The 115,343-nt window shown below is 58.4% G+C and carries 97 protein-coding genes, 2 tRNA genes and 1 riboswitch (2 of these 100 cut by a window edge); of the genes, 70 read left to right on the top strand and 29 right to left on the bottom strand.

All coding sequences use genetic code 11. The features are described from left to right. Window positions 1-39, top strand: a riboswitch (SAM riboswitch); it begins 96 nt to the left of the window's first position. 35 nt (window positions 40-74) lie between these two features. The 3 genes from HMPREF2894_RS07830 to HMPREF2894_RS07820 all read left to right on the top strand — a co-directional run bounded on the left by HMPREF2894_RS07830 (window position 75) and on the right by HMPREF2894_RS07820 (window position 3,396). Continuing rightward, entirely contained in the window at window positions 75-302 is a 228-nt protein-coding gene (locus HMPREF2894_RS07830) for a hypothetical protein (RefSeq protein ID WP_049327886.1), read from the top strand. A 10-nt stretch (window positions 303-312) separates the two neighbouring features. Beyond that, a complete protein-coding gene (locus HMPREF2894_RS07825; RefSeq protein WP_005506797.1) occupies window positions 313-747 on the top strand; it encodes a PIN domain-containing protein in 435 nt (144 codons plus the stop codon). Window positions 748-876: 129 nt separating this feature from the next. Then, window positions 877-3,396, top strand: a complete 2,520-nt coding sequence (locus HMPREF2894_RS07820; RefSeq protein ID WP_070678661.1) for a cell division protein PerM — start codon at window positions 877-879, stop codon at window positions 3,394-3,396. Here the strand turns inward: HMPREF2894_RS07820 and HMPREF2894_RS07815 are convergent. Next, window positions 3,374-3,937, bottom strand: coding sequence for a 4-hydroxyphenylpyruvate dioxygenase (locus tag HMPREF2894_RS07815; protein ID WP_070678658.1), 564 nt, complete (start codon window positions 3,935-3,937; stop codon window positions 3,374-3,376). The genes HMPREF2894_RS07820 and HMPREF2894_RS07815 overlap by 23 nt on opposite strands. Before the next feature lie 258 nt (window positions 3,938-4,195). Between HMPREF2894_RS07815 and purN the strand changes: the two genes are divergently transcribed. The 5 genes from purN (at window position 4,196) to HMPREF2894_RS07790 (ending at window position 10,060) form a co-directional block, all read left to right on the top strand. Beyond that, window positions 4,196-4,762, top strand: a complete 567-nt coding sequence (purN, locus tag HMPREF2894_RS07810) for a phosphoribosylglycinamide formyltransferase (protein ID WP_070678655.1) — start codon at window positions 4,196-4,198, stop codon at window positions 4,760-4,762. Between the two features lie 213 nt (window positions 4,763-4,975). Further along, entirely contained in the window at window positions 4,976-6,586 is a 1,611-nt protein-coding gene (gene purH, locus HMPREF2894_RS07805; protein ID WP_070678652.1) for a bifunctional phosphoribosylaminoimidazolecarboxamide formyltransferase/IMP cyclohydrolase, read from the top strand. A gap of 242 nt (window positions 6,587-6,828) precedes the next feature. Next, window positions 6,829-7,410, top strand: coding sequence for a TetR/AcrR family transcriptional regulator (locus tag HMPREF2894_RS07800; protein WP_070678649.1), 582 nt, complete (start codon window positions 6,829-6,831; stop codon window positions 7,408-7,410). Window positions 7,411-7,701: 291 nt separating this feature from the next. Further along, window positions 7,702-8,976: a serine hydroxymethyltransferase gene (gene glyA / locus HMPREF2894_RS07795; RefSeq protein WP_049346827.1), complete on the top strand. Its 1,275-nt coding sequence runs from the start codon at window positions 7,702-7,704 to the stop codon at window positions 8,974-8,976. Window positions 8,977-9,181: 205 nt separating this feature from the next. Next, complete coding sequence (locus HMPREF2894_RS07790) at window positions 9,182-10,060, top strand: bifunctional methylenetetrahydrofolate dehydrogenase/methenyltetrahydrofolate cyclohydrolase (protein WP_005508973.1); 879 nt, start codon at window positions 9,182-9,184, stop codon at window positions 10,058-10,060. Window positions 10,061-10,164: 104 nt separating this feature from the next. Here the strand turns inward: HMPREF2894_RS07790 and HMPREF2894_RS07785 are convergent, their stop codons facing one another. Beyond that, window positions 10,165-10,998, bottom strand: coding sequence for a GntR family transcriptional regulator (locus HMPREF2894_RS07785; protein WP_012904090.1), 834 nt, complete (start codon window positions 10,996-10,998; stop codon window positions 10,165-10,167). A gap of 80 nt (window positions 10,999-11,078) precedes the next feature. Between HMPREF2894_RS07785 and HMPREF2894_RS07780 the strand changes: the two genes are divergently transcribed. From HMPREF2894_RS07780 to HMPREF2894_RS07770, 3 genes are all read left to right on the top strand, one after another. Next, window positions 11,079-11,954: an exodeoxyribonuclease III gene (locus tag HMPREF2894_RS07780; RefSeq protein ID WP_005508971.1), complete on the top strand. Its 876-nt coding sequence runs from the start codon at window positions 11,079-11,081 to the stop codon at window positions 11,952-11,954. Window positions 11,955-12,040: 86 nt separating this feature from the next. Beyond that, window positions 12,041-13,105: a tryptophan--tRNA ligase gene (gene trpS, locus HMPREF2894_RS07775; RefSeq protein WP_049338682.1), complete on the top strand. Its 1,065-nt coding sequence runs from the start codon at window positions 12,041-12,043 to the stop codon at window positions 13,103-13,105. Window positions 13,106-13,156: 51 nt separating this feature from the next. Beyond that, window positions 13,157-13,735, top strand: a complete 579-nt coding sequence (locus HMPREF2894_RS07770) for a 2'-5' RNA ligase family protein (RefSeq protein WP_070678646.1) — start codon at window positions 13,157-13,159, stop codon at window positions 13,733-13,735. Window positions 13,736-13,839: 104 nt separating this feature from the next. Here HMPREF2894_RS07770 and HMPREF2894_RS07765 read toward each other — a convergent pair whose 3' ends face one another. Next, the gene (locus HMPREF2894_RS07765) at window positions 13,840-15,243 is read right to left on the bottom strand and encodes a hypothetical protein (RefSeq protein WP_236146154.1); all 1,404 of its coding nucleotides are present in this window, start codon (window positions 15,241-15,243) and stop codon (window positions 13,840-13,842) included. Between the two features lie 299 nt (window positions 15,244-15,542). Further along, window positions 15,543-16,652, bottom strand: coding sequence for a mannose-1-phosphate guanylyltransferase (locus HMPREF2894_RS07760; RefSeq protein ID WP_012904083.1), 1,110 nt, complete (start codon window positions 16,650-16,652; stop codon window positions 15,543-15,545). Between the two features lie 346 nt (window positions 16,653-16,998). Here HMPREF2894_RS07760 and sdhC point away from each other — a divergent pair, with 346 nt between their 5' ends. From sdhC to ilvA, 19 genes are all read left to right on the top strand, one after another. Continuing rightward, window positions 16,999-17,457 (top strand): succinate dehydrogenase, cytochrome b556 subunit, encoded by a 459-nt coding sequence (gene sdhC, locus HMPREF2894_RS07755; protein WP_005506819.1) that lies wholly within the window; start codon window positions 16,999-17,001, stop codon window positions 17,455-17,457. Window positions 17,458-17,460: 3 nt separating this feature from the next. Beyond that, window positions 17,461-17,946, top strand: a complete 486-nt coding sequence (locus HMPREF2894_RS07750; protein WP_005506820.1) for a succinate dehydrogenase hydrophobic membrane anchor subunit — start codon at window positions 17,461-17,463, stop codon at window positions 17,944-17,946. A 51-nt stretch (window positions 17,947-17,997) separates the two neighbouring features. Continuing rightward, window positions 17,998-19,761, top strand: coding sequence for a succinate dehydrogenase flavoprotein subunit (gene sdhA, locus HMPREF2894_RS07745; protein ID WP_049350037.1), 1,764 nt, complete (start codon window positions 17,998-18,000; stop codon window positions 19,759-19,761). A 1-nt stretch (window position 19,762) separates the two neighbouring features. Then, window positions 19,763-20,551, top strand: a complete 789-nt coding sequence (locus HMPREF2894_RS07740; RefSeq protein WP_005506828.1) for a succinate dehydrogenase iron-sulfur subunit — start codon at window positions 19,763-19,765, stop codon at window positions 20,549-20,551. 242 nt (window positions 20,552-20,793) lie between these two features. Beyond that, window positions 20,794-22,044, top strand: coding sequence for an amidohydrolase (locus tag HMPREF2894_RS07735; protein WP_049358308.1), 1,251 nt, complete (start codon window positions 20,794-20,796; stop codon window positions 22,042-22,044). 248 nt (window positions 22,045-22,292) lie between these two features. Further along, complete coding sequence (locus HMPREF2894_RS07730; protein WP_070594004.1) at window positions 22,293-26,129, top strand: ornithinee aminotransferase; 3,837 nt, start codon at window positions 22,293-22,295, stop codon at window positions 26,127-26,129. An 88-nt stretch (window positions 26,130-26,217) separates the two neighbouring features. Next, complete coding sequence (locus tag HMPREF2894_RS07725; protein WP_005506837.1) at window positions 26,218-26,964, top strand: nucleoside triphosphate pyrophosphohydrolase; 747 nt, start codon at window positions 26,218-26,220, stop codon at window positions 26,962-26,964. Window positions 26,965-27,335: 371 nt separating this feature from the next. Continuing rightward, complete coding sequence (gene eno / locus HMPREF2894_RS07720; protein WP_070678640.1) at window positions 27,336-28,616, top strand: phosphopyruvate hydratase; 1,281 nt, start codon at window positions 27,336-27,338, stop codon at window positions 28,614-28,616. 357 nt (window positions 28,617-28,973) lie between these two features. Then, window positions 28,974-29,882 (top strand): beta-1,6-N-acetylglucosaminyltransferase, encoded by a 909-nt coding sequence (locus HMPREF2894_RS07715; RefSeq protein WP_005506839.1) that lies wholly within the window; start codon window positions 28,974-28,976, stop codon window positions 29,880-29,882. A gap of 101 nt (window positions 29,883-29,983) precedes the next feature. Then, complete coding sequence (locus tag HMPREF2894_RS07710) at window positions 29,984-30,628, top strand: septum formation initiator family protein (RefSeq protein WP_049358310.1); 645 nt, start codon at window positions 29,984-29,986, stop codon at window positions 30,626-30,628. A gap of 85 nt (window positions 30,629-30,713) precedes the next feature. Then, entirely contained in the window at window positions 30,714-31,313 is a 600-nt protein-coding gene (locus tag HMPREF2894_RS07705; RefSeq protein WP_049362335.1) for a DUF501 domain-containing protein, read from the top strand. A gap of 152 nt (window positions 31,314-31,465) precedes the next feature. After that, entirely contained in the window at window positions 31,466-32,419 is a 954-nt protein-coding gene (locus HMPREF2894_RS07700; protein WP_005508954.1) for a Ppx/GppA phosphatase family protein, read from the top strand. A gap of 63 nt (window positions 32,420-32,482) precedes the next feature. Further along, entirely contained in the window at window positions 32,483-34,081 is a 1,599-nt protein-coding gene (locus tag HMPREF2894_RS07695; RefSeq protein WP_070678637.1) for a S8 family peptidase, read from the top strand. A gap of 456 nt (window positions 34,082-34,537) precedes the next feature. Next, a complete protein-coding gene (locus HMPREF2894_RS07690) occupies window positions 34,538-35,923 on the top strand; it encodes an NAD(P)/FAD-dependent oxidoreductase (RefSeq protein ID WP_070678634.1) in 1,386 nt (461 codons plus the stop codon). Between the two features lie 261 nt (window positions 35,924-36,184). Next, window positions 36,185-36,258 (top strand) — tRNA-Leu (locus tag HMPREF2894_RS07685). Between the two features lie 311 nt (window positions 36,259-36,569). Beyond that, complete coding sequence (locus HMPREF2894_RS07680; protein ID WP_049358312.1) at window positions 36,570-37,454, top strand: Cof-type HAD-IIB family hydrolase; 885 nt, start codon at window positions 36,570-36,572, stop codon at window positions 37,452-37,454. A 197-nt stretch (window positions 37,455-37,651) separates the two neighbouring features. Continuing rightward, window positions 37,652-38,623, top strand: a complete 972-nt coding sequence (locus HMPREF2894_RS07675; RefSeq protein WP_070678632.1) for a Bax inhibitor-1/YccA family protein — start codon at window positions 37,652-37,654, stop codon at window positions 38,621-38,623. 172 nt (window positions 38,624-38,795) lie between these two features. Continuing rightward, complete coding sequence (locus HMPREF2894_RS07670) at window positions 38,796-40,073, top strand: AI-2E family transporter (RefSeq protein WP_049346801.1); 1,278 nt, start codon at window positions 38,796-38,798, stop codon at window positions 40,071-40,073. A 233-nt stretch (window positions 40,074-40,306) separates the two neighbouring features. Further along, complete coding sequence (ilvA, locus tag HMPREF2894_RS07665) at window positions 40,307-41,560, top strand: threonine ammonia-lyase (RefSeq protein WP_070667094.1); 1,254 nt, start codon at window positions 40,307-40,309, stop codon at window positions 41,558-41,560. Window positions 41,561-41,731: 171 nt separating this feature from the next. On the opposite strand, the gene greA is transcribed toward ilvA, so the two are convergent. Next, the gene (greA, locus tag HMPREF2894_RS07660) at window positions 41,732-42,229 is read right to left on the bottom strand and encodes a transcription elongation factor GreA (protein WP_070507873.1); all 498 of its coding nucleotides are present in this window, start codon (window positions 42,227-42,229) and stop codon (window positions 41,732-41,734) included. Window positions 42,230-42,647: 418 nt separating this feature from the next. Between greA and mca the strand changes: the two genes are divergently transcribed. The 5 genes from mca to HMPREF2894_RS07635 all read left to right on the top strand — a co-directional run bounded on the left by mca (window position 42,648) and on the right by HMPREF2894_RS07635 (window position 47,649). Next, window positions 42,648-43,619 (top strand): mycothiol conjugate amidase Mca, encoded by a 972-nt coding sequence (gene mca, locus HMPREF2894_RS07655; protein ID WP_049346795.1) that lies wholly within the window; start codon window positions 42,648-42,650, stop codon window positions 43,617-43,619. 279 nt (window positions 43,620-43,898) lie between these two features. Then, entirely contained in the window at window positions 43,899-44,708 is an 810-nt protein-coding gene (uppS, locus tag HMPREF2894_RS07650; RefSeq protein ID WP_049352106.1) for a polyprenyl diphosphate synthase, read from the top strand. A 91-nt stretch (window positions 44,709-44,799) separates the two neighbouring features. After that, on the top strand, window positions 44,800-45,327 hold the full coding sequence (locus tag HMPREF2894_RS07645; RefSeq protein WP_049352103.1) for a prepilin peptidase: 528 nt from the start codon (window positions 44,800-44,802) through the stop codon (window positions 45,325-45,327). Window positions 45,328-45,453: 126 nt separating this feature from the next. Then, on the top strand, window positions 45,454-45,960 hold the full coding sequence (locus tag HMPREF2894_RS07640) for an NUDIX hydrolase (protein ID WP_070635029.1): 507 nt from the start codon (window positions 45,454-45,456) through the stop codon (window positions 45,958-45,960). Between the two features lie 417 nt (window positions 45,961-46,377). Next, window positions 46,378-47,649 carry an MFS transporter gene (locus HMPREF2894_RS07635; protein ID WP_246827033.1) on the top strand — a complete coding sequence of 424 codons (1,272 nt, stop codon included), beginning with the start codon at window positions 46,378-46,380 and terminating at the stop codon, window positions 47,647-47,649. Between the two features lie 132 nt (window positions 47,650-47,781). Here the strand turns inward: HMPREF2894_RS07635 and HMPREF2894_RS07630 are convergent, their stop codons facing one another. Both HMPREF2894_RS07630 and HMPREF2894_RS07625 read right to left on the bottom strand, forming a co-directional pair. Continuing rightward, window positions 47,782-49,188 (bottom strand): class II fumarate hydratase, encoded by a 1,407-nt coding sequence (locus tag HMPREF2894_RS07630; protein ID WP_049355884.1) that lies wholly within the window; start codon window positions 49,186-49,188, stop codon window positions 47,782-47,784. Between the two features lie 224 nt (window positions 49,189-49,412). Continuing rightward, window positions 49,413-50,132 carry a carbonic anhydrase gene (locus tag HMPREF2894_RS07625; protein ID WP_049338718.1) on the bottom strand — a complete coding sequence of 240 codons (720 nt, stop codon included), beginning with the start codon at window positions 50,130-50,132 and terminating at the stop codon, window positions 49,413-49,415. Between the two features lie 417 nt (window positions 50,133-50,549). Here HMPREF2894_RS07625 and glpX point away from each other — a divergent pair, with 417 nt between their 5' ends. Further along, a complete protein-coding gene (gene glpX / locus HMPREF2894_RS07620; protein WP_049327916.1) occupies window positions 50,550-51,557 on the top strand; it encodes a class II fructose-bisphosphatase in 1,008 nt (335 codons plus the stop codon). 198 nt (window positions 51,558-51,755) lie between these two features. On the opposite strand, the gene HMPREF2894_RS07615 is transcribed toward glpX, so the two are convergent. The 3 genes from HMPREF2894_RS07615 to HMPREF2894_RS07605 all read right to left on the bottom strand — a co-directional run bounded on the left by HMPREF2894_RS07615 (window position 51,756) and on the right by HMPREF2894_RS07605 (window position 54,705). Beyond that, window positions 51,756-52,757, bottom strand: coding sequence for a lipid II:glycine glycyltransferase FemX (locus HMPREF2894_RS07615; RefSeq protein WP_049341541.1), 1,002 nt, complete (start codon window positions 52,755-52,757; stop codon window positions 51,756-51,758). A gap of 19 nt (window positions 52,758-52,776) precedes the next feature. Beyond that, window positions 52,777-53,415, bottom strand: coding sequence for a 5-(carboxyamino)imidazole ribonucleotide mutase (purE, locus tag HMPREF2894_RS07610; protein WP_070594013.1), 639 nt, complete (start codon window positions 53,413-53,415; stop codon window positions 52,777-52,779). 99 nt (window positions 53,416-53,514) lie between these two features. Further along, on the bottom strand, window positions 53,515-54,705 hold the full coding sequence (locus HMPREF2894_RS07605; RefSeq protein WP_070594014.1) for a 5-(carboxyamino)imidazole ribonucleotide synthase: 1,191 nt from the start codon (window positions 54,703-54,705) through the stop codon (window positions 53,515-53,517). Between the two features lie 363 nt (window positions 54,706-55,068). On the opposite strand from HMPREF2894_RS07605, the gene HMPREF2894_RS07600 reads away from it, so the two are divergent. Continuing rightward, complete coding sequence (locus HMPREF2894_RS07600) at window positions 55,069-55,686, top strand: GtrA family protein (protein WP_012904046.1); 618 nt, start codon at window positions 55,069-55,071, stop codon at window positions 55,684-55,686. 180 nt (window positions 55,687-55,866) lie between these two features. Here HMPREF2894_RS07600 and HMPREF2894_RS07595 read toward each other — a convergent pair whose 3' ends face one another. Further along, window positions 55,867-56,667, bottom strand: a complete 801-nt coding sequence (locus HMPREF2894_RS07595) for a TIGR03089 family protein (protein ID WP_070594015.1) — start codon at window positions 56,665-56,667, stop codon at window positions 55,867-55,869. Window positions 56,668-57,361: 694 nt separating this feature from the next. On the opposite strand from HMPREF2894_RS07595, the gene HMPREF2894_RS07590 reads away from it, so the two are divergent. From HMPREF2894_RS07590 to HMPREF2894_RS07580, 3 genes are all read left to right on the top strand, one after another. After that, complete coding sequence (locus tag HMPREF2894_RS07590; RefSeq protein ID WP_070594016.1) at window positions 57,362-57,778, top strand: WhiB family transcriptional regulator; 417 nt, start codon at window positions 57,362-57,364, stop codon at window positions 57,776-57,778. Window positions 57,779-57,798: 20 nt separating this feature from the next. Further along, window positions 57,799-58,020: a DUF3499 family protein gene (locus HMPREF2894_RS07585; RefSeq protein ID WP_049346776.1), complete on the top strand. Its 222-nt coding sequence runs from the start codon at window positions 57,799-57,801 to the stop codon at window positions 58,018-58,020. Window positions 58,021-58,166: 146 nt separating this feature from the next. Continuing rightward, window positions 58,167-59,501, top strand: coding sequence for a TIGR01906 family membrane protein (locus tag HMPREF2894_RS07580; RefSeq protein ID WP_070594017.1), 1,335 nt, complete (start codon window positions 58,167-58,169; stop codon window positions 59,499-59,501). A 168-nt stretch (window positions 59,502-59,669) separates the two neighbouring features. On the opposite strand, the gene HMPREF2894_RS07575 is transcribed toward HMPREF2894_RS07580, so the two are convergent. Then, window positions 59,670-61,316: a dolichyl-phosphate-mannose--protein mannosyltransferase gene (locus HMPREF2894_RS07575; RefSeq protein WP_070594018.1), complete on the bottom strand. Its 1,647-nt coding sequence runs from the start codon at window positions 61,314-61,316 to the stop codon at window positions 59,670-59,672. 197 nt (window positions 61,317-61,513) lie between these two features. On the opposite strand from HMPREF2894_RS07575, the gene rsmI reads away from it, so the two are divergent. The 6 genes from rsmI (at window position 61,514) to HMPREF2894_RS07545 (ending at window position 67,869) form a co-directional block, all read left to right on the top strand. Next, the gene (gene rsmI, locus HMPREF2894_RS07570; RefSeq protein ID WP_049358446.1) at window positions 61,514-62,479 is read left to right on the top strand and encodes a 16S rRNA (cytidine(1402)-2'-O)-methyltransferase; all 966 of its coding nucleotides are present in this window, start codon (window positions 61,514-61,516) and stop codon (window positions 62,477-62,479) included. 66 nt (window positions 62,480-62,545) lie between these two features. Further along, a complete protein-coding gene (locus HMPREF2894_RS07565; RefSeq protein WP_049346771.1) occupies window positions 62,546-63,619 on the top strand; it encodes a TatD family hydrolase in 1,074 nt (357 codons plus the stop codon). Between the two features lie 230 nt (window positions 63,620-63,849). Beyond that, on the top strand, window positions 63,850-64,671 hold the full coding sequence (locus HMPREF2894_RS07560) for a glycosyltransferase family 25 protein (protein ID WP_070594019.1): 822 nt from the start codon (window positions 63,850-63,852) through the stop codon (window positions 64,669-64,671). 385 nt (window positions 64,672-65,056) lie between these two features. Further along, a complete protein-coding gene (locus HMPREF2894_RS07555) occupies window positions 65,057-65,878 on the top strand; it encodes a glycosyltransferase family 25 protein (RefSeq protein ID WP_049346770.1) in 822 nt (273 codons plus the stop codon). 45 nt (window positions 65,879-65,923) lie between these two features. Continuing rightward, entirely contained in the window at window positions 65,924-66,796 is an 873-nt protein-coding gene (rsmA, locus tag HMPREF2894_RS07550) for a 16S rRNA (adenine(1518)-N(6)/adenine(1519)-N(6))-dimethyltransferase RsmA (protein WP_070678626.1), read from the top strand. Between the two features lie 68 nt (window positions 66,797-66,864). Then, window positions 66,865-67,869, top strand: a complete 1,005-nt coding sequence (locus HMPREF2894_RS07545) for a GHMP family kinase ATP-binding protein (protein WP_070678623.1) — start codon at window positions 66,865-66,867, stop codon at window positions 67,867-67,869. A gap of 86 nt (window positions 67,870-67,955) precedes the next feature. Here HMPREF2894_RS07545 and HMPREF2894_RS07540 read toward each other — a convergent pair whose 3' ends face one another. Continuing rightward, a complete protein-coding gene (locus HMPREF2894_RS07540) occupies window positions 67,956-69,785 on the bottom strand; it encodes an ABC-F family ATP-binding cassette domain-containing protein (RefSeq protein ID WP_070678620.1) in 1,830 nt (609 codons plus the stop codon). Window positions 69,786-70,020: 235 nt separating this feature from the next. Between HMPREF2894_RS07540 and HMPREF2894_RS07535 the strand changes: the two genes are divergently transcribed. From HMPREF2894_RS07535 to HMPREF2894_RS07525, 3 genes are all read left to right on the top strand, one after another. Beyond that, a tRNA-Gln gene (locus HMPREF2894_RS07535) sits at window positions 70,021-70,091 on the top strand. Window positions 70,092-70,178: 87 nt separating this feature from the next. Next, on the top strand, window positions 70,179-71,633 hold the full coding sequence (gene glmU, locus HMPREF2894_RS07530) for a bifunctional UDP-N-acetylglucosamine diphosphorylase/glucosamine-1-phosphate N-acetyltransferase GlmU (RefSeq protein WP_070678617.1): 1,455 nt from the start codon (window positions 70,179-70,181) through the stop codon (window positions 71,631-71,633). A gap of 20 nt (window positions 71,634-71,653) precedes the next feature. Continuing rightward, window positions 71,654-72,634, top strand: a complete 981-nt coding sequence (locus HMPREF2894_RS07525; RefSeq protein ID WP_070678614.1) for a ribose-phosphate diphosphokinase — start codon at window positions 71,654-71,656, stop codon at window positions 72,632-72,634. 162 nt (window positions 72,635-72,796) lie between these two features. Here the strand turns inward: HMPREF2894_RS07525 and HMPREF2894_RS07520 are convergent, their stop codons facing one another. Continuing rightward, window positions 72,797-73,921 carry an arsenate reductase/protein-tyrosine-phosphatase family protein gene (locus HMPREF2894_RS07520; RefSeq protein ID WP_070678611.1) on the bottom strand — a complete coding sequence of 375 codons (1,125 nt, stop codon included), beginning with the start codon at window positions 73,919-73,921 and terminating at the stop codon, window positions 72,797-72,799. A 477-nt stretch (window positions 73,922-74,398) separates the two neighbouring features. On the opposite strand from HMPREF2894_RS07520, the gene HMPREF2894_RS07515 reads away from it, so the two are divergent. From HMPREF2894_RS07515 to HMPREF2894_RS07505, 3 genes are read left to right on the top strand one after another with little or no spacing between them, the layout of a single operon-like run. Then, the gene (locus HMPREF2894_RS07515) at window positions 74,399-75,214 is read left to right on the top strand and encodes a glycosyltransferase family 2 protein (protein WP_239663441.1); all 816 of its coding nucleotides are present in this window, start codon (window positions 74,399-74,401) and stop codon (window positions 75,212-75,214) included. A gap of 32 nt (window positions 75,215-75,246) precedes the next feature. Next, a complete protein-coding gene (locus HMPREF2894_RS07510) occupies window positions 75,247-76,323 on the top strand; it encodes an acyltransferase family protein (protein WP_049346759.1) in 1,077 nt (358 codons plus the stop codon). 8 nt (window positions 76,324-76,331) lie between these two features. After that, a complete protein-coding gene (locus tag HMPREF2894_RS07505; protein ID WP_070678608.1) occupies window positions 76,332-78,149 on the top strand; it encodes an ABC transporter ATP-binding protein in 1,818 nt (605 codons plus the stop codon). A gap of 100 nt (window positions 78,150-78,249) precedes the next feature. Here the strand turns inward: HMPREF2894_RS07505 and HMPREF2894_RS07500 are convergent, their stop codons facing one another. Both HMPREF2894_RS07500 and HMPREF2894_RS07495 read right to left on the bottom strand, forming a co-directional pair. Continuing rightward, a complete protein-coding gene (locus HMPREF2894_RS07500; protein ID WP_053089017.1) occupies window positions 78,250-79,218 on the bottom strand; it encodes a glycosyltransferase family 2 protein in 969 nt (322 codons plus the stop codon). After that, window positions 79,215-80,177 carry an alpha-1,2-fucosyltransferase gene (locus HMPREF2894_RS07495; protein WP_049355022.1) on the bottom strand — a complete coding sequence of 321 codons (963 nt, stop codon included), beginning with the start codon at window positions 80,175-80,177 and terminating at the stop codon, window positions 79,215-79,217. Before HMPREF2894_RS07495 ends, HMPREF2894_RS07500 begins: the two co-directional genes overlap by 4 nt. Before the next feature lie 181 nt (window positions 80,178-80,358). On the opposite strand from HMPREF2894_RS07495, the gene HMPREF2894_RS07490 reads away from it, so the two are divergent. The 11 genes from HMPREF2894_RS07490 to HMPREF2894_RS07440 all read left to right on the top strand — a co-directional run bounded on the left by HMPREF2894_RS07490 (window position 80,359) and on the right by HMPREF2894_RS07440 (window position 93,614). Beyond that, complete coding sequence (locus HMPREF2894_RS07490) at window positions 80,359-81,279, top strand: glycosyltransferase family 2 protein (protein WP_049355023.1); 921 nt, start codon at window positions 80,359-80,361, stop codon at window positions 81,277-81,279. 258 nt (window positions 81,280-81,537) lie between these two features. Then, window positions 81,538-82,536: a CgeB family protein gene (locus HMPREF2894_RS07485; RefSeq protein ID WP_070634159.1), complete on the top strand. Its 999-nt coding sequence runs from the start codon at window positions 81,538-81,540 to the stop codon at window positions 82,534-82,536. After that, window positions 82,527-83,627 carry an RNA-binding protein gene (locus tag HMPREF2894_RS07480; protein ID WP_070634158.1) on the top strand — a complete coding sequence of 367 codons (1,101 nt, stop codon included), beginning with the start codon at window positions 82,527-82,529 and terminating at the stop codon, window positions 83,625-83,627. Before HMPREF2894_RS07485 ends, HMPREF2894_RS07480 begins: the two co-directional genes overlap by 10 nt. Further along, window positions 83,627-84,355, top strand: coding sequence for an acylneuraminate cytidylyltransferase family protein (locus HMPREF2894_RS07475; RefSeq protein WP_070600619.1), 729 nt, complete (start codon window positions 83,627-83,629; stop codon window positions 84,353-84,355). Before HMPREF2894_RS07480 ends, HMPREF2894_RS07475 begins: the two co-directional genes overlap by 1 nt. A 90-nt stretch (window positions 84,356-84,445) precedes the next feature. Further along, a complete protein-coding gene (locus tag HMPREF2894_RS07470; RefSeq protein WP_049355027.1) occupies window positions 84,446-86,689 on the top strand; it encodes an N-acetylneuraminate synthase family protein in 2,244 nt (747 codons plus the stop codon). A gap of 11 nt (window positions 86,690-86,700) precedes the next feature. Further along, entirely contained in the window at window positions 86,701-87,786 is a 1,086-nt protein-coding gene (locus HMPREF2894_RS07465) for an acyltransferase family protein (RefSeq protein WP_049346745.1), read from the top strand. Beyond that, complete coding sequence (locus HMPREF2894_RS07460; RefSeq protein WP_049352053.1) at window positions 87,783-88,898, top strand: glycosyltransferase; 1,116 nt, start codon at window positions 87,783-87,785, stop codon at window positions 88,896-88,898. The genes HMPREF2894_RS07465 and HMPREF2894_RS07460 overlap by 4 nt, the downstream gene beginning before the upstream one ends. After that, entirely contained in the window at window positions 88,895-90,298 is a 1,404-nt protein-coding gene (locus HMPREF2894_RS07455; RefSeq protein ID WP_049352044.1) for an O-antigen ligase family protein, read from the top strand. The genes HMPREF2894_RS07460 and HMPREF2894_RS07455 overlap by 4 nt, the downstream gene beginning before the upstream one ends. Before the next feature lie 2 nt (window positions 90,299-90,300). Then, window positions 90,301-91,341: a glycosyltransferase family 4 protein gene (locus HMPREF2894_RS07450; RefSeq protein WP_049352043.1), complete on the top strand. Its 1,041-nt coding sequence runs from the start codon at window positions 90,301-90,303 to the stop codon at window positions 91,339-91,341. Between the two features lie 65 nt (window positions 91,342-91,406). Then, window positions 91,407-92,354, top strand: a complete 948-nt coding sequence (locus HMPREF2894_RS07445) for a glycosyltransferase family 2 protein (RefSeq protein ID WP_070678605.1) — start codon at window positions 91,407-91,409, stop codon at window positions 92,352-92,354. Window positions 92,355-92,366: 12 nt separating this feature from the next. Beyond that, on the top strand, window positions 92,367-93,614 hold the full coding sequence (locus HMPREF2894_RS07440) for a glycosyltransferase (RefSeq protein ID WP_070507830.1): 1,248 nt from the start codon (window positions 92,367-92,369) through the stop codon (window positions 93,612-93,614). Between the two features lie 89 nt (window positions 93,615-93,703). Here the strand turns inward: HMPREF2894_RS07440 and HMPREF2894_RS07435 are convergent, their stop codons facing one another. The 4 genes from HMPREF2894_RS07435 to rfbA all read right to left on the bottom strand — a co-directional run bounded on the left by HMPREF2894_RS07435 (window position 93,704) and on the right by rfbA (window position 97,408). Beyond that, a complete protein-coding gene (locus HMPREF2894_RS07435) occupies window positions 93,704-94,012 on the bottom strand; it encodes a PqqD family protein (protein WP_012904017.1) in 309 nt (102 codons plus the stop codon). Beyond that, the gene (locus HMPREF2894_RS07430; RefSeq protein ID WP_049352238.1) at window positions 94,009-94,866 is read right to left on the bottom strand and encodes a nucleotidyltransferase family protein; all 858 of its coding nucleotides are present in this window, start codon (window positions 94,864-94,866) and stop codon (window positions 94,009-94,011) included. Before HMPREF2894_RS07430 ends, HMPREF2894_RS07435 begins: the two co-directional genes overlap by 4 nt. A 112-nt stretch (window positions 94,867-94,978) precedes the next feature. Further along, entirely contained in the window at window positions 94,979-96,451 is a 1,473-nt protein-coding gene (locus tag HMPREF2894_RS07425) for a tyrosine-protein kinase domain-containing protein (RefSeq protein ID WP_012904015.1), read from the bottom strand. A gap of 96 nt (window positions 96,452-96,547) precedes the next feature. Then, entirely contained in the window at window positions 96,548-97,408 is an 861-nt protein-coding gene (gene rfbA, locus HMPREF2894_RS07420) for a glucose-1-phosphate thymidylyltransferase RfbA (protein ID WP_012904014.1), read from the bottom strand. A 74-nt stretch (window positions 97,409-97,482) separates the two neighbouring features. Here rfbA and rfbB point away from each other — a divergent pair, with 74 nt between their 5' ends. The 7 genes from rfbB to HMPREF2894_RS07385 all read left to right on the top strand — a co-directional run bounded on the left by rfbB (window position 97,483) and on the right by HMPREF2894_RS07385 (window position 104,606). Then, the gene (rfbB, locus tag HMPREF2894_RS07415) at window positions 97,483-98,481 is read left to right on the top strand and encodes a dTDP-glucose 4,6-dehydratase (protein ID WP_070594035.1); all 999 of its coding nucleotides are present in this window, start codon (window positions 97,483-97,485) and stop codon (window positions 98,479-98,481) included. Continuing rightward, window positions 98,481-99,905 carry a dTDP-4-dehydrorhamnose reductase gene (gene rfbD / locus HMPREF2894_RS07410; RefSeq protein ID WP_070594036.1) on the top strand — a complete coding sequence of 475 codons (1,425 nt, stop codon included), beginning with the start codon at window positions 98,481-98,483 and terminating at the stop codon, window positions 99,903-99,905. Before rfbB ends, rfbD begins: the two co-directional genes overlap by 1 nt. A 244-nt stretch (window positions 99,906-100,149) precedes the next feature. Beyond that, window positions 100,150-100,809, top strand: a complete 660-nt coding sequence (locus HMPREF2894_RS07405) for a 50S ribosomal protein L25/general stress protein Ctc (RefSeq protein ID WP_012904012.1) — start codon at window positions 100,150-100,152, stop codon at window positions 100,807-100,809. 146 nt (window positions 100,810-100,955) lie between these two features. Beyond that, complete coding sequence (pth, locus tag HMPREF2894_RS07400; protein ID WP_012904011.1) at window positions 100,956-101,543, top strand: aminoacyl-tRNA hydrolase; 588 nt, start codon at window positions 100,956-100,958, stop codon at window positions 101,541-101,543. A gap of 203 nt (window positions 101,544-101,746) precedes the next feature. Next, the gene (locus tag HMPREF2894_RS07395) at window positions 101,747-103,045 is read left to right on the top strand and encodes an aminotransferase class V-fold PLP-dependent enzyme (protein WP_049341601.1); all 1,299 of its coding nucleotides are present in this window, start codon (window positions 101,747-101,749) and stop codon (window positions 103,043-103,045) included. Between the two features lie 66 nt (window positions 103,046-103,111). Next, window positions 103,112-103,582, top strand: a complete 471-nt coding sequence (gene sufU / locus HMPREF2894_RS07390; protein WP_005506960.1) for a Fe-S cluster assembly sulfur transfer protein SufU — start codon at window positions 103,112-103,114, stop codon at window positions 103,580-103,582. Window positions 103,583-104,108: 526 nt separating this feature from the next. Further along, a complete protein-coding gene (locus HMPREF2894_RS07385; protein WP_012904009.1) occupies window positions 104,109-104,606 on the top strand; it encodes an FAD synthase family protein in 498 nt (165 codons plus the stop codon). Window positions 104,607-104,751: 145 nt separating this feature from the next. Here HMPREF2894_RS07385 and HMPREF2894_RS07380 read toward each other — a convergent pair whose 3' ends face one another. The 9 genes from HMPREF2894_RS07380 to HMPREF2894_RS07340 all read right to left on the bottom strand — a co-directional run. Next, a complete protein-coding gene (locus tag HMPREF2894_RS07380; protein ID WP_012904008.1) occupies window positions 104,752-105,249 on the bottom strand; it encodes a DUF2505 domain-containing protein in 498 nt (165 codons plus the stop codon). A gap of 250 nt (window positions 105,250-105,499) precedes the next feature. Beyond that, window positions 105,500-106,210 carry a glycosyltransferase gene (locus HMPREF2894_RS07375; protein ID WP_012904007.1) on the bottom strand — a complete coding sequence of 237 codons (711 nt, stop codon included), beginning with the start codon at window positions 106,208-106,210 and terminating at the stop codon, window positions 105,500-105,502. Window positions 106,211-106,487: 277 nt separating this feature from the next. Then, window positions 106,488-106,970: a PssD/Cps14F family polysaccharide biosynthesis glycosyltransferase gene (gene pssD, locus HMPREF2894_RS07370; RefSeq protein ID WP_049327955.1), complete on the bottom strand. Its 483-nt coding sequence runs from the start codon at window positions 106,968-106,970 to the stop codon at window positions 106,488-106,490. Window positions 106,971-107,176: 206 nt separating this feature from the next. Continuing rightward, window positions 107,177-108,409: a Wzz/FepE/Etk N-terminal domain-containing protein gene (locus HMPREF2894_RS07365; protein ID WP_049341605.1), complete on the bottom strand. Its 1,233-nt coding sequence runs from the start codon at window positions 108,407-108,409 to the stop codon at window positions 107,177-107,179. A 66-nt stretch (window positions 108,410-108,475) separates the two neighbouring features. Further along, window positions 108,476-110,482 (bottom strand): lipopolysaccharide biosynthesis protein, encoded by a 2,007-nt coding sequence (locus tag HMPREF2894_RS07360; protein WP_049350002.1) that lies wholly within the window; start codon window positions 110,480-110,482, stop codon window positions 108,476-108,478. After that, window positions 110,479-111,834 (bottom strand): O-antigen ligase family protein, encoded by a 1,356-nt coding sequence (locus tag HMPREF2894_RS07355; protein ID WP_049350001.1) that lies wholly within the window; start codon window positions 111,832-111,834, stop codon window positions 110,479-110,481. The genes HMPREF2894_RS07360 and HMPREF2894_RS07355 overlap by 4 nt, the downstream gene beginning before the upstream one ends. 17 nt (window positions 111,835-111,851) lie before the next feature. Continuing rightward, on the bottom strand, window positions 111,852-112,802 hold the full coding sequence (locus tag HMPREF2894_RS07350; RefSeq protein WP_049341609.1) for a glycosyltransferase family 2 protein: 951 nt from the start codon (window positions 112,800-112,802) through the stop codon (window positions 111,852-111,854). Between the two features lie 11 nt (window positions 112,803-112,813). Further along, on the bottom strand, window positions 112,814-113,602 hold the full coding sequence (locus HMPREF2894_RS07345) for a CDP-alcohol phosphatidyltransferase family protein (RefSeq protein WP_044150701.1): 789 nt from the start codon (window positions 113,600-113,602) through the stop codon (window positions 112,814-112,816). Window positions 113,603-114,080: 478 nt separating this feature from the next. Further along, window positions 114,081-115,343, bottom strand: the final stretch of a protein-coding gene (locus HMPREF2894_RS07340) for a fibrinogen-like YCDxxxxGGGW domain-containing protein (RefSeq protein WP_070678602.1). Its footprint extends 2,262 nt past the window's final position; 1,263 of the gene's 3,525 nt are visible here — the last part of the coding sequence; its start codon lies off the right edge, out of view; its stop codon occupies window positions 114,081-114,083.

The following is a 115,343-nucleotide window of genomic DNA, read 5'->3' as shown; positions in this document are numbered from 1 at the left end:
GGAATAACCGGTGGTAATTGGTACAGACAAGAGCAACGCGAAAGGATCGCGCCACTCACGGCGCAGGTTGTCACATGTACAACGGCTCTGCAACCCAAGCAGCAATCTCTCTGAACCCCTCCCGCTCCTACCAGGAAAGCCTGCGTGCCGCAGCTGTACCCGCGCGAGGCGGATACACCGCAGTCAGCATTGACGATTACTCCCGCATTTCTTCTAAGCGCGACGAGTTCCTGAACTTCCTTCTTCTGCCCAACCCCGAGGGCATCCCCGCTATTGAGTACGCCGGTCTGCGCGTAGCGTAGCATTAGGGGTATGAATTTCTCCGGTATGCTCCTGGACTCCGACGTTCTTGCGGAGATCCGTAAGGCGGATCCTGACCCCGCCGTGGTCGCTTTTCTGCGCCGCCGCTCGTTCCGACACATGTACATTTCTGTGCTGAGTATTGGCGAGCTGAAGGGCCTGTACCCCTACCCGGAAACTGATCGCTGGATTACCGAACTTCTTGAGCGCTTTGGTGACCACGTTATTAATGTGGATGCGCGTGTGAGCCTCGAGTGGGCCGGTCGTCAGGCGCCGCTCGGTGCGCATGCTGTGGGTCGTGATGATGCCGGTCCGCTGCCTACCGCCGCCCTGGAGGGTCTGATGGCGGCGAGCGCGAGCGCCTATGATTTGGAGCTGATTTCTTCTAAGGCGCAGGTGTACCGCGCCTGGGGTGTTGAAGCTTCCAACCCGTGGACTGAGGATTAAAACTTTGCCGGATACGCGCCCTCGCGTGCGTGTCTGTATGAATACCTGTGTGAATAGTTGTGAGAACCCGCTTTCGAGTGTTAATCGGAGGCGGGTTTCGTCGTTAATTCGTGGCATGATTGAAGGACGATGAAAAGCACCTCACCTATCTCGCGTTATTCCATGCCCATGCCTCTGTGGCTTCAGGGTGTTGTTGAGCTAATTGTTACTGCCCTGTTCTCTGCGCTTGCTGTGTTTGCGGCGATGTCTGCCGTGTGGGCGACCAAGGGTTTTGGCGACATGGAGTTCTCCTCCGTGGCCGCCATGTCGGCGCACCTGTGGCTTCTGATTCACGGTGTTCCTTTGGATCTTGCGGCTGCTTTTGGTGCTTCTGCCGGCACGATGACGCTGGTGCCGCTGGGTTTGAGTGTTCTGCCTCTGCTGCTCTGTTACCGTTCGGGTCGTCGCCTGGCGCGCGCCTCGTATGAGGGTGAGTTTTTGATTCCGGTGCTGTCCGGTTCGGTGACTTATGCGCTGATTAGTTCGGCGATGTACGGTTGGGCGAGCCCGCATCCGCAGCCTCTTCAGGCGTTGAATGCTGCCCTGGTGCCTTTGGGTATTGTGGTGGCTGGTCTGATGTGGGGTGGCTACCGTGAGGCGCGTTCGCTCTCGCGCATGGTGGGTGTTGATACTGCGGAGCAGATTTCGCAGATGAGTCAGTATTCGCGTTGGGCGGGTTCGTACGCGTGGGCTGTGGTGCGTGCTGCGGTGGTTGCTTTTGTGGCGCTGATTGGTCTGGGTGCGGTGCTTTTGGGTATCGGTATTTTGGCGGGCTGGTCGCAGATCGTTGCCACCTACCAGGAGCTGCACGCGGGCGCTGTGGGTGATACTGCGGTGACTCTGCTGCAGCTGGGTTTCTTGCCGAACCTGGTAATCTACGCGATTGCGTGGTCGACCGGTGCCGGTTTCTCCTTTGGTGCGGGCACCTCGGTTGGTTTGACCAGTAGCGATGCTGGTACTTTGCCGATGCTTCCGATTTTGGGCGCTGTGCCCGAGTCGTTGGGCACATTTGGTCTGGTGGGTTTGCTGGTGCCACTGGTTGCCGGTGCGATTGCTGGCTGGTGGTTCTTGCGTGAGGGTGAGGATCACCTGGATGAGTGGGTTGCTCTGAAGGTTCCGTTCCGCCCGCTGTCTGCGCTGATTTCTGCAGTGGTGCTGGGTGTGATGACCGGTATTATGACGTCGTTTGGTGCCCTGTGGCTGGGCTGGATTTCGTACGGTTCTCTGGGCATTGGTCGTTTTACGGAGGTTGGTGCTGAGCCGCTGACTTTTGCGGCGCATACCGCGTTGACGGTGGGTGCCGGCGTGACTTTCGGTATGTTGCTGAGCCGTGCCCTGGTGCCGGATAGTAGCCGTGAGCTGCCTCGTTTTGCGGATGAGCGCCCGAACCTGGGTGAGCGTCTGATGAGTTTTACTGCTTCGGCCCGTGAGCGTTTTGCACAGGGCCGTGAGCGTTTTGCGGAGCGTCGTGAGCGTTTTGCGGAGCGTCGTGAGCAGCGTGCCCAGGAGCGTGCGGAGCGTATGGAGCGTGAGGCTGAGGAAGCTGCGGCACGTGAGGCGGCTGAGCGTGAAGCCGCTGAGCGTGAAGCTGAGGAGGCGGCACGTGCGCAGGCTTCCGAGCACGTTGCTGAGCCCGAGCGGTCTGTAGCATCTGAGCAGTCTGTTGTATCTGAGGTGGCGACCGGTCACGTTCCGGTGCATCCGCAGGAGCCTGTGGTTGCCGTTCCGGTAGAGACGACTGAGCAGCTGGCGCAGCGTGCGGCGGCGGATGCTTTCGCTGAGATTGTTGCAGAGCGCGAAGAGGCGGCTGAAGAGCCTGTAGTAGCAGAATCCACTGCGGACGCTACTCAGGAGTCTGTCTCCGAAGAGCTTATTGCGCAGGAGAGCTCTGCTGAGGAGTACGAGCCGATTGAGGCCGTTCAGCAGGTCGATTACCTGCACTCTGCACATGCTGGCTCTGCACATGCTGACTCTGCGCATGCTGAGGATTACGAGAGTATCGAAGCTTCTGTTGAGCCTGCCTCCAGCGAGCACGCTACTTATGAACACACTGCTTATGAGCCCGCCCTGTACGCTCACGACCCCTCCGATGAGCAGACCCGCGAGCTGATTCAGGAGCCCGTCTACGAGGCTGCTGAACCTGTTGAGCGTGAGGACGCTGTCGAAGAGCCCGCAGAGCAGGCGCTGCGTTCGAAGGGCCGCGCGAGCCGCATTATGGCGTACTTCGGCTTTGGTCTTGAGCAGCCCGCCGCAGCGCAAGATGACTCAGCGCAGGATAGCTCAGCCGATGCCGCTCACGCCGCATCCGCCGCGCAGGATTCCGCTCGGGACCGTGCCAATGACCGCGCGCATGAGCGTGAGCAGAAGCGCGAGGCGAAGAAGGCGGCTAAGGCGGCACGCAAGAAGCAGAAGAAGGACTCAGAGCGCGACTTTGTGGATCGCGAACTGGATGTCCTCTCTGCCGATCAGGCGATGAGCCGCATCTTTGAGGTTCGTAGCCAGACCGGCATCCTTCCGCTGGTGACCGATGAGGCGTCTACCGTGGAGCTGCCCCCGCTGGATGTCAGCTCCTCGAAGTCCCAGGGCTCTAGCGCGCCGAAGAAGAACTAGAGCTGGACGCGCCGGTGAGCTTGTCCATCGTGCCCTGGAACTTCTGGTCGCAGGTGTACATGTCGGTCTGGGTCAGCGCGGCGGCGCGGCACTCGCGGTACTCCTGCGCGCCGGGCATGAAGGCAAGACCAATGCCACCGAGCAGGGTCATGGCGCCGTAGATGATGCTGACGCCCGCGGCAATGTAGAAGAACCAGGGGCCGCGGTAGACTGCGGTGCGCACGATCGCAATAATGCTCAGGGTGATGCCGACCAGCGCGAAGAGAAAGAGCGCCAAGAAGAGCGGCATCGTGGAGAGCACGAAGGAAGACGCCGCAAAAATCACCAGCGCGGCAGCGATCAGCATGAGCGAGGTGCGAATATTCGCTTTCTGCTGTTCGATGGGGTCGATAGGCTTGCGCGGCTTCTTGCCCTGAGGTCCCCGAGGCTGCGGCATCATGTTCTGCGGTGCCTGCTGCGGCGCTCGCGGCGGAACCTGCTGGTTCTGCGGCGTGCCGTTGTTCGGTGCGTTGTTTGGAGTGTTCTGCGGGGGAGTAGACATACCTATAAGGGTACCGTCCCGTGCGCCCGCGACCTATTGAGTATGCGGCCTATTGAGGTCGCGACCTGTTGAGTTTGCGCCCAGTAAACCCCGGTGCCCCCCCATAAACCCCCATGAACTCCAGTGAACCCCGGTGAGGATTCATCCCGCCGGGGTTTCTTTGTGCTCACCTTTGGGTTTTGGGTGTTTTGTGAACCTCTTACCCCCTTTGGATAAGGGTGTGAGACGGGTTATACTAGTCGGGTGCGAATTGTGGTTATGGTATCCGGCTCCGGAACGAATCTTCAGTCCATCCTCGACGCTGTAGCAGCGGGCGAGCTTCCCCTCGACATTGCGGCAGTGGGCGCCGACAAGCCCTGTCTGGGTATTGAACGTGCCCAGGCGGCGGGTGTACCCACCTTCCTGGTGCAGCCCGGCGACTACGCCGACCGCCCCTCCTGGAACCGCGCGCTGGAAGAAAAGATCGCTTCCTACAACCCCGATTACATTGTGTTCGCCGGCTTCATGCGCATTGTTGACGCGCAGCTGGTCGAGCGTTTCAGCAACCGCATTATTAACACCCACCCCGCCCTGCTGCCCTCCTTCCCGGGTGCGCACGGCGTGCGTGACGCCCTGGCGCACGGTGTGAAGATTACCGGCCTGACCGTCCACTTTGTGGATGCTGGCGTTGACACCGGCCCCATTCTCGCCCAGGCGGCAGTGCCCGTCCTGGATGACGACACCGAAGAGACCCTGCACGAACGCATTAAGGTGCAGGAGCGCCGCCTGCTCGTGCAGACCATCGCGTCTCTCGCTGAATCCCACGGTGCTGTGTCTGACAGCTAATTCCGCCCACTGATTTTTCGCGGCGGAATGAGCCGAGCTCAAACCCCGCCGCCCACACACGTTCCGTTGTGCCCATTCGACGCGCTCACCTTAGCGTCACGCACAGCGGCGGGGAATACCCCCACACATATCCTGTCTATCCGGGCAGGCTACGTCCATCCACCAGCTGTGCCGCCGAGAACCGGCGTGCACGTCTAAAGCATCGGAGTATTTGTGTCTCTCATTGAGCTCGATCGCGTGCCCCTGCGCCGCGCCCTCATTTCCGTCTACGACAAGACCGGTCTGGAGGAGTTCGCCCGCGGCCTGCACGAGGCTGGCGTCGCGCTGGTCTCCACCGGCTCCACTGCATCCACCATCGCGGCAGCAGGCGTACCCGTCACCGAGGTCACCGAAGTGACCGGTTTCCCCGAGTGCCTCGAAGGCCGCGTGAAGACCCTGCACCCGCGCATCCACGCCGGTATTCTGGCTGACCGCCGCAAGCAGGAGCACATCGACACCCTCGAAGAGCTAGACGTTGAGGCGTTCGACCTGGTGGTTGTGAACCTGTACCCCTTCGTTGAGACCGTCGCATCCGGTGCCGATCAGGACGCCATCATCGAGAAGATCGACATTGGTGGCCCCTCCATGGTTCGCGCTGCCGCGAAGAACCACGACGCCGTCGCAATTGTTGTGGACCCCGCCGACTACGCGCGCACCGTTGAGGCCGCTAAGAACGGTGGCTTCTCCCTGGACGAGCGCCGCCGCCTTGCCGCTGGCGCATTCGCCCACACCGCCGCATACGACACCGCTGTGGCTACCTGGACCGCATCCCAGTTCCTACAGGATGAGGATGCTAACTTCTGGCCCCCGTACGCTGGCCTGGGCTTCGAGCGCAGCGAGACCCTGCGTTACGGCGAGAACCCGCACCAGCGTGCCGCCCTGTACGTTGACCCCGCCGCTGCTCCCGGTATTGCTCAGGCGGAGCAGGTGCACGGTAAGGCGATGAGCTACAACAATTACGTTGATGCTGACGCCGCTCTGCGTGCCGCTTACGACTTCGACGAGCCCGCTGTTGCCGTTATCAAGCACAACAACCCCTGCGGTATTGCTGTGGCAACCCCCGGCGCGGCTGACCCGATTGCGGACGCTCACGCGAAGGCGCACGCTTGCGACCCGCTGTCCGCATACGGTGGCGTGATTGCCGCTAACCGCCCGGTGACCGCCGCTATGGCTCAGACCGTCAAGGGCATCTTCACCGAGGTGATTGTGGCCCCCGGCTTCGAGCCCGAGGCGCTGGAGATCCTGCGCGAGAAGAAGAACCTGCGCCTGCTGGTTCTGCCCGAGGGCTTTGCCCGTGAGGCTATCGAGTACCGCCCCATTTCCGGTGGCGCACTCTTCCAGGAGGCTGACCGCCTGCAGGCTGAGGGTGACGACCCGAAGAACTGGACCCTGGTTGCCGGTGAGGCAGCTGACGAGGCCACCCTGCGCGACCTCGAGTTCGCCTGGCGTGCACTGCGCTCGCCCAAGTCAAACGCCATTCTGCTGGCCGATAACGGCGCCGCAGTGGGCATCGGCATGGGCCAGGTGAACCGCGTGGACTCCTGCAAGCTCTCGGTGGAGCGCGCGAACACTCTCGGCGGCGAAGGTAACGAGCGTGCCCGCGGTGCGGTTGCCGCATCCGACGCGTTCTTCCCCTTCGCTGACGGCCTGCAGGTACTGCTGGACGCCGGTGTGCGTGCCGTCGTGCACCCGGGCGGTTCGATTCGCGACGAGGAAGTTATCGAGGCGGCTAAGGCTGCTGGCGTGACCATGTACCTGACCGGTACCCGCCACTTCTTCCACTAAACATGTGTAGCGAGCTCAGTACGCGCTGAGCTGCCTGCTGTGAGCGGGGCATCCTGGGGTAAACCCGGGGTGCCCCGCTTTTTCGTGCTATCGACCTGAGACGTCTGCGTTGGGGCATCCGTATTGTGGGCAGTCGTATTTATAGAATTTTTGCTCTATTTTGCGCCGGATTTGCGCATGAGGGCGCGTCAACGGCAACCAGGATGCGCACGGATTGGCTAAAAATTCGCTAGGATTAGGTTGTGCCTAAAGTCAGCGAAGAATACAAAAAGAACAGGCGTTCTCAGATTGTAGAGACCGCCCGCGAATGCTTCATCAAGCACGGTTATCAGAAGGCTTCGATGAGCGACATTATTGCGGCCACCGGCCTGTCTGCTGGAGCGATTTATAACCACTTCTCCTCCAAGGATGAGATTATCCTGGCGGCAGCCCGCATGGACATGGCGCCCTTCGACCGCATCCGCGCCGAACAGCCCTGGGACTACGTGTTCGGGTGCCTGAAGGTGCTGGACACCCCCAAGATTCGCCGTCACCTGCTCGTCACCTGGGGCGAGGCCGTGGCAATGCCTCAGCTGGCGACTGTCGTCTCTGAGCAGCTGAGCTACCTGCGCGATCAGTCCCTGGAACGCTACCGCGCCTGGGGTGCTGTTGAGCTGGACTTCACCGAAGAGGAGCTTGAAGAGTGGCTGACCGTTATCGGTGCCGCGGTGCTGTCGGTGCTGACCGGTTACGTGGTGCAGACCCAGCTGGTGGCTGGCGGTAAGAAGGAGAGCGCTCGCGAGGCGTACCTGGAGTATGCTTCCGCTATCCTGCGTCAGGCGTAGGGCGCACAGACCTGCGTAAACTGCCGCCAATAAGCCCGCCGGGGTGTGTTGTGCGCCCCGCGCCGGACTCGCGCAGACACCGTGAAAACTTCATCGTGATGCTTGGTAAAGCCCGTTTTCCTTCTCGAAGGAAAGCGGGCTTTACGGTATTATGAGGTGTAGCTCATATTTTTTTCATTCGGGGTTTTCAGTTGGAGGCGCCCGCCGCCTCCTGAAGAACGCCCGGCATACGCCGCGGAAACCCCGATGATGAGCGACCGAAGATAACGCAAAAACACTCCCAGGAGCGTAATGTCCGAGCAGAAGATCCTCGAGATGCCCCTCGCCGACCTCGACCCCGAGGTTGCAGAAGCCATTGAGCTGGAGCGCAAGCGCCAGCAGAACACCCTCGAGATGATTGCATCCGAGAACTTCGTCCCCCGTGCCGTCCTCGAAAGCCAGGGCTCGGTGCTGACCAACAAGTACGCTGAGGGTTACCCCGGCCGCCGCTACTACGGCGGTTGCGAATTCGTTGACATCGTTGAGTCCCTCGCTATTTCCCGCGTGAAGGAACTCTTCGGCGCTGAGCACGCAAACGTTCAGCCCCACTCCGGCGCGCAGGCGAACAACGCCGTCATGCATGCACTGCTGAACCCCGGCGACACCATCATGGGTCTGTCCCTGGCACACGGCGGCCACCTGACTCACGGCATGAAGCTGAACGTCTCCGGCAAGCTGTACAACGTTGTCGCCTACAGCGTGGACGAGTCCGGCCGCGTTGACATGGAGCAGGTGCGTGAACTGGCGCTGGCTGAGCGCCCCAAGCTGATTATCGCCGGCTGGTCCGCGTACCCCCGTCAGTTGGACTTCGCTGCGTTCCGCGCGATCGCTGACGAAATCGGCGCGTACCTGTGGGTGGACATGGCCCACTTCGCGGGCCTGGTGGCTGCGGGTCTGCACCCGAACCCCGTCCCGCACGCACACGTGGTCTCCTCCACCGTACACAAGACTCTGGGCGGTCCCCGCTCCGGCTTCATCCTCTGCACCGAGGAGCTGAAGAAGAAGATTGACTCCGCAGTGTTCCCCGGCCAGCAGGGTGGCCCGCTCATGCACGTGATTGCCGCGAAGGCTACCGCGTTCAAGGTCGCCGCATCTGACGCGTTCAAGGACCGCCAGAAGCGCACCGTTGAGGGCGCACAGATCCTGGCGAACCGCCTGCTGCAGCAGGATGTGAAGGACGCCGGCGTTTCCATCGCATCCGGCGGTACTGACGTTCACCTGGTGCTTGTTGACCTGCGCAACCACGCCCTCAACGGCAAGGAAGCAGAAGACCTGCTGCACGATGCCGGTATTACTGTCAACCGTAACGCTGTGCCGAACGACCCCCGCCCGCCGATGGTGACCTCCGGTCTGCGTATCGGTACCCCTGCTCTGGCGACCCGCGGCTTCGACGCCGAGGGCTTCACCGAGGTTGCCGACATTATCGCTTCCGTACTGCTGCCGAACCCGGACATCGCTGCGCTGCGTGCCCGCGTTGAGGCACTGTGCGCCAAGTACCCCCTCTACCAGGGTAGCGAGAACTGGTAGACCCATGAATGACCCCGTTCGCTCAACATTCCCTGTGGGTGCTGAGCGGGCGGGGTTATTTCGCCCTCTTACTTTTTGCTGCTCTACCCGCCACATTCGTTGAGGGACGTAGCGGGGGAGTGGTACCTCTAGGGGCACACCCTAGAACCCAACACACAGACCGTCCGTTTCGGCGAACCCGCCGCAATCTATGGAAGGAAAAACAATGCCCCAGATTCTAGACGGTAACGCAACCGCCGCAGCCATCAAGGAAGAGCTGAAGGAGCGCGTCGAGGCGCTCAAGGCTAAGGGTATTACCCCCGGCCTGGGTACCGTGCTGGTCGGTGACGACCCCGCATCCCGCTCGTACGTGGGCGCTAAGCACCGCGACTGCGCAGAGATCGGTATTAACTCCATCCGTGTGGACCTGCCCGGTGACATCACTCAGGAAGAGCTCGACGCAGAGATTGACAAGCTGAACAACGACCCGGCGTGCACCAGCTACATTGTGCAGCTGCCCCTGCCCAAGCACCTGGACACCAACCGCGTGCTGGAGCGCATCGCCCCCGAGAAGGACGCTGACGGCCTGCACCCGACCAACCTCGGCAAGCTCGTGCTGAACGTTTCTGAGCCGCTGGACTCCCCGCTGCCCTGCACCCCCAACGGTGTCATTGAGCTGGTCAAGCGCCACGGCATCGACTGGAACGGTAAGAACGTTGTGGTGCTCGGCCGCGGCATTACCGTGGGTCGCCCGCTGGGTCTGCTGCTGACCCGCCGCGAGGTGAACGCAACCGCAACCCTGGCGCACACCGGTACCGAGAACCTGGACGAGGTGCTGCGCGAAGCTGACGTCATTGTTGCCGCTGTGGGTGTTCCGCACGTGCTGAAGGCTCACCAGGTCAAGGACGGCGCAATCCTGCTGGACGTTGGTGTTTCCCGCGCTGAGGACCCGGAGACCGGCAAGAAGAAGCTCTTCGGCGATGTCTCCCCGGAGGCTGCGCAGAAGGCGTCCTGGGTTTCCCCGAACCCCGGCGGTGTGGGCCCGATGACCCGCGCGGAGCTGCTGGTGAATGTGGTTGAGACCGCGGAGCGTCAGGCGGCGTAAGGCTCGCAACATTTCAGAGCTAATAACTCAAAAGGGCGGTGCCCCGGTAGAACAATCTACCGGGGCACCGCCCTTCACACTGTCATCACAAGAAAAGGCAGATGCTAGAGAATCATCTCGTAGAAGTAGGCATCAGCGAGGTACAGGGTCTCTGCGTACTCTACGGGGCTACCTTCTTCGGTGTAGCCGGTCGCGCAGACCTTGAACGCCGCCTCGCCCACGGGAACCTGCTGGTTGAACGCCTCGGCGTCGGCGTCGGTGAAGAGCGCCGCACTGGTGCGTACGCGGGCGTGCTTAATGGCGTTGGGGGTGTCGGCAAGCTGGTCTAGCGAGCTCATCGCACCGGACATCTCCGCCATCATGGCGTCCAGGATGCTACTTGCGGCGGCTTTCACAAAGTAGGAACGCTCAAAGCCAATGACTTCGTGGTCGGCAAGGCGCAGGCGGCGCACGAACAGCACCTGCTCGCCCACCGGCACGGATAGGTGGGTGGAAATCTCTTCGGTGGCGTCCACCCAGCGGGTCGCAATCATGCGGGTGGAGCCCTCAAAACCGCGGCGGCGCATATCGTCAACGAAGGTGTCCACGCGCGGAATGTAGGTGGCGTCGGTGCGCTCGGCAACGTAGGTGCCGGAGCCCTGCACGTTGTAGAGCAGGCCGCGTTCAATCAGGACCTTCAGGGCGCTACGAACCGTCTGGCGGCTCACCCCAAAGTTCTGCTGAATCATACGTTCGGTGGGCAGCTTATCGCCGGGCTTGCCGGGAATAATGTAGCGCTGCTCAATGTAGTGGATGACCTGCTCGTACTTCGGGCCGGGAATCGGGGGTAGCTCGTAGCGGCTCTCAGTGTTGTGAGCGGTACTTTCGGAGGCGGAGGTGCCCGCAGAATGTGAGGGGGTACCGTGGTCGGTGGTCTGTGAGGAGTGTGAATTCATCACCCAATAGTTTACCGTTCAGCCAGAGAAAAAACGCGCACGAGTGAAAATTTCTCTTCCTTCAAACTGGCATAATTAAGACTATGCATTTTTCTAACACCCCTGCACCGCGCCCGAGCGGTCTGCTTCGCGTGGCGAGCGTGAATGTGAACGGTATCCGAGCCGCCTACAAGAAGGATATGGCGGCGTGGTTGGCGAGCCGTGACATCGACATTCTCTGCCTGCAGGAGGTGCGCGCCCCCGACGCTATCGTGCGTGAGCTGCTGGACGAATCCCAGTGGCATATTCTGCACGCGGAGGCTGCCGCGAAGGGCCGCGCCGGCGTGCTGGTGGCGACCCGCCGCACCCCGAACTCTGCCGGTGAACTCCTGGAGAACCAGCCGGTCGCGACCCGCTCGAATATTGGCGAAGAGTACTTTGACGATTCGGGCCGCTGGGTTGAGGCGGACTACGTTCTGCCCAACGGCAAGACCTTGACCGTGGTCAGCGCGTACGTTCACTCTGGCGAGGTTGGCACCCAGAAGCAGGACGATAAGTACCGCTTCCTGGAGCGCATGCTGGTGCGCATGCCTGAGCTGGCAAAGCATTCGGACCATGTGCTCATCGTGGGCGATTTGAACGTGGGCCACACCGAGCTGGACATTAAGAACTGGAAGGCTAACCAGAAGCGTGCCGGCTTCCTGCCCGAGGAACGCGCCTACTTTGACCGCTTCTTCGGCGATATCGGCTACCGCGATGTGGCTCGTGAGTTGGCGGGTCAGGTGCCCGGCCCCTACACCTGGTGGTCTTACCGCGGCAAGGCGTTCGATAATGACGCAGGCTGGCGTATCGACTACCACATGGCGACCCCGGCGCTCGCCGAAAGCGCCGTGGAGGCGGTCGTGGACCGCGCGGCAAGCTACGATGAGCGTTTCAGCGATCACGCGCCGCTCGTGGTTGACTACCGCATCGGTGAGTAAGACGCGGACCCACCTACAGATAAGTTTTTGAAGATGTGCTGCACCGTCCGCAGCACCGCACAGGAAGAACTGCACAGGAAATAACTATGGCAGACGAAAAGAAGCAGGATAAGTCCCTCATCCCTAACGCCTCTCAGCAGAAGGCGCGTATCTACTCGGGTGCGCAGCCGTCGGCTGATTCGATGCACCTGGGTAACTACATTGGTGCTGTGAACAACTGGGTGGCGTTGCAGGACGACCCGAATAACGAATGTCTGTTCTTTATCCCGGATATGCACGCCATCACCGTTCCTCAGAACCCCGAGGAGCTGCGTGAGCGTACCCGCCTGACCGCGGCGCAGTACATCGCCTCCGGTATCGACCCGACCCGCACCCCGCTGTTCGTGCAGTCGCACGTGCCCGAGCACGCCCAGCTGGCGTGGATTCTGAACTGCTTCACCGGCTTCGGTGAGGCCTCCCGTATGACCCAGTTCAAGGACAAGTCTCAGAAGCAGGGCGCTGAGAACGCCTCCGTGGGTCTGTTCACCTACCCGATTCTGATGGCTGCCGACATCCTGCTCTACCAGGTGGACGGCGTGCCCGTGGGCGAGGACCAGCGTCAGCACCTGGAGCTGACCCGTAACCTGGCTCAGCGCTTCAACTCCCGTTTCGGTGAGACCTTCGTGGTACCCGAGCCGGTGATTCTGAAGGAAACCGCTAAGATTTACGACCTGCAGGACCCGACCTCGAAGATGTCCAAGTCTGCAGCCACCGACAAGGGCCTGATCAAGCTTCTGGACACCCCCAAGACAACCCAGAAGAAGATTAAGTCCGCCGTGACTGATGACGGCTCCGTCATCGCCTACGACCGCGAGGCTAAGCCCGGCGTCTCCAACCTGCTCTCCATCTACTCGGCAATGACCGGCGAGAGCATCGATGAGATCGTGGCACGCTACGAGGGCAAGATGTACGGCCACCTGAAGGTCGACCTTGCCGATATCGTGGTGGAGCGCCTCACCCCGGTGCGTGAGCGTACCCTCGAGCTGATGGACGACCCCGCCGAGCTGGATCGCCTGCTGGCTGTGGGCGCATCCGCTGCCCGCGAGATCGCTACGGTCACCATTGAGAACGTGTACAAGAAGGTTGGCTTCCTGCCTGCCGCAGCAATCTAGCGCGCTGTTCAGCCAGTCCGGCTGAGACGCCGCATTACCTGCACGATTGAGATGACAGCACAAGAGAACTCTTCGAGCCCCACGACGGCTCCTGTATCCCCGACCCTGAAACCCGGTCGCCGCTACCTGAGCGTTATTGCGCACGTGAGCGGTGAGAATGTTCAGCGCCTGGAAGAGTGGAAGCGCGCGGTAGCCGGTGGTGCGGTGGCGCCTATCAGCACCCACGTGACCGTGTACCTGACGGAGCTGAACGAGTCTCTAATGGCTGAGGTGCAGTCCCCGCAGTTCCGCGACGCGCTGGACACGCCGCGTTTTGAGGCGCGCTGGGGTTCGGTGCACTCCTTCCGCCCGGTCACCGAGGTGGAGTACCTGAACCTGGAGGCGGGTAGGGCCGAGTTCGAGCAGATTCACCAGAAGCTGGTTGAGCTATTCGGTGCCGGCGCGGCGTCCTTCCCCTACGTGCCGCACGTGACCCTGGGTCACGGGCTCACGGAAGAGCAGGTGGCGAACGCCCGTGAGGTGTTTGATGCTCTGCCTGCCGAGCAGCGCACCTTCACCGTGGATCACCTGCACTGCTACTCCTATGACGGGCAGGACTGGGAAGAGATTAGCGTTCTGCCGCTGCGTTAGGAGCTGGCGTATAAGCCTGGAATACGTAACGAGAGATGCGACCGATAAGCTATCGGTCGCATCTCTCTTTACGTTTTCGCTAGGTTTATTTCAGCGTGAGAGCCCTAGTGGGAGTGGCCCTCATGAGCCTTACCGGACTCGTGCGCGTCAGCCGAAGCCGAGGAGGAAGCAGCGCCGTGTGCCTCAGAGCCGTGTGCCTCAGCCTCAACCGGTGCAGCGTTCGAGGAGGAGACACCCAGGATCTCGTTCGGGGTCTTCGGAAGCTCCACGCTCATCAGCTCCTTCGGTGCTGCCGGGTTCGACAGGGACACCGCAATGAGCTTCTTGGTCGCCGGGTCGGTCACGTAGGCGGTCTTACCGTCCACCCACAGTGCCGGACGCTCGTCCTGCCACGTCTCAGACTCGGTCCACGCCTCCATGAGCTGTACGGAGCCGAGCTCGGCACCGGTCGCCGGATCGAAGACGCGCAGCTTACCGTCGGTGGTCAGCAGTAGCGCCTCACCCTGGGGGCCGCGAGCCAGCGAACGGAAGGTGTAGCTCACGCCAGAAGGCAGGGAGTAGACGGTGCGGGTTGCCGCAACGGTGTCGATAATGGAGAACTTCTCGGGGCGCTCCAGCTTAGCGTCCTTGTCTGTCTTGTAGTCCGCCAGAACGTACTGGGAGTCAGCCTTGCCAGCCTGGTTACCGGAACGCGAGTACGGGTCCTCGGGATTGGTGATCTTGGTGAATTTGCCGTCCTTGTAGATCAGCGCGCCGTCGGTGCAGCCGATGGAGAACGCGCCGTCCTTGGCGATAGCTTCACCGTGAACGCCGGGGCAGGCGGGGCTCTCGGTGACGGTCTTGCCCTGAGCATCCACAACAGCGGCGCCGGTGCGGGTCTTCGAGTCGCCAACCGCTACCAGGTACTGGTCGTTGGGCAGCGGGATTGCGAAGCCGTGGTGCGGCTTCGGCAGGGTGACGGTGGTGGTCTCCAGGGAGGAGGCGGTGCGCTTGTCGTGGGTCAGCTTCGCCGGGTCGTACACGGCGAAGGAGCCGGTGCCGTCGGCGAATGCCGCGACCTTGCCGTTGTCCTTGATGACGTGACCGGTGTGGTCAGCTGCAAGAGACAGCGAGGACAGCGACGGGGAAGTGGTGTAGTAGTGCGAGTGGTCGCCGTGCGCTACGGACCATACGCCGGTGTCCAGGAAGGTGTAGCTGTTGCCGTCTGCAACGACGAGGTGGCGGTTATCGCCAGCGTCGGAGAGGCGCAGGAAGCCTTCCTTGGGGATGTCTGCGAGCAGCTTCATGTCCTTGGCGTCGTAAACGAGCACGCCACCGTCGTAGGTGATGGCGACGCGGCTTGCCGCGCCCTTGCCTTCGGTGATGGGTGCGGCGGTTGCGCTTGCAGAGGTAGAAGCGCTGGGGCTGGTCTGGGCGTTCTGGGTGGTCTGGGAGCCGCATGCGGTCAGGGCGAGGGCGGCTACTGCGCCGAGTGCGCCGGCGCGGGTGAGGAAAAACTTACGGGTCATGTGCATGTACCAAGATTAACATGAGAATGGTTCTCTATAGTGGTTGATCCTTGGCTCGTATCAGAGTCTGGAAGTGCAATCTGCGCGGGGTGTGTAAGGTATTCTGCCCCTGCCCAGCCGAAGGAAGTGTCCTTTTGTGCCCCCACTAGGTGAAAGCCTTGAATCGACTCGCGAAATGGCTCATCAGGGCATAAAAAACCGGCTCCCTTCCGAAAAGAAGAGAGCCGGTTTCTAGAGGTGTCTTTTGCTCGAGTAGGGTTCAAGCGCCTACTCGGAGCTAAACATTTAGGGCTAAAAACTTAGAGGAGGTTGTTCAGGCCTCGCGCCTTGACCTCACCCACTGCATCCTTGACAGCCTGTGCCTTGGAGCGCGGAGCGACCAACAGGGCGTCGGGGGTGTCCACCACAACGATATCGTCGAGGCCAAGGATAGAGATCTTGCGGTCGGTATTCGCGACAATAATGCCGGAACAACCGTGGTTGATAACGTTATCCTTCTCGCCGAGAATGGTCAGCTCTTCGCCGCTCTTCTCGGTGTTCAGGCGTGCCACAGCGTCGAAGTCTCCCACATCGTCCCAGCTGAAGGAACCGGGAACCATTGCAACGTCGCCCGCTGCCGCAGCGGGCTCAGCCACAGCGTAGTCGATAGCGGTCTTGGGCAGGGTCTCCCAGACGCGGTCCATAACAGCCTCACGCTCGGGGGTGTCCCAAGCGTTAGCAATTTCCATGATGCCCGCGTACAGCTCGGGCTCGTTCGCCTCGAGGTGCTTGAGCATCAGAGCCGCCGGTGCCACGAACATGCCTGCGTTCCAGGTGTACTCACCGGAGTCCAGGTACTTCTGTGCGGTAGCGGCATCGGGCTTCTCCACGAAGGTGTCCACAGCCTGAGCGTTGGGGGCGTCCTCAATACCCAGGGACTCGCTGGCGTGGATGTAGCCAAACGCGCTGGAGGGCTCGGTGGGGGTAATACCGATGGTGACAATCTTGCCGGTTGCCGCGGTGATGACAGCTTCGGTCACCACACGGTGGAATTCATCCACGGGGCTGATCACGTGGTCAGCTGCGAAGGAGCCAATGATGGCGTCCGGTTCGCGGCGGTGGATGATAGCGCAAGCCAGGCCGATAGCTGCAGCCGAATCCTTGGGGGAGGGCTCCAGTACCAGGTCAGCGGCACGCAGTTCAGGAATCTGCTGGGTGACCGCATTGGCGTGCGAAGTACCGGTAACCACCATGACGGAACCATTGCTGAGATCGATGAGACGGTCGTAGGTGTCACGCAACAAGGAATTGCCCGACGAGGTGAGGTCGAGCAGGAACTTCGGGGCGTGCGCGCGGGATAGAGGCCACAAACGCGAGCCAACACCGCCGGCGGGAATAAGCGGGCGGAATCGAGTGAGTGCAGTATTCATCGCTTCAAGAATAGCGGGTCAATTTGTCATATATCGAATTCTTTTAGAGTTTAAACAAAAAGTGTCAGATGGCTCTCATTTAGGCGATGTTTGAGGTTAGGTTAAGGTAAGTCCCGCACAAACACAGGGAAGTAGGCGATATCGCAATAAAAACATGCTCTAATTCGCTTTTGGAACCTGTAAAAAAACCCTAAACAGGGTGTCAGTAAGCTGTGAATTTACCTGATATCTTGGAAGTAACAGACGAACAAAAGCAGTCGGTGAGCACACAGTCATGCCCGGAAGCTGAGGATCACAATGACCCATCAGAACCCGGAAGCTCGCCGTCGCAGCAGGAGGTTATTCAGTGTTGAATGGTTCTAAAGGAACCCTCTACCGCGGCCGCTGGGGCATGTGGTCCTGGGTTGCTCATCGCATTACCGGTATCGCGATTTTCTTCTTCCTTCTTGTACACATCCTAGATACTGCCGTCGTGCGTATCTCCCCGGAGGCCTACAACGGTGTACTGAGCCTGTACAAGAACCCCATCATGGGCCTGGGTGAGACCGCGCTTGTCGCCGCCATCGTCTACCACGCGTTCAACGGTATTCGCATTATCCTCATTGACTTCTGGGGTAAGGCAACCAACTCGCACGTGGAGCACATTCAGGCGAAGAACAAGGACGGCAACGTCGAAATCAGCCAGAAGGCAACCTACACGCACATCAAGATTCTCTGGGTTGTGCTTTTCCTCTGGGCAATTACCGTTGCGGGCTTCGCAGCGCGTCACCTGCCGATCGTTTTCTCGCACATGGGAGGTCACTAAACTATGGCTACTCCGCTTAAGCCCCGCACCTATGTACCCCGTCTGCGTGACAACCGCATCGACGGTGTGAAGTACAACCGCTCCTCCTCCAAGCGCAACAACTTTGAGATGTTCGCTTGGCTGGGTATGCGCCTGTCCGGCGTCGTACTCGTCGTGCTGATTTTCGGCCACCTGTTCTCCAACCTCATGGTCGGCGACGGCATCCACGCCATCGACTTCGGCTTCGTGGGCGGCAAGTGGGCGAACCCCTTCTGGCAGGTCTGGGATCTGCTGCTGCTCTGGCTGGCTATGCTGCACGGTGCTAACGGCATCCGCGTCATCATCGATGACTACGCAGAGAAGGACCGCCTGCGCGTTTGGCTGAAGGTGATCCTCTTCGCAGCATGCGCATTCGTCCTGCTGGTTGGTACCCTCACCATCTTCGCGTTCGACCCCTGCCCCTCCGGCGCAGCGGCTGAACTGCTCCCCAGCTTCTGCTCGGCACGCTAACGGCGACGTATCCGAGACAAACGAAAACATCTAAAACACAGAAAGAACATCATGCAGGTACATAAGTACGATGTAGTGATCGTCGGTGCCGGTGGCGCAGGTATGCGTGCCGCCATTGAGGCCGGCCAGCGAGTTCGCACCGCGGTACTGACCAAGCTATACCCCACCCGCTCCCATACCGGTGCGGCACAGGGTGGCATGTGCGCCGCTCTGGCTAACGTTGAAGAGGACAACTGGGAGTGGCACACCTTTGACACCGTCAAGGGTGGCGACTACCTGGTCGACCAGGACGCAGCAGAAATCATGGCTAAGGAAGCTATTGACGCTGTGCTCGACCTGGAAAAGATGGGTCTTCCCTTCAACCGAACCCCCGAAGGCCGCATCGACCAGCGCCGCTTCGGCGGTCACACCCGTGACCACGGTAAGGCTGCTGTGCGCCGCGCATGCTACGCAGCTGACCGTACCGGCCACATGATTCTGCAGACCCTCTACCAGAACTGCGTTCGCCACAATGTGGAGTTCTACAACGAGTTCTACGTGCTCGACCTGATTCTGGTCAAGGACGAAGAGGGCAAGCCCCGCCCCGCCGGTGTCGTCTCCTACGACCTGGCAACCGGTGAGGTCCACGTTTTCCAGGCTAAGTCCGTGATCTTCGCATCCGGCGGTTGCGGCAAGATCTTCAAGACCACCTCCAACGCCCACACCCTCACCGGCGACGGCATGGCCATCGCACTGCGTGCAGGCCTGCCCCTGGAGGACATGGAATTCGTTCAGTTCCACCCGACCGGCCTGGCTGGCCTGGGCATTCTCGTCACCGAGGGTGCTCGTGGTGAAGGCGGTATTCTCCGTAACGCTGACGGTGAGCGCTTCATGGAGCGCTACGCACCCACCATTAAGGACCTCGCACCCCGCGATATCGTGGCACGTGCAATGGCAAACGAGGTGCGCGAAGGCCGCGGCTGCGGTCCCCACAAGGACTACGTGCTGCTGGACCTGACCCACCTGGAGCCCTCGCACATCGACGAGAAGCTGCCGGACATCACCGAGTTCGCTCGTACCTACCTGGCAGTGGAACCGCACCACCAGCCCATCCCGGTGTTCCCCACCGCGCACTACGCAATGGGCGGTATCCCCACCAACAACGAGACCGAGGTTTACCGCAACAGCGAAGAGACCATCCCCGGCCTCTACGCAGCTGGTGAGGTTGCTTGTGTGTCCGTCCACGGTGCAAACCGTCTGGGCACCAACTCCCTGCTGGACATCAACGTGTTCGGTAAGCGTGCAGGCCGCAAGGCAGCAGAGTACGCAGCATCCGCTGAGTTCGTACCGGTTCCGGACGACGCAGCAGATCGCGTTCTCAACATGCTCAACGGCATCCTCGAAGGCAAGGGCACCGAGAAGGTCGGCGCTATCCGCGCAGACCTGCAGAAGGCTATGGAAGCTGACATGCAGGTGTTCCGTACCGACGAGACCATCCGCGCAGCACTGGCAACCATCGCTGAATTGGAAGAGCGTTACAAGAACATCTCCATCCAGGACAAGGGCAAGCGCTTCAACCTCGACCTGCTTGAGGCTGTTGAGCTTGGCTTCCTGATTGAGCTGGCAAAGGTCATGTCCGTTGGCGCGCTGCACCGTAAGGAATCCCGTGGTGGTCACTACCGCGAGGACTTCCCCAAGCGTGACGATGTCAACTTCATGAAGCACTCGATGGTCTACCTCGACCCCGAATCCGAGTTTGAGGGTGTCAAGGGCCTGCGATTCGAAACCAAGCCCGTTGTCTACACCCGCTACGAGCCGAAGGAGCGTAAGTACTAAAATGGCTGAAAACGAACTCCCCGAACCGGAATCCGTCAAGCTGTTTGAGGGTATGACCGGCGGCGACTCCGACTCCATCCCCACGTACGATGTGGTCATCAAGATTCGTCGCTACAACCCGGAAGTTTCCTCCGAGGCGTACTGGGATGAATTCCCGCTGACCATGTACCGCACCGACCGCGTGCTGGATGCTCTGCACAAGATTAAGTGGGAAGTAGACGGCTCCGTCTCCTTCCGCCGCTCCTGTGCACACGGCATCTGCGGTTCGGACGCGATGCGCATCAACGGCCGTAACCGCCTGGCTTGCAAGACCCTGCTGAAGGACCTTGACCTGTCCAAGCCGATTACCGTTGAGCCCATCAAGGGTCTGCCCTGCGAAAAGGACCTCATCGTTGACATGGAGCCCTTCTTCCAGGCATACCGCGAGATTATGCCGTTCTTCATCAACGACTCGAACGAGCCTGAGCGTGAGCGCCTGCAGACCATTGAGGACCGTGCACGTTTCGATGACACCACCAAGTGCATCCTCTGTGCAGCATGTACCTCGTCCTGCCCGGTCTTCTGGACCGACGGTCAGTACTTCGGCCCCTCCGCTATCGTGAACGCACACCGCTTCATCTTCGACTCGCGCGATGATGCAGGCGACCTGCGTCTGGAGATCCTCAACGACAAGGAAGGCGTATGGCGTTGCCGTACCACCTTCAACTGCACCGAGGCTTGCCCCCGTGGCATCCAGATCACCAAGGCTATTGCCGAGGTGAAGCAGGCAATCCTGAGCCGCTCGCTCTAATCTGAGTACGCGGTATCAGCTGATACAGCATTGACGATTCAAGCCGTCACCCACACCGGGTGGCGGCTTGAATTGTTTGACAGAAAAAGTCTGATGGAAATGATGGCACAGAGCATTTTCAGGGGCTTCGGCGTGCACAAAAACTCTTCACAATCTGTCATAAAGTCATAGATATTCTCGAGGGCTGTCAGAAAGGGGGAGCGGGTAGGTAAACCCCGGCGGGCGGCGTTATTCTACTGTGTATGGTTTTCGCTAATTCTCGCTACGATTTGTCCACCCCTGTCTTCGACGACTGGGTGGAGCGCATGATGGGTACCCTCGTGCAGTTCCGCCGCGAAGTGCACGCCAACCCGGAGCTTTCCTTCCGTGAAGTGGCGACCACTGAGCGCCTCATGAATCGACTGCGAGAAGCCGGCATGAACCCCGTTGCTTGCGAAGGTACCGGCTGCTACGTAGATATCGGGAGCGGCCCCTTCGCTGTGGCTCTGCGCGCCGATATTGACGCTCTGCCCATTGTTGAGCAGACCGACCTGCCCTATGCTTCTACCGTGCCCGGCGTGATGCACGCCTGCGGTCACGATATTCACCAGACCGTCATGCTCGGTGTGGCGCTGGCACTGCACGAGCTGAACGAGAAGACCCCGCTGGGCCGTAGCGTCCGTATTCTCTTCCAGCCCGCTGAGGAGCAGTTGCCCGGCGGTGCGGTGCAGATGATTTCGCAGGGTCTACTCAAGGATATTCCGCGTGCTTTCGCTCTGCACTGTGACCCGAAGGTGGACCTGGGCCAGATCGGTACCCGCATCGGTGCGATTACCAGCGCCTCGGATACCGTGAAAATTCATCTGAGCGGTCACGGCGGCCACACTTCTCGCCCGCATCTGACTGAGGACCTCATCTATGCGATGAGCCAGATTGCTGTGCAGGTTCCCGCCGTGCTGACCCGCCGCACCGACGTGCGTTCGGGCGTGCTGGTCGCCTGGGGCCAGGTCAGTGCTGGTGTTGCTCCCAACGCTATTCCCGCCGAGGGCTACCTGGCGGGTACCATGCGTTGCCTGGATGTTGAGGTTTGGCGTCAGGCAGGCAACATGCTGGATGAAGTCATCGAGCAGGTTGCCGTACCCTTCGGCGTGACCGCGCGTGTGGAGCACATCCGCGGAGTGCCCCCGGTCGTGAACACCGACCTGGAAACCACCATGCTGGAGAACGCGGCTCGCGCCGAACTGGGCGAAGACTCCATTGTGCTGGTTGAGCAGTCCATGGGCGGCGAAGACTTCGCGTGGATGCTGCAGGAAGTTCCCGGTTCCATGTTCCGCCTGGGCACCCGTGCCCCCGGCGACCCCACCTACGATCTGCACCAGGGCGATTACGCCCCGAGCGAGCAGGCAATCGGCATTGGTGTGCGCGTCATGGCGGCAACTGCCCTGCGCGCCGTCCGTTTTGAGCTGGCGAAGGCTGCGAAGGCTGCGAACCCCATCCGCGATGAGGCACGCTAAAGAGCTTCTCGAAAGCTTATAAGTCAGGCTTGAAAGTACGACTATATAGCCGCATCAAGCCTTGAAAACTGTACAAGTTTCACCCCGTTACCTCTCACCGAGTAGCGGGGTGAAACTCTATGCACACGATAGAATTAAAAGGATTATGAGGACATCTGCGTCATGTTCCCGACTCCGTGCCCACACACCTGCGGGGGTTGAAGGAGATGGCGCACCATCACACGGCGCACGCCGGAGGAGGACACCCAATGAGCTTCTTTGGAATCGGCAAGAAGAAGTTGGATGAACAGTCGCGCGAAGAACAGAGCGCCGAAACCGCTAAGGCTCAGAAAGAACAGGCAAGCGAAGACGCTCCTAAGAGCGCGCGACTGAGCGAAAAGATTATGGAACAGCAGCAGTGGGAGGACTCCCTGCGCCGCTTCGTGAAGTCTGAAAGCGCACGCCACCAGAACCACGACGAAGAGCAGAATGAAGAGCACCGCGCTGTTGAGGATCTCAAGCGTGCCCTCCTGCACGGCGATGAGAAGGTTGAAGAATCTTCCGCTGCTGAGGAGCTGACCGAGGAACAGGCGGAGGAGCAGGAGCGTCGTAGCCTGCTGGCTGCGCTTGGTGCTTTCCCGCAGGAATCTGAGGAGCCTGTTGAGGTCGAGCAGAATACTGAGGACCAGGACGTTAAAGAAGAAGTCGCCCCGGTTGCTGAGGCTGCTCAGCCCGCTACCCCCGCGTTCCTGCGCGATGATGAAGAGTCCGAAGCTGAGGACGCATCTATCGAGGCGCAGGAGCCTAAGGACGTCGCAGCGGATGCACGTTCCCAGTTTGAAGAGCACCTGCGTGCTCTGCGTGCCCAGAATGTCGAAGATACTGCCGCTGAGGTCGCTGAAGCGGCTGCAGACGAGGCAGAGGGTGGCGAAGAGCTTGAGGTTGCCGACGCTGTTGTAGAAGCTACTGAGAACAAGTCTGAGAACGCTCATTCTGCATCTGCCGCTGAGGACGTATCTGCAGGTGCTGAAGACTCCCTGACCGCAGAAGACCTGAAGACTGCCCGCACCCGCGCCGCTGTCACCGAGGCACAGAACGCCGGCCTGGACGACCTGGCGGCAGCCTACGCTGCTCGCCTGGGCATCACCCTCGATAGCGAAGAGGAGACTTTCGGCGAGGTCGCCTCCGATGAGGTAATCGCTGAAGAAGCTCCCGCTGATGAGGTAGTTGCTGAGGAAGCAGAGTCCGCTGAGGCACCCGAGTCCACTGAAGCTGCTGAATCTGTCGAAGACGCTGAGGCCTCTGAGGCACCCGCACCTGTTGCTGATGCTACTGAAGACTTCGAATCCGAGGAGACCATTGACCTTACCGCAGGCGTAGAAGAGGCTGCAGAGCCTGTTGCCGCTGGTGAGGAAGAGCCGATTGAGGCTGTCGTTGAGGCACCTGAACTGCTGGCATCTGAACTTACTGAGGAAGAAGACGCGGTCTCTGATGAGACCGAGTTGCTCTCCGCTGTATCCGTTGAGGAGAAGCACGAAGCGTCCGTCTCTGAATCGCTCGAGGCTGAGGACTTCGACGCTGAAGAAGAGAACACCGCAGAGCTGATCTTTGACACTTCCGCTGTTGAAGAAAGCGCTGTTGAGGACAGCACCGCGGAAGAAACCGCTACGGAAGAGCCTGCTACCAAGATTGAGGACTCCGCGGCTGAAGGCTCCGGTTCTGAGGACGACGAGCCCGTCGAGAGCTCCTCTGTAGCTCCTGCTCTTGCCGCTGTTGCTGCACCCGTGGCTGCTGCCGCTGCTGTTGCCTCCGCCGCAAAGGCTGATAAGGCTGAGGAGAAGGCAGAAAAGGGTACCTCTCAGGGGGTCGCTCTGACCGCAGAGGCCATCGATAAGAAGGAAGCCGAGAAGCAGGAGGCTTCCGCTCGTGAAGAGTCCGCTCAGGAGCCCGCTGCAGAGTTGAAGGAAGCTGAGCAGAAGCTCAGCGAAGACGAGGCAGAGCTGGTTGCCGAGTCCATCATCCTGAGCGAGCCCGCAGAGGGTGCGGCAACCCTGCCCGCTCTCCCCAAGCAGCGTGCCCTCTATGGCCTGGCGGAGCTCATGCGCACCCGCGGTTCGGGCACCATGAGCCTGGAACTGCGCCAGGTGGATGAGGATATGCACTACCGTCTGCTGCACCGCGGTCGCGAGGTCGAAACCGGCATTGTGGTGCCCGGCATTGACTGGTTCGCACCCGTGGCGGCACTGTACACCGAGGCTCAGCAGGCCGGCGCAACCTGGAACCGTGCGGCTGTCTCTTTGAAGCCGCGCCTGGGTGACGGTCTGGAGGTTCACGCATCGTACCTGGGTGCTGTGGATGGTCAGACTATTAGCGAGAGCTTCCTGCTGGAAGGTGTCGCTGTTGAGGCTAAGCCCGTTGCGACCGCTGAGGCCGCTGAGGCTACCTCGCAGGATGAGTCTCAGGAAGCTGCTGTTCAGAGTGTTGACCCGATTGAGGCTGAACGTGAGGCTATTGAGCGTGAGCTTGAGGCTGAACTCGCTGAGAAGCAGGCTGCGAACGAGGCTGAGGCAGCTGCCGTAGCTTCTGAAGATCCTGTCGTTGAGACTGCTGAAGAGGGCGCCTCCGCGGGTCTGCTGACTGCTGCAGGTCTTGCCGCTGCTGGTACTGCAGTGGCTGGTTCTGCTGCTTCTGCGCAGGAGAAGGAAGACGTAGAGGAAGCTGTTGAAGCTTCCGACGAGCCTGTCCAGTCTGACCAGACTGAGTTTGCGCCGGTTGAGGCTGAGTTCGAGCACGATTACGAGAACGACCCGGTCTTCGGTGCGGCTACCGTAGAGCCCGAGACTGAGCAGGCTGAAGAGTCTGCCGCTGAGGCAACCGAGGTATCCGCCGAGGACTCTGATGAGCCCGGCGAAGATATGGAAGCCGCCCTGGCAGCCATCGTTGCCAACGCTCAGAAGAAGCTGGACGCTGAGGAAGCACCTGCTGAGGAAGTTTCGGCTGTCGAGGAGCAGAAGGCTGCCGCTCCCGTGGTCGCAGAGTCCTTCACCCTGGACCGCACCCAGCCCGTTGAAGAAGCTGCAGAAGAGCCGGTCGCAGAGAGCTCCGAAGAACCCGCCCTGCCCGCGTTCTTGGACGACTCTGAACTGCTGCCCGAGAAGGAAACCTCCGCCGCTTCCGCTGAAGCGCCCGCCGAGGAACCTGCCCTCGTAGACGTTGAGCCTGCCGCTGAGAGCGCATCTGTGGCACCCGGCCTGGCTGGTGCTCTTGCCGCAGCTGCCGCAGTGGGCACCGCCGGTGCCGCTGCGAAGGCTACCGGCGTTCAGGAAGAGCCCGCTGAGAAGGTCGCTGAGCTCAAGATCGTTGAGGTGACCCCCGCAGCTAAGATTGCTGAGGCTCCCGTAGCGCTTGCGCCCGCCTCCGAGGCTACCGCTCAGACTGCACCGGCAGCACCTGTAGCAGAGGCGGCACCCGCTGCGGCGACCACCCCGGTTGCCCTGCCGGAGAGCACCCCGGCAGGTATCTCCTCCAGCATCTCGGCATCCGCGCTGAGCGAGCTCAACCAGCTGCCCACCATCGTGGCTGAGCCGGACACCCCCTCCGCCGCGGTGCAGAGCCCGCTGGTTCCCTCGGAGACTCAGCTGGCAGCCGGTAACCTGGTTCTGACCGAGGCTCAGGTCGCTCAGCGTCTGGCGCCGGTCGTCGAGCACCTCTTCGGCGAGAACGGCACCGCAAAGGACGCCACTACCGTGCTGATTCGTGTACGCGCCCTCGGTTCCTACTACGACGCCCTGACCCACGTGCGCCGCAACGGCTTCTGGGAGCAGGTCCGTACCTTCGAGCTGATTCCCGAAACCCTGCTGGACATTCCGGCGCTGAAGACCGACTCGTACAGCGAGGGCGAGGGCTCGCCGCTGGCTATGAGCCTGACCTTCACCCCGGGCGTGCCGGTTCAGGCGGCATTCGATTATGCGAATGAGCAGGCGTTTGTCACCTACCCGCGTCCGTTGGATGCTGAGCGTTACGTTGAGGAGCTGCGTATGTTCCCGCGTTTGGGTTCGAAGATCCCGGCTCATATGACGAGCGCGCTTTCGCACTGGAACCTCTAAAACCTTGTAAGGTGTGCCGCGCCAGCTCCCCGTGTGGGGGTCGGCGCGGCGCGCTATGTTTGTCATTTTTTCGATGAGGAAGATTGTTATGACTGATACCCCTAATACTCCTGAGGCTTCTGCGGCGCAGAACGTTCAGGACACTGCCGCCCGCGCGGCTGAAGCCTTCGGCACCCTGGTGGAAACCATGGCGCTGCTGCGCGCACCGGGCGGTTGCCCGTGGGATGCTGAGCAGACTCACGCCTCCCTAATCCGCTACCTGGTGGAGGAAGCCTACGAGGTTGTCGAGGCGGTAGAAACCGGCGGCGAGCCGAATATGCCGCTGCTGCGTGAGGAGCTGGGCGACGTGCTGCTACAGGTGGTGTTCCACTCTGATATTGCTGCGGCAAACCCGCAGGGCTTCGACATCGTGCAGGTGGTTGAGGGCCTTGTGCAGAAGCTTCGTTCGCGCCACCCCGATGTGTTTGCGGCTGAGTCTGAGGGCTCTTCGGAGGCGCCTCGCACCGCGGCTGAGCAGCAGGCGGCGTGGGATGCGTTGAAGAAGAAGGAGAAGAGCGACCGTGGCGCGCTGGATGGTATTCCACCGCATCTGCCGGCGCTCGCTATGGCTGAGAAGACTGCTGTGAAGGCACGTAAGGCGGGTATTATTCTGCCGCCGGAGCCCACGAGCATGGAGGACGACCTGCGCTATATGCACACTGAAGAGGAATTCGGCGAGCTGCTCTTTGCGTTGGTGAGCCGCGCACAGCGTAATGGTTTGGATCCGGAGCGTGCCCTGCGTTCGTACACTCGTCGCTATATTGCTCAGCATACGCATGATGAGCCGAGCTATTAGAAACGCTGGTTGAGTTCTTCTGTGAGACGCTTTGAAATCTGTTCTCGGAGGGAATAAGAGGTTTCAAAGCGCCTTCTGTTTGTTTGGGGTTGTGTTGGGCAACCGTGAGGATGCTCGTGGCACATACCCCGGCATTTGGGCTCATGTTGTGCTTTGGTCGAGTACCCACACCCTCACAATGTGGGGGAGTGTGGGTCTTGTTCCGCTTTGTAGCGCCTGACTAAGGGTTGTTGAGACCTTCATTAAGGCAATAAAAAAGCGGTGGCAACTAGTGTGTTTGTGTGGGAGTTTTGCTAGAATTTAGGGGACGCGACTTGTCCACTACCGGGTGAGCCGTTCACATCCTTGACATCTCATAAGGAGAACAATTCATGGCTGTTATTACCGCAGTTCACGCACGCCAGATCCTGGATTCCCGTGGCAACCCGACCGTTGAGGTTGAGGTTCTGCTCGAAGACGGTGCTTTCGCACGCGCAGCTGTGCCCTCGGGCGCATCCACCGGTGAGTGGGAAGCTGTTGAGCGCCGCGATGGCGACAAGTCTGTATACCTGGGCAAGGGCGTTCTGGGTGCAGTGAAGTCTGTTATCGAAGAAATCGCTGAAGAGGTCATCGGCATTGAGGCTTCCGACCAGCGCGCTGTTGACGCAGCCATGATCGCTCTGGATGCAACCAACAACAAGGGCAAGCTGGGCGCAAACGCAATCCTGGGTGTCTCCCTGGCTGTTGCCAAGGCTGCTGCTGAGTCCGCTGACCTGCCCCTGTACAAGTACCTCGGCGGCCCGAACGCTCACGTTCTGCCCGTCCCCATGATGAACATCCTCAACGGTGGTTCTCACGCAGACTCCAACGTTGACATCCAGGAGTTCATGATTGCTCCCATCGGCTTCGACAACTACTCTGACGCTCTGCGCGCAGGTGTTGAGGTTTACCACTCCCTGAAGTCCGTACTGCACGACCGCGGCCTGGCAACCGGCCTGGGCGACGAGGGTGGCTTCGCACCCAACCTGGAGTCCAACGCAGCTGCACTGGATCTGATCGTTGAGGCAATCGAGAAGGCTGGCTACAAGCCGGGCGAGCAGGTTGCACTGGCTCTGGACGTTGCATCCTCCGAGTTCTACAACGACGGTGCATACGACTTCGAGGGCCAGAAGAAGTCCGCAGCTGAGATGAGCGCATACTACGCTGACCTGGTTGCTAAGTACCCCCTGGTTTCCATCGAGGATCCCCTGGATGAGAACGACTGGGAGGGCTACAAGACCCTGACCGAGCAGATCGGTGACAAGGTCCAGATCGTCGGTGACGACCTGTTCGTGACCAACCCCGAGCGTCTGGCTCGCGGTATCGAAGAGGGCGCAGCTAACGCTCTGCTCGTGAAGGTGAACCAGATTGGTTCGCTGACCGAGACCCTCGACGCAATGGAGCTGGCACAGCGCCACGAGTACCGTTGCATGGTTTCTCACCGTTCCGGTGAGACCGAGGACGTCACCATCGCTGACCTGGCTGTTGCAACCAACGCTGGCCAGATCAAGACCGGTGCTCCCGCACGTTCCGAGCGCGTTGCTAAGTACAACCAGCTGCTGCGCATCGAGGAAGAGCTGGGCGACGCAGCTGTTTACGCTGGCAAGTCCGCATTCCCCCGTTTCAAGGCATAATGACGCTTGAAAGCTTATAAGGGGATGCTCTGCTGAACTTCCCTGAACAGGCCGGGTCGATCCCAATACATCGTGAGGTAATTCATCACGTTATGTATTGTGGGTCGGCCCGGTTTTTCCTTGTCAGAGGCATATAATATTGGGTATATACTCACTCACGCTTCATACTTTCAACTGGTTTAATGCGTCAATTGACGGCTTAAGCCTATGAGCTAACTGGTGCTCTCTGCTCGGCTAATCGGGTCGTACCTGACTATCTCGTGATGTGATTCATGACTGGTAGTTGCGGTGCGGCCTTATTTTTTATGCCTTGATAGGACACCCAGATCTTTCCACTCAATTTCTTAAAGGACTGTCATGACTGTATGTTTTATGATCCTCGCCCATTCGCGACCTCAGCAATTTCTTGAACTCACCCGAATCATTAAAAACTCGGGTGGAGAAACAGTCGCTTTTATTGATAAAAAAGCTAATTTGCAGGAATTTGAAACTGCTGATGCTCATTTTGTAAGCCGCCGGTTTAACGTTAACTGGGGAGGTTATTCCCTGACACGTGCTATGCAGGTTCTGCTGCGTGAGGCTCTGCAAACCTACCCCGACGCTCATCACTATATTTTCTTGTCTGGCCAAGATTATCCGGCTCGTCCGCTCACTGAATACATTGAGTACCTAGGCCGAGAAGAGAACCGTGACCGATGCTGGATGAACTTCTACGCAATGGCACCTGGTACGCAGTTCTATACTGTTTTGAAGTACCCGCGTTCCTATGACTTGAAGGCGCGTTTGGGCAATAAGGTGTACGCCCTGGTTCAGAAACTTTGGGACGTATACTACTCTCGTCGGCCTCGCATGAAGTATCCGGTGCAGTTTTACCGTGGCTCTTCTTCTTGGGTTGTTTCTCGTGAAGGAGCGCTGGCAATGGTGAAATTCCTTGATTCCAATCAGGGCAAGGCTATGCAGAAGTTCTTGCGGAAAACCCACGTTTCTGATGAGATTTGGGGTGCCACTGCTCTCCTGAATTCTTCTGCGAAGGAACATGCTACCAACTGGGATACCGATGGTCAGCTTGTTCCTGGAACTATGAAGGAAGAGAACAAGGTTTACCACCATTACATTGATTGGGATCCTGAACGCGAGAACCCTGCTCTTCTACATAGCGGTGACCTTGAGAAGATTGATGCGTCAGGCAAGTGGTTCATCCGAAAAGTTGATGCTGAAAAATCGCAGGATTTGCTCGATATTCTGCGTCAACGACAGATTCTATAATCCTCAGATTCTGCCTCACCCGTGAAGAAAAGTGGTGCTACAAACCCGGTAGAATATGAAGGAAGCGTTTAGCGGCACAGAACGGAACGAGGGATAGAGCAATGAGCCAGCGAGCAAACCAGCAGACCCGGTCGCACTCTACGAGTTCCACTGCACCCGCTCAGGGCGCTACCGCCTCCGATGCGCCGCGTGGCGCCGCTAAGGAAGCCCGCACCTCCCTGATGAAAAAGGCTAGTGCCCTTTTCTTCGGCGTGGGCTTGAACCAGCGCCACCCTGAACGTGAACGTCAGGCGCAGGCTCGCCGTGAGGAGCGTGCCCGCCGCCGCGCCGCAGCCCAGCAGGGCAGTGAAGAGGGCGGATACGACGCCCCCGTGGCGGCTCATATGTTCTCCGGTCGTAGCTTCCTGACCGCTGTTGTGGTGGGCGTGATTGCGCTCGGTACCGCTTACCCGGTGGTCACCTACATTGACCAGGATCGGGAAATCAAGCAGATCAACACGCACATTTCCCAGCTGCAGCAGGAGAACGCCCAGCTGAAGGCGGAGCAGACCTGGTGGAACGACGACAACTACGTTCGTCAGCAGGCACGTAGCCGCCTCTACTATGTGAACCCCGGTGACACCCCCTACGTTGTCACCGGCATTACCGAGGACTCCACGAAGGCTGACGGTACTTCTGCGAATGCGAAGAACGCCCCCGAGGACGCCTGGACCACGAAAATCTGGGATTCTCTCGAAAAGAACTAGCCCCAGCCACCGGCAGGAACCCCCGCCCTGGCAAGCACCCGGCATAAGCGGACGAGGTGACCCCTCGTTCCAGAAACTTAGGATTATGAGCACCGAAAACACCATTGAAGAGCTGAAGGCACGCACCCCCGGCGGCTTCGGCGTAACTGTTGAAACCCTGACCCCCACCGAGCAGGACATCCGTGTTCTCTCCGCGCAGCTGGGCCGTAAGGTCCGCGACGTGATTGAGATTCCGGCACGCTGCGTGTGCGGTAACCCGCTCGTGGCTGCTACCGCGCCGCGCCTGAGCAACGGCACCCCCTTCCCGACCGTTTTCTACCTGGCGCATCCGGTGATTACCGCTGCGGCTTCCCGCCTGGAGGCGGGCGGCCTGATGTACGAGATGACCGACTCGCTGGCTGAGGACGCGGACCTGGCGGCACAGTACGCTGCCGCGCACGAGAACTACCTGGCTGAGCGTGAGCGCATCCGCCTAATCAGCGGCGCTGAAGAGGTCCCGGAGATTGACGGCATCTCTGCCGGCGGCATGCCGACCCGTGTGAAGTGCCTGCACGCCGTTATCGGCCACACCCTGTCGGTGGGTCGCGGCGTGAACCCGATGGGTGACCGCGGCCTGGACGCTATCGCCGAGTGGTGGACCCCCGAGGTCTGCTCCTGCGACCCCGCGTGGCGTGAAGAAGCCTAAATATTGATTCTGGTGCGCCCGCATCGTCTTGAAGGACGGTGCGGGCGCATAATAGATAGAAGAAAGAGCGCCGAAAAGCGAAAATTTTTCGCCTGCGGCGCTCGCGTTGCCTTTGGCACTGATTGGTATTGAAGACCTGAAAGGAACCCACCGTGCGCGTTGGTGCGATTGACTGCGGTACGAACTCTATTCGCCTGCTGATTGCTGATTCCACTACTGAGGTGGTGGACGGGGTCGAGAAGACTGTCCTGAAGGACGTTGTGCGTGAGATGCGCATTGTGCGTCTGGGCCAGGGCGTGGATGCGACCGGCTGGCTGGCGCAGGAGGCGCTGGACCGTACTTTCGCTGCGGCGCGTGAGTATGCGCAGCTGCTGAAGGAGCACGGCGCTGATTCGGTGCGTTTCGTGGCGACCAGTGCGACTCGCGATGCGGGTAACCGTCAGGTGTTTGTGGATGGTATCCGCGAGATTTTGGGTATTGAGCCCGAGGTGATCAGCGGTGATGAGGAAGCTGCTCTGTCCTTCGCTGGTGCGGTGCGCGCTGTCGGTTACGGCGACGGTGACACCCTGGTGTTTGACCTGGGCGGCGGTTCGACTGAGTTCGTGCTCGGCGACGAGTCGGGTGTGAAGGCTTCCCGCAGCGTCAATATTGGTTGTGTGCGCCTGACTGAGCGTCACATGATGAGCGCCCCGTCCACTGACTCGCAGATTGCCCGCGTTGAGGCTGATACTGACGAAGCTCTCGAGGTGGCACGTAAGACTGTGCCCCTGCAGGATGCGCGCCGCGTGGTGGCTGTGGCTGGTACCGCAACCACTGTGGCTGCTGCCGCGCTGGGTCTGGACCGTTATGACTCTGAGGCTATTAACGCTCAGAGCTTCTCCGTAGAGACCGTTCAGAAGACTGCCCGCTGGTTGGCTTCGCTGAGCCGTACTGAGCGTGAGGAGCTCGGCTACATGCACCCCGGTCGGGTGGATGTGATTGGTGCCGGCGCGACGATTTACGCCCGTATCCTGACCCGTCTGAATGAGATGACTGATGGTGCCGTGGATTCGGTGACCGTCAGCGAGCATGACATTCTGGACGGTATCGCTCTGTCCCAGCTGTAGGCTTGAGCGCTCGCGCCGTGAACCGATGGTGGTTCACGGCGCGGCTCAGCTTGAGGAGTTTTAATGTTCCATTCTGAGCGTCGGCGAGGTATACCCCTGACCGGCTGGTCTGTTGCGCCGTCTTTCGCCTGTGCGTCTCGTGTATTTGGTGTGTGCGCTTCGGTTGGTTCTGACCGAGGCGCTACTCGCCGCATCCGTAAAGGTGCAGCTTTGGGTGCCAGTGCCGCGTTGACTCTTCTGCCGTTGTGGACTCCGCTGGCGCCTACCGCTTGGGCGACGGACCCGACCCCTTCTGCTTCCCCGAGCCCGAAGCGGGAGGTGACGGCGACTCCTTCGCCGTCGGCTACTGCGGTGCCGAAGACTTCTGCGACTCCGAGTAAGGGCACGTCGACTACGAATGGTGATGATGTTCGTCAGCGTGAGTATTGGCTGAAGGAGTACGGTATTACGTCCTTGTGGTCGCAGGCTACGGGTAAGGGCGTGACGGTTGCTGTGATTGATACGGGCGTGGATGGTACTCACCCGGATCTTGAGGGTAATGTTCTGCGTGGTTATGACGCCTCGGGCGTGGGTAGCGAGGACGGCTGGAAGGGCCTGGGTGCTGAGCCGATGCACGGTACGGAGGTCGCTTCTCTGATTGCCGGTCACGGTCACGATACGCAGGGCTATTCTGCGATTGCGGGTCAGCCGGGTAGGCCGACCGGTGTGATTGGTGTGGCTCCCGAGGCGAAGATTCTGCCGATTTCGCTGAATATGGGTACGACCGGTGGTAAGAGTATTGATGAGCAGATCCCGGCGGCGGTGCGTTATGCAGTCGACCACGGGGCTCAGATTATTAACATGTCGATTGGCTCGAATAAGACGAGCTGGCCGCAGAGCTGGGATGAGGCGTTTGCCTATGCGGAGCAGAAGGGCGTGCTGATTGTTGCGGCTGCGGGTAACCGCGGTAGCGGCTTGACGCAGGTTGGTGCTCCGGCGACGATTCCTGGCGTGTTGACGGTGGGCGGTATTGACCGGAATAAGCAGGTTTCTGAGGGCTCGTCGACTCAGGGTATTTCGATTGCTGTGGTTGCTCCGAGTACGGATATGATTGCGGCTGCTCCGGGTAACGGGTACATGCTGTGGTCGGGTTCTTCGGCTGCTGCTCCGTTGGTGACGGGTGTTGCGGCGTTGTTGAAGCAGAAGTATCCGAAGGAGTCGGCGGCTCAGCTGGCTCAGCGTTTGATTGCTTCGGCTGATGATGCTGGCGTGACGGGCCGTGACCCTTTGTATGGTTACGGTATTTTCAATCCGCAGGATGCAATGGCTTTGGCGGCGCCTACGGTGACGGCGAATCCGTTGGGTTCTATTTCTGAGTGGATTGCGGTGCATCGTAAGCGGCAGGTGAGCGATCCGACTCCTAGCGATGCTGCGCCGGTCCATGAGGAGGGTGAGAGCATTGTGAAGGCGGCTGCGCCGGATGCGCGTCGCCCTCCGGAGGATCGTGGCTGGTTGCCACCGGTGATTTTGGCGGCGCTGGTGTTGTGGCTGACGATTATTACGGCTGGTTCTGTGCATCGTTTGCACAGGATGCATGTGAGCGCGGGGCAGGCTGCGCGGATGGCTCGTGCGGCGGCGCATCATCCGGGGTCTCATCGGGGTACTCGCCGGACCTCTCGTTAGTACTGTTTGATGACGTTTTTCTGTTGTACAGTGGCTTTTCTGTTCGCCCGGGGCTGACTTTTGAGTTGGCCCCGGGCTTTATTGTTTGGGTTGGGGGTTCTGGCAGGATAAGCAGTAATAAACGAAAATATCGAACACGCCGCGTAAAAATCAGAAAGGGTGTTTTTGACCGTAACCACCATTAAGGGGTGAACCCCGTTCAGATGCGCAAAACTTTTAACTTAGGGTGCGCCCTGAGACGGCATAAGTGCGAAATTACCTAAACAAAGGCGTAAAATAGAAGATAACAGGTATGTGATAGACAGGCTCGTGCTGCTAGCCACTTCGCGTTGCGCAAGGACTTCCAGAGCGGGCCGCTTTGTTCGTCAGGGGAGCTTTCGGAACGACCCGAAAGTTGCACATACCACCCTACCGGGGCTACCGAACCTCGGTACCTAAAGACTAGGAAGTAACAAAATGGCATTCACTAAGGTGGCACAGGACCGTCCTCGCGTCCTGATCGTCGGTGGCGGCTACGTCGGCTTCACCGTTGCTAAGAAGATCCAGAAGGCTATCAAGGAGACCGGTGGCGTTGTCACCATCGTTGAGCCGAACCCCTACATGACTTACCAGCCCTTCCTCCCCGAGGTTGCAGCAGGTTCCATGGAAGGCCGTAACGCAACTGTGCCGCTGCGCCAGCACCTGCGCGACACCGAGCTGATTCCGGGCCGTGTTGTCTCCATCGACCACGCAAACCGCACCGCTGTTGTGGAGCCCACCGACAACGGTGAGCCCTTCGAGCTGAAGTACGACGAGATCGTCCTCGGCGCAGGCGCAGTGACCCGTGCATTCCCGATTCCGGGTCTGGCAGAGGTTGCTATCGGTCTGAAGACCATTGAAGAGGCAGTTTCTGTTCGTAACTGGGTTCTGGACCGCATCGAGGTCGCATCCATGCTGTCCGACCCTGAAGCACGTCGTCGTGCCCTGACCTTCGTCATCGTGGGTGGTGGCTTCGCTGGTGTTGAGACCATCTCCGAGCTCGAGGACATGGCACGCGTTGCTGTCGAGCGCAACGAGCGTCTCTCCGTTTCCGACCTGCACTTCGTCATGGTTGAGGCTGCACCGCGCATCATGCCTGAGGTCCCCGCAGACCGTGCAGAGAAGGTTGTTGCAGAGCTGCGTGCACGCGGCATCGAGATCCTGCTGAACACCTCCCTCTCCGACGCAACCGACGGCAACCTGCAGCTGATCAACATGGCTGACAAGTCCCCCGCAGGCGAGATTAAGACCGACACCCTGATCTGGACCGCAGGTGTGGCAGCATCCCCGATGCTGAAGAACACCGACTTCCCGATTGACGAGCGTGGCCGCGTTCGCGTGGGCGCAGACCTGCGCGTCACCGGCGACGACGGCGTGGTTGAGGGTGCTTGGGCTGCAGGCGACAATGCGGCTGTTCCGGATCTCTCCGGTGGCGGCGTGGGCGGCTTCTGCGTTCCCAACGCTCAGCACGCTTCCCGCCAGGCTGTTGTTCTGGCTAAGAACCTGCTGGCTGCTCGCCGCGGCGAGCCCCTGACCGACTACTACCACGAGACCATCGGTGTTGTGGCAGGTCTGGGCCTGTGGAAGGGCGTTGCAAACTTCAAGGGCAAGACCATTGGCGGCCCGCTGGCATGGATCATGCACCGCGGCTACCACGGCTCTGCAATCCCCACCACCGAGCGTACCGTTCGCGTTATGACCACCTGGGCTCTGAACCAGATCTTCGGTCGCGATACCTCCTCGATTCGCCACCAGCGCTCCCCGCGCCTGGCATTCCAGGAAGCAACCGGTACTGCACCGGCACGCCAGAAGGCAAAGCTCTAAAATAGCCTGACTTAGGGGTCTATCTCCCTGAGATAGCGCACTTGAGATAAAGCAATGGGCGGTGTGGAAGACTTTAGTCTTTCGCACCGCCCATTGTGTGCCTGAGTGCTTGCGAGCTGTCTAGCTTAGCCGCCCACCAGTGCTTTTGCATGATGCTTGCTACGGCGGGGTGCGGGGAACTGTTTGAAATGTGTTTCTGCTTAGGTTCGGGTGCGTTTTCGTGGAATAATAAATATTTGTGTCCCGGACTGTTCGGGATACGCCCTCATAGTCCAATTGGCAGAGACAGAGGACTTAAAATCCTTGTGTTCTGGGTTCGAGTCCCAGTGGGGGCACTGCATAGACACGCGTAGATGCGCGGTATAGATAGGCGGCGGCTCTTCCCGTAGGGGAGGAGTCGCCGCTCGCGTGTTTGAAGGTTTACATGTCTGGGTTTTTTGGGGGGGGGAAAAGACGATGCCCCCGACCAGTTCGGTTGCCATGGGGATGCCCACCTGCTCGAAGGAAGCGATGGTACCCGTGGGCTCCACTCTCAAAAACGCCCGCATACCGTCTTCTGGAGCCCAAAAACATGAGACCCTATATAGAGACACAGCCACAGACGCACCTCCGCCTGAATGGGGTAGTAGAGTCAGAAAGGCACAGCATGCAGACTAAGCCCTCCATCATTGCCGTCGATATGGATGGCACCTTCCTCACCGACTCCAAAACGTTCGACACCGAACGTTTCTCGCGCATCCTATCCCGCCTGCAGGCGCAGGGCATCCACTTTGTTGTGGCGAGCGGAAACACCTACGCCAAGCTGCAGGACTATATGCGCGGCTTCGAGAACCAGGGTCTCATCTATATCGCTGAAAACGGTGCGTATCTTGCCGATGAGAGTGGCAAGCTTGCCGTGCATCCCTTTCTGGACGAAGATGTGCCGCGCATTATTGAGGTAGTGCAGGGATTGGACCGGATCGGTCTGCTGGTTTGCACCACCGAAGGTATCTACCTGCCCAAGGACCGTTGCGACCAGATTGTGCACATGATTCGCGGCTATTTTGAAGACACCGGTCAGGAGCTTCCCGAAACCCTCACGTTGGAGGACTTTGCGGCGTTCTTCTTCCCCGGCTCGGTCATGGTTGACTCTGTTGAGGATTTTGAGGGCGCACCCATTAAGTTCCCGCTGTTGACTCCGCCTAAGCAGACGCAGCAGTTGAGCGTTTACCTGCGTGAGGTTCTTCCGCAGACCGTCACTCCGATGGTTAGCGGCTTCGGTGCCATTGATCTGGTGCGTACCGGTGTCAATAAGGCGACCGGTCTGGAGGACCTGTGCGAGCGTCTGGATGCTGATCCGGCGGGCATTCTTGCCTTCGGTGACGGTGAGAACGACATGGAAATGCTCCGCTACGCGGGCTGGGGTGTTGCCATGTCTAATGCCCCGGAGGTTGTGCGAAATGCTGCTGATGAGGTGATTGGCTCGAACGAGGAACAGGCAGTTCTGGAGTATCTGGAACAGCTCCTGGACCGTTTGGAAGCTTCGCACTAGACGCTTCACAAAGAGACGCGCAGAAGCCTTTGCATGCGGGGCGGCGCGGGCCTGGGTGAACCTCAGGTAAACACCGCCCTGAAATATTCTGGCAAGGTCGCTAGAAGCCCATGCTGGTAACGAACAGCGCCCGTGAGCACAGAATCTATCCGATATAATTAACAGAATTAGTTTTGTACCCGTTTAAGGAGAGAAAGATGGCGGGAAACCCGCTTCTGAATTCAATGACGAAGAATGTCACTCAGGGTGACTCTCGTTTCGGTCGTTTTGGTGCGCAGCCGCAGCAGACCAGCCAGCAGGCGCAGTACGGTCAGCAGCAGACCTATGGCCAGTACGGTCAGCAGTATGATCAGCAGGGCTACGGCCAGAACACCTACGGCCAGCAGCCCTATGGCCAGCAGTATGGTCAGCCCCAGTACGGTCAGCAGGCACAGTACGGCCAGCCGTACGGTGAGGCTGACTACGGCGTAGCAGCCCCCACCTACTCGGAGCCCATCCCCGCCGGTGAGCGCCTGACCATGAACGATGTCTTGGTTAAGACCGGTATCAACCTGGGCCTGGTCGCTGTCGGTGCCGCTGTTGCATGGAATGCACCGGTGCTGCTGCTCCTGGGCATGGTTGGCGGTCTGGTCCTGGGTCTGGTGAACTCCTTCAAGAAGAAGGTTTCCCCGATTCTGGTCATGACCTACGCGCTCATGGAAGGTCTGCTACTCGGTGGTCTGTCCGCTGTTGTGGATATGCGCTACCCCGGCGTGGCAGTTCAGGCGGTTCTGGCAACCCTCGTGGTTGCGGGTGTGACCCTGGCTCTCTTCGCCAACGGCAAGATTCGCACCACCCCCAAGCTGAATAAGATTTTCATGATTGGTGCGCTCAGCTACCTGGGTTACGGCCTGGTGTCCATGCTGACCGCGGGTATCTTCGGTTCCTCGCTGAACAGCTTCTCCATCGGCGGTATTCCGCTGGGTCTGGTCGTTGGTCTGTTCGCTGTCGCGCTGGCAACCTACTCGCTGCTGCTGGACTTCACCACCACCTCCGAGGCTGTGGAGGCGGGCCTGCCCGAGCGTGAGTCCTGGCGCCTTGCTTTCGGCCTGACCGCTTCTCTGGTCTGGCTGTACGTTGAGATTCTGCGCGTTCTCATGTACCTGGCAAGCATCTTTAGAAACGACTAAAGCTCACTTTGAGGCGGCGGTACCGTGATGGTGCCGCCGCCTTTGCCGCTTTACTTCCCCGGTGCATCGAGGCGCGGGGAGAGCACACAATAACAACACCACACACCGCCTCCGATGGGGTAGCTGAAGCTACCCCGCACGAGTGCGACACCGATAACGATTTGGAGACACCGTGAAAATTACACCTGTTGCAGAAGAACATGTAGCCGAGGAGGAGCGCGGCTACCGGGTTCCTTTTGCCATGGAAGTTGCCGGTGCTTGGGCGTGGCGCATCATTATGATTGCCGGTGCCGGCTGGATCCTATGGAAGGGTCTGGGGCACGTCTCCCTGCTGGTTATTTCTCTTCTGGTGGCTTTGCTCCTGGCGGCTCTGTTGAGCCCCGCCGTGATGCTTCTGCGTAAGAAGGGTGTTCGTGCCGGTGGCGCGGCGGCTATTGCCGAAATCGGTATGATTCTGGTGCTCGCCGGTATTATTTCGCTGACCGGTCAGCAGATTCTGCGTGGTTTTGTGTCCATGGCGGATAAAGCGGTGCAGGGCTACCAGCAGCTGATTGGTTGGTTGAAGAACCTCGGCTACGAGTTCGGTGCCGACCAGATGAACCAGCTGTTGGATCAGATGGAGAGCGCTGTAACCAATAACCCCAGCTCCGTGCTGCACGGTGTATCTCAGGTGGGTTCGACTGCGGCTGAGGTTGCGACCGGTACCCTGCTGACCCTGTTTACCCTGGTCTTCTTCCTGATGGAGGGCGAGCGTATCTGGCTGTTCGTCACCCGCCTCTTCCCGAAGGATGCGCGTGCCGCAGTCAACGGTGCGGGTCGCGCGGGCTGGAAGTCCCTGGGCGCGTACGTGCGCGTTCAGATTCTGGTGGCGGCTATTGACGCTATCGGCATCGGTATTGGTGCCGCAATTCTGGGTGTTCCGCTGGCTATCCCGCTGGGTGTGCTGGTCTTCCTCGGCTCCTTCGTTCCGGTGATTGGTGCCCTCATTTCCGGTGCTGTGGCTGTGCTGTTGGCGCTGGTTGCTCTGGGGCCGGTGCAGGCGCTGATTATGCTCGGTATTGTTCTGCTGGTTCAGCAGCTCGAATCCCACATTCTGCAGCCGCTCATTATGGGTAAGGCTGTCTCCCTGCACCCGCTGGCGGTTATTTTCTCGGTGGCTGGTGGATCCATGATTTTTGGTGCCGTGGGCGCGCTGTTCGCGGTGCCGACGCTGGCCGTGGTGAACTCGGTGGTGCGCTACCTGGCGAATCGCGGTTGGGAACACGATCCCAGCCTGCGCGATGAGGAGTTCCTCTTCCCGCACGAGGTGGCTCGCCGCGAGCAGGCTGAGGAGAAGGCCCAGGAACGGCAGGAGAGCGTCAAGAATCTGGCCTCCCGGGTGCCGAGCCGTCAGAAGGCTGAGGAGCCTGAGAACCAGGCTTCCGAGGCTTCGGACTCCTCCGAAGACTAGGGGCCTGCATCGAGCGGGAGGTTTTGGCGTAGGGCACCCCGCCACCCTCGATAACGCACCGCTAACTCGTCCCGGCGATACCGCCGGCCGCGATGCCGTCTACGGCGGTGTCTCGCCAGGGGGCTACTTGCGACCGGGTAGCCCCCTTCGCTGTACCCATCCTCTAAAATGGGATGAGCAATACATCACCATCCCGCGCCCGCGGGACAACGCACCGTCAGAATGGAAAACCCGTGAGCGTAGATCTCGACTCCCTGCCCGTGACCATTACCGATATTGAACGTGCCGCAGAGCTGCTCGAAGGCGTTATTGAACGCACCCCCGTCGCTCATTCGCGTGCGCTGAGCCAGCGCCTCGGTTCAGAGGTTTTCTTCAAGTGCGAGAACCTGCAGCGTGCTGGTTCCTTCAAGGTGCGCGGTGCGTACGTGCGTATGGCGAAGCTTTCTGAGGAGGAGAAGAAGCGCGGCGTTGTGGCTGCGAGCGCGGGTAACCACGCTCAGGGTGTGGCTCTGGCTGCTGACCGTCTGGGCATTAAGGCCCGTATTTATATGCCGCTGGGTGCGGCACTACCGAAGATTACTGCAACCCGTGATCACGGTGCTGAGGTTGAGTTGCACGGCGTGACCGTGGATGAGGCTCTGGCGGAGGCAAAGCGCTACGCCGAAGAGACCGGCGCGGTGTTCGTGCACCCCTTCGACAATGAAGACATTATTGCCGGTCAGGGCACTATCGGTCTGGAGATTCTGGAGCAGGTTCCGGATGTTGACACCGTGATTGTGGGTGTTGGCGGCGGCGGTCTGCTCGCTGGTCTGTCCGCTGCTATCCGCGCGAAGGAGCAGAAGCTCGGCAAGAAGATCAAGATTATTGGTGTTCAGGCGGAGCACGCGGCGGCGTACCCGCTGTCTCTGGCTGCGGATGCTCTGGTGCCGCTGAAGAAGGTTTCCACCATCGCTGATGGTATTGCGGTGGGCCGCCCCGGTCAGATGCCTTTCTCCATCATCAAGGAGCTGGTGGACGATGTGGCGACCGTGAGCGAAGACGATATCGCTCGCGCCCTGATCTTCCTGATGGAACGTAACAAGCTTGTGGTGGAGCCTGCCGGTTCGGTACCCGTGGCGGCGCTGATGAACGGCAAGCTGAAGGAAGAGTACGGCGACCTGGGTACGGTCGTGTGCGTGCTCTCCGGCGGCAATATTGACCCGATGCTGATGCTGAAGGTGATTCAGCGCGGTCTGTCTGCGGCTGGCCGCTACATGACCGTGAAGATGATGCTGTCTGACCGTCCGGGTGAGCTGGCGACCATCTCCCGCATTATTTCCGAGAACGACGCGAACGTCACCGGTGTGGACCACACCCGCGTGGGTGGCTCGCTCTCCATGGGCGATGTGTCGATTACGATCGACATGGAAACCAAGGGTGTGGAGCATTGCCGCCAGGTGATTTCTGCCCTGGAGGATGCGGGTTTCAAGCCCATCATCGTCTACTAAGCCGATATATTTATTAGCCGACGAACTATAGTGTTGCCTCGAATCGGAAGGGTGGAGGCAACCAGATAGGCGCAAGCAGGCAGACAAAAAACAGTGCGGGGTGCTGACCGTTATAGTCAGCACCCCGCACTGTTTGTTTTAAATCTAGCGCTGTCTCTTAGCTCTAACTTCTTAGCCCAGGTAGGGGGTTGCGGAGATAATCTTGGCGCTCAGTTCCTTACCGTTCGGAGCGGTGTAGGTGACCTCGTCACCCTGCTTAGCGCCCATAATTGCGGCACCCAGGGGGGACTTCTCAGAGAAGACCTTCAGGTCGCTACCTGCAGGCAGAGTGTCCTCAATTTCGCGGGAGCCGAGCAGGAACTTCAGGGTGCGGCCAGCAACCTCAGCTTCGATAACCATGCCGTGTTCTACCACGCCGTCGTCAGCGGGAGTATCGCCGATGTGCGCGGTTTCGAGCAGGTGCTTGAGCTGCTTGATGCGCGCCTCGTTCTTAGCCTGCTCGTCGCGTGCCGCGTGGTAGCCGCCGTTCTCGCGGAGGTCGCCCTCATCGCGTGCCTGCGCGATGCGGTCAACGATTTCCTGGCGGTACGGGCCGGAGAGGTGCTCCAGCTCCTGGGTGAGGCGGTCGAAGGCGTCCTGAGTGAGCCATGCACCGGTGTTTTCAGCCATGCGTGTCCTTTGCTTATGCGCCGGCTCTGCCGGTGCGAAACGAATAAACCCGCTACCGCGTGCCGCGTTCAATGCGCGGCGGTACCGGTAACGGAATGAATCAACAGACCTATTCTAGAGCACCGGAGGATTTTCGGCTGTTATGCCGGTCGTATCTTCCCCTCTGAGCGCATCTTCGTCGGTACGCACACCGGTAGCTGAACACTCCGCCAGTATCAGACTGTTTCATGCCCGTGAATCTGCTGATATGACGGCACGTTTCACGATGTCACACGGCGTCATCTGCGCTAGTACACCGGCGCTATCCTTGGGTATCATACGAGAAGCTACAACCGTAAAATTTCTGCCGTGTAGCGCTCGCATTCGCGAGTCACAGACACATCATCGACCCCTGGCGCATCACCTAAAGGAGACCACCGTGAGCGAAGCCATTGAACAGCTGAAGGCAAACCTGCCGTCTCACCCTCCCGTGGACTCCCTCAAACCCCTGGAGGAGGACTACACCGGTCTGCGCATCCTCGCGGTGCACGCCCACCCGGACGACGAGTCTTCCAAGGGCGCCGGTACCGCCTCGGCGTATATTGCCCGTGGCGCCCGCTTCATGGTGGCGACGATGACCGGCGGCGAGCGCGGTGACATCCTGAACGAGGAGATCGATAAGAGCCCGCGTGCGCACCGCGACCTGCCGGGTCTGCGCCGTGCTGAGATGGCGGCTGCCCGCGAGATTATGGGTATTGAGCACCGCTGGATTGGCTTCTTCGACTCGGGTCTGCCCGAGGGCGACCCCATGTCGCCGCTTCCCTTCGGTAGCTTTGGCACCATGCCCCTGGACCGTGCCGCCGCGCCGCTCGTGCGTCTGGTGCGTGAGTACCGCCCCCACATCATCATCACCTATGACGAGATCGGCGGTTACCCGCACCCCGACCACATCATGACCCACAAGGTTGCCGTGGAAGCATTCGAGAAGGCAGGCGACCCGGAAGCCTACGTGGGTGAGGGTGAGCCCTGGACCCCACTGAAGCTCTACTACGACCGCGCATTCAACCCCGAACGCACCCTCGCCCTGCACGAGCATCTGCTCGATACGCACGGTGAGAGCCTGCTGAGCGGCTGGATTGAGAACCTCGCGCACCGCGCCTCCTCGGGGGAGGCACCTCGCCACGAGACTACGACCCGCATCCTGGTTCACGAGCACTTTGAGCAGCGCGATCAGGCTTTGCGCGCGCACGCCTCGCAGGTGGACCCGAACGGCGTGTTCTTCGCCGTTCCCAGTGAACAGCTGAAGGACATTTGGCCCTGGGAGGACTACACGCTGGCCGCCTCGCATACTGAGGTTCAGCTGCCCGAATCTAGCCTGGACGAGGGCCTGAGCGACTACTACGTTATCTAGGCTGGGGCGCAGCGCCCCGCGCGTTACAATGATGCCCTTCACCCACGATATGAGTCGTAGGTGAAGGGCATCATCCAATCTTAGGCACGCGATGTCTGCACCCCTGCACGCAACTCCGAATGCCGCCACCAGATGCCACACATTTTGAGCCGATTCTCAGCCCAACCGTGATGCCGATTGCCGCGAAGGTACGGCGCGGCGGCGTAGAATAAGAGCTTGGACTCTTTCGTTATGAGCCCGCTGAATCATCTGCCACGACAGCCGAATGAGGTATGAGCTATGAGCGCCAACGCCCTGCCCGTGATTACTGTGCACGGCCACGCCAGCAACCCCGGCACTGTCACTGAGCCTACCGTCTATGAGCAGGCTCTGGCGCGCTCGCTGAGCCCCGAATCCCTGCCGGCACATATTGGAGTGCTGGTGGACGGTAACCGCCGCTGGGCGGCTCAGCGCGGCTTGAGCACCCGTGAGGGCCACGCCGCCGGTGCGGAGCGAATTATTGATTTTCTGGCCTGGTGTACTGAGCTGTCGATTCCGCAGGTGAGCCTGTACATGCTCTCCACTGAGAACCTGAAGCGCCCCGAGAAGGAGCTGACCGGCCTGGTCGCTGTGATTGATGCGTTCTTGGTGCGTCTGGTGGAGTCCGCCTGCGGTCCGGTGCGTGCTATCGGCAATATTGACCTGATTCCTCGCCAGCTGCACGAGCGCCTGGATTGGGCGATTGAGCAGACGGCGCACCTGCCCGGTGTTCGTGTGAACATTGCGGTCGGCTACGGCGGCCGCCAGGAGATTGTGGACGCGGTCCGTTCGGTTCTGCGTGAGGCCGCCGCTGAGGGGGCATCCTTGGAATCGCTTGCTGAACAGCTGAGCGTTGAGGATATTTCTTCGCACCTATACACCGCCGATATGCCCGATCCGGACCTGCTGATTCGCACTTCGGGCGAGCAGCGCCTGTCCGGTTTCATGACCTGGCAGAGCGCGTATTCTGAGTTTTATTTCTGCCGTGCCCTGTGGCCGGATTTCACGCGCGTTGATTTTCTGCGTGCCCTGCGGGATTACGCGAACCGTTCCCGCCGCTTCGGTTCCTAGAACTTAGATGCTCTAGCGCCTATGTACTCTAGTGCCGCTGGCTAGTAGTCTGCCGGTAGTACAGCCTCCAGCAATACAGAATGGACGTTCTATGCTCGCTGAGCTTTCCCGCCTCTACAACGCAGGCGGTGCCTCCGTTATTGCCGCTCTGGTGCTCGGCAGCTACCTGCTGTATTTTTTGTGGTGCACCCTGCGACTGTGGCGTATTGACGTGCGCGAGCACCGTCTGCCCCACCGCATCCTGATTCCTCTGGCTATTGCCACCTATACGGCTCTGCCGGTGTCTTTGCTTTTTGCCGGTCGCCCCGCCGATATTTGGCGCGTGATTGGTGCCGGTCTGGCGCTATGGCTCTGCTACGGGCTTCTGCGTATCCTGTCTTTCGGTGCGCTGGGCCGCGGGGATGTGAAGCTTGCTGGCATTCTGGGCGGCGTGCTCGGGTACCTGTCCTGGGCGAATCTTGGCTGGGCGTCGCTGGTGACGTTCCTTGCCGGTGGTCTGGTGTCTTTGGCCCTGGTGCTGTTCACGAAGGCGCGCGGTAGCACCCGCATTGCCTTCGGTCCGTTTATGCTTCTGGGTGCGCTGGTGGCGTTGGCGGCTCCTGCGTATTCTCTGTGGTAGATTCCGAAGTAGGGTGACCGTCCGGCTAAGTGGCGGGCTTGTTCTGTGTGCGGCTCGCGACTGTTCGCTCTGCTCTCTAGCACCTATTCCCGGTAGATTTGCCGGGGCTTTTGAAAGGTTGATGTTATGCCTACTCCTCCCTATATCCGTAAGCTGCGTGAGCGGATTGGTTCGGATTACCTGTGGCTGTCCGGTGCGACGGCTGTGGTGTACCGTGAGCAGGATTCTAAGGTGCTGCTGGTGCGCCGTAGCGATAACGGGGCGTGGACCCCGATCACAGGCATTGTGGACCCGGGGGAAAGCCCCGCACTGACCTGCCTGCGTGAGGCGCAGGAGGAGGCGAACGTGCGGATTGAGGTGCTGGAGTTGGCGCAGGTGAAGGCTGACCCGCCGATGCAGTTCGGTAATGGTGACCGCTGCCAGTTCTTGGATCATACGTTCTTGTGCCGCTGGGTTTCTGGTGAGGCGAAGGTGAACGATGAGGAGTCTTCGCAGGTGCGTTGGGTGGATGTGTCTGACCCGGCGGAGCGTGCGTTGCTTTCTGAGCGGATGCTGGACCGTATTGATGCGGCGCTGAACTATGATGGCCACTGCCGTTTTGGTTTGGAGTCGGTGCCGCCGGAAGAGTACTAGACCGGCTGCTGGGGCTGAGTAAAAGCCGCCGATTGAGGCGTGCATATACAGAAGGAGGGGCGACCCGCCGTCATGGCGAGTCGCCCCTCCCAGTATTTTTATGACAGTTTGTTACATGTTATTGGGTGGTTCTTCCTGTTTTTCTGTGGGAGTGGGGGACTGGAACCCTAAAGGCTGCCGTGGTTTTATTTTGTTTTTGTCTTTTTTACCTTAAGTTGTGCCTGTGTTTCGAGTTATGAGTGGTGTACATGAGATGCTTTATATATGACACGGGTTACATTGGGAGTGACGGCCCCGTATTAGTCAGTAACCCGAGAAAGATTCGTTCACGTGATGTTCTGGTGAGCGTAGTCGCTTTCCTTTTACTCTGCCTATAAATCTTTAAGGCATGCCATTTTTCTGTGAACTAGGCTCATTGTGTTCATCGCAATTCTTGGTCGCTATTTTGATGCGTCCTGGAAGGAGCAAAGCATGACAACACATAAAATACCCTGGAGAATCTACGTAGCCCTTATTGGCTCTCTGGTGGGTACAGGAATATATTCCTTCGCCCTACCCATTGCGATTCTCGCTAGTACAGGCGAAATTGGGCTGGCTGGCGTAATGGCGGTAGCCATGCAAATCCCCAATATCGCCTTGGCATATCCACTAGCAACCCTATCGGATAGTCTGCCTCGAAAACCTATGATTGTGATTGCCGGGGCAGTAAACATCCTCAGCATCCTTACCTTGGCGTTGATGATTGAGCAGCATATGCTGTCATGGTTCGCCATCGCCGCACTAGGATTTGTGAGTGGTGTCTTCTCTGAGCTGGCTGCTGCCTCAGAAGCAGGATATATTCCGCAGCTTCTCGGACGAGAAAACCTTCTTTCGTACAATGCACGTCGTGAAATTTGCGAGGGAATATCCGCAATCATTGCGCCCCCTACAGCAGGATTTATTGTTCTTGTCGCGGGTGCAACGGTCGGTCTTATCGTCCCGGTGCTCCTTTTCGGGGCGGCAACTATTTCATACGCAACGTTGCCATCCGTAGAGATGGAAACTAAAACTGAGCAACGCGAAACCGCGCAACATGGGTTTATTCACCGCATGTTTGACGGTATCCAATACATGTTCTCCGGTGCCCCGCAGAGACTTATCCTTGTCTACACGTTCTTCTTGGCGGCAGCTACGGCATCGTATTCACTCATCATTATTTACCGCCTGTATGAGGAGCTCACTTTTGAAGCCTCAGTGGTAGGCATGATTATGGCCTGCAGCGGTATCGGCGGTATCGTTGCGGCACTCATCATCGATCGTTTCCTCTCTTTTGAGAACACGCAAGGAATGCTACTGGTCGCCAACGTCGTATCCCTGCTCGGAATACCGCTCGTCACCGTCAGCAATAACCCTGTAGTGCTCGGCGCCCTGCTCTTCATCCTGGACGTAGGATGGGCATCAGCTTTCATCTTCTCCGACAATCTGCGTGACTGCATTACACCGAATGAGCTACTGGGGCGTGCCAGCTCCCTTGACGGTGCCGTGTTTGGGCTAGGAACGCTGTACTCCATGGGCGCGGTAGCACTGATGCTTGACCATCTCGGCTCCTTCAACGCTGCGCTTGTCGTCAGTATCCCGGCTGTACTCTGCCTCATCTACACGCTGGTCCACTATAAACAGTTCAAAGTGTTTAATATCGTTGAACAATAGCGAGAACCCGCTACCAACTCATTGACGGAGCAGAGAACACATACAGAGGGAGGGGCGACCCGCCGTCATGGCGAGTCGCCCCTCCCTCTATGGTTAAGCCGCGAACCTCAGGCGAGGTTCAGGCGGGTGAGATTAGAAGTTGCCCAGCATCTTGGTGACGTCCAGAGCCGCATCCAGCTGCTCCTCAGTCACTTCGCCGCGCTCCACATAACCCAGAGCCACAACTGCCTCGCGGACAGTCACCTTGTGAGCCACCGAGTACTTAGCGATCTTTGCAGCAGCCTCGTAACCAATCAGCTTGTTCAGCGGGGTCACGGTCGACGGCGAAGCCTCAGCCAGGAATCGGCAACGGTCAACATTAGCGGTCAGACCGTCAATCATCTTCTCAGCCGAAACACGAGAAACATTAGCGAGCAGGCGGATCGACTGCAGCAGGTTAGCAGCCATCACCGGGATACCCACGTTCAGCTCAAACGCGCCGTTAGTGGAAGACAGAGCAATGGTTGCGTCATTACCGATGACCTGAGCTGCAACCATGATGGTAGCCTCACAAATCACGGGGTTGACCTTACCGGGCATAATCGAGGAGCCGGGCTGCAGATCGGGGATGTGCAGCTCGCCCAGGCCGGTGTTCGGGCCCGAACCCATCCAGCGGATGTCGTTGCTGATCTTCATCAGGCCGTACGCCAGGGTGCGCAACTGACCGGAAACCTCAATCAGGCCGTCACGGTTAGCCTGAGCCTCGAAGTGGTTACGAGCCTCGGTCAGGGGCAGGCCGGTCTCCTCAGCAAGCAGCTCAATCACGCGAGCGGAGAAGCCGTCGGGGGTGTTGATGCCGGTACCCACAGCGGTACCGCCCAGGGGAACCTCAGCCACGCGAGGCAGGGAAGCGTTCACACGCTCAATGCCGTAACGCACGGTTGCGGCGTAGCCGGAGAACTCCTGGCCCAGGGTGATGGGGGTTGCGTCCATCAGGTGGGTACGGCCCGACTTCACAACGTCCTTGAACTCTGCGGACTTGCGCTCCAGGGACTCAGCGAGCACCTCGAGAGCGGGAATCAGGTCCTTCACCAGAGCCTCGGTCACAGCAACGTGCACGGAGGTGGGGAAGACGTCGTTGGAGGACTGGGATGCGTTCACGTGGTCATTGGGGTGAACCTCAATACCCTTAGACTCCAGGGAACGGGATGCCAGGGTTGCCAGAACCTCGTTCGTGTTCATGTTCGAGGAGGTACCGGAACCGGTCTGGAAAACGTCAATGGGGAAGTGGGCGTCGTACTTACCGGTTGCTACCAGATCCGCTGCGTCGCGGATAGCCTGGGCGCGCTCAGCGTCGAGCACCTTGAGTTCCTCATTGGCGGTCGCGGCTGCCTTCTTCACGAGGGCAAGCGCACGAATATGGGCGGATTCGAGGGTCTGACCCGAAATCGGGAAGTTCTCGACTGCGCGCTGGGTCTGTGCACGGTAGAGTGCATCAGCCGGAACGCGAACTTCGCCCATGGTGTCATGTTCAATGCGGTATTCAATGTTTTCAGCCATATCTCTAGGATAGGCGTTCAAAGTGGCTTACGTCGCCTCGAAAAGGTGTCAAAAGAGGAAAAACGCTCATAAATTTTGAGGCGTGAGAAGGCGCGTAAAAACCCCGCCCCGGTAGATGTGCGAACATGCTACCGTGGCGGGGGTATCCCATAGAAAAATCTGTTGTTAAGTGCGAGCATGTGGGTTCTCGCGCTAAGGCTCGTAATGAGCGGAGAAGAGGAAACCTAGTCCAGGTTCTCCGCAACCACAACGCGCGGGGGAGTCTTCACGACCACCGGAAGCGCCTGAGTCGGCGGGTTCTGCGCGTCGTTCTTCTCCTCCGGCAGGGTCAGGTCCTGCGAGCTGAACACCAGCTCCGCCTTACCTTCCTTCAGATGGTAGAAGACACCAATCACGGCGACCTTGCCCTCAACCACCGCATCCGAAATGATGTGGGACTGCTCAATAATTCGGATGGCGGTCTGGCGGGTGTGCTCACGCACCATGTCGTTGACGACCGGGTTCTCCGGCAGCTTCGGAGACATCACCGAAGGCAGGATGTGCTGCACCAGGTTACGGATGAAGCCGTGCGGCATCTCGCCGGACTCCAGGGACTTGCTGGCCGCAGTCACAGCACCGCAGGAGTCGTGACCGAGAACCATCACAATGGGGGTCTCAAACTCATCAACCGCGTACTCCAACGAACCGAGCGCGGCATTCTCCAAGACGTGGCCGGCGGTACGCACCACGAACGCGTCGCCCAGGCCCAGGTCAAAAATAATCTCTGCCGCGAGGCGAGAGTCACCGCAACCGAAAATCGAGGCGAACGGGAACTGACCCGATGCCAGGTCGGTACGGCGAATCGTGTCCTGGTTGGGGTGCTCATTGCTACCCTCAACAAAACGGCGGTTACCGTCCTTCAGACGCTTCCATGCTTCTGCGGGAGTCGGTTGGATGCCAGCCATGTGATGCTCCTTAGCGGACAAATACAGATAACGCGTGCCGTCGGAGCCAGCGAATCTGCGAACGGGTATATGGGGCTTCAGGCGCTCGCGCTGAAGCTCAGCTCCTTGCCGGGAGCCTCCCGGAGAAAGAACCTACCTCAAATATGCCTTAAATATGCGAAAAATAGCTAGTTTGGCACGCCTTCACAACACCCAAAATCAGTGCCTCAGAGCGTATGAAGCGCCGAAGAGAGACGCAGCCCTCACCAATTTGCCGCATCTGCTCACCTTAAAGTCAACACGCACGCAAACTCGTTCAGAACAAGAAAAACGAAGCGCCCGCGCGCTATCCTGAAAGGAGCACTACTGCGTCGGCGACTTCGTGCTGGAAAGAACCAGCCAGCCGACGGTGTATTCAGAAATCTCGAAGGTGAGTCTATGACTACGAACAACAACCACGGCGATCGCAACCTCGCAATGGAACTGGTCCGCGCGACTGAGGCAGCAGCAATTGCTGCAGGCCCCTGGGTCGGCGCAGGCGAAAAGAATCTCGCAGATGGTGCAGCCGTAGACGCAATGCGCTACCGCCTCTCCACCGTCAACTTCAACGGCACCGTTGTCATCGGTGAAGGCGAGAAGGACAAGGCTCCCATGCTGTACAACGGCGAGAACGTCGGCGACGGCTCCGGTCCCTCCCTCGACGTGGCGGTTGACCCCATCGACGGTACCCGCTTGACCGCACTCGGCATGGACAATGCCCTCTCCGTGATTGCTGTGGCAGACGGCGGCACCATGTTCGACCCCTCCGCAGTGTTCTACATGGAGAAGCTGGTCACCGGCCCCGAAGCCGCAGAGTTCGTCGACCTGCGCCTGCCCGTCAAGCAGAACCTGCACCTGGTCGCTAAGGCTAAGGGCAAGAAGGTCAGCGAGCTGACCGTATGCGTGCTGGACCGCCCCCGCCACGCCAAGCTGATCCAGGAGATTCGCGAGGCCGGCGCCCGTACCCGCATCATCCTCGACGGTGACGTCGCCGGCGCTATCGCAGCCTGCCGCGAAAACACCGGCGTGGACCTCATGCTCGGCACCGGCGGCACCCCCGAAGGTGTTGTCGCAGCATGCGCTATCAAGGCAACCGGTGGCGTCATCCAGGGCCGCCTGGCACCGACCGACGAGGCAGAACGTGAAAAGGCACTGGAAGCCGGCCACGACCTCGACCGTGTGCTGACCACCAACGACCTGGTCACCAGCGACAACTGCTTCTTCGCCGCAACCGGTATCACCGACGGCAAGCTGCTGCGCGGCGTGCGCTACAGCAAGAACGTTGTGACCACCCAGTCGCTGGTTATGCGTTCCTCCTCGGGTACCGTGCGTACCGTCGAGGCAGAGCACCGCCTCTCCCGCCTGCGCGAGATTCTCTCGCACACCAAGAGCCCCGAAGAGCAGTAATCTTCGAAGCGCAGTAATCCTCGAAGGGCAGTAATCTTCGCCCCCGCAAGGGCTGAGGAGCCGCGCTAAGACTCCTCGAACATTGCACATACATACGCGCAGGAGCCGCCCCCACCGAAGAACTCGGTGGGGGCGGCTCCCTCATGTATTTAGCTTTTAGTTCTCAGAGTGCTCCCGGTAAGGGCGCGTCTGAACCCGTTAGCGAGAGCGGAAAGACTGAACCTTCGCCTTCGCCTTCGCCACAGCATCACGAACAGCCGGACGAGCCTTGTACGCCAGCGTGTAGGCGCGGTAGCCCAGCGAGGTTACCGGAACATCCCAGGTACCCGGGTACTCCACAGACTCGCCGCCAAAGGACTTCTTGAACTTCGTGAAACCAGCCCACTCGTGATCCGGCTGATCCTCCGGCGCAATACCGAAGAGGTCAACGTACTTCAGACCCTTGCGCTTAGCGTCCAGGATAAAGTTCGTCACCACCACAACACCTGCACTAAGGTTGCGGTGCTCAAAAGAAGCCGCAGCGTGCGCGTAGGTGCGGGTGTCATCCGAATCGTACACAAACGCCGCCGCAATCGGGGTGCTCTCACCGTTCTCATCGGTCAGCTTCGCAATGTACAGGGACGCCGCACCGGCGGGCATCAGCACACGAGCAACCTGCATCAGGTACTCATCCTGCTGACGGTTAAAACCGTTACGGTCCGCGGTTTCCTCGAGGAAGCCGAAGAGAATCGTCATATCCGAGGGATTGGTCGAAACCTCAACGGTCACGCCCTTTTTGTGGAGATTACGATGACGATTACGGTAACTGGGGATCATTCCCTTGAGGATTTCGTCCTCAGAGCCCGAAAGATCAATAATCTGAGTGTGCGAAGGCTGCACCTGGCGAGGAGCCAGAACCGCGCCGCGACGAGCCAGGAAAGTAGCCGCATCCTGATCGCCCCAAATAGCGGATTCAGTGGGTTCAATGCGCACAAACAGGCAACGAAGCTTCGCAGCCTCTTCCTTCAATGACGCGAGAGCCTCATCAAAAGCCACAGCGCTGGAGGCGACCGGTCCGTACGGGCTGTACAGGTAGCGGCCGGTAGCGCCGCCCTCAACGGTTGCAAGGTACGACCAGCCGTTACCGCTCTTACGGATTACGGTGTGACCATTAGATTCCTGAAAACGTGCCCAAATATCGGACTGAAGAATATTGCTCATACTTCTAGTGTATCCGAGCTTAGGGAACGTAAGCCTGCGGCTCCGAGGAAGCCTCGGGGGCAGGTGCCGGGCGAGTCGAGGAGGTGCTCTCCTCAGCCTCATGCTCGGCAGCAGCCTTCGCCTTCGCCTCGGCTACGCGGGCGCGCAGGGCGGCGCCCTTGTCCATAGCGCTCTGACGCAGATCCTGAGAGAACTGACGCAGGTCGTCATGCACCTGGCGGGCGAAAGAATCAGTACCCGAACCCAGAATACGCAGAGCCAGCAGACCCGCATTGCGAGCACCGTTAATGGAGACGGTAGCTACCGGAACACCGGCGGGCATCTGAACAATCGACAGCAGCGAGTCCATGCCCTCGAGGTTCTTCAGACGCACCGGAACACCAATCACAGGCAGAGCGGTGACGGAAGCGAGCATACCGGGCAGGTGAGCGGCGCCGCCGGCGCCGGCAATAATCACGCGAATACCGCGGCTGTGAGCCTTCTTGCCGTACTCAATCATGTCCTCGGGCATGCGGTGTGCAGAAACAACATCAGCCTCGTAAGGGATGCCGAACTCGTCCAGAACCTCGGCTGCGGCCTCCATGACCGACCAGTCCGAATCCGAACCCATCACAATGCCAACAATGGGCTGGGAAGAATTATAGGGAGACTGAGACATAATCCTCATATCCTTTCAGGATGCGGTGGCGAACCACCATCAATAGGGTGCGTCGGATACGCAGGATACTCTCACCCCACGCACCGGCTAAAAATAGGGCTACAGGGGGCGGCCGTCACGCAAAATGGAGGCGGCATTCGCGGCGCTATGGCGCAACGCCTCAAGCTCAGCCACCGTGCCGGTAATGTTCACGTGACCAATCTTGCGGCCCGGGCGGGTTTCCTTGCCGTAGAAGTGAATCTTCGCGCGCGGTTCAGCTGAAAGCGCCAGCGGGTAGACGCCGAAAATGTCTTCGTTCTCGCCGCCCAGGTAGTTCTTCATCACGGCAACACCCTCCAGCACGGAGGTATCACCCAGCGGCAGGTCAAGTACCGCACGCAGATGCTGCTCAAACTGGCTGGTCACCGAGCCGTCCTGAGTCCAGTGGCCGGTATTGTGCGGGCGCATCGCCAGCTCGTTGATGTAGAAGCCGGCGGGGGAGCCGGGCACCTCGAAAAGCTCAGCAGCCATGACACCGGTGACCCCCAGCTCGGAGGCAATGGTCACCGCGGCGGCTGCGGCAGCCTCCGCAATCTCGGGGTCCAGGTCCTGCGCGGGTGCAATAACCTCATCACAGATGGAGTTCACCTGGATGGTCTCAACAACCGGCCAGGGACGCACCTCGCCGCTTTCACGGCGAGCCACTAGAGCGGAGAGTTCACGGGTAAAGGGAACCTTCTCCTCGGCAAGCAGGGCGGAGAAATCGGTGCGGGAAGGCAGCTGCTCGAACCACTCGGCGCTGCGCTCGCGAGCATCGGCGGGGGAATCCAGAACGAGAACGCCCTTGCCGTCGTAGCCGCCGCGCGGGGTCTTCAACACCACGGGCCAGCCGATCTCATCACCGAAGGCGAGCAGCTCGTCCAGGGTAGAAACCTGAGCCCAACGCGGGTTCGGCAGACCCAGGCGCTCAACGGCCTGGCGCATCAGGAGCTTGTCCTGGGCGTACTGGAGAGCTTCGGGACGGGGCTGAACATTCACTCCCTCCGCCATGAGGGTGCGCAAAAATTCGGTGGGCACATGCTCATGGTCGAAAGTGATGACATCCTTGCCGCGAGCAAATTCGCGGAGGGTGTCCAAATCCTTGTAGTCCCCGACGGGGGCGGTACGTACCGCCGCCACGGCGCCGACGGTGGGCGCCTCCGCGAGAATCTGCAGATCGAGGCCAAGGTTAGTTGCTGCGGGTGCCATCATGCGGGCCAGCTGGCCGCCGCCGATGACACCAATTACGGGTCCAGTCACAGGGTAAGTCACATCACCTAAGTGTACCGGGTTCGGAGTGTTTATGGGAGCAAGACCACATGAAGGTCGCAGAATGGGTTCAACTGGGCTTCAGAGCCCAATATTTGGGCGTGAATACCGGAAGAAATCGTAAAAACCTGCCTTCTGCGCGGTCAGGCAGAGACGAAACTATCAGCGCATGATGAAAAGAGTCACCCGGTAGCTGAGAGGTCTATGGAAAAACTCCCAAAGGGACAAACAACGTACCGGGACTGTACTAACATATAAGAGCTTGTAAAAGAGACCGAAGCGCCACGCAGTGACAACGTAACCAACGCTCACCGTCGCAGCATCGGCACCTTTTTCTCCGATAAAACCCCGCTAGATAGGCCCCGCATGAGCGCACAGACGAAACCGACCATTACCGAACGCCTGAAATCCCTCTGGGACAGCTACGGTATTGAGGTTCTCAAATTCGGTACCGTGGGCGGCGCCGCCTTCATCGTCAACTCTGTGACGGTGTGGGTGCTGATGATGACCATCATGTCGGAGTCCCACACCAAGGCGAAGGTTGTAGCGAGTGTTGTCGCAACCATCTTCTCCTGGCTCATGAACCGCCTGTGGACCTTCCGCGACTCCCGCTCCGAAAACTGGAAGCGCGAAGCTATCGAGTTCGGTCTGGTGAACCTGCTCGGTATTCTCGTCGAAGCCGGCTGTGTGGCATTCAGTACCTACGTGCTGAACCTGCGTACCCCCGAGGCGTCCTTCATCTCCGGTACGATTATCGGTACCATTCTGGGCACCATTCTTCGCTACTTCCTCTACCGCTTCTGGGTGTACGGATCGCACCGCAAGCAGGTTGAAAAGGGCGAAGGCACCGACCACGAAGAGCTCGGCCGCATGTTTGATGAGGCCGCCGCCATTCTCGACGGCGAAGAAACCACCAAGCAGAAGGCACGCTCTGAGGCGGCTGCATCCGAGGCGCAGTCGAAGCCCGGCTCGCAGAACTCCTAAGCTCCTCGGATTGTAGAAGCAGCATAGTTAGAACGTGATATAACGATTCATCCCCCGATACGAACGGTATCGGGGGATGAATCATTTAAACCCCTATGTGCTTGTTGGTGCTGTGTCTGTTGGTACCCTGCGCGGTCGTTAGCCTTCCGCGCGATTTTTCGGGCAACAGGGGAAGGCGCATTATGCGCGGGGAATCTCCACCGCACGCTCAGCAACCATCAGAGAGGCCAGCTGTCCATCCTGCCAGTTGACGCTCGGGTCAGCCACAAACACCGCATGCCCCGAAGCCAAAATAGCTAGCACCTCCAGCAGAGCGCTCAGGGTCGCCTCCGAAGCATCAAAACCGTAGTCGGGGCTCAACTCCAGTGCGAGCGCCCGCTGCCCCGAAGGTAGCGTGTACCCCGCCGTGCGATAGGTCTGTGCCTGCGCAAGAACCTGCTCGTAGGCTTCCGCATAGCTGAAACCCTCAATAATTTCTGCCGAATCATCGGGAAGTAGACCCGAGTACTGGTCGCCAAAGCTGCGCACCAGAGCGCAGTAATCGAGTACCTCCTCGGTGTGCGGAGCCAGTGCCTGCAGATCGCCGGTGTAGGAAAGAGCCAGCGGCGCACGGTCAACCGCCAGAAGGTACGCGGGGTCATTCGTGTAGCCCGCCTCCTGCTCGGTGCAGACCACGGCAACCAGCGGCTCGTCCTGATCGAGGATCGCGCCCACGCGCAGAGCCGCCAGACCCAGAACAATAGTGCGCCAGTGCAGGGGAGCCTGCAGATCAAAACCTTCATCGGGCGCCAGTTCGCATTCTTCAACCAACAGGTTTGCGCTCTTGTCTACCCAGTTCATGAGGACCCTGCCGGAGAGCTCAATACGCTCGCCTGCCGCCGAATACCAGATGAGGGCGGGAGTTTGTTGAGTGCTGAGTTTCTCGAAGAAACGGTTCAGAGTCGTGGGCGCGGACGCGCCGGTGGGGGAGAGAGTAACCATGGGTTTCACTCTACCTCACGGTTCAGAAGGAGCGGAGGCGCAGGGACAATTCCGGGAGCGGAGAGGAGGGGAGGGCCGATTGCCGGGCTAGAAAAGTACAGAAGTAAAGTAAAAACTTCTGATGGTGCTTGAAAAAACCTAATGATGAAAAACCTTTGCACTAACTAAGGTCCTATTTTGAAATAGGGCATGCAGATAAATTGGGAATATAAATGTTTCGCAATAAGCCTGGAAAAATATGCAGAACATGGATGTCAAAAAGATAAACTTTTCTTTTCGAATTTCCTGAAAATTTCTGGGAGTGGGGTTTGGGAGATTCCTGCAGGGGGTTGCACCGCCGACTTCCCTTATATTTGCGGTCAAGATGCGGAATTTGCATTCGGCGGCAAGTGGTCCTGAAAGGGGAAATTTGAGGCTGGCTCAAGATGTGACCAGGGGCAAGTGAAGGGGTGAAAAATATATAAAGGTCAAATTCACATTAAATATGACGCCTGTAACACATACATCTAAACATTGATTAAGTCTAGTTTGACGAAACGGCGTGTCGCACGTCTAATAGATATATAAGCGTGTTTGCTCTGGAAGGGACCGTAGAGGCCACAGCAAACCATGCCACACCATACACACGAAGATTCCGTCCACGACGGATCCGCAGACTCATTAAGCTCACAATGAGAACACGGAAGGAAAACCCATGGGCTCCTACATTGCATCCGACCGCTCTGTCGCGGCCGCGCGCGCATCAGGCGCTCAGCACCGTAGCATGAATCCCACTCAATCTCTCGAAAAAGCCACCGACGCCTTTCCCGCAGACGCAGAACGAAACATGCCTGCCTGCACCGACGTATGGACCGCAGCGGCAGGACTCTACGGAACCGAAGGCGAAGACGGAGAACTCGCCTGGCAAGCTGAAGCACTCTGCGCCCAGACCGACCCTGAAGCCTTCTTCCCCGAGAAGGGCGGCTCCACCCGAGACGCCAAAAGGGTATGCGGTGTATGCCCCGTGCGCGAAGAATGTCTACAATATGCAATGGACAATGACGAGCGCTTCGGAATCTGGGGCGGGCTGTCAGAACGTGAACGCCGCCGACTGCGCAAGCAGGCGAGCTAAGCCAGGAAGGTACCATCTACATGCAGACCGCACGACTGTGCTCCCGCCAAACCTGCCAGCGAGAGGCGACTGTTACTCTCCACTACTCCTACGCAGATTCCACGGCACTCATTGACGCGCTCTCTGAATTTCGCGAACCCCACGCCTATGACCTCTGCGACGACCACGCCGCACGACTGACGGCACCTCAGGGTTGGCGAGTGGTCTACAAGGTACCCGTTCAGGACACCACCGAATCCTAGAATTCAAAACTAAGAATTAAACACCCGAATGCAAAGAACCTTCCGCGAATTCATGCGGAAGGTTCTTTGCGTATGAGAAACTGGCAGATAGTACAGACACCCGCAACTCACTCAAACACCGATCACTCGAAAAGAACGCGAGATCAATGAGCAAAGAAACACACCGAGGAATGTGGGGCGCACTGCGCCCGGCCATCCGCCGAAATAGCGCCGAAGAACTCCTCAAAGCTCGTCGAGCAGAGACCGTGACCAGCGAACCGGCACCGCACACCGGCGCATTTGGCCGCATCGCAGCAGACGTACCCACCGTCGCCGAAGAACCCGACCTGCCTACCGGCTCTGTACCCGTCGTCCCCGCACGCAGCAAACTCCGTGAACAGGGCGTCGGTACCCGTGTGCGCACCCGCACCAACGTCTCCACCGGCTTCGTGCCCCTCGTGCGCGACTCGCAGAGCACCCCCAAAAACCCGACGCTCAGCGACCTCAACCGCGAAACCATGCAGAGGGCCGCCGAAGCAGAAGCCGCTGCAGTCGCAGAAGCCGAAAATGCGGCCGAAGCGGAAACCGTCGCTACCGCGGAGGCGGCAAGCGCCTCCACCGCCGGACGCAAGTACCGCACCGAAACCACCCGCACCGGTCACACCCACGCGGTCGCAGACCCCAACGCGCCGCTGTCCTCCCTGGCGGCCTCGCCCGAAGCCGCAGAACGCGCCGCGGCACGCGAAGACGCTGTGGAAGACACCCCGCGTTTCCTCAAGCTCCGTGCAACCCTCATCGCGCTCACCGTACCGCTGACCGTACTCATGATCGCGATTCGCGCTGTAGCTTCCGCGCCCTTCCTCTGGCTCGAATATCACCGCCCCGGATTCCCCGAAGACAGCTACGGCTACTACCTCGTCGAGAGGATGCGCCTGGGCTCCTACGGCGTGGACTACATCAACAACTTCGCGCCGCGAGAATACCTCGCCCGCGTTACCACCGGTGCCGATAATACCCTCGCCTTCACCGAAGCAGAAGTGAACCACATGCACGACGTGAAGTGGGTACTGCTCATCGCCACTGTAGCCGTTGCCGCGCTCTTCTTGGTGACCCTCTTTAGCAGCATTTCCCTGCGTGAGCGCGCCCCCGGAACCATCCGCCGCAGCCTCTTCACCGGCGCGTGGATTACCCTGGGACTCATCGCGGTGCTCGGCGTTGTGGGCTTCTTCGGCTGGGAATGGCTGTTCACCACCTTCCACCAGGTGTTCTTCCCGCAGGGCAACTGGGAGTTCTCCGTACGAAGCTCCCTCATCCGCCTTTACCCGCCGCAATTCTGGATCGATGCAGCAATCGCCGTAGCGGTCCTCGTGGCAGTGCAGATTACCCTCCTGCTCGTGACCACCTGGCCCACCAAATACCGCAAGCTCAAGGCAGAACGCCGCCGCCAGGAACGCCAGGACCTGCGCGTCAAGCTCGCCTCCGCACGCGTCAGCGACAACTAACACACGCGTCGGCGACAACTAAAAATCATCAGCCACTTCACCGCGCAAGCCAGCGCGGAAAGGGCACAACAAAGGGGGCTGGGCTCTACCACACGGTAGAACCCAGCCCCCTTTGCTATACCTAAGCTCGCATCGCTCGAACCTAAAAACCGAGCCTAAAACTCAAGCCTAAATCCAGGACTTAAACCACATATGCGAATACCACTGCTCATACGGAATCACCTGAGCAGTCCACAGCGGCATAAAGTACGCGCTCAACACCAGCACACCCACCAGGTAAATCGCCACCAGCGTCACGCCCAAACGAGCACGCAACACCGAACCACGAGCACCCGACAGCGCCAGACCCAAAACACCCGCCAACAGCAGGATCAGGAACGGCTCAAAGGACAGGGCGTAGAAGTAGAACATCGTGCGAGTCGGGTACATAAACCACGGGAAATAGCCCGCACCGAACACAACCAGCAGCGCGCCAAAACGCCAATCCCGCTTCAGCAGCAGAACCAGAAGCGCCACAATAATCGCCGGAATAAAAGCCCACCAAATCGCCGGGTTACCGATATTCAAAATAGCCTCGGAACAGGACTTCACGGTACAACCCGAAGAACCCAGCTTCGGCGACTCATAGTAGTACGAGGTCGGGCGACCCAAAACCAGCCACTGCCACGCCTGCGAAGAATACGTATGCGGGCTGCTCAAACCAGAATGGAACTTAAACGCCGAGACATGGTACTCCCACAGGGAACGCAAATCCTCAGGAAGCCACATGACACCCTTGCCCGGGTTCTCAACCGCCCAGCGGCGGAAATACGCATTCGACGACTGGAACCAGCCCGCCCAGGTGCTCAGATATACCAGCAGACCCACACCAATCATCTGGAAGAACGCGGGGATGCCGTCACGCACCAGCGCCGTCAAACCCCACTTGTTCAGACCCACAATACGGCGAGCATTAATATCCCAGAACACCGTCAGCAGACCCATAGCCGCAATGAAGAACAACGAATTCCACTTCACGCCCACCGCGGCACCGGCACACACACCGGCCGCGAAACGCCACAGACGCAGACCCATGCTTGGGCCCCACGGCATCGGCGGAAGCACACCGCTATTCTGGCGTGCCGCCTCCGCAATATTGCGCGCCAACACGCGCCGCGCCTGAATACGGTCAAGCACCAGACACACAAAAGTCGCCAAAATCCAGAACATCTGGAAAATATCCAGCAGAGCCAGGCGAGACTCCACCAGCATCAGGCCATCCACCGCAGCCAGCAGAGCCGCAATAGTCGCCACCGTCATCGAACGGAACAGCAGCCAGCCAGCATAGGCAATCAACGCCACCGACAGGGTGCCAATCACCGCAGCAGAAACACGCCAACCAAAGGGATTATTATCACCAAAAATTGCCATGCCCGCGGCAATCATCCACTTACCCAACGGCGGATGCACCACATACTCCGGCGAATCCGTCAACAGACCCGACGGGTGACCCGCCGCAAAGGAAGCATTAGCGTCCTTCGACCAGCTCAACTCATAGCCATAATGCACATACGAGTAGGCGTCCTTGGCGTAGTACGTCTCATCAAAAACAATGGCATTCGGATGCGCCAAATTATAAAAACGCAGAATGCCGGCAACCAGCACAATCAATGCGGGCGCCAACCAACCCCAACGCGGGGCACGAATATAGGCAACAGCGAGCGCATCCAGCAGAGAATCGAGGCCGTAACGACCGCGTTCAGACGAAGAACGGGCCGAATCAGCCTGACCAGCTGGAGCGGCAGATGCGGGAGAAAGTAGCTTAGGTATCTTCACCCCATCAATCCTAAAGGGTCAGAACGCACGATGCACCATTTCAGCCCGTGAACAGCATATATGACGCGCTCGGAGCCCCACCCGCACTAGCTACTTCTATCGGCGGGCTCACCCGGTAAGCCCACCCGGCACCGGATTGAGCGCGGGCGTTACACTTAGTGGGTACACGAAGACCAGACACAGACATGAGGCCTGCCATGACCGCACCCGCAGAATACACCGAAGAAACCGCCGCCCCCTCAGAAACCACAGCCCCCTCAGAAACGGTCAAGGCACTCGAGATTGACACCGCTGATACCGCTGACACCGCCGTCACCTCCGAAGAAGGCGGCGTGCTCATCCTCGGCGGCACCCCCATCGGCAACCTTGCCGATGCCTCCGACCGACTGCGCTCAGCCCTCGCCACCGCAGACCTCATCGCCGTCGAAGACACCCGCAAACTACGAACCCTCGCCTCCGGGCTTGGTGTGCGCACCCGCGGCCGCATTATCGTCAACCACGACCACAATGAAGCCGAACGCAGCGAAACCATCGTGCAAGCGGTACAGGACGGTCAGCGCGTGCTACTGCTCTCGGATGCGGGCATGCCCACCATCTCCGACCCCGGCTACGTTGCCGCCGCAGCCGTTGCGGAAGCCGACCTGCCCGTCACGGTGGTGCCCGGCCCCTCCGCTGCGTTGACCGCGCTCGCGCTCTCAGGTCTGCCCACCGGACGATTCACTTTCGAAGGCTTCCTCGCCCGCAAGGGCTCCGAGCGCACCCGCCGTCTTGCATCGTTGGCGGGGGAGGAGCGCACCATGATTTTCTACGAATCCCCGCACCGCACTGCCGCAACCCTGGCGGACTTTGTGCAAACCTTCGGCGCCGACCGCCGTGGAACTGTCAGCCGTGAGCTAACCAAGCTCCACGAAGAGGTTCGACGCGGTACCCTGGCAGAGCTTGCCGAATGGGCTGAGTCTGAGCGCGTCCGCGGCGAAATCGTCATTATTGTCGAGGGTGCACAAGCCCCCGAAACCCCCGAAGCACAGGACGTAGTGCAACTGGTCCTCGACCGTGTAGCGGGCGGCGAGCGCCTCAAGAGCGCCTGCGCCGCGGTTGCCGCTGAGACCGGCACCTCCAAGCGCGACCTGTATGAGGCGGCACTGGCTGCCCGCTCCGAATAGCCCAGAATCACCGCGCAATTTTACCCCCTAAGTTTTACCCCGCTGTTTTATCCCGAGGATTTATCAATGTGTCAGAGCTATCCCGGTCCTGAAATCACCCAGGAGTACCTGAACTCCCTCGCCGCCCTGGCGAACTACACCCTGCCCACCCCCGCGGCACTCCAGGCAACCGCCCTGCCTAACGGCTGGACGCCTGTCCCCGGTGAAGTCCCCGCACCCTATAAGGCGGAACTCTACACCGGCATCAGCGACGCCGAAGGGGGAGAAGGCACCCGCCGTCGCTCCACCACCGGCGAGAACGGCCGCAGCCGCAATCTGGTCTTCCCGCCCGCCCCCGAACCGCTGCCGTACCCCATCGTGGATAACCACACCCACATGGACCTGCTCGACGGCGAAGTAGAAATCAGCGCCCGCGATGCACTCGACGCCGGCGAAAAGCTCGGCATCGCCGCCATTGTGCAGGTCGGATATGATATCCCCTCCTCCCTGTACGCGGTCGCCGCCGCGCAGGCTGATGAGCGTGTCCTCGCCGCCATTGCGATTCACCCCAATACCGCCCCCGAGCTGGCTACAGCCGGTCAGCTGGAGGCGGCGCTAGCCACCCTCGACGAGCTCGCCACCGCCGACCGTGTACGCGCTATTGGTGAGACCGGCCTGGACTATTTCCGCACCGGCGAGGAGGGTAAGGAAGCACAGCACTACAGCTTCCGCGAGCATATTCGCATTGCGAAGAAGCACAACCTGGCGTTGCAGATTCATGACCGTGACGCGCACGAGGATGTTGTGCGCATCCTGGATGAAGAGGGCGCACCGGAACGTACCGTGTTCCACTGCTACTCGGGCGGCCCGGAGCTTGCCGAAATCTGCAATGAGCGCGGCTGGTACATGAGCTTTGCCGGCACGGTGACTTTCAAGAACTCGAAGGGTATTCAGGAGTCGTTGGAGATGGCTCGTCCGGAGCTGATTCTGGCTGAGACCGATGCGCCGTTCTTGACTCCGCATCCGTTCCGCGGCCGCCCGAATGCGTCCTACATGACGAACTACACGGTGCGGTTCATGGCGGCTCACCGCGGCGAGGAGCTGGAGGCGCTCTGCCGCCGTATTCGTGAGAATTCGGAGCGCGTTTACGGTCAGTGGTAGGCACGTACAGCCTGTAGCGGATAGCTACTTGGAGTCGCCTCGCGGTGCGTGTCTGCGTGCTAGACTGTAGCGACTACAAATAACTCACTCAAACAGCTATGCCATGATCTGGCGCGTAGTACTTTAGGCATGTTTTGCGTCTAAAAGAATGCGCTTAAAAATTAGGGGTGCAAGAACTCTCACTCGGTTTTGTGCCTTGCTCCCGGTGATTGGTGCTTTAGGAGGACACTATGGCAAAAATTCTGAAATACGTTCTGGGACTGGACGGCGCTAACCGGTTTGATTCTTTCTTCTCGGTGGGGGCACCCGCTCAAGGTTTTCAGCGTTATTCTGCGGTGGATAACCGTGATAATCACGTCACTGATGCACAATTCGATAGCAAACTGTTCCTGGCTCGTTACGGTAAAGAGCCGAGGCCTGCTGAAAAGGGTTGCGCTTTGAGCCACTACCACATGTGGAAGGACTTCCTCGCTTCAGATGCCGACTGGGCTTTGCTGGCAGAAGACGATGTCCTCATTTCCCCTGACCTGCAGCCTGTAGTGGAGAGGATTATTGAAAAGTATCCTCACGTGCAGATGGTTAACCTGGGCGATATCTACGCTTCTGAAGCTGGCAAGCTCAACCCGCAGGTTGATTATCCCCGTCTTTCGTTGCTTTCTCCTTTTGTGTACGGCAAGTACCGTATGGGTAATGCCTATGGTTCAAAGCCTCTGTATGGTGCTGCCCTGTATCTTCTTTCGCGTTCTGGGGCTGAACGACTCGTGGAATGTTATGGAGAGACGGTTCCTGGCGTTGTTGCCGATGATTATTCCCTCTATCGAGAATGGGGGGTAGACGTATATTTGGTGCAACCCGGTCTATGCGGTTGGGAAGGTACTAGCCTCATTCAAACTTCTGGCGTTCGTCACTTGGAAAGCCTCAAGAGCACGCAGCATGGCACTGGTTTTCTCGATCGGTTGCGCATCGCCCTGGCGCCGAAGAAGCGTATTGCGAACGCGAAGAATATTCTGGAAGCCACCATTGATGATGTGAAGCAGCGCCTGGGACGATAACCCAGAGACGGATTGGGCTACTGTCATCACATAAAAATCTAAATATGTGGGTCTTCTGCCTGTCCAGTATCCCCTCCCTATTGTGTATATCCGGTAGGGAGGGGATTTTTGCTGTGCACCAGTACGACGCGTGCCACATCGCGTTTTAACCTGAGGAGACCTGAGATTGGCGCATGGTGAATGATAGAATTCTTTTTACGTTGCACTGCGGTGTGCGTATTTATCACACGCTCAATATTTCAGACTCCCTGCCGTTTACGCACTGATTTTTAAGATTGATGAACCCCTCTGTTGTGCAGGTGGTCTGAAGTTCTGAAAGCTCATCATTAGCCGACGCGATCTTCTACTGCTTAGGTCTTCTGGATGAGCTATTGAAGGGAAAAACATGGCAAAGATTCTGAAGTATGTTCTGGGCCTGGATGGCGCGAACCGTTTTGACTCGTTCTATTCGGTGGGCGCACCCGCGCAGGATTTTGTCCGTTATTCTGCGGTGGATAACCGCGATAATCACGTCACTGATGAAGAATTTGACGTTGAGTTTTTCCGTAGCCGCTGGCATCGCGACCCGAGCCCCGCGGAGAAGGGTTGCATGCTTAGCCACGTGAAGATGTGGCGTGACTTTGTTGCGAGCGACGCCGACTGGGCACTGATTGCTGAAGACGACATTCTTCTTTCTCCGGATGCTGAGGCGGTGGTGAACGCAATCATCACGAAGTACCCGCAGGTGCAGCTGGTGAACCTCAGCGATTCTTTTGCGAATGATGCCGGCAAGCTGAACCCGCAGGTGGAATACATCCGCCTGTCTCTGCTGTCTCCTTTTGTACACGGTAAGTACCGTATGGGTAAGCCGTACGGTACGTGGCCCCTGATTTGCACCGGTCTGTACCTGATTTCCCGTTCGGGTGCTGAGCTGTTGCTCAAGCAATTTGAGGATAAGGTACCGGGCACCGTAGCTGATGATTACAAGCTGTACCAGCAGTGGGGTGTGGATGTGCGTTTTGTGCAGCCTGGCCTGTGCGGCTGGGAAGGCAGCAGCGTCATTTTGGAATCCGGTAAGCGTCATCTGGATAAGGTGAATAGTCTCCAGCACGGTACTGGTCCGCTGGATCGAGTGCGTATCGCTTTGGCACCGAAGAAGCGTATTACAAATGCTAAGAACGCTCTGGAAGCCACTGTTGATGAGGTAAAGCAGCGTTTCTCGCGGTAACCTAAACTGTAACCTCCCCACCATCCACCTATGTGAAGGAACGCTGTGAACGATCTGCCCCTGCTCGGCCCTGCTGAGATTCGTGAGCTTGCCGAGATGCTCGGTATTCGTCCTACGAAGACTCTTGGGCAGAACTTTGTGATTGACCCTAATACGATTCGTCGTATTGTCAACGCGGCAGAGATTTCACCGGAGGAGACGGTGCTGGAGGTCGGCCCGGGCCTGGGTTCGTTGACCCTCGGCATCCTGGACGCTGCGAAGGATATGGTGGCGGTGGAGATTGACCCGCCCCTGGCTCAGCAGCTTCCGCACACGATTGAGAAGTTCCGCCCTGAGAAGGCGGGCGATATTGACGTGGTGCTCATGGACGCCCTGAAGGTCACCGAGCTGCCTCGCACTCCGGATGCTCTGGTGGCGAACCTGCCCTATAACGTGGCGGTTCCGGTGCTTCTGCACCTGTTTGCGCAGTTCCCGAGCATTCGTCACGCCCTGGTGATGGTTCAGGACGAGGTCGCCGACCGTCTTTCGGCGACCCCGGGTTCAAAGATTTACGGTGTGCCCTCGGTGAAGGCTAATTGGTATGCCGAGGTGTATAAGGCGGGCGTGATTGGCAAGAACGTGTTCTGGCCTGCGCCGAAGATTAACTCTGGCCTGGTCGGCTTCCGCATGCGCGAAGAGCCGCTCTCTACCGTTGACCGCGACCTGGTGTTCACGATCGTGGACGCGGCCTTCGCTCAGCGCCGTAAGACCCTGCGTGCCGCGTTGAGCTCCTGGGCGGGCTCGGGTGCGCGTGCGGAGCAGATTCTGGTGGCTGCCGGTATCGCTCCGACGGAGCGCGGTGAGAAGCTGGATATTCACGGCTTTATCCGCATTGCGGAGGCTTCGCTGACTATTCCGGCTGAGCCTGTAACGAAGTAGCTTCTTCCCGCTCTAAATTTTTCACTGACGTTCTCACGCGAGTTTCCGCGCGAAAGGTGTATGCGCTGATGAGTACCCAGGTCGCTATTTCGGTTGATGCTCCCGGTAAGGTCAATCTGTACCTCGCTGTGGGGGACGTCCGCCCGGACGGCTACCACCCGCTGACTACGCTTTTTGCGGCGGTCTCTCTGACGGAGACCATTACGGTCTCTGAGGGGCAGACGCCGGGGCTGAGCCTGAGCATGGACATTATGCCCGGCTCCCTGGTGGAGCAGCAGATGCAGGCGGGGCAGTTCGACCCAGCCGATGTGCCGATGGATGAGCGGAACCTCGTGTACCGTGCCGCGGAGCTAATCCTTGCGGAGCACGGTATTGGCTCTGTCCCGGCGCTACACCTGCATATTGCGAAGGCTGTGCCCGTGGCTGGCGGTATGGCGGGCGGTTCAGCGGACGCGGCTGCCGCCCTCATTGCTACGGACCGCTACCTGCACGCAACCGGCCGCACCGGTGCGCTCCTGACCCAGACGGATTATGAACGTCTTGCCGCGCAGCTGGGTGCCGATATTCCCTTTAGCGTGCGTGCCGCGCTCGGGCAGACCCTCGCACTGGGGCAGGGGACCGGCACCGAGCTGCAGAATGTTGCGGCGCCTCGGGACCCTCTGCACCTGGTGATTGTCGCCGCGCAGTTTGGCCTCTCCACCCCCAGCGTCTTCAAGCAGCTGGATGCGGGCCGCGCCTCGGGGCTGTACCCTGCCTCAGGCAAGCTGGTGGAACCCGTAGAGCTTCTGAGCACCCTGAATTCTTATGATGGTTCGGAGGCGGCGCTCGCCTCCTTGGCACCGCTGCTACGTAACGACCTGCAGGCTCCCGCGCTTTCGTGCGCCCCGCAGCTGGAACAGACCCTGAACCTGCGCGAGAGTGAGGGCGTGTACGCCTCCCTGGTGTCCGGTTCCGGTCCGACGGTGCTTCTGCTGGTTTCTTCGCAGGCTCGGGCGGAGGCTCTTGCCTCCACTCTTCGCGCTGCGGGCAACCACGCTGTGAGCGCGGTTAGTGCGATTCTGAATCACCCTTAGTTGCCGCTGTAGCTGAGCGCTGAATATATGAAGAATGCCGGTTCTAGATTGAATCTAGAACCGGCATTCTTCTATGTCTATAGACCTTAGCCCAGCAGCTCGGAGAGCTCGAGCCAGCGCATTTCTAGCTCGTCAATCTCATCCTGAAGTGTCTGCTGCTGCTCGCCGAGTGCCGCTAAACCGGCGTAGTCGGAGGCGTCGTGCGCGCTCATCTGCTCGGAGAGCTTCTCCTGTTCTGCAGCGAGCTTGGCGAGGCGGCGTTCAATCGCACCGGATTCCTTCTGCGCCGCACGCAGCTCGGCACCGGAGACCTTCGGGGTATCCGGCTCAGCAGAAGCCTGCGCCGAGGAGGCGGCACGCGCCTGCACGCTACCGGCGGCAGAACCGCCAGCACCAGCTGCTGAGAGCGCCAAATACTCGTCCACGCCGCCGGGCAAGTGACGGAACGAACCGTCAATCACGGCGTACTGCTGATCAGTGACGCGCTCCATGAGGTAACGGTCGTGGCTGACCACCAGCAGGGTACCCGGCCAGGTGTCCAGCAGATCCTCCATCGCAGCGAGCATATCGGTATCCAGGTCGTTGGACGGCTCGTCGAGAATCAGTACGTTCGGTTCATCCAGCAGAATCAGCATGAGCTGCAGGCGACGCTTCTGACCACCCGAAAGGTCCTTGACCGGGGTAGACAGCTGCGCACTCGTAAAGCCCAGACGCTCCAGCATCTGCGAGGGGGACAGCTCCTTGCCGTCAGCAATGTAGCTGCGTTTCTTGCGGCCAATCACATCCGAGACGCGGTCGTTAGCGACCTCGTTGAGCTCATCAAGCTGCTGGGTCAGGGTCGCAATCTTCACCGTCTTACCGTGCTTGACCCGGCCCTCGGTCGGCTTCAAATCGCCGGTCACCAGCGAAAGCAGAGTCGACTTACCCGCACCGTTCACGCCCAGGATGCCGGTGCGCTCGCCGGGAGCAATATGCCAGGTGACCTTCTTCAGCACGGGGCGCTTGCCGTTGGGCATCGAGGGGTCGTCGTAGACGACGGAGACGTTTTCGAGGTCCACCACGTCCTTGCCGAGGCGGGAGACTGCCATCTTCTTCAGCTCCACGGTGTCACGCACCGGCGGGACGTCCGCAATGAGGGCGTTGGCGGCATCAATGCGGAACTTCGGCTTGGAGGTACGCGCGGGCGCACCGCGGCGCAGCCAAGCGAGCTCCTTACGCATCAGGTTCTGACGCTTCGCCTCCGCAGCGGCCGCCTGACGGTCACGTTCCACGCGCTGCAGGATGTACGCCGCGTAGCCGCCCTCGAAGGGCTCGACGATGCGGTCGTGCACTTCCCAGGTGTAGGTACAGATTTCGTCGAGGAACCAGCGGTCGTGGGTGACGACCATGAGTCCGCCAGCATTCTTGGACCAGCGGGACTTCAGGTGGTTAGCGAGCCAGGTGATGGCTTCAACATCCAGGTGGTTGGTGGGCTCGTCGAGCATGAGCACGTCCCACTCCTGCGCGAGCAGGGAGGCGAGCGCTACGCGTCGACGCTGACCGCCAGAGAGCGAAGAGACGGGTGCATCCCAGGGCAGGTCAGAGACCAGACCGGAGATAACATCGCGGATGCGTGCCTGCGACGCCCATTCGTATTCGGGGGTGTCGTCCACAATTGCGTAGCCGACGGTGTGGTCGTCGTCGAGGACGTCTGACTGGTCGAGGTAGCCGATGCGGGTGCCGCCGCGCACGGTAACGCGGCCGGAGTCCGGTTCGAGCCGGCCGGCAAGGATCTTCATGAGGGTGGACTTGCCGTCGCCGTTGCGACCGACAATGCCGATGCGGTCGCCTTCGTTCAGACCGACCGTGATGCCCTCAAAGATGGTTCGGGTAGGGAATTCGAGGTGCAGCGATTCGCCGCCAAGTAGATGTGCCACGCCTTCTAGGGTACAGGGTGAGTCTTCAGTTCAAGTAGCGCTCCAAGCTTTGATGAGGGGCTACTTGGCGGTGCTGAGAAAAGCTGTGGGGATTGCGGGGCGCGCGGCTAAGTTGAGCACAGATATTTGATAAACTGAGGAAAGCATTTCCTGCATTGCGCTGTTCTGTGCCCAAAATGGCGGTCAATGACGATGAGGACCCGCTAGCGGGGGCTTGTCGTGAATGTAAGGATAATCCGCCATGGTGTAATGGCAGCACAGCGGCCTTTGGAGCCGTTTGTCTAGGTTCGAGTCCTAGTGGCGGAGCGTAAGCACTCAACGGCACCGTTGATAGAGAGTTAGCGGTCCGCGCTCACTCCTCACTCTTACAACCACTACTAAGGAGTCTTCCCAGTGAACACTGAACTGGCACCCTCTGCAGTGATCGTTCTCGCCGCAGGCGCTGGTACGCGCATGAAGTCCGCTACCCCCAAGGTCATGCACGGCATTGGTGGTCGATCCATGGTTGAGCACGCTGTCGCTGCTGCACGCGATCTGAACCCCGAGCGCCTCGCTGTTGTGGTACGCCACCAGCGCGATAAGGTTGCTGAGCATGTGCTTGCGTTTGACCCTGAGGTAACCATCGTTGATCAGGATGAGATTCCGGGTACCGGCCGCGCTGTTGAGGTCGGTCTGAGCGCTCTGGATGCGCAGGCACCCGTCTCCGGCACCGTCCTGGTGACCTACGGCGATGTTCCTCTGCTTCGCCCCGAGACTCTGCGCGAACTGATTGCCTTCCACGAGGAAGACAAGAACTCCGTAACCGTTCTGACTACTCACATTGATGAGCCCGGCGCCTACGGTCGTATTGTCCGTAACCAGGCTGGCGAAGTGACCGCTATTGTTGAGGCGAAGGACGCTTCCCCCGAAGAGCTCGAAATTACCGAGATCAACTCCGGTATTTACGCTTTTGACGCCGCTGTTCTGCGTGAGGCACTGCTTGAGGTGACCACCAACAACGCACAGGGCGAGAAGTACATTACCGACGTTCTGTCCATTGCTCGTTCGAAGGGCCACCGTACCTCCGCTCTGGCTATTGAGGACCGTTGGGAGGTCGAGGGCGCTAACGACCGCGTGCAGCTGGCTCAGCTGGGTCGTATGCTCAACAACCGCATCCTCGAGGCTCACATGCGTAACGGCGTGACCATCGTTGATCCTGAGAACACTTGGGTTGACGTCACCGTCACCATTGAGAACGACGTAACCCTGCTGCCGGGCGTGCAGCTGCACGGCTCCACCACCGTCGCTACCGGCGCCACCATTGGCCCGGACACCACCCTGACCGACATGACCGTTGAGGCTGACGCTACCGTCATCCGCGCTCACGGTTTCGGTGCTGTCATTGGTGAAGGCGCAACTGTTGGCCCCTTCGCATACCTGCGCCCCGGTACCACTCTGGGCAAGGACGCTAAGCTTGGCACCTTCTGCGAGGCTAAGAACTCGCAGATTGGTGATGGCGCAAAGATTCCGCACCTGTCCTACGTTGGTGACGCCACCATTGGTGAGGGCGCAAACATTGGTGCTGGCTCTATCTTCGCGAACTACAACGGTCTGGTGAAGAACCGTTCCGTTATTGGTGCTCATGCTCGCATGGGCTCCGCAGGCATTTATGTTGCACCTGTTACCGTCGGTGACGGTGCCTACTCCGGCGCGGGCGCGCTGATCCGTAAGGATGTTCCTGCGGGCGCCCTCGCCTACTCTGAGACTTCCCAGCGCACCATCGATGGCTGGGTCCTGAAGAACCGTGCCGGTACCGAACCCGCCGAGGCAGCTAAAGCTGCTGGTGCGCAGGAACCGGCAGAATCCTAATTCGAGGAAAGAACAACACCATGAGTAGCGAGATTACCAACCCCGGTGAGCGCAAGCTTGTAGTGGTCTCCGGTCGAGCACACCCCCAGCTTGCCGAGGAGATTGCACAGGCACTTGATCACGACCTGCTGCCCACCTCCGCATACACCTTCGCCAACGGCGAGACCTACGTCCGCTTTGAGGAGTCTGTGCGCGGTGCGGACGCTTTCGTGATTCAGTCGCACCCGGCACCCATCAACGAATGGCTCATGGAGCAGCTCATTATGATTGATGCACTCAAGCGTGCATCTGCTCGCTCTATTACCGTGGTGTCTCCTTTCTACCCCTATGCTCGTCAGGACAAGAAGCACAAGGGCCGTGAGCCTATCTCGGCACGTCTGATTTCGGACCTGTACAAGACTGCTGGTGCTGACCGTCTGATGTGCGTGGATCTGCACACTTCGCAGATTCAGGGTTTCTTCGACGGTCCGCTGGATCACCTGTTCGCGATTCCGGTTCTGGCTAAGCACATCCGCGACCGCGTGGACGACCTGTCCAACGTGACCGTTGTGTCCCCGGATACCGGTCGTGTCCGTGTGGCTGAGCACTGGGCTGACCTGCTGGACGGCGCGCCCCTGGCATTCGTGCACAAGACCCGCGACATCAACGTCCCCAACCAGGCTGTTTCTAAGACTGTTGTGGGTGACATTGAGGGTCGTACCTGCGTGCTGATTGACGACATGATTGACACCGGCGGCACCATTGCTGGCGCTGTGAAGGTCCTCATGGACAAGGGCGCGAAGGAAGTTATCATTGCGGCAACCCACCCGGTTCTGTCCGATCCGGCTGCTGAGCGTCTGTCCCAGTGCGGTGCTGTGGAGGTCGTCGTGACCAACACCCTGCCCGTGCCGGAAGAGAAGCAGTTCGATAACCTGACTATTCTCTCCATCGCTCCGTTGATCGCTCGCGCTATCCGCGAGGTCTTCGACGAGGGTTCTGTGACCGAGATTTTCGATCACTAGGCTTCTAAAGCCTAACGAAAATCCCCCGCTGACTGTTGGTCGGTGGGGGACTTTCTGCTATTGAGGCTAAGTTGTAGAGGCTAAAGCTAACCCGGCTGGAGCAGATATCTGTTCCAGCCGGGTTAGCGCTGTATTTAGCCTCGTATGTTTAGCGGTGTGCGCTTAGCGGTGTGCCTGTGCGAGCCAGGGCAGAATCACGCGCAGGGACTGCTCCACCTCGTCCACTGCGACCTTAGCGGCTGCGGGGCCACGGCGGTAGGGGTCTTCCAGCTTGTCGGTATCAAGCGGGCGGGCGCCGTAAGAGTAGAGGTAGGACAGCGGTTCGGCGCGGCGAGCATCTTCGCGGATACGTGCAACCTGCTTGAGCAGCTTAATCTTGGAGTGGTGTTGGGGCCACTCGCGCACAATCCAGTCGGCATGCACCTTCTCAGCCACCAGGATGATGGTGGCGTTCTCAATAATCTGGCCGTTGAGCTGGCGGGACGCGAAACCTTCGGGGTTGTAGCCGCGCTCAATGAGTTCGTTGGCCACGTGTTCGTAGACGCCGTGGCCGACGAGGGCACCGGTGCCTGCGCTGGCGAAAATCCACTTGTCTTCCAGACCGTACTCGGCGGCAAGGTGCTTGGAGATGACCTCGCCGGATGCGCTACGGGCAATGTTGCCGGTGCACACGAAGAGCGCTTCGAAGGGGCCGTCCTTACGTGTGCTGTCAGCCTGGTTGAGGGTGCTGGGGGAGAACTTGAAGAGGGAGGGGCGTTCGCTGCGGGGTTTCGTTGTCTGGCGGGAAGCCTGCGTATTCTGGCTGTTGGCTTCTTCGGGGTTGGCAAGCTCTTCGGCATCAACGGTGGGCGCGTTGCGCTGACCCACGCGGATAATGTTGGGTCCTGCGGGCTTTTCGTCTACGTCGAGAATGTCACCGGGGGTAGCCTCGATATCGGTGTGGGTGAGGGGCTGCGCGGAGACGGTTGCGGTGCCGTCGGCGCTGAGCTCTTCTTCCGGGGTGACTTCCTGAGCGGCTACCTCGGAGGGGGAACGGACTTCGTAGTCTCCGATGGCTTCGCGGAGCGAACCGTCGGGGGTGATGGTACGACCGGCTACCCCGCGGCGGTTCTTGCCTGCCAGTTCGGGGTTGCTCTTAATGAGGGAACGGACTCCATCGGCAATATTCGCGGAGGAAGAAGCGGGGGGTGCCGGGTGCTCCTCGGCGGTTTCTGCGGAGTTGGTTTTGTCCTCGGAGGACCCCCACGCGTACTTGTCCTTGAGGGACTTAATGTTGAAGATGCCCATCAAAAAGCCTTTTCTAATTGACGTACCCAACAGTGAACAGGGAAGCCGGAAGTGTCGGGTTGGTTGAATGAATAGTATCTATCATACCGAGTTACTTGCACCTTCAACGGTTCCTTTTCCTGCGTGTGGCGAATACCCTACAGATGTACATAATGTTGACGTAACTATTGAGTATTCTCGAACGAAAAATGACCTAAAGTACAGAAAACTTTCTGAGGGCGAGGAAAGCCTGCGTGTTAGAATTATGGCTAGCATCTACTCATCACTCCTCAAACTCATGGGCTCGTCTATATCTTGTGACGGGTCGAGAAAGGCATCATGAACCTTCTCTCAAAAATCCGCTCAGAATTGGGTCAGCTTAGTTATTCCTTTAAACGGCGAAACACCCCTAAACTCTGGCGAGATCAGGTTGAAGCCATTCGTTTTCTCAAAGTCCATAACCTTCCTGCACCGCGTCTTAAAGGTCCTCGTCAGGAAGTGTGGGCTGTTTCTGTCGTTAAGAACGAGCTAGATATTTTGCCCTCTGTGCTCGACCATCTTTTTGCCCAGGGAATTGATCGGATTATTGTCGCTGACAACCTCTCGACTGATGGTACTCGTGAGTACTTGCGTCAGCGAGCAAACGAGGATTCGCGACTTATCTTTGCTGAAGATAACTGCGACCGGCATATTCAGTCTGAGAAGATAACCTATCTTTCGCACTTGGCTTGGCGTAGTGGCGCTCGCTGGATTATTCCTTTTGATGGTGACGAATTCTGGTATGCGGAGGATGAGAAGCTTGGTGATTTCCTGCGCAACGCACCCGATAACATGGGCATCTACTATGCAGGATTCCACCACACTGTACCTACCGTTGATTCGCCTGAGAACATCGTGGACACCGAATTGGTGATGGACGCTTCCTACCCCTTCCCGGGTAAGTGTGCTTTCCGCTCTCACCCCTTCGCTGTGGTCATCCCAGGTAATCACGATGTGTGCCGTCTTGGCGATATTGAGCAGCGACTTGAGATTGTTCACCTGCAGTACCGAGGCATTGCTCAGATTGCCCGTAAGGTACGCGTGGGAACCGAGACCTCCCGTCGTACTGGTGAGGATTTGAGCTACTTCGCGCCTCACTGGGAAGCGGGTAGCAAGCTCAGCGATGCTGAAATTGCTGAGGTATGGGAGAACATTTCGCATGGCCGTCCCGATGAGCGTATTAAATTCGTAGCTAAGGGGCCGATGGTGTGGGGCAAATTCCTACAGTGGCGTTACTGGAATGAAGACGGTTCGATTGCTAAGGGAGATGCTTAATGACAGCGCCCGTACGCCCAGCATCCAGGATTATGTTGGATTCTCTGACTGCTGTGCGCGGTCCGGCGGCACTTCTTGTGTTCGGGTACCACGTTATCCACGGGACTCAATGGGCTAACTGGCTTCCGGGTGCGCGCCTCGGTTATGTGGGTGTTTCGCTCTTCTTTATTCTTTCTGGATTCGTGTTGGCATGGTCGTATAACAAGAACGCTGGGGCGAAGAACTTCTATCTTCGCCGCTTTGCGAGGGTATACCCTCTGCATCTCTTCTTCTATTGCGTGGCGTTGCTGGGTCTTCTACTGTTCGGAGTGTCTAACTCTGCTGGAGACCTCAACCCGCTGAGTGCATTGCTGAATCTGGTTCTGTTGCAGGCATGGGTACCGTCCTGGGAAGTTATTTTCTCAAATAATGCGGTGAGCTGGTCACTCTCCTGCGAGGCATTCTTCTACCTCATGACCCCGTTCGTACTGAACCGCCTGGATGGTATGCGCTACCGTGTGAAGGCTGCTCTACTGGGTGGCTGGTTCCTACTGATGGCAACGGTCTCCTATATTCTGGCCGCCCAGTCGAACTTTATGGACGTGGTGGTGTACGCTAACCCACTTCTGCGCTCGGGCGAGTTCGCACTCGGCCTGGCTCTGGGCCTCTTTGCTCTCAAGGTGCGTGATGGTTACCGCGTTCCCGTGATTCACGGTTACCACTGCTTGGCCATGATTGCTATAGCTCTCGGCGCCATGTACGTCAGCTCGAAGTTCTACCTGCTACAGACGGCTCATGGCCTGCTACTGGCACCGGTCTGGGCGGTATTGATTCTTGTATTGGGGCTCTGGGATATCCAACGTTCCGCTCAGCCTCGCGAAAAGAACGTGTTCTGGAAGATTGGGGTCGTTGCTGGTGAAGCAAGTTTCGCATTCTACCTGGTGCATGAGCTGGTGCTGGCTTACGTGCGATCGGTACCTTCGGCTGCATCCGCTCACGGCGGTATAACGGGTCTGGTGTACGTCGTAGTTTCTCTTATCATCGCGAGTATTCTCGCGCTGCTGGCTCATTATTATATTGAGCGTCCAGCTCATCGTTTCATTGTGAAAAAATATTCACAGAAGGTATAGGTTTTATTGTGAAGAGTGTTTACTCTAAAATTCGGGTTTTTTTCCCGGGTAAAAAGTTTAGGCTCTTGGTACTAAACATTTTGGGTCTCTTTGCGGTATCGCTTTTTGAGATGCTTGGTGTGGCTCTCGTGCTTCCTCTGGTGAACCTCGCTATGGGAACCCCACGTGAAGGCTTCATCCTGAAAGTTTCTAACTTCTTCGGCGATCCGGATACCCCCACCCTAATTGTTATCTTCGGCGTGGCTCTCGTCGCAGCATTTGTTTTCAAGGGTGTCTTCTCCCTAATTATTCGTCGCTGGAGCCTCGGCTTCATCGCCACCCAGCAGAGCGCTGTTTCAGTGACTCTGCTAAACCGCTACATGCGCGAGCCCTACCTGGACCACCGTAAGCGTGGTACCGCCCCGGTGCTGAACTCCGTAAATGATGTGGCGGGTCAGGCCTACGGTACCTTTGTCAACGGTGTGCTTGGCTTTATCGGTGACTTACTGTCAATTATTGTGTTGATGGTAATGCTACTAGTCATTATGCCGGTGCCTGCTCTTCTCGCCTTTATCTACTTCGGTCTGGCTTCGTTCGTGCTACAGGCTGTGCTCAAGCGCAAGAACCGCGAACAGGGCGTCATCGTACTGAATGCGACTAAGGGCGCGCTGGACGCGGCTATCGAAGCTGTAGTGGGCTTCCGTGAAATCCGCATGTACGGTGTGACTGAACGCTACACCTACCGCTACCAGGAAAAGCGAATTGACTCTGTTAATGCGTCAATGCGTAGTGCTTTCCTCTCCGATTTCCCGAAGTACACCTTGGAAATCATCTTCATTGTTGGTATTGCTGCTCTCTTGGCCTTTATGAGCGCTACGCAAGGTGCTGATAGCACTGGCTATTTGCTTCTCTTTGCTGGTGCCTGCATTCGTATTTTGCCTAACTACACCCGTATGGTTGCCTCTCTTGGTAGCATCCGTGCAGGTGAACATGCGAGTGATACACTGCTGGAAGAGCTTGAACACCTTACCCCTGAAGAGCGTATGTTCAAGATGCCCTCCGCACCGGTCGTCCCGAAGGATCACGACTACATCAACAAGAGCATTGAGCCTGTTAATATTCAGATTGATAATCTGACCTTCCAGTACCCTGACGGTGATAAGCCTGTGCTGAAGGACATCACTCTTGATATCCCGATGGGCTCCTCAATTGCTTTTGTGGGTGGTTCTGGTTCGGGTAAGACTACTCTGATTGACCTTATTCTGGGTCTCTTTGCACCGACCCGTGGTCAGGTGCTGCAGAATGGTGAGTCGATTCTGAAGGACCTGCGTTCCTGGCACCAACATATCGGCTACGTTCCCCAGGATGTCTTTATCGCAGATTCCACTGTGCTGGAGGCTGTAGCATTCGGACTAAAGCCTGAGGAAATTGACGTGGAACGTGTCAAGTACTGCCTCGAAGTGGCTGCTCTGACCGAGGTTATCGACTCTCTGGAGAATGGCCTGGAAACTAAGATTGGCTACAACGCCACCCGTTTGTCGGGTGGTCAGAAGCAGCGCCTGGGTATCGCCCGTGCACTGTACCGTAACCCGAGTGTGTTGATTCTGGATGAAGCAACCAGCGCATTGGACAACGAGACCGAGCACAAGATCACGAAGACCATCGAGCGTATTTCTAAGGACATTACGGTTATTATCGTGGCTCACCGATTGTCGACGGTTCGTAATGTTGACCAGCTGGTTTATCTCTCCAAGGGACAGATTGCTAATCAAGGTACCTTTGTGGAGGTGCAGCAGGCCAACGCTGAATTCGCTAACCTGGTGAAGCTGGGCCAGTTGCCGGATTAGTCTCATAGGTTGCATATCTAAAGCAGAAGGGGCTCTCGTCATGAACGAGAGCCCCTTCTTTTGTTTATGTTGTATTTTTTACCGTCTGGAAATATCCGTGTTAAATACCTGTAGCCGTCTTTTCTTTGAGCAAATGAACGATTTCTTTAAACTCTTGAGGTAAAGAGCCAATAGATGTAAGAGGGCCAGTTGGATGCCAAGTGACGGTTTCATGGTTAACTTCGCCGCGCAAAAGTGCTTCCCATAGGGGGGTAGCACTTTCAACGGTTATATCACCATTACGTCTCCAATGGTATCCCATCTCTTCAGGCAGATTGGTGGCTTCCAACGCCTTAGCCCCTTGACGTAGCTTGCGCGTAAATTGTTCTTTTGAACGCCAGGGGTAGTGGATGATAGCAACTTCATTAAGCTTCTGCTTACCCGGTGCAATGACCTCATGGTTGCCCATTTTGATAACTGCATTCTCCCAGCGTGAGAAACACACTTTCAGATCCCAGTGGGGAGTTGGATCAATCCTGAGAGTAGGTCCTTCAATACTGGGAAAAACGTTGTACAGCTTCGTCAGCTCGACAGTATGACCCTTTTGCGAGCGTAGGACTTCCGATAGCGGAGCAGAAACACCATACCAAAATTCATCAGCGTCGAAAGGGATAATCCATTCAGCGCCCGCTTCCATCACCCGGTCAGCAAGCCAAGTCATTTTCTCTGACTGGTAGTAGGCTAGCTCACGGTCCTGAATAACGTGCACCGGTAGATTCTTGCTGAGTTCGAGCAGCAGCTCATAGGTCCCATCAGAAGAGCCATTATCGGCTGCTAAGATATGGTCCACACCTTGATTGAGTAGATGTCGGATCGTCTGCTCGACGATATCTGCTTCGTTTTTCACCATGGTTATGCCCCAGATGAAGGGACCAGAGGGGAGATCCGCGTGGGTAAATGTTTTGTTGAGTGAAGCGTAACGCTCTTTAAACTCAGCACTCTCACGGAGCTCAATCGCTTCGCGTTTTTTATCACGATTAATTTTTAGCAGGAAAAGCTGATGCTTGAGGGATTTAAGAGCGTTAATCACAGCAGTTCACCCGTAATCCAGTTTTTACCTTCGGGATGATGCACAGCAACCCAATGAGTGCGGTGCATCTTTGGGCGGCTCTGATAGGCACGATCGTCTACAGGAATAACTTGATGAATATCAGGGGAAAGGACAACCTTCTGAGCTAACAACTCACCGATGTAAGCCCCCCAATAGCCGAAGGTCGTATTGGTTAGAATCAGGTAAGGCGCGCTAGCCACAAGGGCCAGGTCATCGAACATGCCAGATCCCTGCTTTTCGAAAATGCAGGGCGCAACTGAGCTCAGATGTGAGAGATTTTCCTCGCACCACTGAAGATCATCTGATACAAAAATAATTTTTGAAGGAGTAACGGTATCCTGAAGCTTCTTCAGTGCTTCCTCCACATAGGTCACCGTATCAATTCCGAAAACCTCACTAATTTGAGGCACGGAATAGTAATCGCCTCGGCGAACATTAATGACGAGAGAATTTTCATCCACTACATTCTGCATTCTTGCAAGGCGCTCACTAAAGGCCTCTGAAGAAAGAAGATATTCGCGAATAAAAAAGTGCAAATCTTCTTCGCTGATATCTTTCTCAATATCCGTCGGGAAGTAGCCGCTACGGCGGGTGAAGAACGTGTACTCTGACAAAGGAGCCGTAATAGAGGCAAGTTTCGGGAATTCCTCGGTCCATGCCTCCATACCGGGACCGTAGAGCAAAGATGCTTTATCGGTACCGTGATGGCGCAGAGTCGCAGCGCGGGCCCATAGATACAGCCAATTGCCTCCCCGGGAGATAGGGTAGGAAAGGAGAATAAATTTTTCACCGCGACGTAGAAGGTTAATATATTTCCCCAAATACTTATGGCGAATAGAGCTGTAAGCTGCAGTGACAGCACGTTTGAAAGCGGGTTGCTGAACAGTGTATACGGCGACCCTTTCTGATTCATTGATGGGTTGGATATCAGAATCCACGAGAAAGTCCCCTTTCGAATGTGTAAGATGGCGAGTTGATAGTGGGTGAGTATTTGTTACCTGTATAGGTAATCGAAAAGTGCAGCTGAAAAAGTAGTGAAGTTGTATAATCCTAGAGACGATAGCACCCACCGCTACGGTGGTTTCTATTATCCCTCTCACTCAAGAAAGATTGTAATACATGACCTTCCTTCCCCGCGTTTCTGCGGTTATTCCTTTCTACGGCGAGCCGGAACCGGTTCTTGCCATTATTGACACTCTGCGTACTCAGCAGGGCATTGACCCCGCCGATATCGAGATTATTGTCTCTGATGATGTTTCTCCCACCCCCTTCCCCGAGGTTGAGGGTGTGACCGTGGTTCGCCGCCCCGTCAACGGTGGTTTCGGTAAGGCTGTGAACTCCGGTGTTGCTGCCGCGACCGGTGAATGGGTTTTCATCCTCAACAGCGACCTGGAGCTGGATAACAGCTTCGTCTCGCGTATGCTTGCAGCCGTGGAACGCCACGGCGAGATCCTGGCTAGCCCGCAGATTATTGGCCACGACGGCAAGCAGCAGTGGGTGGCTCGCAAGTTCCCCACCGCGGCACATGTGGCGTGGGAATGGTTCACTCCGCTGGCTCGTTTCAAGCCGACCAACTGGTGGCACCGCGGTGTTGGCCACGATGTTGAGGCCTGCACCGGCACCTCGGACGCGAAGGTCGACTGGGTTATGGGTGCGTGCATGGTTGTTCCTCGTGCGACCTTCAACCGCATTGGTGGCATGGATGAGCGTTTCTACATGAACAGTGAAGAGGTGGACTTCCAGTATCGCCTCTCGAACGCTGGTGTGGATCGTTACCTGATTCCTTCGGTGACTGTAACCCACGAGGGTGGCGGATCTTCGCCTTCTGAGCGTCGTGTACAGTGGCTGACCACTGCTCGTTTCATTTATGCGGATAAGTGGGGCTGGGAGAAGAAGCTTGCTGTTGCTCTGCGTGCTACCAGCTACGCGAACTTCCTGGTGAACTCGGTACGCGGCCTGCGCAATAAGGACGTGGATGCTCGTGGCTTCCTTGCCACCGAGCTGGAGCGTATCGCCAAGGCAGAGCGCCGCGAGAACTAGACGCGAAACGTGCGGAATCTACAGCGGTAGTTCCGCAAGATTTTGAACGCGACATCACAGAAGGCACATATAGAACGTAGGAGGCGACACAGTGCACTCGAGTGTGTCGTCTCCTGCTTTCGTTGTAAAATTTCAGTAGGTATGTTTTGCCTCAAGTTCTAGGTGAAACTTTCCGTTCCTCTTCACTCCAACACATAGCACCGCACGGTTTTACCCTGCGGGTTCGTATAGCAAACGCCGACAGGATTCAATCCTCATATGACTCAGCCCAAACTTCTACTGCTCTCGCCCGCATTCCACGGGTACTGGAAGGCAATTCAGGCATCTCTGGAAGTGCACGGATACGAAGTGCGCACCCACATCTACGATGCGCCGGGTACTCTGCCCGAGCGTATCCTCAACAAGCTTGCCCACGAGCTGCCCGAGAAGTACCGCCCCGAAAGCTTCGCGGCTCAGGCAACTCGAAAGGCTATTGACGCTTTCAACGAGTTCCGCCCCGATATTGTGCTGGTCATTAAGGGCGACATGCTCTCCCGCGAATGGTGGGACCTGCTGGAAACCTCCGGCGTTCGCTACGGCACCTGGCTCTACGACGAGATGCGCCGCATGAGCTACACCGAAGAGGACCTGCACCACCTGGGTTCGCTGGCAAGCTACAGCCCGCTGGACGCGCAGCACCTGCGCGAGCAGGGCTTCGAGGTGCTCGACATGCCCAACGCCTATGACACCCACTGCCCGGTTATTCCCGTGCGTGAGGACTCCATCAACTTCGTGGGCGCCAAGTACCCCAACCGCGAGGAGACCCTGCAGGCCCTCGTCGCCGCCGGTCTGCCGGTTCGCGCGTACGGCCGTGCCTGGTCGCGTCACCCCTACGATATTCTGCGCACCAAGCAGTTCAAGGACTCCGGTGTTCCCGCCGGCCGCGACATCGACCGCTCCGAGGCGTACGGCATTATGGCGTCCTCCCCGGCAACGCTGAACATCCACAATAACCAGGATGGCTTCACCATGCGTACCTTCGAGGCGCCCGGCGTTGGCGCCCTGCAGGTGATTGACCGCCCCGACGTGGACCGCTACTACATTCCGGGTGAAGAGGTTTTGGTGTACGAGAGCATCGATGAGCTCATCGAGATTTGTACCCGCATTTTCCGTGACCCGAAGTGGGCGCGAAAGATTCGTGAAGCCGGTCAGAAGCGTACTCTGGCCGAGCACACCTTTGATCAGCGCGTCAAGATTTTGGAGCAGCTATGGGCCTAACCTATCCCCTCGACATTGATGCATGGGCCGCCTGGCAGAAGCGCCAGAATACCCTGCGTTGGGCTAAGGGCGAGGCCCGCAGCCTTATCGGACGTCTGCGCGGGGGCGCGGCTGAACAGGAAGCACCTGTTGGCGGTGTTCTCTACACCCGCGGCGCTGTACCCCGCGTGCTCATCGTGCTCGATTCTTTCTCCCCGACGAGCCGTAACTCCCTGCTGGAGCCGCTCAAGTACCTCGAGAACGTGGGCGTGGCCCTGTGGGTCCCCGAGGACGCCTCGGAGTACCTCAACGGCCAGTACGCCACCGAGCGTTACGGCCGTGATGCCTGGACCGAGCAGGAAGTGACGGGCGACCAGCTGCAGGGGCTCCTGCCCGGTGTGCGCGTGGTCCTTTCCCTCGGCCACTACCTGGCCCGCGGCGCGGCCGCCTACGAGTACTCTCGCGCGATCGGCGCTGAGTACTGGGTTGTTCAGCACGGCCTGCTGGTGCCTCAGGCACCGCCGCTACCGGTTGGATGCACCCTGCTGGCTTTCAGCGAAGCGGACGCCCAGTTCTGGGCATCGGGTCGCCGCGATGTGACCACCCACGCGGTGGGTTCGCAGCTACTCTACCTGGCGGCACAGAAAGCTGCCGGTGCTGAAGCGCAGAAGCAGAACGACCTGGAACCGATTTTCCTGGGACAGATGCACGGTGCGGAACTGCCGCGCGCATCCTTCGCGTACGCTTCCCACTCTTTCTTGAAGAAGTTTGGTGGAACCTACCGCCCGCACCCGAGCGAGAAGGACAAGCTGTCGGTGCTGACCCACAAGCTGTGGGAGAAGGAAGGTATCCGTATTGACCGCTCCGGTACCCCGCTGAACGAGGTACCGAACCCGGTGGTGTCCATCTTCTCTACCGGTGTTCTGGAGGCAGCGATCCGCGGAATCCCGGCGTGGGTATACCACCCTGCACCGCCGGCATGGCTGGTGGAGTTCTGGGACCGCTACGGCATGAACCAGTGGGGCCAGGAACCGACCCCGGCACCGGTTCAGCCGAAGAAGGAACCGGCACAGCGTATCGCTGAACTAATGATTGAAACTTTGGAGGCATAATGCGTATTCTCTGCGTCATTCCCGTGCGCGGTGGCTCGAAGGGCATTCCGCGTAAGAACCTGCGTCCTATCGCGGGTAAGCCGCTGGTTGCATGGACCATCGAGCAGGCACTGGCTGCTAAGGAAGAAGTAGCCGGCGAGCACGAGCTACGTGTTGTCGTCTCCACCGACGATGCTGAGTTGGCTGACATCGCCCGCGAGTACGGTGCCGAGGTGCCGTTCATTCGCCCGGCACACCTGGCTGAAGATACCACCGCAACCGAGCCGGTCATTGAGCACGCCATCGAGTTCTACACCGAGAACGGTTGGGAGCCCGAGGCTGTCATGCTGCTACAGGCAACCAGCCCCGTGCGTCTGCCCGGCACCCTGGCTCGTGCGGTCCGCCAGTTCGCTGAGAACGGTAAGGACTCCATGGTCGGTGTGATTCCGATTGGTCCGTTCATCTGGACCTGGCACGCAGACGGTGAGCCCACCGCGGCATTCGAGATTATGCATCGCCCGCGCCGCCAGGAACTGACCAAGGAAACCTTCCGCTACCGCGAGAACGGCTCGATGTACATCACCAAGACTCACGTGTACATGGACCACCACAACCGCCTTGCGGGTTACCCCGGCGGTACCATTGACTTGTTCATGCTGGACGAGGTCGAGGGCGTCGACATTGATGCACCGATTGACTTCTCCGTGGCAGAGCACCAGCTCACTCAGATCCTGGCCGAAGGCAAGTAACCTTCACCAGCGGCAGTACCTCGTCTGCCGCTCCCGGCTTGACCGGCACTCAGGCATTCAACTAAACACTCAAACGAAAAGGTCAAAATCGTGATTATTGAACGCAATATTGCCCCCTACGTGGTCTTCGCTGAAGACCCGATTCTCAACGCACTGCAGAAGATTTCTGCTAACGGCCAGCGCATCATCTTCCTGGTGAACGAGTCCGGTATTCTGCGTGGTTCGCTCTCTGACGGCGACTTCCGTCGTTGGCTGATCGCTAACCCGACCGCATCCCTGGAGACTAGCGCCCTGGACGCTGCGAACACCAACCCGCAGACCGCACCGGCTGACGCTGACCCCGAGACCCTGCGCGGATACTTCGCGAAGGGCATCAACCACGTTCCGCTGACCGACGAGCGCGGTCACCTCGTGGCGCTGGCAATGGACGAGCAGGACGTTCTGCGCATTGGTAAGCACACCATCAGCGAGGATTCCCCCTCCTTCATCATTGCTGAGATTGGTAACAACCACCAGGGTAGCGTTGACTTCGCTAAGGAACTGGTGGACCTGGCTGTTGAGTCCGGCGCGGATGCTGTGAAGTTCCAGCTGCGCGACATGGACGCTCTGTACCGCCAGCGCGGCGCAGCAACCGCAGGTGAGGACCTGGGCGTTCAGTACACCCTGGACCTGCTGTCCCGCTTCTCCCTGACCGTTGACCAGATGTACGAGGTCTTCGACCACGTCAAGCAGCACGACATGGACATCATGTGCACCCCCTGGGACGCACCCTCCGTTCAGGCACTGGTTGACTACGGTATCCAGGGCATGAAGATTGCTTCTGCCGACCTGACCAACCACGAGCTGCTGCGCGACGTGGCTTCCCGCGGCCTGCCCATGCTGGTCTCCACCGGTATGAGCCGCGAAGAGGAAATCCGCGAGTCGGTTGCCCTGCTGCGTAACGCTGGCGCATCCTACGCTCTGCTGCAGTGCCAGTCCGCATACCCGGCACCCTTCAAGGACGTCAACCTTGCGTACATGGACCGCCTGGCTGAAATCGGTCAGTGCCTGGTCGGCTACTCCGGCCACGAGCGTGGCTACCACGTGCCGATTGCTGCTGTTGCTCGCGGCGCGAAGATTATCGAGAAGCACTTCACCACCGACAAGACCCTCGAGGGTAACGACCACACCGTCTCCCTGCTGCCCGAGGAATTCAAGGCAATGGTTCAGCAGATCCGTGAGGTTGAGACCGCTATTGGTTCTGCTGCTCCTCGCGAGGTGTCCACCGGTGAGCTGATGAACCGCGTGAACCTGGCAAAGTCCCTGGTTGCTACCCGCCACATCGCTAAGGGCGAGGTCGTGACCGAGGCTGATGTTGCTGTGAAGTCCCCCGGCCGCGGTCTGCAGCCGAACTACCTGCCGCAGCTGCTGGGCCGCACCATGCAGCGCGACGTTGAAGAAGGCTCGTTCTTCTTCGAGGGTGACCTGAAGGACGACCTGGTGACCCGCCGCGACTTCAAGTTCGACCGCCCCTGGGGTCTGCCGGTTCGTTACCACGACTACAAGCCGCTGATTGAAGAGGCTAAGCCGGACTTCCTGGAGTTCCACTTCTCCTACAAGGACCTCGAGATTAACATCGACGACGTCTTTGACTCCAAGCTGGACATGGGCTTCACCACCCACCTGCCCGACCTGTTCGCAGGTGACTTCCTGGTGGACCTCGCGTCCAAGGATCCTGAGGTGTGGGAGCGCTCCATCGCTGAGGTCCAGCGCACTATCGACATCACCCGTGACCTGACCCGCTACTTCACCGTAGACGAGGACCCGGTCATGGTTGTGACCATGGGTGGCTTCACCAAGGACAAGCACATCCCCGCTGCTGCACGTGCTGAGAAGTACGAGCGTATCGGTGAGGCTCTGAAGCGTCTGGACGCATCCGGCGTTCGCCTGGCTGCTCAGACTCTGCCCCCGTACCCCTGGCTGATGGGTGGTCAGCAGTACCACAACCTGTTCCTGGATCCGAAGGACACCGCAGAGTTCTCGCGTGCATTCGATACCGCACTCTGCCTGGATATCTCCCACACCATGCTTGCATGCAACTTCCTGAACATTCCGCTGTCGGAGGCTGTTGAGCAGCTGGCACCGCTGTCCATTCACCTGCACCTGGTGGACGGCACCGGCGTTGACGGTGAGGGCGTTCAGGTTGGCGAAGGCGATGTCGACTGGGCATCCCTGGGTAAGCAGCTGCGTGAGCTGGCGCCGAAGGCATCCTTCATTCCCGAAATCTGGCAGGGCCACATCAACAACGGTGAGGGCTTCTTCACCGCACTGGACCGCCTCGAGAAGTGGCTGTAGGACCGGCGTCTATGGCCAAGTCTCAGACCGTAAAAGCTCGGGAGGGTGAAGTTCTAGATCAGGACTTCATCACTCCCGGGCGTTTCCGGGAGCTGGACGGGTTCCGTGGCCTGGCTGCTATTACTGTGGTGATTTATCACCTGGGTGTTCCTGCTACGGAGAACTATCCGCGGACTGCTCCTTCGCCCTATGACATTCCTCTGGGCGAGTTGGGTGTTCAGCTCTTCTTCATCATTTCTGGTTTCGTAATTCTGCTCAGTGCCATCAAGAGCGGGTCTGCGCTGAAGTTCGCTATTTCGCGTTTTTCTCGTATTTACCCGACCTATTGGTTCGCGCTGGCTGTATCGGCTCTGGTGTATTTCATCTACGGAAACCCCGGACGCCATATTACGATTCCGCAGACCCTGATTAACACGACGATGCTGCAACGCTTCCTGCGTGTGGATAACGTGGATCAGGTGTACTGGACCCTGGCAGTGGAGCTGCAGTTCTACGTGATGGTTGCCCTGTACCTGATTATCCGGAAGGGAAAGATCTACCGTAGGGAACTGACTACGATTCTGCTCACCTGGTCGGTTATCGGTACGGTTCTGTGTTTGCTCTTCCACCCGGAGGCTTCTCTCGGTGGAGCACCGAAGATGATTGTGTGGGCTGCTGTTGCGGAGCACTCCTCGCTCTTTAGCCTGGGCATGGTGTTCTTCATGTACAGCCATGATCGGAAGTTCACCTGGCATATTCCGTACTTTGCGATTCTGGCTTCCCTCAACGCAGCACTGATGCATGATCTTGCTCATGGAATCGGTGTGGCACTGATTAGTCTGGTGTTCTTCATCGTTGTATACCTGAAGAACGTTCCGGTACTTTCGAAGGGTCCGCTGAATTTCTTGGGGCGTATTTCCTACCCCCTGTACTTGGGCCACGCTATGGTCGGTTATATGCTTGTTGATATGTTCTACCCGGTGGCTGGCCCCTGGGGAGCACGTATTATTGCATTGGTTTTGGTGATTTGCTTCGCCTACCTGGTGCATATTTCCATTGAAACTAAGGTTTCTGCATCCTTCCGTTCTTTCCTCACTCGAAAGTTGACTAAGGCATGACCTCTACACCAACGGCTCTTTGGGTCGTTCCGGTTCCCGATTTTGGTGGAGTAGCTCGGCACGTTGTCGATATGGCACGTGCCGGGCTCCCCGGCTTTAACCTGGTGGTTCTCGCACCCGAAGGTAAGCTCACGAGCCGCCTTGAGGAACTGGGCGTCACCGTCATCAAGGCTGAGTTCGGCCCCGACTACGGTTTTAAGACTTCCTTTGTTTCTCTGCAGAAGGCTGTTGAGCAGCTTCGCCCGGATATTGTGCACAGCCACCTGGCGTATGCGGACGTTGTAGCGACCGCTGTAGTCAACGCGCTACGCATCCGTAGCGTTATCAAGCGCGGCACCTGCGTGCCGAAGCTTCTGACCACTGAACACGGTATCGCCGGTAATGATTCGGTGTACCACGGCAGCTCCTGGCGTTCTAAGCTCATGGAAACCGTACACCGTGTGCGCCTGTGGGGCACCGACCAGGCGATTGCTGTTTCCCGTTCCACCGCTGATCAGATGCGTGCCAAGTGGGGCGCTCGCGGCGTGGAGCTGGTGTACAACGGCGTGGATATCCCTGAGGTGCGCGCGGCTGTTGAGCAGCAGCGTGTACCTGCCGAGGGCGGTCCGCGTATTCTTTCGCTGTCTCGTCTGTCCCCTGAGAAGGGTATTGACGTGTTGCTGGATGCTTTTGCGCAGCTTCGTGCTGATTACCCGCAGGCTCATCTTGAGATTGCGGGCTCTGGCGATTTGGCGTCCGAGTTGCAGGCTCAGGCGCAGCGTCTGAACCTGGGTGATTCGGTGACCTTCAGCGGTTTCGTTAACCCGATTGAGGCGATGGGCCGTAGCGACATGATTGTTCAGCTGTCGGTGTGGGAGAACTGCTCCTACACTCTGCTGGATGCTAAGGCAGCCGGCCTGAAGACGGTCGCTACCGCTGTGGGCGGCAACCCGGAGATTCTGGGTGCCGACGAGCTGGTGGACCGCCAGAGTGCAACCCTGACTCAGGATGTTCTGCAGGCTATGCGCCAGCAGCTGCTGAAGGGCGAGTCTGAGCCTTTCACCTGGATCTCGAATGAGCAGATGGCTGCTCAAACTACTGAGATATACGCTCGTACTTTGGAGAAGAAATGACTGCAGCTCACTCTCAACCTGCATCTGGAACTAAGTACCCAGCTTCCGCAGGTACCTCTTCGAGCAATGCTACTCGTTTTGGACAGGCTACGAAGACTGAAGCGAAATACCTTGCTAGTAGTGTTTCGAAACTGTCAATGCTCGACTTCTGGGCAGGGTTTGGCCTGATTTTTATTGGTATTACAACAGCGTTTTTTGCTATGCCGGTGGGAACTGTCGTGGTGATGGTGCTTGTACTCTACAACTTGACTAAGCCTGCCAAAATCGAGAACACCTACAACGGGCTATTCTTTACGATTCTTCTGCTAGCCATTGGTTGGGCACTATTCGAGACTTTGACGTTCAATAGCTTCCCTGTTGAGTATGCGATTCGTCGTGCTGTGCGTATGGCGGTTGTGGTACTGCTTGCTCTGCAGATTGCGCAGAAGAAGATTGATATCCGTTCTCTACTGTTTGGTGTGGCCTTTGGCCTCTTGGTCAACGTCATTGGCTTCTATGCGGGTATAGCACCTGATAACTATGGCGGTACGTTGACCGGTTGGCTCAATGATAAGAACCAATCGGGTCTGTACTATGCGCTTTTCGGTTTCCTCTTTGTCGCCATGGTCAGAAAGACAAGTCACCGCCTTGTCGCTATCGCTATTACTGCGGGCATGTTGTGGTTGACTGGTTCTCGTACTTCATTGGCTGCGTATGCATTCGCCGTCCTGTGGCTGTACTTCTCCTACCGTCTGAATCTCTTCGGCAAAGCTGTTCTGGCGTATCTGTTTTATCTAGGCGTGAACTACCTGGAAGATAATTTCGCGCGTGCTGGTGCTTTCGCGGATCGACTCGGTAGTGACCTATTGCGTCAGCGAATTGATGAAGGAATGTACCGCATGATTGATGTGGTTCCGTGGTACGGCGGCGGTCTGGGTACTGCACAGGTTCCACTACAAGATCGATACTTTTACTTCCATAACTCATATATGACGCTGGTCCAGGAGGCTGGATGGCTCTATATGATTGTGATTGTATCCTTGATGATTTCTGCCGCATTCATCTGGAAGCAGCCGCGTGCTCAGCGCATTGTTATTGCCGAAGCCGCAATGGTGATTATCATTATTACCTCCCAGCGTCTTGGTGAGGTGATTCTGACTGTGCCGTGGGCTATCGTGGTGGGTCTTGCACTGCTGTACCTGAACCCGGATAAGGATCTGGACGCTTCGGATAGCGGTCATCATGAACCAGGTGCTATGCAGAAGGTGCAGAGCAGTGATGAAAAACCTGAGCCGCAGAACGGCAAGCTCATCGAGCAAGAAGCTCCTGTCTCTGTACCCCCCCAAGAAACGCCTAAGAAGCCGACTACTTCTAAATCGTTTGACGTCAGTTCTATCCGCCAGCGGGCAAGGAAAATATAACGATGAAAGAGCTTTATATAGCTACCAATAACGGTGACATAGGCGGCGGCGAGGTCATGCTCCTGAATATTGCTCGCGCAGCCCGTAGCCTTGGCTACAAGGTCACTATTGTGGGTCCTTCCGAGCCGAAGCAGCTTGTAGAAGCTGCTGCGGATGAGGGGTTCCCCCGCATTGTCTTGCCGGCTAAGAACCGCGCACAGTACATGGTGGCTCTGCGTAGCTGGCACGCTCGCCATAAGGACGTTCTGTTGTGGTGCAATGGTCTGGTTCCCGCAGCGGCAACGGGCGGCCGTAAGAACCGCATCGTGCACCTGCACCAGCTGCCTACCGGTGTGAACGCGAAGCTCGTACCCTTTGCCCGCCATAAGGCGTCTGTCACCCTGGTGCCTAGCCGCTATGTGGCTCGTGCCTGCCCCGGTAGCGAGCTGTTCGCGAACTGGGTCAGTGGTGTGTCCACTGAGCTGGATCACCGGGTGGGGGAGCGACGCCTCCGTATCGGTTACCTGGGACGTTTGACCCCGTCCAAGGGTATTGCAACCCTGTGCCAGGCGATGAGCTCCTTGAACGCTAACGGCATTGAATACGACCTGGTGATTGGTGGCGAGCCTGTCTTCGCAACTGATGAAGAACGTGCTGAGGTTGAGGACGCCCTAGCCCGTGTTGCTACGTTCAGCACGCGTTTGGGCTGGACTACCCCAGACCGTCTTTTCGGTGACATTGACATGCTTGTTGTACCTTCGATTGCCCCTGAGTCCTTTGGCTTGGTGGTCGCTGAAGCGATGAGCGCGCGCGTCCCTGTGGTTGTCAGTGATGCTGGTGCTCTGTCGGAGGTGCTGGGCGGCGCGTCGTACCCGTACGTTGTGCCTGCTGATCAGCCGGTAGCTCTTGCACAGGCCATTAAGAGCCTGGGTACTGAGCTTCGAGAAGATACGGATGCCCTGGCGGAGCGAACCTCCGAGCTGTTCTGGCGTTGGCAGGAGAACTATTCGCCTGAGGCTGGTCAGGTCCGTGTCGGTGAGATCCTGGAACGTTTTATCCGCTAAGGTGCTTCTAAACCTATAGATCATTCCCAACGGATATCCTCTCACTCAAACCCCGAAGGAAAATTATGACGACTACCCACCGCTACAAGGCTGCGGTTATCATTCCCTCTCGCGGTGGTGCAGATATTCTGCACTACCCGCTGGATGCGCTTGCCGCCCAGACCGAGAAGGACTTCCAGGTTATCGTGGTCCTCGACGGCGATATTGACAACAGCGAAGCTGTGCTTGACCGCTACATTGCGGAAGGCAAGCTGAACCTGACCAAGATTGTTTTCGAGGAGAACCGCGGTCGTGTGGCAGCGCTGAACGCTGGTCACCGTGCGGCTGATGCGGATATCCTCATCCGTTGTGATGACGATCTTGAGCCTGCTGCTGACTATGTCGAGGCGCAGATTCGCCTGCACCGTGATTATGACGGTGTGATTGGTACCTTGAAGAACGTGTACCCGGACACTCCCTATTCTCGTGTGTACGGTAACTTCCGCGATGCCCGATTCAAGGAGGGAGCCCTCAGCGTAGCTGAAGAAGGCCGTTGGCTGTACTGGAACGGCAACTCTTCTATCTCTGCGGAGTACTTTGACCGTACTGGCGGATACGACCCTGCGTACCGCCTCTACGGGTGGGAAGACGTAGACATGGGCAAAATGGTCCATGACGCTGGTGGCCGCATCATCATCTCTGATGAGGTTGAGGTCAAGCACTATGCTGAGGCTACCACCACTGCGGTGCGTGCCCTGCGTGCCCTACACTCGGGTTCTGCCCGCACTATCTTCGTGCGTAAGCATGGTGAAGAAGCACACCCCGCCCCGAACCCGACGGGTCCGTGGGGTTTGCTGGTCAAGACCCTCGCTCGTTTCACCACCGAGAAGACCATTAAGGCTCTGGGCGATGCGAGCGATAAGATTCTGCTCAAGCTGCCGGCTAAGGCGGCTGAGAAGCTTGTGGCTTTGCAGGTTGAGGCTGCATCTTACGCCGGTATTCACTATCCTGAGCGAGCTCAGAAAGTTTTCTAGGAGGAAAAGAAAATGTCACTCACTCAGCTCTTGACCTCCGCTCCGTTTACCGGGCCGAAGAACCCTGACGCGGTGCTTGCGGATATCCCGAAGAGCCTCAAGAAGCTTGGCCGCCTGGTGCGTCGTTACGTGCCGCTGGTGAAGCCTGAGGCTACTGAAGAGATTGCAATTGCCCACGACTACCTGACTCAGCGCGGCGGTGCGGAGCGTGTTGTGCTGGCAATGCACCGTGCGTTCCCGGATGCACCGATTTACACGACTCTGTACGACCCGGAGGGCACCTTCCCCGAGTTCAAGGACGCGAAGATTATCACGAGTCCGCTGAACAAGATTGGCTACCTGCGTCGTAACCACCGTATGGCTCTGCCGATTCTGCCGTTTGCTTCTTCTCTCTTGAAGGTGCCGGCTGAGCGTGCTGTGGTGTCGACGACCGGCTGGGCGCACGGCTTCAACTTTGCTGGTCGTAAGTTCATTTACTGCCATTCGCCGGCGCGTTGGCTGTACCTGAGCGATCAGTACCTGGGTGAGAAGAGCACCGGTCCCGTGCCGTTGCTGCTGAAGACTCTGCGTCCTGCACTGATGCTGTGGGATCACTGGGCGGCTCACTGTTCGGCGGTGTACGTGGCGAATGCGAGCGTGATTAAGAAGCGTATTGAGAACGTCTACGGTAAGAAGGACGTTCCGATTTTCTTCCCGCCGCACTCGGTAGACGCCACCGCACCGGTTGAGCCTATTCCGGGTCTGGAAGAGTTTACCGAATCGGACGATTACTTCCTGATTGTTTCGCGTCTGCTGCCCTACAAGAATGTTGATAAGGCTGTTGAGGCGTGTAATGAGTTGGGTAAGAAGCTGCTGGTGATTGGTCGCGGCCCGGAGAAGGAACGCCTGGAGGCCCTTGCTGGCCCGACTGTTCGTATTGCTTCGGGTGTCTCGGATGCGCAGCTTCGTTACGCGTACCGTCACTGCTTGGCGCTGCTGGCTATCTCTTATGAGGACTTCGGTATTACCCCGCTGGAGGCGGGCGCTAGCGGCAAGGCCGTGATTGCCTACCGTGCGGGTGGCTTCCTGGATACCATTCAGGAAGGTAAGACCGGCATGTTCATCAACCAGCCGACTGTGGAACAGCTGGTGGAAGCCCTCAAGGCTTTCAATCCGGATGACTGGGATGCCGACTACATCCGTGAGCACGTTGATGGCTTCTCGGAGGCTCGTTTCATCAGCCGCCTGAAGATGTACGTGCAGGCTCTGCCTGAAGACTAAAAGAGCTCAACGGCTCATAGAAGAAGGCGGGGCGGTAGAAACTAAGGTTTTTTTCTACCGCCCCGCCTTCTTTGCGCCTTCTGGAGGCCTTAGCGGGCCTCTAGGAGCCCCTTGGAGAGTAGCTCGGGAATGAAACCCTCAATCTGCGGTCCCATGGTCTCTATGGGCTGTTCATACATTTCGCAGAGCTCGTCGATAGCATCCTGCAGAGACATCGGGTCCTCAAAAATACTCCAAATAATGGAGGCAGAATCCTGAAGAACAGACAGCTCACCGTTGGCAAGATTCGCGAGATAAGTTGCCGTGGGGGAGTACTTAGCGAACTCTTCAGAATGAACATACGCGATGTTCTCGGGGATGCCGTATACGGTCTGACGGGAATCTACCGGATTGCTCATTTTTTCACCTTGATTCCGAAACGATCAAAGAACTTTGCACGTATCTCTGCCTTAGTGGGGGTGCGTCCCAGCTGCATCGCCAAATGGTCCTTATTCACAAAGAAAATATTTTTGAGGGTGCGTAGCTTATCGTGCAGGGTCGTCGCCGACTGCAGACGTCCGATCCACTGGATGTAGTGGGGCACATCCTGGGAGACCGACAGCCACAGTAGGTAGTCGCGGTCGTCACGGTACTGCTCCAGACCGCCCATAGCCGCGCTATATGCCAGGGACGAGTCAAGCTCCTCGGCGCGGGCTTGTAGGCGCTGCCAATCGCTGTAGGAGAGCAGAGAGACCAGGTAGTTAATATCTGCACTGTAGCGTGATGCTGCGCGGGCGCGGTGAAGCACCACGAGAAGACGCGCGTCCAGATCGCTGGGGACAGTGCAGGGACGGTGAGCAATCATACGGGTCTTGCGTGCCGCCCAGACGCGGTCAAACGCCTTCTCATAATCGCCGTGGCGTCCTAGACCGGGGAAGAAACGATGAATATCAGTCAGGCCCCATGAAGCGTGGTAGAGCGTCATCGCGTGCTCGAACACGGAACCTGTTTCGAAGTGGGCTTGGATACGCCATCCATCTGCCAGAAGGATCTCTACAAAGCGGTCCACGTGAGAGGGACGGACGAGCAGGTCAGCGTCGGAGCTGTACCTGCCCTTGCGGTAAATTTCCTGGGAGAAAGCGTAGCCTTTGACATGCAGAATATCGATGGAGTGCATGTCGGCAATTCGCTGGAAGTAGGCGTGCGCAAGCCGAATCCGTGCCGCGAGCGGAGTAGTCTGCGGCTCCGGGGTATTGGATGAGTGAGTGGTCACAATAGCCTTTCGGTGCACATGTATACCAGATAAGTATAAGGCGGGACAGACAGAAAATACTGCCCATCCCGCCCTAAGTCGCTCCCTATAATTTAGGGCGCTTATTACGTTATTACTTCTTAGCCGAGGACTTCTTTGACGACTTCTTGTCGCCGTCCTTGCCGTAACCGTAGTAGGTTGCATAACCAACGTAGGCGCTTGCGTAGCCGAAGCCGTAGTAGGAGTTACCCAGACCCTTACGGGGTGCACGGTTCAGAACCATACCGAGGAGGTTAGCGTTGACCTTCTTCAGGATGTTGGCAGCCTCGGTCATCTGCTCACGGTGGCTTCGGCCGATAGAACCAACGAGAATCACGCCATCCACGGAGTGGGAGAGCAGCGAAGCGTCGGTCACGGGCAACAGCGGCGGAACGTCAACGACCACGATGAACTCTTCGGAGAGCTCGTTAATCAGCTGGCGCATCTTATCCGAACCCAGAAGTTCGGAGGGGTTCGGGGGGATACGGCCTGCAGGCAGGACGAAGAGGTTCGAATCACCCAGCTGGTGCACAGCGTTAGCAATCTCAACCTGACCAGCCAGAACCTGGGTCAGACCGACCTTAGCGTCGAGCTTCAGCTTCTTAGCCACGGTCGGGCGGCGCAGGTCGGCGTCAATGAGGATGACGGGCGAACCCGCATCAGCCATTGCGCGAGCCAGCGACAGCGACACGGTAGACTTACCTTCACCGGGCACTGCGGAGGTGACGATGAACGAACGCGGGGGAGTGTCAACGTTCACGAAGCGCAGGTTGGTGCGCAACTGACGAATGGATTCCTGTGCGATGTGGTCGTCGGTGTTGCCGTTAACGATGTTTTCTTCGTTCAGGTCGTCACTGACGGGCAGAACACCCAGGATGCTCGCGCCGGTTGCCTTGGTAGCATCGTCACGAGTGCGGATGCGCTGATCCAGTGCGCGGCGCAGGAAGATTGCAGCGTAGACCAGAACCAAACCGGTGCCAGCACCGATAAGAGTGTTCTGCTGGTAATTCGGAGCTACCAGCGGCGGGTTCACGCTTGCGTTATTCAGCGGAATCACGCGAACGGTGTTGCCGCCAGTCGGGGATGCACCGGTGTTTTCGCCGTTTACCAGAGCCTGAGCATTACCGGGGTTCTGCTCAATCTCCTTGATGTAGTCGGCGGTAGCCTGCAACGCACCGTTAGCGAGCAACTGTGCGTTCTTCGGGGAAGAAGCCTGCGCGCTCACGGTAATCAGCGCGGCGTTATCACCCGCAGTTGCAGTGAGGCTTGCACGAATCTGCCCGGTAGTCATGGAGAGTTCGGGGTTGTTCTGCTTAATCTTCTGTGCCACGGCCTCAGAGGAGACGATAGCAGCGTAGGAACGAGCGCGCTCCTTAGCGGCTGTAGAGCCGGAGAGAACATCCACCGTACCGGACTCGCCCACGGTCACGTAGCCCGAGGACGAAGCAGCGTAGACCCTCGGCTGGAGAGAGGCATAGCCGAAGCCCGCTGCGGCACCGACAACGATGCCAATAATCAGCAGCCAGAGGTTAGCCCTCGTGGTGCGGAAAAATTCCAAAATGGTCATGGTAGTGAGAATACTCCAGAAAGTTTGAGTTAGTGTACCTGCAACGTGGAGTGTTGTTGCAGGCGGTGAAGGGATACGAAAATCCCCTGGTGTTTATTAGCGGAGCAATCCGAGCAGGTAGCTACCGTAACCGCTCTTAACAAGCGGGGTAGCAATGTCGCGCAACTGCTCATCGGAGAGCCAACCGTGGCGCCACGCAATTTCCTCCGGGCAACCAACTGACAGGCCCTGACGGCTCTGAACAGTGCGGATGAAGTTAGTGGCATCAGCGAGTGAATCAAAGGTTCCGGTATCGAGCCACGCGGTACCGCGAGGCAGAACCTCAACCTTCAGTTTACCCTGTTCCAGGTAGACGCGGTTGAGGTCAGTGATTTCCAACTCACCGCGCGGAGAAGGCTTAATCTGACGTGCATACTCTACAACCTTGGAGTCGTAGAAGTACAGACCCGGAATAGCGTAGTCGCTCTTGGGGTTCTCGGGCTTCTCTTCGATGGACAGTGCGTTGAAGTTCTCGTCGAACTCCACCACGCCGTAGGCGCGAGGATCAGCAACCCGGTAAGCGAAGACGGTTGCGCCGTCCTTCTGCTCGTAGGTGGCAAGCTGAGTACCCAGGCCGGGACCGTAGAAGATATTGTCACCGAGCACGAGCGCTACAGGGTCATTGCCAATAAAGTCGGCACCCAGAATAAATGCCTGTGCCAGGCCGTCCGGGGAAGGCTGCACCTTGTATTCGAGATTAATACCGAAACGGGAGCCGTCACCGAGCAGTCGCTGGAACTGCTCCTGGTCGGCAGGAGTGGTAATAATCAAAATATCGCGGATACCCGCCAGCATGAGAGTGGACAGCGGGTAGTAAATCATCGGCTTGTCATAGACCGGAGTGAGCTGCTTGCTAATACCCTGAGTGATAGGGTGCAAACGGCTTCCGGTACCGCCGGCAAGAATAATTCCCTTCATAACTTCTTATTGTGTCATGTTTATCTCTTTGTTGAGGCATAAAAATCACTGTTTAGCCAGGTAAAATCTACCGTATGGCTCACATTCTTGTTACCGGCGGTGCCGGTTTTATTGGTTCGAACTTTGTTCACCACCTCATCGATAACACTGATCACACTATTACTGTGCTGGATAAGATGACCTACGCCGCAAATGCTGCGTCTTTGGAGGGTCTTCCCGAATCCCGCTTTAAGCTCGTCGTAGGCGACATCGCCGACCGCGAGCTGGCTGACGAATTGGTCGGCAAGGCAGATGCTGTCGTTCACTACGCTGCGGAATCGCACAACGACAACTCCCTGTCCAACCCCGAACCGTTCATCCACACTAACCTCATCGGTACTTTCAGCCTTCTGGAAGCAGTCCGTAAGCACGGCACTCGCTACCACCACATCTCCACCGACGAGGTCTTCGGCGACCTCGATCTGGACGATCCGGCAAAGTTCACCGAAACCACCCCCTACAACCCCTCTTCCCCTTACTCCTCCACTAAGGCAGGCTCCGATCTGCTCGTGCGCGCATGGGTCCGCTCCTTCGGTATTGAAGCAACCATCTCTAACTGCTCCAACAACTACGGCCCCTACCAGCACATCGAGAAGTTCATCCCCCGCCAGATCACTAACATCCTCTCGGGTTTGACCCCGAAGCTGTATGGCGAGGGCCTGAACGTTCGTGACTGGATTCACGCATCCGACCACTCTTCTGCTGTGCTGCGCATCCTGGAGCAGGGCAAGATTGGCGAAACTTACCTCATCGGTGCAGACGGTGAAGAGAACAACATCACCGTTCTGCGCACCATCCTGCGTCTGATGGGCAAGGACGAGAACGACTTCGAGCACGTGGTTGACCGCCCCGGTCACGACCTGCGCTACGCAATCGACGGTAGCCGCCTGCGTGCAGAGCTCGGCTGGGAGCCGAAGTTCACCGACTTCGAATCCGGTCTTGCCGACACTATTAAGTGGTACACCGATAACCGCGGCTGGTGGGAGCCCCTGAAGGCTGAGGTTGAGGCGAAGTACGCAAAGGCTGGCCAGTAATGACCAAGGAATTGAAGGTTACTGAAACCGAGATTCCCGGCCTGCTCATCATTGACCTGCCGGTTCACGGCGATAACCGCGGCTGGTTCAAGGAAAATTGGCAGCGCGAGAAGATGGTCGCAGCCGGTCTGCCCGACTTCAACCCGGTGCAGAACAACATCTCGTTCAACGCTTCGATAGGTACCACCCGCGGTATCCACGCCGAGCCGTGGGATAAGTACGTTTCTGTTGCGACCGGCCGTATCTTCGGCGCGTGGGTTGACCTGCGTGCCGGCGAGTCCTTCGGCAAGGTCGTCACCGTGGAGCTGGGCCCGGACACCGCAATCTTCGTGCCCCGCGGCGTGGGTAACTCCTTCCAGACCCTGGAAGAGAACACCGCCTACACCTACCTGGTGAACGACCACTGGTCGGCGGATGCAGTATCTGGCTACAGCTTCCTGAACCTTGCCGATGAGACCGTCGCAATCGACTGGCCTATCGACCTGGCGAAGGCGGAACTCTCCGAGAAGGACCGTAACCACCCGCGTCTGAACGAAATCAAGCCCCTGGAAGCCGACCCGATCCTGATTATTGGTGCGGGCGGTCAGCTCGGCACCGAGCTGGTTCGCCAGCTCACCGAGCAGAACGTACCCTTCCTGGCTGTGGATCGCGACCGCCTCGACCTGGGCAAGCCCGAGCAGTGGCGCGACGCATTCCGCTGGCGCTCCTTCCGCGCGGTCATCAACGCTGCAGCGTACACCGCAGTGGATCAGGCAGAAACCCCCGAGGGGCGCCGTGACGCCTGGGCAGCTAACGCCCTGGGTGTGAGCGCTCTTGCCTCCATCTGTGAAGAAGCTAACCTGCCGCTGGTTCACGTATCCACCGACTACGTCTTTGACGGCTCCCTGCCCCTGGGCGAGGAATACCCGGAGGACTACCCCCTGGCACCGCTGAGCGTCTACGGCGCATCCAAGGCTGCCGGTGAGGTTGCCGCCGCCGCATGGCGTAAGCACTACACCCTGCGCACCAGCTGGGTTGTTGGCGCCGGCAAGAACTTTGTGGGCACCATGGCGTCCCTGGCTGAGCGCGGTATCGACCCGTCCGTGGTCGCCGACCAGTGGGGTCGCCCGACCTTCACCCAGGACCTGGCAGCAGCTGCCCTGCACCTGCTCTTCTCCGGCGCTGAATACGGCACCTACAACGTGTCGAACACCGGTGAGGTCATCAACTGGGCACAGTTCGCTCGTGCAGTGTACGAGGGCACCGGCCATGACCCGGCACGCGTCAGCGACACCACCACCGAGGAATACTTCGCCAACGCTGAGCTCTTCGCTCACCGTCCGACGAACTCGGCAATGGACCTGTCCAAGCTGATTGCTGCAGGCTTCACCCCGCGCGATCACCGCGAGGCGCTCGCCGCCTACCTTGCAGAAATGGGTTCCTAATCCTCTAGGATTTGGTCCTAATATCTGCTGATAACAGCATAAAAGGCGTGAAAAGCGCCATATCACAGGTTCCCGGCCCTTGAAGAAGAGCCGGGAACCTGTACAATATTGTCTTGGCCAAGGCGGTGGAATACACGAAACGTGTAGGTCCGTAACTGACGGTGGCTGGTTGGAAAGAGATTTCTGGCGCCAGTCCCTATTCCACTTGGCGCATAACTTCTAACCAAGAAAGGGTGGACAACTCATGTCAGATACCATCAAAATTTCAGCTACCGTACGTAGCGACTTCGGCAAGGGCTACGCGCGCCGCATCCGCATGGCAGGCGACATCCCCGCCGTCATCTACGGCCACGGCGAAGAGCCCAAGCACGTAGTACTCCCCGGCCACGCAACCACCCTGGCTGCCCGCGTCCCCAACGCTATCCTCGACCTCGACATCGAAGGTGAATCACACCTCGCAATGATCAAGGACATCCAGCGTCACGCAATCCGCCCTGAACTGCAGCACATCGACCTGCTGACCGTTAAGCGCGGCGAGCGCGTTGAGATTGAGGTTCCTGTACACGTTGAAGGCGAGCCTGCTGTTGGCGCCGTTGCTAACCAGGAAGAAACCGTTCTTCTGGTTGAAGCTGACGCACTGAAGGCACCCGAAGCTTTGACCGTGAGCATCGAAGGCCGCGAAGCTGGCGCTCACGTTCTGGCATCAGACGTTGAACTGCCCTCAGGCGTAACCCTGGTTGCAGACGCTGAACTGCTGATCGTTAACGTTTCTGAGCCCGAGGAACTCGACGTTCCCGAGCCCGGTGAAGAAGGCGAAAACGCACCCGAGGGTGACATCGTTGAAGCTTCCGAGGAATCAGATCAGGCTGGCGAAGCTCACGACTCAGATAACTCAAAGCACTAGACCGCGCCCTGCGCCTAGCGCAACAATGATTTGTGGATGGCCCGCCGCTACCTCTCTTCTGAGGTGGTAGCGGGCCATACTCATAGAATGGTGTAGTCCATGAATTTTCTAAAAACCTTTTACAGCGCCGTGGAAAGGGCGAAGATATGTCTGATGCGTGGCTCATTGTTGGTCTGGGGAACCCGGGCCCGGAGTACGAGAAAACCCGCCATAACATCGGCCAGATGGTGGTTGATGAACTGGCGCGTGAAGTAGGCGGTGGCTTCAAGAAGCACGGACGCGCGCGCGCCCAGGTGCTGGAAGGACGTTTGGGTATAGGCGGACCCAAGGTAGTGCTGGCCAAGCCCCTGACCTATATGAACACCTCGGGCGGCCCGGTATCGGCTCTAGCCCAGTTCTACGATATTAACCCCGACCGTATCATCGCGGTGCACGATGAACTGGATATCCCCTTCGACACCATTAAGCTCAAGATTGGTGGGGGAGAGGGCGGCCATAACGGTCTGCGCGATATCACCAAGGCGCTGGGCACCAAGGACTACTACCGTGTTCGCACCGGCATCGGTCGTCCTCCCGGACGCATGGACACCGCAGACTTCGTGCTCAAGCCCTTCAGTAGCACTGAAGCGAAGGACCTGCCCTTCCTCATCTCAAACGCAGCGGATGCAACCATGATGCTCGTAAAGGAAGGCCTGCTGGCAACCCAGCAGCGCTACCACGGCGCAGGTTCCTAGCCGTATGACCCGTGCCGGGTAAACACTGAACTGGGTCAACACTGAACTGGGGTAATGCATGATGCGGGCCGATGTGTGAACTAGGCTCTACCTAACTATGCAAGAGCCCGGTGAGGGAATAAGCTAGAAAAGAATGACGTTATACGCTCCACGACGGGAAAACACCCGACCGTGGAGCGTATGAGCGAGAGAAGAAGGTACCCGTGGCTGAATACTCCACCCCCGCCAACACCCCGCTGAGCGACGACATTGTACGCCAGCTTCGTAAGGATTTTCCTATCCTCAACACTGAGGTTAACGGGCATCCTCTGGTCTACCTGGATTCGGGGGCGACCAGCCAGAAACCCCTTCAGGTGCTCGACGCAGAACGCGACTTCTACCTGCACGCTAACTCTGCCGTACACCGTGGCGCACACACCCTCGCGGTTGAGGCAACCGACCTGTTTGAGGACGCGCGCATCACCGTCGCCAACTTCGTGGGCGCTACCGACGAAGAGCTAGTGTGGACCTCCAACGCAACCGAGGCGCTGAACCTGATTGCCTACTCCATTGGTAACGCCTCGCAGGGTATCGGCGGTCCCGCCGCCGAGCGTTTTGCGCTGGGCCCCGGCGATGAAATCGTCACCACCGAGATTGAGCACCACGCGAACCTCATCCCCTGGCAGATCCTTGCTCAGCGTACCGGCGCGATCCTGCGCCACATCCCCTCCACCGAGGACGGTCAGCTCGACTACGCTGCTGCCGAGGGCATCATCAACGAGAAGACCCGCATCGTGGCGTTCACCCACGTCTCGAATGTGACCGGCGCGATTACCGATGTGCCCCGCATGGTCGCCATGGCTCGTAAGCACGGCGCTCTCGTTGTGCTGGATGCCTGCCAGTCCGTGCCGCACATGCCCGTAGACTTCCACGCCCTGGACGTCGACTTTGCGGCGTTCTCCGGCCACAAGATGCTGGCTCCCACCGGCATTGGCGCCCTCTACGGTCGTGCCGAACTGCTTGAGGCCCTGCCCCCCTTCCTGACCGGTGGCTCCATGATTACCCGCGTGGGTCTGCAGGATGCCGAATACATGCCCGCCCCCATCAAGTTTGAAGCGGGTACCCAGCGCGTCTCGCAGGCAGTCGCCTTCGCCGCCGCCGTGCGTTACCTGCAGCACCTGGGCATGGAGAACGTTGAGGCATGGGAGCACGAACTGGGCGCTCGCCTGGTTGAGGGTGTTCAGAAGATTGAGGGCGTGCGCCTGCTCGGCCCCGCCGACCCCTCCAAGCGTGCCGGCCTGGTAGCCCTCGCCATTGAGGGTGTGCACCCGCACGACGTGGGCCAGCTGCTCGACACCCAGGGTATCGCTGTGCGCGTGGGCCACCACTGCGCCCAGCCGCTACACCGCTGCGCCGGTGTGACCGCCTCGACCCGTGCATCCACCTACATCTACAACACCACCGAAGATGTGGACGCTTTCCTGAAGGCACTTGCCGAGGTGCGCCCCTACTTCGGGTTCTAAACGTAGACGCGTTAGAAGCTAACGCCTCAATTTTTCAGACAGACCAACTGACGGAAGAAGAACACCGTGTCTCTTGAATCCCTGTACCAGGAAATCATTCTGGAGCATTCCAAGCAGCGTAGCGGCGAGCACCTCGTAGAGGTACCCGCCGGCCACGCAAGCGCCGATAACCACCAGTACAACCCCACCTGCGGTGACGAAATCAACCTGCGCGTGGTGCTCTCTGACGAGCTGAAGGATGGCGAGAAGACCATCGAGTCGATCTCTTGGGAAGGCGACGGTTGCTCCATTTCGATGGCTGCCGCTTCCGTGCTCTCTGAAATGGCTCCCGGCATGACCACCTCCGAGCTGCAGAGCCACGTGGATGCGTTCCGCGAGATGCTGCGTTCGCGCGGTAAGGTGACTCTGGACGAAGAGGAGTACGGCGATATGGCGGCTTTCTCCGGCGTTTCGAAGTTCATGGCGCGCGTGAAGTGCGCAATGCTCTCGTGGGTTGCTGTTGAAGAAGCCACTAAGGAAGCGGCAGCCAAGAACTAACTCTTCGCTGAGAATGTAGTGGAAACGGCGGGGGAGTAGCTAGTATTTGAACGCCAATCGAAAATACCGAATGGAACCATCGACAATATATTGCATTTATGTGTAATATTTTTTGATGAACTTTTAGCGGTAAGCACCGAACGAGACCCGAGCTGAGAATCTACCCCCTGCCCTTTCTTGATATAAGTTTTCTTTGATTTAAATCAATAGGATGAAAATATGAGGCGGATACTACACCGTATCCGCCTCATATTTATATCTTTTCCTTTTTCCTTCAAAAAGGTGACTGGTAAAATAAAAGGACGAAGGGCGCCCAACCAGCACCCTCGAGAAACTCTTTTCGGACCCGCACGTTCTAAGGCAACAGCGCGAAGAAATAGGGCAATATAAGAAAATATTTTCTCAATATTGCACATTCTTCGTTTCATCTCATGCTCTCACCCTAGACCGCGGATACGTTTCTCACCCTCCGGTACTTCAACCACACCGGAATAACCATCGCCGCTACCAACCACAAGGAAGCCCTATGATTATTGGCTACGCCGCAGGCGCCTACGACCTTTTCCACTACGGCCACCTCGAGATTCTCCGCAAGGCTAAGGAAAACTGCGACTACCTCATTGCCGGCGTCGTGCACGATGACGTTCTGGAAGTGACCAAGGGTCGTCGCCCCGTCATCCCCATCGAAGAGCGTGCCGCCATCGTCAGCCACATCGACTACGTGGACGAAGTGCACGTTGAAACCAACCCCGACAAGCTCGAAACCTGGAAGCAGAAGCCCTTCAACGTCTTCTTCAAGGGCGACGACTGGAAGGGCACCGAAAAGGGCAATGCCCTGGAAGCACGCTTCGCAGAGGTCGGCGTGGAAGTACACTACTTCCCCTACACCGAGCACACCTCCAGCACCAAGCTGCGCAAGGTCGTTGACCTACTCGAAGCAGAGCACGACCTGCGCGTAGAGATGCGCCGCTTTGCTGAGCTGCTTGGCGAACGCGAATACTCCGAGGCGACCGTCGCCTCCTAACGCTCCTACCCCTTCATAGGTGCGTTAGAGCTCATAAGACTCATAAAGACACAAAGAGGATCCCCGCCGTAAGTACTTACGGCGGGGATTCTCTGCATATTGGCGGTATATCAGCTACACCTCAAAGGTGAGCGTCTCATAAGCTTTAGCGCTGTGCCAGCCACTTCTCAGCGGAGGAGCCCAGAACCTTCAGCACGCGGCCAACCTGCGGCTCAGCAGCGGCTGCAATCTTCTTGCCCACCAGTGGGATGGAGCAGGAGACTTCACCGTTGACGTCCAGGCGGGTCTGCTCGCCCTCGGGGGTCAGCTTCTGAGTAGCCTGAGCGGACACGGGCACGCCGTTGACCTTGACCTCGGTAGAAACGGTGCGGGATCCGTCAGCAGCCGGTGCGCTTACGGTGTCCATCTGGGTCATAGCAACGCCGTTGCCGACGAACTTACGAGCGATGTCCGGCACGCGCTCAGCGGGTACGGTACGCTCGGTGGTTGCGGTGAACTCGGCGGAGGTGTCACCGGAAACGGAGAAGCTACCGAACTCCACGCCAACCTCGGAGCATACGAAGCGTGCGAAATCCTCGCTAGAGAACGCCTCGATAACCTGTTCAACGCTTGCGTTGATAACGGTCGATTCCTGAACTGCCATAATTGTTCCTTTCGTAGTGCGCGAAAACCCCGCGCATTATCCCTTACTAAGGATACGGTGCGCGGGGTTTCGCAACCAATGTAAAGACGCGAATCCACCTGAGAATATGCCGTGAACAAGGGAAAACATCCACAGCCTCTCACAGGGTGGTTGGAGGATTCGCATGCCGGTCTAAAAATGTGGGAAGCGCCCGGCCGGGCACCTCCCACACCGCATCACGAGGATGCTGAGCTTAGAAAGCAAGAAAACCTTAGGCGCTGGGAGCCATCGCGTCGATGCGAGCCATCTCAGCCTTACCCGCACGGTGCGCGCGAGCAGCCTGCTTCAGGCGGCCCCAGAAGGAATCCTTACGGTGGGTCTTGCCGGCGAGCAGGTCCTGCAGTTCCTCACCCAGCTGAGCTGCGGAAATCTCCGGGGTGGAGACGTAAGGCTCAGCGGTGCGGAACAGGGAGGGGTTCGCCAGGGCAAGATCGAGCTTAGCGAAGAGATCTTCGCGGCTCTCAACGACAACAGCGTGGCCGCGCTTCTCCATCAGAGCGGTGAAGGGGACCTGGTGGTTGTCAACGACCTCATTGAACTCTGCGCGGCGCGGAACAGCCAGGGGCAGAGCGCCGGTGCGGCGTGCATCCTGGATGGAGCCGGGGCCGCCCTGAACCAGTACTACGCGTGCGGTTGCGTAGTAGTCCAAAAGCTCGGAGGCGGGAAGAAGCTTAAGGTTGTCTGCGTGCTTAATGGGCGCAGTGTGGCCATGCTGCACGAGGCAGGTGACCTCGGGGTGAGCCTCAAGATAAGCCTCAACCCAACGCAGAAGACGATCAAAAGTGTGAACGTCGGTGCCGAGGGACACCACCAAATCGTAAGTCTTAGTAGGAATACGAACGGGCGCGACGGCAGGGGTAAATACGGGCAGGTCGAACTTGGAAGTATCAACGCTGACGTGGGGGAAGTCCTGAATAGACATAGCCTATTCCTCTCTATGTATTTATCGGTAGTAACCCCGTATACCTGACGCAAAAATCCGGAGGGCATCATTGGTATACGCGGCGGCGTCGTGCCGGAGAAAATGGTGAGTAATCTCCGCATACGCTTCTCTGGCGAGTGGTTAGTTCGCTTGGATGGTGAGTCCACAGTGGAGCGCACGACTTATGCGTATCTGTATGTATTAATAAATACTATACCCTGAAAATAACGCCCTCAGCACACGCGAGGACGCTATTTTCAGGATAAATTCATCACTCTTAGAAAATGGGATGAATCACACGAGAATCAGGGAAATTCTCCTGCTGTTCCTCGCTCTGAACAATAATTCGATCAGCAAAGGTGTACAGCATCTTGCCGGTCATCGTCGGCAGAGTCGGGCGATCAAAACACTCAATATAAAGAGTCTTTACTCCAAAGAGTTTAGCCGCCACAAAGAAAGGAACGGCAACACCGGCGCCGGCAGAAACAACCGCATCCGGACGTTCCTTCGGAAAAATACGAAATGCCAAGAACAGATTACGAATAGCGTTCTTAATATTTCGGGTGGTCGGGTAATACGCCCAATAGGTCTTCTCATCAGCCAGAGAAGATTCAACATCGGGCTGCTTAAAGCTAACCCACACGCGGTCATAATCCTGCCACGCAGCAGAAGTAGCCGTCAGATGCTTCAAGTGTCCGCCACTGCTAGAAACCAGCAGAAGCTTCTTCTTCGGTGCCTGAGAGGAAGTTGCCTCAGTCATAGTGTTCTCCTAAAGCCCCAATACAAGAGAAAAATAAGAAGAGAAGATAAAGGTGAGCTGACGGGCCCGGCGGCACCTGCATCAACAGACCTATCACAATAGATCCGCCTCAGCAGGTACCACCGCACCCTACGCTCAAGGACGAAGGACGAACCCGCACAGAGGCGAGGCATCCATCAACAGAACCCCGAGTACTCGCGGTCTGATTACTCGCGATCCAGGAACACAGCCAGAGCGTTCACGCCCTCAAGCTGATCCAGCTGAGCGAAAAGCTCACGAACCTGCTGCAGAGAAGTAGCCGCAGTCACCGGAACCAGAGCCACGCCGCCAGCCTGGACGAAACGCAGCTGAGTCGACAGGGGAGTAGCGGTGCTCAGGCTAATCACCAGAGGAGTCTCGCTCTTCTCAACCAGCGACTCGGGAGTGTGGCGGGTCAGCGCGTCACGGACCGAAGCGTAATCGGTGAAACGTGCGTACTCGGTGGGCAGAACACGCTGCAGCATCTGGTATAGGTGCTCAACACCGCGGTCAGTACCGGGCAGAATCACAATGCCGGAAGCGCCAGCGCTCTTCACGTCGCCGTCGGGAGCACCAATGGTGCGCAGCAGCATGAACGCGTCATTCGCCTCAGAAGTGGAACCCAGCTCGTGAACCGGGATACCAGCATCTTCCAGACGATCAGCGTAACCAACGTGACGCATAGTGCGGTCACGACCGTACGCCAGCACAGCACCAATCAGCAGACCGGCAACAGCACCAACAATACCCATCTTCACCGGGCCAAGAGCCGAGGAAGAAGAAGGAACCTGAGCCTCGCTCATCACGCGACCACCGGTGGTGGAAGTCAGCTGAATCTGAGCGCGACGGTCCTGCAACTGAGAGAGCAGACCCGCACGGTTGTTATCACCCTCGAGGGCCGAAATCTGCTCATCAATCTGGTGCAGAGCAGAATCAACGCTGCTCTTCAGCGACTCGGAACGAACCTGCAGGTATGCGTTCGCCATAGCGTTAGCGTAACGTGCAGCCTCCGTACCGTTGGGGCGGGTCACCTCAATATCCAGAACAGCAGTCTGGGAGGTGCCGGTCACCTTGACGGAGTTCATCAAGCGGCTGGTCAGCTGAGCCTCAGAGAGGGTATCGCCATTAGCAATCAGAGACTTTGCCGCGTTCTGTGCAACCTCGCGAGAGGATGCAACGCGAGACTCGGTCGCAATATCCACCTTCGCGGAGTTAGCGCTACCGGTACCGGCGGGATCAACCACCAGCGGGTAAACAACCAGCGAAGCCTTAGAAGTGTACTTGCTATTGGTCATGTAGCCGTAGACGGCACCCGCCACAGCGAAAACCACAACCGACAGCAGAATCAGCAGACGGTGTCGGAAAATGCGACGTACCTGGTTGCCAAGGGTAACCGAGGAGGTATGAGAGGTGTTATCCATGAGGACATCCTAGAGGAAGAGAAACGGACACTAAATATCGGAGAAAAACGTAGAAGAAGCGGAAGGCTAAGACTTCGCGCGGCGGGCGGAAAGGAAACGCTCAATACCGAGAGCCTTACGGAAGCGGTACAGTACCGCACCGTACACCGGAACGAGCAGCACCACGTACACGATGACGCCCAGCACGCTCTGACCCAAGAAAGCCAAAGACGCCAGAGCGCACACCGTCGGAACAGCCGCACCCAAGAAGAGTGACGGAGCCATCTCGCGAACCGAAGCGCGAATACCAACGAGGCGGAATACCTGGTAGCTCGCCAGGAAGGTGTCAATCAGCAGAGCAGACGCCCACGCCGTCACCGCACCGTACAAGCCCCAAACCGGAACCAAGGTGAAGTTCAAGGTCACAGCCACCACCAGCGAGGAGAGTTTGTTCAACAGCTGCCAGCGGCTCTTACCGCTCATCAGCAGAACGGACTGCACGCCACCGGCGCTCATCGACAGCATCGCCGCCGGGCAAATCACCCAGAGAATACCGGCGCCAGCCTCAAAGCCCTTACCGAAGAAATGCAACAGCACCGGACCAAAGAACGCCAGGGAGAGGTAGAACGGCCACGACAGAGCAGTCAACACGCGAGTGGTCGACAAGAAAATCTCTCGAGCACGATCTAGCTGACGGGTAGCCAACGCCGCACTAATCGACGGTCCGGTCACCACGCGTCCGGTGTGCTCAATCATGGTGCCCACACGAACACAACGGTTCACAGCACCATAGATACCACCGGCAGCGGCACCCAAGAACGCCGTCACCACCAGCACGTCAATCCACTCCAGGATGGTTTCCACAATGGTAGCGACACCGCGTGCAGAGCTGAAACCCCAGAACGAACGGAACGTCTCAGGCGGAGAATCCTCAGAAGAAAGAACCTCCACATGCTCCTCGGAAGGGAACGCCCGCTCCAAAAGCCACAGGGCAACCACCGCAGTAATCGCCACCGGGATGGTCCAGGCGTACACCAAATCCATGAGCTGACCCGAGAACAGAACAACCAAACCCACCGCCGCAAAACGCAGAGTGGGAAGCAGAACATTCTGCAGGAGCGTAAAGGTCACCACACGATGCAGGCCACGCAGAGCGCCGAAGAACACCGTCATCAGCGCCGCTATCAGCACGAAAGCCGAACTGACACGCATCGCCGCCTGATACTGGGGAGCCATCGGCACAATCTCGGTGTAGATGTACACACCCGCCACCAGAAGCACCGAAGTCACCAGCGAAGGAATCAGACCGTAACGGATCAGCTGCGGAAGCACACCGTAACGACCCAGCGCACGCTGAGCACTCATCGTACGAACCAAGCCCGTATCCGCGCCGAAAGTCACCAGCGAAATCGCAATCGCGAACAACGCCATCAGACGGAAAAACTCGCCCGAACCCTCAGCACCAATACCGTTCGACACCACCATCGTGGTCACGAACGCGATACCCGCGCCGTACATCACGCACAGAGAAGCAAGAGAGCCGCTCTTTGCCAGGCTGGGCTGCTTAGCCTTTCCGGGAGCTTTCTTAACCGGCACGCTCTTCGCGGATGCGCTATCTGCCTGAGCACCTGACGCGGAAGGCTTAGCCTTCTCATTCGGAGTCTTTTCTTCCTGCGCCTTTTCTACAGACTCAGCAGTAGCCGAGGCAACCCGCCGGGAACCGGACAGATGAGCACCCACTACAGCGGTAGCGTTTGCCGCTGAGGAACCAGCAGTCGAAGTACCTGACTCCGAAGAACCCGCCTCCAAAGAATCGGGCAGTAACTCTTCGGAAGCAAAGCCTCGAGCCGGAGGCACAATCGACAGCGCCGTGGTCGCAGGAAAACGACCGGAACGGATATCGTCCACCGTCGGAGCAAACTCATCGGCAGAAGACTCAGCCAGCGATTCGCCCTGCTCCACTACCGGCTCGATGTACTCGCCGCTCTCACGCAGACGCGCACGGCGGCTAGGATGACCACCCGTCGAATACGCATCCTCGAAAGATGAAACCGCAGAAGTATCTAAACCACGAGGGGACTGATTCTTCGTCATAGCCCCTCACCATCCCGAATGGAACGAATGCACGCCATCGATGCGAGCATCAGAATGGTCATCTGAGCAATATCGAAGCTGTAGAAAATAAAGACGACGCAGCACGCGACCGGCACGCTATGCAGCCAGTACCCGGAGGTGGTCTTCACTCGTGCGCCGCCTGCTACAGTGCACACCATGAAGAGCGCGAACAGCGCCAGACCCACGAAGCCGAAGCAGAACATCAGAGTCCACAGGTACCCCTGGGTACCCATTGACACGCCAATGCTCGGTTCCATACGCGGAGTGCCGTAACCAATAATCGGGGACTCCAAGGTCGCCTTCCAGGTGGCGCGGTAGAGCGCCGCACGGCCACCGGTGGAGTCAGAGTAGTCCTGACGACCCAGAATGTTATCCACGGTGCCCGACGCAAAGAGCGCCACAACCACAGCCGTAATCGCCGCAACACCCGTACCCACAGCACGCCAATTAGCCGCAAGGAACTGACGCAGCAGTACGTACGCTGCGCTGATACCTAGACCAATGAACATGCCGCGGTTACTGGTCGCAATCGCAGGCACAGTAGAAAGCGCCATACCAATCAGCAACGCAATACGCAGCCAGATGGAATGCAGGCGAAGCAAGCACGCCAGCATCACCGGGGTGAGCAGAGTGTACGCCAGACCCCAACTATTCGCGTAGGGGAACGGCGCGGAGGGGCGAATATACGCCTCGGGAGCGCCCCACGGGCGCTGAACCTCAGCCAGGGGAGGAAGCATGTAGTCACGCACCAGCGGATTCTGCATAAAACCAGAAGGCATGATGAAGCTCATCGGGGTACGCAGACGGAACTCAGGGAAGAGAACGCCGCCGTAACCCAGGACAATGAGGGTCACCCACAGGGTCGCCAGACCGCCCAGCAGCCTATTGATGCTAATAGAGGATCGCGCGTTGTAGTAGTACAGGGCGTAAATACCTGCACTGAGAATATTCACAAAGCGCAGACCCCAACCAATAATGTCGGTGGAACGGGTCAGCGCAAGCGCCGCAACAACAACCCACACGCAGAACGCGCCCCACACCCACAGGGAACCGGGCACACGCACATTACCTCGAATAATGAGGTAAAAAAGCATGATCGCTGCCAGTACCAGCGGTGCAATCTGAAGCACACCCAAAGCCCACAGCGCCGGGAAGCCGTACAGCAATGCCAGCAGAGGCCAGGCCGGGAGCTTCTTCTGCGCCGTAGACAACGGGCGGATGCGTGCGCGGGCACGCAGAATACCGCTGGGCGGAGTACTATCCGATCCGGCGGAATCCTTCAGCCCCGTAGGCGAAGTGCCCGGAGAGGAAAGAACGGAAGAGGAAACCATGTCTGTGCGATACCTGGTTAGAGACCTCGACCGGTCTTCTGGACGAGATCAAGAAGAGTGGCGGGCTTAATAAGACCGGTGGACACAACATACGCCGCCCAAGCACGAAGCTGCATGGGGTCGCGGCGCAGAGCCGCGCGAGCGTACGCGCGCGCCTCCTTGTTGTTGCCCAGCGACGCCTGAGCGTACGCAATCTGACCGGCGATACGTGCCAGACCCTTGGGATCCTGCTCGAATTCAGGGAACTTACGCAGAATGTAGCTCAGACCGTCAACCATGGACTGCCACTTGCCGGAGAAGAAGGAAGGGCGGTCCCAGAGCACCAGAATCAGCGGTTCGGGCACGCTCAGTACATCGCCGTGACGGGTTGCACGCAGCAGCAGGTCGTAGTCTTCACCGTAGGCGGCGGGCAGTTCCTCATCGACCAGGCCGATGCGGGCGGGCTTACCGTCAACGCCGAGCAGATCCTCGCGGGAGTACAGCATGGCGGAGGGGTGAATTTCGGTAATGCGCGAACGCAGGAAGTCAGCGAAGGTTGCGCGCTCGGGCGCCAGGCGCACGATATCCTGACCACCGGAGCGGACGGTAATACCCGAAGAGATAGCGGTTGCTTCGGGGTTTTCGCGCCAGAGAGCGACCTGCTGGGTGAGCTTGGAAGGCATCCAGTAGTCGTCATCATCGCAGAAGCCAATCATCTCGCCGCTGGAGGCGATGATGCCGCTGTTGCGGCCGCCAGCCAGACCGCCGGAGCGGGTGTTGGAGACAATCTTCAGGGCACGGTTTTCGCCGACCTCAATGTCCTCGAGGCGGTCGGGCTCAACACGGTCAAAGACAACAACAACTTCAACGAAACCGCGGTAGCTCTGCTCAAGGATGGAGCGGACAGCCACGCGCAGCAGTTCGGGGCGCTTGCCGTTGGTTGCGATAACGGCGGAAACAGCAGGGGTGCGAGAGGTGAAGTGCATCATTGGGATTCTCCTTACTCAGCGGGGGTCGCGAGGCTAACGTACTTGCGACGCATGGACAGCAGGACGGTTGCGGCATTAGCCAGCAGAAGCAGTGCGTAGACGATGACGAATACGGGGCCGAAGCCAACGAAAATGTAAATCCAGCAGAGGGTGCCAGCGTCCATGTGCAGGTTGATGAAGGAGCGCAGGGGACCACCGGTCGGCGGTGCCGCGGTCTTGCGGTTGTTGCGCAGCTGCTCAGCCAGAATCTGGCTCATGAAGTGACCTGCGGTCAGCGCGGTGAAAATCATCGGCATCGCAATGATCCAGCCGTTGAATGCGCTGGAGCCGGTAAAGGAGTAGTGCGCCGGGTACAGCAGGAAGGAGAGCAGGGTTGCCATGTGCACGGAAGGCACGCGGATGGAGTCGACCACGTGGTCGAGCCACTCACCGGCGGGGGAGGACGCGCCGGTCACGCGAGCAACCTGGCCGTCAGCGGAGTCCAGACCGTAACCGAGCGCGAAAAGCAGGGCAACGCAGATACCTACACCAACGCTGGGCGGGCAGGTAATCAGAACGATGATGCCTGCCGCGGAACATGCAGCGGAAATTGCGGTGACGCCGTTGGGGGTGATGCCCAGCGCAACAGCTGCCGCAGCGAAGTAGCGTGCTACTCGGCGGTTGACCCAGCGGGTGTAGGCGGGAACGCCAATGCCGGGCTTCTGCGCTGCTTCAAGAGAGCGCAGGGTGTGAGAAAACTTCGCAGAAAATCCCGATGCGGGCGCGGAGTTCGGGGCGTGAGGTGCCTCAGAGGTGGACATGCACATTCCTTTTTAATCGGTGAGAGGAGTGAAGGAGAGTGAATTACTCCCTTTCGGGGTGGTTGCGAGAAAGTCCGGAAGTCTCGCACGCGAAAAAAGAGGTGGTTGGTCCCTTTTTTCACGTACACCACTATATAGATATTTTACAACGAGATGAAGTGCAACAGGGGGCGTGTGGTCAGGGTCAACAATTGTGTCGTAAAAACCCTCTGACAATGCGCTTTGGTGCAGATTTGCGGGATCCTTCGGGTAGGCTTGGTGTGCTGTTAGAGGGGGTTATCGGCGCTTTGTTCTCGTGAATTGTGGATTTAGAAAACATTTCTGAACATTGTGCAGAGAGGCACATGACAGAAGCACAAATAATGGGAATAAATGATGCAAAAAACACGGAAAAGTGGGGAATATACGCAAATGGGGTTTGATTTCCTGAATCATTCAGAAAATCAAACCCCATTTAGCTGAGATTATCTAGAAGGTATTAGTTCCTTCGAGACTGCATCGGAACGCGGGTTCCGACTCCGTTATTGACGATGCGTCGCTCGCCCTGGCCGGCTGCCGCGTTGTTCGCGTTGTCGACCACGGGCTGCTCAGCCTCGTGTGCGGCGGGAGCATCCGCCTCCTTGTCGCCTTCCTTCTCGGCAGGCTGCTCAGCAACCGGTGCCTTAGCGATTGCCTGCATGTCGAAGCTTACATTCGGGCGAACGTTTCGTCGACTGATGCCCGGATGAACCTCAACTGCGATGAGGTTCTCGCCAACCTTCAGCTTGGAAGAAGGAACGGTGAAGGTCACCGGAGTCTTCTGAGCCGTAGCGGTATCAATCGAGCTCGATGCAATCGCGCTATTCCACAGCTTTCCACGAGTGTCAAAGTTGGAACGACCAACCTCTTCACCGTTGACACCCACCGCAATAGCGTCATCCGCGTAAGTGGTCAGCACGAGATCACGGCTGGCCTGCTCACGAGTGAGCTGGATGGTGGTGTAGGCGTAGATATTGTGGCGGGAACGCACGAGCGGAACCTTAACGGAGGTGTTGAGGTTACCAGTACCGACCCCAATCGGGGTCTTGCCGGTCTGCCATGCTTCCTGCGCAATATCTTCCAGGCTGAAGTGGAAGTTGTACTTCCAACCGTACTTACGGTTGGGAGCCTGGGTAGAGACCATGTACTTCCAATCCGAGGCGTAGGGCAGAACAATCTGGTCCTTAGCGGCTTCTTCCTTCGGATTCTCAGGCTTGGGATCGGCGGGCTTAGGCTCCTCAACCTTCGGGTCCGGATCCTGGACCTTCGGTACCTCAGTAGTCGCTTCTGCACTCGGGGTAGCGCTTGCCGAAGCACTGGGGTCAGCGCTCGCGGTCGGGTCAGCACTTGCCGTGGGGTCTGCAGTAGCAGTCGGGTCAGCGGTAGGCGTTGCGGTCGCGGTCTCCGTGGGGGTAGGAGTCGGTCGCACCGGAGCTACCTGGACCGGAGTGGACGCAGAGTAGTTATCCGAGCTATCCACAGCGCGCACAAAGTAACGTGCGTTATCGGTGTGGTCAATCTCGAACTTCGTACCCGAAGTGCTAGCAATGACGCGGTCATCACGCAGAATCTGGTAGCGGACACTACCGGTATCCTGTACAGCATCCCAGGTCAGAACGTCCTTATCGTCCTTCAGCTCAACCTTCAGGTTCTGCGGGGTAGGCGGAGGAGCCACATCGCGAGCCTCAAAGCGCGCAAAACCGACGGTATCCTGAGTACCGTG

The sequence above is a fragment of the Rothia sp. HMSC066G02 genome (assembly GCF_001813145.1).
Lineage (GTDB): Bacteria > Actinomycetota > Actinomycetes > Actinomycetales > Micrococcaceae > Rothia.
The sequence above is the reverse complement of the archived record's forward strand: the minus strand, read 5'-3'. Positions and strand labels throughout refer to the sequence as shown.

Excerpts from the sequence above, each read along its gene's own strand:
- eno (WP_070678640.1), top strand. The coding sequence starts at position 27,336 with ATGGCTGTTATTACCGCAGTTCACGCACGCCAGATCCTGGATTCCCGT.
- glpX (WP_049327916.1), top strand. The coding sequence starts at position 50,550 with ATGACTACGAACAACAACCACGGCGATCGCAACCTCGCAATGGAACTG.
- HMPREF2894_RS07565 (WP_049346771.1), top strand. The coding sequence starts at position 62,546 with ATGTGTCAGAGCTATCCCGGTCCTGAAATCACCCAGGAGTACCTGAAC.
- HMPREF2894_RS07625 (WP_049338718.1), bottom strand. The coding sequence starts at position 50,132 with ATGGCTGGCATCCAACCGACTCCCGCAGAAGCATGGAAGCGTCTGAAG.
- HMPREF2894_RS07475 (WP_070600619.1), top strand. The coding sequence starts at position 83,627 with ATGCGTATTCTCTGCGTCATTCCCGTGCGCGGTGGCTCGAAGGGCATT.
- greA (WP_070507873.1), bottom strand. The coding sequence starts at position 42,229 with ATGGCTGAAAACACCGGTGCATGGCTCACTCAGGACGCCTTCGACCGC.
- HMPREF2894_RS07695 (WP_070678637.1), top strand. The coding sequence starts at position 32,483 with ATGTTCCATTCTGAGCGTCGGCGAGGTATACCCCTGACCGGCTGGTCT.
- HMPREF2894_RS07350 (WP_049341609.1), bottom strand. The coding sequence starts at position 112,802 with ATGATGCACTTCACCTCTCGCACCCCTGCTGTTTCCGCCGTTATCGCA.
- HMPREF2894_RS07765 (WP_236146154.1), bottom strand. The coding sequence starts at position 15,243 with ATGACCCGTAAGTTTTTCCTCACCCGCGCCGGCGCACTCGGCGCAGTA.
- HMPREF2894_RS07735 (WP_049358308.1), top strand. The coding sequence starts at position 20,794 with ATGGTTTTCGCTAATTCTCGCTACGATTTGTCCACCCCTGTCTTCGAC.
- purE (WP_070594013.1), bottom strand. The coding sequence starts at position 53,415 with ATGTCTCAGTCTCCCTATAATTCTTCCCAGCCCATTGTTGGCATTGTG.
- HMPREF2894_RS07640 (WP_070635029.1), top strand. The coding sequence starts at position 45,454 with ATGCCTACTCCTCCCTATATCCGTAAGCTGCGTGAGCGGATTGGTTCG.
- HMPREF2894_RS07750 (WP_005506820.1), top strand. The coding sequence starts at position 17,461 with ATGGCTACTCCGCTTAAGCCCCGCACCTATGTACCCCGTCTGCGTGAC.
- HMPREF2894_RS07385 (WP_012904009.1), top strand. The coding sequence starts at position 104,109 with ATGATTATTGGCTACGCCGCAGGCGCCTACGACCTTTTCCACTACGGC.
- HMPREF2894_RS07480 (WP_070634158.1), top strand. The coding sequence starts at position 82,527 with ATGGGCCTAACCTATCCCCTCGACATTGATGCATGGGCCGCCTGGCAG.
- trpS (WP_049338682.1), top strand. The coding sequence starts at position 12,041 with ATGGCAGACGAAAAGAAGCAGGATAAGTCCCTCATCCCTAACGCCTCT.
- HMPREF2894_RS07710 (WP_049358310.1), top strand. The coding sequence starts at position 29,984 with ATGAGCCAGCGAGCAAACCAGCAGACCCGGTCGCACTCTACGAGTTCC.
- purN (WP_070678655.1), top strand. The coding sequence starts at position 4,196 with ATGGTATCCGGCTCCGGAACGAATCTTCAGTCCATCCTCGACGCTGTA.
- HMPREF2894_RS07490 (WP_049355023.1), top strand. The coding sequence starts at position 80,359 with ATGACCTTCCTTCCCCGCGTTTCTGCGGTTATTCCTTTCTACGGCGAG.
- rfbB (WP_070594035.1), top strand. The coding sequence starts at position 97,483 with ATGGCTCACATTCTTGTTACCGGCGGTGCCGGTTTTATTGGTTCGAAC.
- glyA (WP_049346827.1), top strand. The coding sequence starts at position 7,702 with ATGTCCGAGCAGAAGATCCTCGAGATGCCCCTCGCCGACCTCGACCCC.
- HMPREF2894_RS07705 (WP_049362335.1), top strand. The coding sequence starts at position 30,714 with ATGAGCACCGAAAACACCATTGAAGAGCTGAAGGCACGCACCCCCGGC.
- HMPREF2894_RS07715 (WP_005506839.1), top strand. The coding sequence starts at position 28,974 with ATGACTGTATGTTTTATGATCCTCGCCCATTCGCGACCTCAGCAATTT.
- HMPREF2894_RS07580 (WP_070594017.1), top strand. The coding sequence starts at position 58,167 with ATGAGCAAAGAAACACACCGAGGAATGTGGGGCGCACTGCGCCCGGCC.
- HMPREF2894_RS07820 (WP_070678661.1), top strand. The coding sequence starts at position 877 with ATGAAAAGCACCTCACCTATCTCGCGTTATTCCATGCCCATGCCTCTG.
- HMPREF2894_RS07760 (WP_012904083.1), bottom strand. The coding sequence starts at position 16,652 with ATGAATACTGCACTCACTCGATTCCGCCCGCTTATTCCCGCCGGCGGT.
- HMPREF2894_RS07680 (WP_049358312.1), top strand. The coding sequence starts at position 36,570 with ATGCAGACTAAGCCCTCCATCATTGCCGTCGATATGGATGGCACCTTC.
- HMPREF2894_RS07460 (WP_049352053.1), top strand. The coding sequence starts at position 87,783 with ATGACCTCTACACCAACGGCTCTTTGGGTCGTTCCGGTTCCCGATTTT.
- HMPREF2894_RS07630 (WP_049355884.1), bottom strand. The coding sequence starts at position 49,188 with ATGGCTGAAAACATTGAATACCGCATTGAACATGACACCATGGGCGAA.
- HMPREF2894_RS07790 (WP_005508973.1), top strand. The coding sequence starts at position 9,182 with ATGCCCCAGATTCTAGACGGTAACGCAACCGCCGCAGCCATCAAGGAA.
- HMPREF2894_RS07455 (WP_049352044.1), top strand. The coding sequence starts at position 88,895 with ATGACTGCAGCTCACTCTCAACCTGCATCTGGAACTAAGTACCCAGCT.
- HMPREF2894_RS07730 (WP_070594004.1), top strand. The coding sequence starts at position 22,293 with ATGAGCTTCTTTGGAATCGGCAAGAAGAAGTTGGATGAACAGTCGCGC.
- HMPREF2894_RS07825 (WP_005506797.1), top strand. The coding sequence starts at position 313 with ATGAATTTCTCCGGTATGCTCCTGGACTCCGACGTTCTTGCGGAGATC.
- HMPREF2894_RS07740 (WP_005506828.1), top strand. The coding sequence starts at position 19,763 with ATGGCTGAAAACGAACTCCCCGAACCGGAATCCGTCAAGCTGTTTGAG.
- HMPREF2894_RS07585 (WP_049346776.1), top strand. The coding sequence starts at position 57,799 with ATGCAGACCGCACGACTGTGCTCCCGCCAAACCTGCCAGCGAGAGGCG.
- HMPREF2894_RS07560 (WP_070594019.1), top strand. The coding sequence starts at position 63,850 with ATGGCAAAAATTCTGAAATACGTTCTGGGACTGGACGGCGCTAACCGG.
- HMPREF2894_RS07830 (WP_049327886.1), top strand. The coding sequence starts at position 75 with ATGTACAACGGCTCTGCAACCCAAGCAGCAATCTCTCTGAACCCCTCC.
- HMPREF2894_RS07445 (WP_070678605.1), top strand. The coding sequence starts at position 91,407 with ATGACGACTACCCACCGCTACAAGGCTGCGGTTATCATTCCCTCTCGC.
- HMPREF2894_RS07595 (WP_070594015.1), bottom strand. The coding sequence starts at position 56,667 with ATGGTTACTCTCTCCCCCACCGGCGCGTCCGCGCCCACGACTCTGAAC.
- HMPREF2894_RS07405 (WP_012904012.1), top strand. The coding sequence starts at position 100,150 with ATGTCAGATACCATCAAAATTTCAGCTACCGTACGTAGCGACTTCGGC.
- uppS (WP_049352106.1), top strand. The coding sequence starts at position 43,899 with ATGAGCGCCAACGCCCTGCCCGTGATTACTGTGCACGGCCACGCCAGC.
- HMPREF2894_RS07675 (WP_070678632.1), top strand. The coding sequence starts at position 37,652 with ATGGCGGGAAACCCGCTTCTGAATTCAATGACGAAGAATGTCACTCAG.
- HMPREF2894_RS07465 (WP_049346745.1), top strand. The coding sequence starts at position 86,701 with ATGGCCAAGTCTCAGACCGTAAAAGCTCGGGAGGGTGAAGTTCTAGAT.
- HMPREF2894_RS07600 (WP_012904046.1), top strand. The coding sequence starts at position 55,069 with ATGAGCGCACAGACGAAACCGACCATTACCGAACGCCTGAAATCCCTC.
- HMPREF2894_RS07425 (WP_012904015.1), bottom strand. The coding sequence starts at position 96,451 with ATGACCATTTTGGAATTTTTCCGCACCACGAGGGCTAACCTCTGGCTG.
- rsmI (WP_049358446.1), top strand. The coding sequence starts at position 61,514 with ATGACCGCACCCGCAGAATACACCGAAGAAACCGCCGCCCCCTCAGAA.
- HMPREF2894_RS07780 (WP_005508971.1), top strand. The coding sequence starts at position 11,079 with ATGCATTTTTCTAACACCCCTGCACCGCGCCCGAGCGGTCTGCTTCGC.
- HMPREF2894_RS07360 (WP_049350002.1), bottom strand. The coding sequence starts at position 110,482 with ATGACGAAGAATCAGTCCCCTCGTGGTTTAGATACTTCTGCGGTTTCA.
- HMPREF2894_RS07725 (WP_005506837.1), top strand. The coding sequence starts at position 26,218 with ATGACTGATACCCCTAATACTCCTGAGGCTTCTGCGGCGCAGAACGTT.
- HMPREF2894_RS07450 (WP_049352043.1), top strand. The coding sequence starts at position 90,301 with ATGAAAGAGCTTTATATAGCTACCAATAACGGTGACATAGGCGGCGGC.
- HMPREF2894_RS07345 (WP_044150701.1), bottom strand. The coding sequence starts at position 113,602 with ATGTCCACCTCTGAGGCACCTCACGCCCCGAACTCCGCGCCCGCATCG.
- HMPREF2894_RS07590 (WP_070594016.1), top strand. The coding sequence starts at position 57,362 with ATGGGCTCCTACATTGCATCCGACCGCTCTGTCGCGGCCGCGCGCGCA.
- HMPREF2894_RS07770 (WP_070678646.1), top strand. The coding sequence starts at position 13,157 with ATGACAGCACAAGAGAACTCTTCGAGCCCCACGACGGCTCCTGTATCC.
- HMPREF2894_RS07510 (WP_049346759.1), top strand. The coding sequence starts at position 75,247 with ATGTTGGATTCTCTGACTGCTGTGCGCGGTCCGGCGGCACTTCTTGTG.
- HMPREF2894_RS07435 (WP_012904017.1), bottom strand. The coding sequence starts at position 94,012 with ATGAGCAATCCGGTAGATTCCCGTCAGACCGTATACGGCATCCCCGAG.
- HMPREF2894_RS07690 (WP_070678634.1), top strand. The coding sequence starts at position 34,538 with ATGGCATTCACTAAGGTGGCACAGGACCGTCCTCGCGTCCTGATCGTC.
- HMPREF2894_RS07555 (WP_049346770.1), top strand. The coding sequence starts at position 65,057 with ATGGCAAAGATTCTGAAGTATGTTCTGGGCCTGGATGGCGCGAACCGT.
- HMPREF2894_RS07615 (WP_049341541.1), bottom strand. The coding sequence starts at position 52,757 with ATGAGCAATATTCTTCAGTCCGATATTTGGGCACGTTTTCAGGAATCT.
- HMPREF2894_RS07520 (WP_070678611.1), bottom strand. The coding sequence starts at position 73,921 with ATGGGCATCTTCAACATTAAGTCCCTCAAGGACAAGTACGCGTGGGGG.
- sdhA (WP_049350037.1), top strand. The coding sequence starts at position 17,998 with ATGCAGGTACATAAGTACGATGTAGTGATCGTCGGTGCCGGTGGCGCA.
- pth (WP_012904011.1), top strand. The coding sequence starts at position 100,956 with ATGTCTGATGCGTGGCTCATTGTTGGTCTGGGGAACCCGGGCCCGGAG.
- pssD (WP_049327955.1), bottom strand. The coding sequence starts at position 106,970 with ATGACTGAGGCAACTTCCTCTCAGGCACCGAAGAAGAAGCTTCTGCTG.
- HMPREF2894_RS07365 (WP_049341605.1), bottom strand. The coding sequence starts at position 108,409 with ATGGATAACACCTCTCATACCTCCTCGGTTACCCTTGGCAACCAGGTA.
- HMPREF2894_RS07545 (WP_070678623.1), top strand. The coding sequence starts at position 66,865 with ATGAGTACCCAGGTCGCTATTTCGGTTGATGCTCCCGGTAAGGTCAAT.
- HMPREF2894_RS07815 (WP_070678658.1), bottom strand. The coding sequence starts at position 3,937 with ATGTCTACTCCCCCGCAGAACACTCCAAACAACGCACCGAACAACGGC.
- HMPREF2894_RS07375 (WP_012904007.1), bottom strand. The coding sequence starts at position 106,210 with ATGTCTATTCAGGACTTCCCCCACGTCAGCGTTGATACTTCCAAGTTC.
- HMPREF2894_RS07355 (WP_049350001.1), bottom strand. The coding sequence starts at position 111,834 with ATGGTTTCCTCTTCCGTTCTTTCCTCTCCGGGCACTTCGCCTACGGGG.
- HMPREF2894_RS07525 (WP_070678614.1), top strand. The coding sequence starts at position 71,654 with ATGAGTAGCGAGATTACCAACCCCGGTGAGCGCAAGCTTGTAGTGGTC.
- HMPREF2894_RS07485 (WP_070634159.1), top strand. The coding sequence starts at position 81,538 with ATGACTCAGCCCAAACTTCTACTGCTCTCGCCCGCATTCCACGGGTAC.
- HMPREF2894_RS07380 (WP_012904008.1), bottom strand. The coding sequence starts at position 105,249 with ATGGCAGTTCAGGAATCGACCGTTATCAACGCAAGCGTTGAACAGGTT.
- HMPREF2894_RS07440 (WP_070507830.1), top strand. The coding sequence starts at position 92,367 with ATGTCACTCACTCAGCTCTTGACCTCCGCTCCGTTTACCGGGCCGAAG.
- rfbA (WP_012904014.1), bottom strand. The coding sequence starts at position 97,408 with ATGAAGGGAATTATTCTTGCCGGCGGTACCGGAAGCCGTTTGCACCCT.
- HMPREF2894_RS07645 (WP_049352103.1), top strand. The coding sequence starts at position 44,800 with ATGCTCGCTGAGCTTTCCCGCCTCTACAACGCAGGCGGTGCCTCCGTT.
- rfbD (WP_070594036.1), top strand. The coding sequence starts at position 98,481 with ATGACCAAGGAATTGAAGGTTACTGAAACCGAGATTCCCGGCCTGCTC.